The sequence below is a fragment of the Paenibacillus sp. FW126-R14 genome (genome assembly GCF_058789495.1).
Genome location: NZ_JBYTBS010000008.1, coordinates 57672 through 173014, shown reverse-complemented (window position 1 = coordinate 173014; position 115343 = coordinate 57672). Strand labels below are relative to the sequence as shown.

The window sequence follows — 115343 nt, the reverse complement described above, 5'->3', positions numbered from 1 at the left end:
GGGGCAAGTGGTAGAGCTTTTAAAGCAGCTTGCTGCAGAGCACGGGATTGACTGTCAATTTGAAATTAAGAAAATTGTCACGAAAGGCGACCGGATCTTGGACGTGACTTTATCCAAGGTCGGGGGCAAAGGCTTGTTCGTCAAAGAAATCGAACAGGCGCTTGTCGACGGCGAGATCGACATGGCCGTCCACAGCATGAAGGATATGCCCTTCGAGCTTCCGGAAGGACTTGTCGTGGGCGCGATACCGCAGCGCGAAGACGCGCGCGATGCGCTCATTACGCGCGGGTGCAGTTCCCTGCAAGAGCTGCCGCAGGGGGCACTTGTCGGCACCAGTTCGCTGCGCCGTGCCAGCCAACTGCAGCATCTCCGCCCGGACCTCCGCATCGAGTCGCTCCGGGGTAACATCGACTCGAGGCTGCGCAAGCTCGAGGAAGAGAACTTCGATGCGATTATGCTGGCCGCGGCCGGTTTGCACCGGATCGGCTGGCAGGATCGCATCAGCGCTTACTTGCCGCCCGAAGAGTGCCTCCCTGCCGTAGGGCAGGGGGCGCTCTGCATCGAGTGCCGGGGCGGCGACGCGTTCGTGCTGGACTTGCTGGGCAAGTTCCAGCATGAGCCTACTGCGCTCGCGGTGCGAGCAGAGCGGGCTTTCCTCGGCAGACTCAATGGAGGCTGCCAGGTGCCGCTCGGCGCTTACGCGAGCGTAAGCGAAGCCGGCAGCGGGCACGAGGCGCCGCTGCTTACGCTGACGGGCATGGTCGGCACGCCGGATGGCGCGACCATGCTGAAGGAGACGGCTTCCGGGAGCGATCCGGAAGCGCTGGGCCAGCTCATTGCGGACAAGCTGATCGCGCAAGGAGCTGAACGTATCTTAGCTGAGGTGAGGGAGTGAGCCGCTTGAACAAAGGGAGAGTTTATCTCGTTGGCGCAGGTCCAGGAGACCCTAAGCTGATCTCGGTTCGTGGCATGGAAGCTATTCAGAAGGCGGATGTGATCGTCTATGACCGGCTGGCAAACCCTCGTTTACTTAAGCATCGCAGACCGGACGCCGAGCTGATTTTTGTCGGCAAGCTTCCGGACAAGCATATATTAAAGCAAGAAGAAATCAATCATTTGCTCGTAGATTTGGCCCTGCAAGGGAAGATCGTGACCCGTCTCAAGGGTGGCGATCCCAGCGTTTTCGGACGGGTCGGCGAGGAAGCGGAGCTGCTTGCGGAGCACGATGTGACTTACGACATCATTCCGGGCATCACATCATCGATTGCCGTTCCGGCTTACGCGGGAATTCCGGTCACACACCGCAATTTCACTTCGTCGTTCGCGATTATTACGGGGCACGAGTATCCGAATAAAACATACTCCGGATTGGACTGGGAGCACTTGGCCAAAGCCATCGGCACGATGGTTTTCTTAATGGGCGTCGCCAATCTGGAACAAATTTGCCGCGAATTGATCCGCTGCGGCAAATCGCCGGAAACGCCGGTTGCGCTCGTCCGGTGGGGCACCTGGGCGGATCAAGCTACCATCACAGGCACACTAGCTGACATTACAATCAAAGTGAAAGAGGCTGAGTTCAAATCGCCCGCCGTCATTATTGTCGGCGACGTTGTGAAGCTGCGCGAGAAGCTGGCTTGGGTCGAGAAGAAGCCGCTTTTTGGCCGCCGGATTCTGGTGACCCGGGCGAGAAGCCAAGCGAGCGAGCTTGTTGATTTGATCGACGATCTGGGGGGAGAACCGGTTGAATTCCCTGTGATCAAGCTGCAGCCGCCAAGCAGTCCGGAAGCTCAGCAAGCCTTGGATGAAGCTTTACATCAACTGCATACGTACGATTGGATTTTGTTGACCAGTGTGAATGGGGTGGAATTTTTCTGGGGCCGTTTGCGTCAGCTAGGGATCGATGTTCGCAGAATGGGCAATGCCCGCATTGCCGCAGTAGGACCCAAAACTGCCGAAGCGCTTGCCGAGCGGGGAATTATCGCAGACAGGCTCCCGAGCAAGTTTCAAGCGGAAGACCTGCTTGAGGCGATTCAATCCGATTTGATACAGGGTCAGAAAGTCCTTCTGCCAACAGCGGATTTGGCACGTGAGTATTTGCCCGCTAAACTTCGTGAGTTAGGTCTTCAGGTTGCGGAAGTAGATGTGTACGAGAATGTACTCGCCATAGACGACGGTGCGGAAGTCATTCATTTGCTTCAAAATCAAAGCATTCATATCATCACTTTTACAAGCTCATCGACCGTAACGAATTTGATAGAAGCCTTGAAGCAGCTGGGAATCGAAGATCCGGTATCCCTTTTGCAAGGTGTTGAAATTGCTTGTATCGGACCCAAAACCGCAGAGACGGTACGGCGATACGGGCTGCCGGTCACGTATATGGCCGAAGAGGCCACAGTTGCTTCACTCGTTCAAAGCATGATTCAACCTAAATAAACGGCACCCGATCGGCCGCAATTGAAGCTGTTCGGATTGCTAAGCCAAATAAGGAGGCGGAATCCTCATGAGTTTCCCCATTGTTCGCAACCGCCGCTTGCGCGGTAATGCAGCTATTCGCAATTTAGTTCGTGAAAATCAAGTAACGGTCAACGACTTGGTACAGCCGATTTTTGTTACGCACGGAACAAATGTAAAATCAGAGATTGCCTCTATGCCAGGCGTCTATCATTTTTCGCTGGATATGCTGAAAGCTGAGATCGACGAAATTACATCGCTGGGCATTCAAGCCATTCTGTTGTTCGGGGTTCCCGATCACAAAGACGCCAAAGGCACATCCGCGTACATGGAAGACGGTATCGTCCAGCAAGCAACCCGTTTTATTAAAGAGTTGAACCCGAACTTGCTTATTATTGCCGATACGTGCCTGTGCCAGTTCACGGATACGGGTCACTGCGGCGTGATTCATCATCACCCGGTAACAGGAGCAGCCGATGTGGCCAATGATCCATCCCTGGAGCTGTTGGTTCGAACGGCGGTTTCCCAAGCCAAAGCCGGTGCGGATATTATTGCGCCATCCAACATGATGGACGGTTACGTGCATGCCATTCGTTCAGGTCTGGACGAAGCCGGATACGAGAATACGCCGATCATGGCGTACTCGGTGAAATATGCATCGGCGTATTACGGCCCATTCCGGGATGCCGCTCATTCCACGCCGCAATTCGGCGATCGCAAAACGTATCAAATGGATCCGGCCAATGGCAGAGAGGCGCTGCGCGAAGCGGAAAGCGATGTTGTTGAAGGCGCGGACTTCTTAATGGTGAAGCCGGCTCTTGCTTACATGGACATCATTCGGATGCTCAAAGATAATTTCGACCTGCCGGTAGTGGCTTACAATGTGAGTGCCGAATACTCCATGATTAAGGCTGCCGCTTTGCAAGGTTGGGTGAATGAAGAAGCGATTGTTATGGAAACGATGCTAAGCTTCAAGCGCGCAGGCGCCGATATTATCCTGACTTATTTTGCTAAAGATATTGCCCGCTATCTGAAGAACAGCTAATTTTTTTCACAGATCAGAACCATTCATCCTAGAAGAGCAGACGAGCAGTTTCCCGAGGAAATTGACCGGCTGCCCCGGCTAGACGCGGATGGTTCTTTTGTCATACTATTGTCGCAAAACGTGAGCTTACGTCGGTTGTGACAGGGGTATAATTAGGGCATAATGAATGAGAATAGATGGAAACAAGAGGAAGGTGCCTCATGAGCTATAACGACAATTTTATTAAAGCATGCCGGAAAGAACAGGTGGATACGCTGCCGGTTTGGTATATGCGTCAAGCCGGACGTTACGACCCGGATTACCGCAAGATTAAAGAGAAATATACGCTGCTCGAAATTTGCAGACAGCCGGAGCTTGCTGCGGAAGTGACGATGATGCCGATTAAGAAGCTCGGCGTCGATGCGGCAATTTTATATTCAGACATTATGAATCCCGTGGCTTCACTTGGGGTCGATTTTGATATCGTCAAGGATATCGGTCCTGTTATTCATACGCCGGTTCGTACTGCGCAGGATGTGGAACGTTTGCGTCCTATTGACGTGGAGAAGGATTTATCCCATATCATTGAGACCATTCGGATTTTGGACAAAGAGCTGGAAGTTCCCCTTATTTCTTTTGCGGGTGCGCCGTTTACGATTGCCAGCTACTTGATTGAAGGGAAGCCATCCAAGAGCTATATTCGCACAAAGCAGCTTATGTATGCAGAGCCTGCGGTTTGGTTTGCGTTAATGGACAAACTTGGAGATATGGTCATTACTTATTTGAAAGCTCATATCGCTGCGGGCGCTAAAGCGGTTCAAGTGTTCGACAGCTGGGTAGGCGCGCTTTCTCCTGCCGATTTCCAGCTGTATGTGCTGCCGACGATGGAGCGTATTTTCAAAGAGCTTTCCCACTTGAAGGAGCCAAAAATTTATTTCCCTGGCGTTAGCTCGGGCGAACTGCTCCCTTATTTGACTAACTTGCAAGCCGATGTCATCGGTCTGGATTGGCGTATTCCGATCTCGGTAGGCCGTGAACGGGTTGGCGAGCGATTTGCCGTGCAAGGAAACCTGGATCCTTATGTCTTAACGGCCCCGATGCATGTGATTGAGCAGCAGGCGAAAGCGATCATGGATGAGGGAATGAAGAAGCCGGGTTATATTTTCAACCTGGGGCACGGGCTGTTCCCGGAAGCGTCGCTTGAGAAGCTCAAAGATTTGACAGCGTTCATTCATGCGTATTCGCGTTCCGTATTAACTCAACAAGCAGAAAAGAGTGGTGTTTAGGATGACCAAACGTCGTGTTGGTGTATTAGTCATGTCTTACGGAACTCCGGAAAGTCTGGATCAAGTGGAAGCGTATTACACACATATTAGACGCGGTTCTCCGCCTACTCCCGAGCAGCTGCACGAATTAACTGCAAGGTATGAAGCGATTGTAGGCGGGTTCTTTCCGCTGCGTGAAAATACGAATAAGCAAGTGAAGGGGCTTGAGGATACGCTGCGCGCCGAACATCCGGAAGTGGAGTTCGTGTGCTACCAAGGCCTGAAGCACGCTCAGCCGTACGTAGAAGACGGCGTAGAGCAAATGGTTAAAGACGGGCTTACGGAGGCTGTAGGTGTCGTTCTGGCGCCTCATTACTCCACGATGAGCGTTGGCGGCTATGTGAAAAGAGCGAAGGAGAAGGCTGAGGAGCTGGGCCTTAAAATGAGCTTTGTCCTGGATTATCATCTTCATCCTAAGTTGATCGATGCTTTGAGCACGCGGGTAGAGAAGGCGTTAACGAAGTTCGTCGAGACGCAGCGCAGCGATATTCGCGTGATCTTTACGGCGCACAGCCTGCCGGAGAAAATTCTTGAAATGAAAGACCCGTACCCGGACCAATTGCTTGCAACGTCTAAGGCTATTGCCGAGCGTGTCGGGCTGACGAACTGGCAGTTCGGTTGGCAGAGCGCAGGCCAAACGGCCATGCCGTGGCTTGGACCGGACATCTTGGAAGTTCTGCAGCAAATTCACAAAGAAGAAGGCGTGAAGAACGTTCTGCTGTGCCCGATCGGTTTCGTTTCCGATCATCTCGAAGTTCTTTACGATATCGATATTGAAGCGCAAGCCTTGGCTAAGGAGCTGGGTCTGCATTTGGAACGAACGGAATCGCTTAATACCGACCCCCTCTACATGGAGACGCTAAGCGATGTTGTGCATACCAAATGGCAAGAAGTCAGTGAACAGTCATGAGTACCCGTATTCCTCACTACATGATTGTTGGCGGGGGGATCACAGGGCTTAGCGCTGCTTTTTACTTGAATAAACGTTTGGAGTCGGAAGGTGTTCCATTCCGTATTTCGGTTGTGGAGAAGTCGCCGTCATTTGGCGGGAAAATTCGCACGCTTGAGAAAGAGGGCTTCGTGATTGAAAAGGGGCCCGACTCTTTCCTTGCCCGGAAACGGCCCATTATTGATCTGGCGTATGATCTCGGACTTGAACATGAGCTTACCGGTACCAATCCTAAGGCCAAGAAGACCTTTATTGTTCGTCAGGGCAAGCTCCACCCGATGCCGCCGGGTTTAGTGCTCGGCATTCCTACACAAATGACACCGTTCATGAAGACGGGCCTCATCTCACCCCTGGGCAAATTGCGGGCGGCGTTGGATTTGGTCCTGCCTAAGCGTGAAGTGACGAACGACGAGTCTCTCGGACATTTCTTGGAAAGGCGATTAGGCAAAGAAGTGCTGGAGCGCATCGTGGAACCGTTGTTAGCGGGGATTTATGCCGGGGATACGTTCAAGCTCAGCTTGAAATCTACGTTCCCTCAGTTTCGCACGATGGAGCAGAAGCATCGAAGCTTGATTCTTGGGATGATGGCAAGCCGCAAAAACGTGGCCGAAGAAACGGCGCACCTGCCTTCGGCAGTCCGGAATTCCGTTTTCGTGACGTTCAAAAAAGGACTGCAGACGCTGGTCTCCGGCTTAGTCGCTGCGCTGGATTCAGCCGATCTGCGAACCGGCGTCGGGGTTTCTTCCGTACGGCAGTCGGGGGAGCAAGCTGAGGTGATATTTGAAGATGGCCGAAGCGAATTGGTCGATGGCGTTATTCTAACGTCGCCGGTGCATCAGGCTGCCCAGATGCTGGCGCACTTCCCCGCAGCAAGCGAATTGAACAAAATTGACTATATTTCTGTGGCAAATGTCATTATGGCGTTCGACCGCAAAGACATTCCGTTCGAGCTGGATGCCTCGGGCTTCTTGGTTCCGAGGAGCGAAGGCAGTACGATCACGGCGTGTACGCTAACCTCTGCCAAATGGCTGCACACGGCGCCGGACGGCAAAGTGCTGCTGCGCTGCTACATCGGCCGTTCCGGCGAGCAGGAATGGCCTGCCCTGTCGGATGAGCAGTTAATCAGCAAAGCGCGTCACGATTTGCGCAGCTTGCTTGGTTTAACGGCCGAGCCGTTGTTTACGGAGGTAACGCGGCTCATGCATTCCATGCCTCAATACCCGGTCGGGCATTTGGAACAGATCGCGCGCTTCCGGAAGGAGCTTGAGGCCGCAATGCCTCAGGTGCTGGTAACGGGGGCGGGCTTCCATGGCGTCGGCCTTCCTGACTGCATCAGGCAGGGGAAAGAGGCTGCCTGGCAGCTTGCAGACCGTATCTCCGCTAAGGAGCTTGCTGTAACAGCCGGCTCCGTCTAACGCAGCTTGGCCAGATCCAACTTGAAGTCGGAAGGGGAGATGGCCAAGATTTGTTTTTCCTCTAAATCGCGGATAACCTGCATGAGCGTCGTTTTTTGAACGCCGGCGAGCTGTGAAATTTCATCGAAATTGAGCACGAGCTTGATCGTAATCGTATGGCCGGAACGGATGCCGTGTTTGTTGGCCATGGTGATTAAGCTTTTGATGACGCGCGTTCTGGCGTCCAGAAAGGTCAAATCATACACCTGTTGGTTCGTATCGCGCAGCCGGTGGCTAAGTTCTTGCATAATGACCAGCGTAATGTCAAAATGAGTGCGCAGCAAATCGAGGAAGTTCTGCGCTGTCATCGATAGCAGCACGCAGTCTTCCAGCGTTTGTGCGGAAGCCGAGCGCGGCTTGCCGTCGATCAGGGACAGCTCGCCGAAGCTCTCGCCCGACTTGCAGATCGACAGTATTTTCTCCTCGCCGGAGCTGCCGGTCGTGAAGATTTTGACAGATCCGCTTACAACCATATAAAAGACGTTGCCCGTATCTTTTTCGGAAAACAGGACGGTATTCCCTTTGAAGGAGCGTCTTGTGCAAATTTGTGCCAAAGCGTCTTGCTGATGTTCGTTCAGCCGGGCGAATAAGGGTACTTTTTTAATCATTTCAAGCATGATCGGCACCGCCTTTTGGTATGTTTTATGTCAACAGTTTATCATACAAAGTTTAATGGGGGGTATAAAATTATGGAAAATTCGAGCAGAATCGACACGCGTTCTTCAGCCGCATTTCAAGAAGCCAAGAAGGTCATTCCAGGCGGCGTCAACAGTCCCGTTCGCGCTTTCAAATCCGTTGGGCTGACTCCTTTATTCATGGATAAAGGCGTTGGTTCCCGTGTCACGGACATTGACGGAAATACGTTTATTGATTATGTAGGCTCTTGGGGGCCGCTTATCGTAGGGCATGCGCATCCTGCCGTGCTGGAAGCGATTAGAGCGACAGCCGAGAAGGGGACGAGCTTCGGCGCGCCCACACTTTTGGAGACGCAAATGGCACAGCTGGTCATTGACCGCGTACCGTCGATTGATATGGTGCGTATGGTGAATTCAGGCACAGAAGCGACGATGAGCGCTTTGCGGTTAGCCCGCGGCTTTACGAAACGGGACAAGATCGTTAAGTTCGAAGGAAGCTACCATGGTCATGCGGACTCCTTGCTGATCAAGGCCGGTTCCGGCGTTGCTACGCTTGGGCTGCCTGACAGTCCGGGCGTGCCTAGCAGCGTGGCCACGAATACGATCACGGTGCCTTACAATGACTTGGACTCTGTGAAATTAGTGTTTGAGAAGTTCGGTGAAGAAATCGCCGCGCTGATCGTTGAACCTGTCGCTGGGAATATGGGCGTTGTTCCTCCGGCTCCAGGATTTTTGGAAGGTTTGCGTGAGATTACGAAGCAATACGGAAGTTTGCTTATTTTTGATGAAGTGATGACAGGTTTCCGCGTGCATAAGAACTGCGCACAAGGCCTGTACGGCGTTACGCCGGACTTAACTTGTTTAGGTAAGGTTATCGGCGGAGGACTCCCTGTCGGCGCTTATGGAGGCCGTCTGGACATTATGGAGCATATGGCTCCTGCGGGTCCGATTTACCAAGCGGGCACGTTGTCCGGAAACCCGTTAGCGATGGCTGCCGGCTTTGCCACTTTGTCCCTCTTGGGCGAGCCGAATGTCTACGAGGAGCTGGAGCGCAAATCGGCGATGCTTGAAGCCGGATTTGTCCGGAATGCGGCGGAGTTTGGCGTAGCAAGCACGATTAACCGGGTAGGCTCGATGGTTTGTCCGTTCTTCACCGAGCAGAAGGTTACGAATTACGAGACGGCTAAAACAGCTGATTTAGCAAAATTTAACGCTTACTTTGGTCATTTGCTCGATTTAGGCGTTTCGGTTGCGCCTTCGCAGTTCGAAGGCATGTTTGTCTCCACGGCGCACACGGATGAAGACATCGCGGCGACGATTGACGCGCATCGTGAGGCGTTGAAACGTTTGTAAGCTGGCCATGCCGGTCAGAGAGAGGGGTTGTCCCGAGGTCATAAGACCTTGGGGCAGCCCCTATTTGCGCGCAATAACAGAGTTGCCGCTAACAACAAAGAGGCTATTCCCAAACTCATCTGCGATGAGCTCGGATATAGCCTCTTGTGCAATGCTATGTAGCCAATCTAGTTTGCTGAAGGCGGAGAGCTGGCCGGTGGCTGGGAAGGGTTCGCTCCATTGCCGTTGGTTTGCTGCTGTCCTTGCTGTTGGCCTTGTTGTTGTCCTTGACCTTGCGTAGCTGTCGAGCTCGGCGTTGGCGTTGCGCTCGGTTTAGGAGTTGCGGAAGCTCCGGTTGTGGAGCCTCCAGTCCCTGTTGTGCCGCTGCCGTTTCCTGAACTTGTCCCAGTTCCGGCTCCGGCTCCTGGTGTAGGAGTCGGGGTTCCCGAGCCAGGAGGCGTCGGCGTTGGTGAAGTTTGCGGCTTCGCCGATGTGTTTGGTTTGGCAGAACCGTTGTCCGATTCTGAAGGAGACTGCGATGCTCCGCCATTCTTGCCTGCCTCGTTGCTGGATTCAGGCTTCGTAGACGGTGTTGGCGTAGCCGATGGTTTCGGTGTTGCTTTCGGCGGGTTAGCTTTCTTCTCCGCTTGCTCTTTCAAGAAATCAGGATGATCGTAAGCACCGCCGGGATCGATCGTTGTAAGACCCGCCCATACGTTGTTCACTTTCACCTCATCCGGATGGTCGAAAACGAGGAAAGCAGAAGGCAAGCGGCGCTCGCCATATCGGCTGGAAGGCTTCGTAATCAACTCATCATTGTATACCATTTCGGAAGATGCTCCGCCATCCAAGAAACCTGCATTGATGACGCCATCCTCCAGGAACAAATCTTGAACTTCCTTGAGCGTTGCGCCCACACTATGAGTTTGACGGCCGTCGATAACGATGAAGATGACGGTACCGTCGGCCTTTTGGCCTACGGCTGTACGAGGCGCCCGTCCCCAGCCGCCATCGCCGCTCGTAATGAGCGGTTTGCCGTTCGCGATAACGCGCGGATAGAAAGAAACGGCATCCGTAACGCCAAGCTTCAGCAAATCGTCAATCGTGTATTTCCCGATGATGAGTGTGCCTTCTTTGGTAAACCCTACAATGTGCTGCGGAATGCTGCCTTCTTGGTCGGTATAAAGGATTTCTCCGCCGGACATAATAGCTCCAATTGGGGCAAATCCGTTTCCTAGACCGTCCGGATCGTTAAATCCTCCGCCGTTTACACCGGCGACAGCGCCTGTGCGCTGAACCATCGAGGTGATTCGCTCGCCTTCCCCTTGTTTAGCGGGAACAACAACGCGAATAGTCCGCGGATCATAGACATACATCTTTTTGCCTTTCCAGAACTGGCCGGAAATGTCCTCGACCTTGACAAGACTTTCAAGAGGACGATTTTTATTGAATTGGACGGCATGCAAGTCTTGCTTTTCGACGGAATTGACTTCGGTCAAGTTTTGCATTTCAAGAACCATTTGGTCTCTGCGCTGCGCGCCTACGAAAATCCAAGCCCAATCCCGATGCTGCGTGGTGATGACCGTCTTGGCTAAATACTCGCGGATGAATGTCCCCGGAGGAGTCAAATATAAAAAGCTTGAACTAAGGAATGTACATGCCGCTATAACAAGTAAAATGCGCTTCAACCAACTATAGCTGCGAAAATGTTCTAAAATTGAACTACCCAAGTTGTCCCTCTCCTGCTCTAGTATGCTATTTGATGATTTAATGTCGAAAAAAATCAATACTAGACTTATATTATCATATTTTTGCATGCAATTGATATTGGTAATTGTTAAAATAAAGTGTACGCCATCCAACTATTCTTAAGGAGCTATTCATCCATGAAACGATACTATTTTTTTGATTTTCCTATAGATTTAATGGCTGTGACTTTTATCTTTCTATTAATCTTGCTTGCTATTCTATTCTCTTTTCATAGAGGGAGACGTTCATGACAGTGTGGAAGCGCAGCGGCGAATGGTTGGAGCTGCCCCTTCCGAATGCGGCATGGAAGCCATTGAAGCCAGGGGCCGTAGAAGAAATTGCAGCTTTGCTGCCTGTGCCGCGCAAATACTTTTTGCGCTTAGCGTCTCAGGGGCTTATTCGGGTACAAGACGACTTGGTAAGACTCCGGGTATTTCCGAATGAAGAGGGAGCTTTCAAGCCTGAACAGCATGATATTGAGATCCTCTTTGAAGATGATTTCTGTCTGGTCGTTAATAAACCGGCAGGGATGTCCGTTCATCCTTCGGAAGCGGGGCAAGGCGGTACGCTGGCTTCGGCTGTCGCTTTCCATTATCAATCGACAGGTCAAGCCTGTTCCGTGCGGCACATTCACCGTTTAGATCAAGATACGACAGGCGCTGTATTATATGCGAAAAATGAATGGGCCCATGTCCTGCTCGATGAAGCCATGCGAGATAAGCGGATTGACAGACGTTACGTAGCGATAGCGGAAGGCGTATTCAAAACGAAACAAGGGGTCATAGACGCTCCTATCGGCAAAGACCGTCACAATTCCGGCAAGCGCAGAGTGACTCCCGGCGGAGATCAAGCGGTGACGCACTACCGGGTACTCCGTCAACTGAAACATGCAGCGCTGGTAGAGTTGGAGCTGGAAACAGGCCGCACGCATCAGATTCGGGTCCATTTAAGCCACCTCGGCCATCCGCTTGCCGGAGATTCTCTATACGGCGGTTCTTCCCGTTTATTTCACCGCCAAGCCCTCCATGGGGAGAGGCTTACCTTCGAGCATCCGGTTACGCAAAAGATGATTGAAGTTCATGCGAGTATGCCGCTTGATTTGCAGCAATTGCTGGCCAAAGTCGAGGCTGCGGCAAAAATGTAGTCATGCCATGCTCTTCCCACCCATATACTTAGAAAGACAAACAAGTAAATGGTCCAACAATCCGAGAATGCCCTCCGGCATCCGGGGTTGATGGAAGGGAGGATTAATCCGGTGTCTGAACAACAACCAGGTCTAAGATTCGATATCTATGAGCGCGTTCACTTGCAAGAGAATATGGCGGGAATACAGGAATTGAACGATGTAGAGTTGTCTCCTCACATTCAGGTGCTTACTTTGGATGATCAAGCGATACTGAAAGGGAATTTGCTGTTGACAGGCAATTATGCCAGTGAAGAAGGGGGAACGCCCAGACTGCTTGAGCATTTGATTCCAGTCGAAATCACATTGCCTTTAAATCGCATTCATCGTGTGGAAGATATTCAAGTGGAGATCGAGAATTTCGACATTGATTTGCTTACCGCGAGAAGCTTGAATGTGACGGGCGTCCTGTCCCTGCAAGGCGTCGAGATCGTCTCTGCTCCGGTAGAGAGCTGGAAGGAAGAAGAGGAAGTTACGTTCGTGCATGAGGTCGACAGCCAACGCTTCGAGCCGCCTCCAGCGAATCCCGCACAGCCGGTTCAAGAGGCTCCGCCCAGTGAACCGACCCCTATGCCATATCCGGAGTTCGTTCCACAAGAGCCGCCAATGGTTCATATGATGCCAGAACCGATGCCGGTGAATGAAGCGCCTGTCTCCGAGCATTCTTCACAGCCGTCACCGCCGGCCATTGAGGAAGATGAGTATAGTGACGGCGGTTCGGCCATTGTCGAGATTGAACAAACCGAATTGAAGGTGACCCCCCATTCGGACAGCACGGTGGTTACGGAAGAGAAGAAGGATCTCAAGGTTGCGTTCGGTAAAAAGGCCAACGAGGCTGTGGACATCAACCCGTACGGCCTCAAATCGTTACTTTCAAAAGCGGGCTCTTACCTTACGGATAAGAGGCGGGCGGAGGAAGAAGCGCAGGCTGCGCTTGCGGAGGAGTCGCGGATCGATGCCGTCGAATGGAAACGGCTGTTTCTCCAGCAGACGAATTCGCAGGAATTCAGGAAGGTCAAGATGTGCATCGTCCAAAAGGAAGAAACGTTAGAGACGATTGCCAAGCGCTACCAGATCAACCCGCGCGAGCTGCAGCTTTTGAACCGGCTCGGGGATCAGGAGATTTCGGCAGGGCAGATTATTTATTTGCCAAGGCAATAAACCGGATACATACACAAGAGCCTCTGGCTGCTTTCGCGGCCAGGGGTTTTACTATTTTTGGCCGGAACATCTTGATTCGTGCAAGCATATTTTACACATAATCGGTAATACTGGAATGATATATTGACTCTATTTGAAATGTTCGTTATCATATGATGTAAACCATTTTGAGTAATACTGGAAACGTTGATAGGGAGTAGTAGGCGGAATGCCCTTCAGAGAGTGGAACTGCAGCGCTGAAAGGTTCCATAGGAAGCAACCGAACGAAGTCGCCCTGGAGTTGTGAATGTGATGGCAAGCGTCCGCTACTTGCGGAATAGCTGACTTAGCATTTGCCGGCCGCAGCCGTTATCTGTTTGAGAGCCACGCGCTTCATGCATGAAGCTGCGCGGAATAAAGGTGGTACCACGGAAGCAAGCCTTTCGTCCTTTGCGGGCGGAGGGCTTTTTTTGTTTGATTTGACCCGAAGCCAGCGCTTAATTACAGGCCCCTAAAGCCTATTTAACAGATATAACAGTGATGGAGGTAATCTTATGACCGAAGCGAATGAAATCAAAGAGCAACTGCAAATGCCTACCACGTACGATCCCAAAGAAGCGGAGCGGAAGTGGTATGACTACTGGATCAAGAATGACTTTTTCAAGGCGGGCAGCCGTCCGGATGCGGAAACTTACACCATTGTGATCCCGCCTCCTAACGTTACGGGCATGCTGCATATCGGGCATGCGCTTGATTTTACCCTTCAAGATATTCTAGTTCGTACGAAGCGGATGCAGGGCTTTGACACGCTTTGGCTGCCTGGTTCCGACCATGCGGGTATCGCTACGCAAACCAAAGTCGAGCAAAAGCTTCGTGAGGATGGTCAATCCCGCTATGATCTCGGCCGCGAAAAATTCCTTGAGAAAGTATGGGAATGGAAAGAGCATTATGCGAATACGATTCGCGAGCAATGGGCCAAAATGGGCTTTTCTTTGGACTATTCCCGTGAGCGTTTTACGCTGGATGAAGGGTTGTCGCAAGCGGTTCGTGAAGTTTTCGTAAGCTTGTATGAGAAAGGGCTTATTTACCGCGGCAACTATATTATTAACTGGGATCCTGCAGCCCGTACAGCGCTTTCAGATATTGAAGTTGAGTATAAAGAGGTTCAGGGTGCGCTTTACCACTTGTCCTACAAAACGACTGACGGATTGGATTCCATCGTTGTCGCTACTACGCGTCCTGAGACGATGCTTGGCGATACGGCCGTAGCTGTTCATCCGAAAGATGAGCGTTACCAGCATCTGATCGGCAAGAAATTGCTGCTTCCGATTGTCAACCGCGAGATTCCGGTTATTGCGGACGAGTATGTTGAGAAAGAGTTCGGAAGCGGCGCCGTCAAAATTACGCCTGCCCACGATCCGAACGACTTCGAAGTCGGCAAGCGCCATGATCTGCCGCAAATTCTGGTGATGGACGAAACCGGCACGATGAATGCGAATGCAGGCCCATACCAAGGCAAAGACCGGTTCGAATGCCGCAAGCAAATCGTTGCCGATCTGAAGGAACAAGGCGTTCTGATCAAAATCGAAGAGCACGTTCACCAAGTAGGTCACAGTGAGCGCAGCGGCGCCGTCATCGAGCCGTATCTGTCCACGCAGTGGTTTGTTAAAATGCAGCCGCTTGCCGATAAAGCGATTGAAGCTCAAAAATCAGGCAAAGGCGTAAACTTCGTTCCGGATCGCTTCGAGAAAACTTATTTGAACTGGATTGAAAATGTTCGCGATTGGTGCATTTCCCGTCAGCTATGGTGGGGCCATCGCATTCCGGCTTGGCATTGCGCGGATTGCGGTCATATCACCGTTTCCCGTGAGGACGCTTCCGCTTGTTCACACTGCCAAAGCACAAACCTGAAGCAAGACAACGACGTGCTCGATACTTGGTTCAGCTCTGCCCTATGGCCGTTCTCCACACTCGGCTGGCCGAATGAGACTGAGGACCTTAAACGCTACTACCCGACGAATGTTCTAGTAACGGGTTATGATATTATTTATTTCTGGGTTGCCCGAATGATTTTCACGGCTCTTGAATTTACGGAGCAAATTCCGTTCAAAGACGTGTTGATGCATGGTCTTGTACGCGACTCCGAAGGCCGTAAAATGTCCAAATCGCTTGGCAACGGCGTTGATCCGCTAGAGGTGATCGAAAAGTATGGCGCAGATGCTATGCGTTACATGATTTCCACGAGCAGCACGCCAGGGCAGGATCTCCGTTTCCGGTGGGAACGTGTGGAGCAAGCGCGGAATTTTGCCAACAAGATCTGGAATGCGTCCCGTTTTGCGCTTATGAACCTCGAAGGCGTTACGGCCGCGGACATTGATTTGACGGGTCAGCTGGGTACGGCAGACCGCTGGATTCTGCATCGTTTGAACGAAACGGTTCGCGACGTAACCCGCTTGATCGACAGCTATGAATTCGGCGAAACCGGCCGTTTGCTGTATAATTTCATTTGGGATGACCTCTGCGATTGGTACATTGAGTTCAGCAAATTGAGCTTATACGGTACGGATGCCGCTGCGAAGAAGAAGACGCAATCCGTCCTGGCCTATGTGCTTGATCGCACACAGCGTTTGATTCATCCGTTCATGCCGTTCATTTCCGAAGAAATCTGGCAGCATTTGCCGCATGAAGGCGAAACGATTACGCTTGCTTCTTGGCCAACCGAGAATGCGGCGTTCGAATCCCCGGATGCTGTTCGCGAGATGGAGCTGCTCATGGATGCCATCCGATCCGTTCGCAATATCCGCTCTGAAGTGAATGTGCCGATGAGTAAAAAGGTTGAGCTGCTGATCAAGCCGGCTAGCAGCGAAACGCAAAGCATTCTTCGTAAAAATGAAGAATACTTGAAGCGTTTCTGCAATACGTCCCTGCTGCAAATCGACGCCGAAATGGCTGCGCCGGAGAAAGCGATGACGTCGATCATTACCGGAGCAGAGCTGTTCTTGCCGCTGGCCGGGCTGATCGATATCGCCCAAGAGCTTGTGCGCTTGGACAAAGAGCTGCAAACTTTGCACGGCGAAGTCGAGCGTATTGAGAAAAAGCTGGGCAACGAGGGCTTCGTAGCCAAGGCGCCTGCGAAGGTCATTGAGGAAGAGAAGGCTAAACTTGCCGACTATGCGGATAAGCGGGACAAAGTGATTGCTCGATTAGCGGAATTAAAAGGATAATTGAAGGAAAACCAACGATTGCCTAGTTACGTATACAAGGTGATTCATATAGTAAATGAGGATGAGATCGATGAACGAATTCAAAGACAACCATCCGGCAGCTTTCCAAAGCGCGCAGGAAGCGATCGCCTGGATCGTTGGCCGGATGGAGAAACTCGGCATCAAACCGGGACTCCAGCGAATGCAGTTGATGATGGAAAAGCTTGGTCACCCCGAACGCAGATTGAAATTCATTCATGTAGCAGGGACGAACGGCAAAGGCTCCACGTGTGCCTATTTGTCTTCCGTCTTGCGGGCATGCGGCTATGATGTGGGGACGTTCACGTCCCCGTATTTGGAAAAGTATACGAACCGTATCCAAGTGAACGGCGAGGATATTCCGGATGACGATCTGCTTCGATTGGTGAATGACATGAAGCCGGTCATTGACGAGATTGCCGAGACAGAGCTAGGCTCCCCGTCGATGTTTGAAATTTCTACAGCTCTTGCCATTATGTATTTCGGCAAAGTGGCGTATCCCGATTATGTGGTATGGGAAACGGGCTTGGGGGGAAGGCTGGATAGCACGAATATCGTGAATCCGGTCGTGACCGTCATTACCAATGTAGGCCATGACCATATGGACATTCTTGGAGACACGATCGAAAAAGTAGCCGCAGAGAAGGCCGGTATTATTAAAGCGGGCGTGCCCATTATTACGGCAGCTCAGCCGCATGAAGGCTGGAGCGTAATCGAGCAGACGGCCCGGGCGAAGAAAGCGACGCTTTACACGCTTGGCGATCAATTCGATTACGCGAATGTGACCAGTGAGCTGGATCTTCAAACTTTTGATTTCAAAGGCCCGTTCCGGCCTATCCCGGGCGTGCCGATTTCGCTCAATGGCGAGCATCAGCTGAAGAATGCCGCCGTGGCGGTGATGACGTTGGAAGTGCTGCGTCAATATTATGCCTGCATCGTGGACGACGAAGACCTGTATAAGGGGCTGAAAGAGACCCGTTGGCCGGGCCGTCTCGAGATGATTTCGAACGAGCCCCGCATTTTGCTTGATGGCGCGCATAACCCGGAAGGAGCCGCGACACTTGCCGCTGCGCTCCAAACCGTATACAGCTACCGAAAGCTGAATCTGATGATGGGAATGCTTTCGACAAAGAATCATACGGGCTACCTCAGGCATATACTACCATTGGTGGATACACTTATTATTACGGAACCCGATTTTCATAAAAAAGGGGATGCCTCTATGCTCGCAGAGCTTGCACGTGAGCTTCTTCACGATATGAACCGTGAGGTCGATATCGTGGTTGAGCGCGATTGGAAGCGGGCATTAGAACTCCTTACAAGCAGAACTGAGCAGGATGATCTGGCGGTCGTATCCGGCACGCTGTATTTAATCTCTGATGTTCGTTCTTGGATTACCTATCAAACCGATTCTGAAAAAGGATGGTGAGAACGGCGTGAGTCAAGCTGAACACGTACATTTTATAGGCATCGGCGGATACGGCATGAGCGCAATTGCCAAAGTCATGCTTGAAATGGGATACCGGATTTCCGGTTCCGATCTGGCACACCAAGAGTTAACGGAAAAGCTAAAGGCGAAGGGCGCGCAAGTTTACATCGGGCATGAAGCCCGCAATGTTTCGGGTGCTGATTTGGTTGTTTACTCGACAGCCTTATCCAAAGATAATGTGGAGATGCAAGCGGCGGAAGAATTGAATATTCCTGTTATTCACCGCTCCCAGATGCTCGCCAGACTGATGAATGAACGCAAAGGAATCGCGGTTGCGGGCGCTCACGGCAAAACGACGACCTCTTCGATGATTGCTCTGGTTATGGAGATTTGCGGTATCGATCCGACCTATATTATAGGCGGCGAAATCATGAATGTGGGCAGCAACGCCAAAGCAGGCAAAGGCGATTTCGTTGTGGCGGAAGCCGATGAGAGCGATGGAACATTCCTTCAATATCACCCAACGCTTGCCTTAGTGAATAATATCGAAGCGGATCACTTGGAGAACTATAACGGTGATTTCGAGAATTTAAAGAAAGCTTACAAGCAGTTCCTCAGTCAAGTGAGACCCGGAGGAAAAGCGATTGTTTGTCAAGACGATATGTTCTTGCGTGAGATGATTCCGTCTATTCAAAGCGAAGTCATTACGTATGGAATTGATAATGATGCTGACTATATGGCCAGCGATATTTCCTTAGGCGACCGCAAGGTTACGTTTAACGTCCATTGCAAAGGTGCGCTGCTTGGGGAAGTCAGCTTGTCCGTACCAGGTAAGCACAATGTATATAATGCGTTAGCTACGTTGATCACATGTTTGGAAGCTGGACTGCCTTTTGAGCAGATTGCCGAGGCCATTCAAGAGTTTCGCGGTGCGAAGCGCAGATTTCAAGTGCTTGGGGAAGTGGAAAACATTTTGGTCATTGATGACTACGCGCATCATCCGACTGAAATTCAAGCGACGATTTCCGCTGCCAAAGCAACAGGCAAACGGATCGTTGCCGTCTTCCAACCGCAACGCTATACGCGAACCTATTATTTATTCGAGCAGTTCAGCCGTTCTTTCGAGGAGGCTGACGAGGTTATTATTACCGATATTTATTCTCCCGCTGGCGAGAAGCGAATTGAGGGCGTAGATTCAGCCAAGCTGGTTGAATTGATTAAGAGCAACAGCAATCCGAGTGTGCAGCATATTGCCACAAGGGATGAAGTTCAAGGCTACTTAATCGACCATGTGCAGCCGGGGGATCTGGTATTGACCATGGGCGCGGGAGATATTTGGAAAGCGGCTGACGGCTTAGCCAAATCACTTCGCAAGAAATACGAAACGAACGGTTAGAGAAAAGATCGCTGGAAGCCAATTGGCTGGAGGCGGTCTTTTTTTGCGTGACCGAACATATTTCAACTCTCTCAATCATAATCTAGTAACAGAAGATTTGGACAAGATGACGGCAGGACCGTTTCCAAATACATTTTACGAGGAGTGAAGAGAATGAGTAAAGCAAGAATTACGTATCGTTTCGACGCCAAAGAGCCTGCAGAACCTAACCGCAAAGCCTCGCGAGTGCCGGTTTCCGAAGAGAAGGTAATCCCACTCTATCAGGAAGAGTTCAAAGTAGTAGCGAATGAGACGAAAGACGTCCGCAAATCCGAAGAGATTTCCTCCTATCATCAAGCTGAGAGAGAGCAGGTAGAGAGTTTATTTGAACCGCATGCGCTAAATACGTTTACGACGGATTTTGGCGGCTGGAGCAGCCAGATTGAGACGGAAGGCGAGCGGGTCGAGCGAATTATCCGCGAATCCCAGTCTGTCCGGGAGGAGCAGAGAGGCAGAGAAGTTCCTGTTGAAAGCCAGGAGCAGGAGCCGATTACGGAGCGAAATCGCGACGAATGGTCAAGCTGGACGCAGAGAGGCCCCTATGTAGAGCCGGAAACAGGCGCCAGATATGCGAAGTCTAGCGGTGCGCCTTGGATTCGCATTGCCACTTCGGTAGCCGGAGCTGTCGTGACGGGGATCGCTTTCGGATTTTTTGTCCTCTCTATGTTTTCATCGACCGATCGTACCGCAACAGAGGCCGTACAGGGCAAAAATACAATAGCCGTGCCTTCGGCTAATGTCCAGGCAGCTGTTCCATCGAAAACGCCGGTCGGAGCCGCCAAAACGGGCACAGATCAAGCATCCGCGCTGCCGGCGACGGCCGCTGCCGTGACCGCGGTTCAAATTCCCGCTAAATCCTACACGATCCTGCAAAATGGCGTTTTCAGTTCCTTGCAGGGAGCCCAAGCCATCCAGGATACGCTGAAAAAGAAAGGCTTGGCGTCCGCCCTGGATACCTCAGATAAGCCCACGGTATTCGTAGGATTTGCGAAGAATAAGGATGATGCCAATACCCTTCGACAACAAGTACAAACCGTGGATAAATCGATAGAAGTGTATATCAAAAGCTTGGATATTCCGGCTGCATCGGGTATCCGTTGGGGCGGTCAAAAGCCGGAGGCGGTTCCTTCTTTTCTGGCAGAAGGAGATAAGCTGGTGAATGCCATTAATGAAATGGCCGTTATTCATCTTGCGGAAACGAAGCCGACGGCGCTTTCGGACAGCTCCTTGCAAGCCATTCACACCTCCCATCAGTCCCTGACAACATTGTCCGCGTCACTCAATGAAGGCTTAAACGATGACGCCAAGCCGATTGTTCAGAAGATGACTTCCGCACTGAACAGCGCCGTGCAGTCCATGGATGAGTACAAGAAAAGCCCGTCCGCAGCGATGCTGTGGCAAGCTCAAACATCCATGATGCAGTACATTTTTGCACAGAAAGAACTGCTCAAGAAAATCAGCGTATCGTAACTAAAAAAATCAGCGTATCCGCCAGAGCTTTAAGATAAGCCTCTGAAAGATACGCTGCTTTTTATTTTGCGTAATAACGATCCAACAAGGCAGCAATCTCTGCGCGTGTCATCGTTTGCTCTGGTTTGAACGAAGTATCGGTGATTCCGTTAATAATGCCTTTTTGTTTCAGGGCATAGATCGCTTTCGCGCTCCACAATTCTGCGGGTACGTCGTCGAACGATACCTTAGGAGCGGCGGATTGCCCCGTGCTTTTTGCAGTCATTTGGATAAGCCGGTCGAAGAGATAGGCGACTTCTCCGCGCGTAATCGGCTGCTCGGGGCGAATCGTCCCATCGGCATAGCCTTGAAGCAGATTCAATTTCTGGGCTTTGGCAAAAACAGGACTTGCCCAGTAGGAAGGGGACAGGTCTTTGTACGTTTGATCGGCCGTCTGGCAGGCATAAACCGCAGAGGTTACGGTTCCGCTTGGCGCACAAGCCGCCTCCAGCGTGCTGAATGAAAATACCCGGTCCATCAAGGTAAGGAATTCGGCTCTTTTCAAAGCGCGTTCCGGCTCATACCGATTGGCGATGCCGTCAATAATTCCTTTGTTCTTCATGCGAAGAATCGCCTCTCTTGCCCAATGCCCAAGGGAATCTGTAAACAGAGGCGGCGTATAGGCGGCGATCCCGTTTGCGATTCCCAGTGCCATTTTGGATCGCACCGCATCGTTCGCAAGCAGTGCAGCATCGCTGGATTGGCTTAAAAAAGCAGTTTCCACAAGAATGCTCGGAATGCTTCCCATTCTGGCAACATAAACCGCACTTGGCACTAGTCCTAAGTTCTTGGTGCCGGCAGCGGAGACTAGCGCATCCAAGACGTGCTGCGCCAGATCTTTGCTGTAAGGCGTCAACTGCTTCATTTTCTCGCTGGCGGGATAATCTTCTTGGGGGTACGCGTTGTCGTAGTAAAGCACCATGCTTCCATTGGTTGTGCCGTTCGGGTGCGAATTGGCATGGATGGAAACGAATAAATCCGCTTGCAGGGCATCCGTGAAGTCAACGCGCTGCGCGAGTGACCAGTAGGTGTCATCCGTTCGTGTCATGACGACCTCGTAGCCCCGGTTGGTCAGCTCGTCCCGGAGCTTCCGGGTGATATCGAGATTGACATCTTTTTCTCGTAAACCGTTAACTCCAATGGCACCGGGATCGCTCCCGCCATGTCCGGGGTCAAGTACAATTTTGTAGGCGAAGGCTTGATAGGGAAACGCTATCGTAAGTATAAAAGTGAGCAGGACAAGTTTTTTAAGTAATGTCATTGTTGAAGTACCTCCGATAAACTATCTTACTAGGATCAGCTCAGGTTGTAAGCAGGTAACAATCGCCATTCGGCTACTTTTTTCATGGAAAAAAATAGTTCGTACCCGTATAATAGGGCTTGTACATAGAAGAGAGGATGACAGCGATGAAGAAAGGCACCTTTACATTAGTCATATTTCTAATTATCGGCTTGATAACCGGGATTATTGTAGGCCAATTGCTGGCTTCTGTGCCTGCCTTGTCTTTCTTGACCAAATCGGTCTCTATCACTTGGGAGCCCAAGGCAGATTTGCAAGTTGTGAAATATGAACTGAATCTTCTGGTGAGACTAAACTTATGCAGTATTCTTGGATTAGTGGGGGCCTTCCTCCTATATCGCAAGCTATAGTCGGCATTGAACCATTTTATCGTAAATTATGGAAAGCTAGGAGATGTTTCTTTTGAGTAAATCCCTTAACCCGGAACAAAGACTTATTCTTGCTTCTTCCTCGCCGCGGAGGCAGGAGCTGATTCAATCGCTCGGACTACCCTATATCATTCGGGTGAGCGACGCGGATGAGACCGTAGAAGGAAAAATAACGCCTTCCGAGCTGGTGGAAGTTTTATCCGTACGCAAAGCGTCGACGGTTCGGGACATGCTGGAGCCCGGCGAAAAGCACGGAATTATTGTTGGCTCTGACACCGTCGTCGTGCTTCAAGATGAGGTTCTGGGCAAACCGGCAGATGAAGAGGATTCCTTCCGCATGCTGAAAGCTCTGCAGGGCACAACGCATCAAGTATACAGCGGGGTTGCCTGTATCGATGCCCAAACAGGGAAGCACGTCGTCTCGCACAGCGTGACCCATGTGAAGATGAAATCCATGTCAGATGCCCAAATTCGCCGCTATATTGCGACTGGAGAGCCTAAGGATAAAGCGGGCTCTTATGCGATTCAAGGAATCGGGGCGACCATCGTGGAATCGATTGCTGGCGACTATTTTACCGTTGTAGGGTTACCGCTTTCCTTGCTGAGCGATTTGCTGCTGAACTTTGACATCCAAGTCTTGTAATCTTTCGTTTTCCCGACGTTCACACATTGACTGTGTAATCTGTAACGGTTACAATGACAGTAAGCGACACGACTTCGCATTCTTCAGGGAGGATTGGCCATGAACAGCGAATTTACGATAGCCGTCCACAGTCTCGTATTTCTTGCTAATTTGCCTGATCGTATGGCAACCAGCGAAGAAATTGCTGCGAATGTATCCACGCATTCCGCCCGTATCCGCAAAGTTATGGGCTTTCTGCGCAAAGCCGGTTACGTTTCAACGAAAGAAGGCATCGGAGGCGGATTCATTTTCTGCCGCAATCCGGATGATGTGACTCTCGGTGAAATTTACCGCTTGACCTGTCACGGCTCTTTAAAGCCAAGTTGGTGCTCCGGCGATGAGAAAAACAAGAATTGTATGATTTCATCCAAAATGGATAAGCTGATGGGAAATGTTTTCGCTGACGCAGAAAAGCAGATGGAATTATACTTCGATGGCTACACCATCGGCAGTATGCTGGAACGAATCAAAGCGTTCGGATGTCCGCAATCGAATAATGAGCAGTTGTCCTAGAAGCCCTCGGATCTTAACCATCCGGGGGTTTTGTGTCGTTTTAAGAGGCTTGTGGGTATGAATGGGATGGGGATAAGTAACACAACCTACAGAAGGAAAGAGGGGAATTGATGGAAGTCACGAGTTTATTGCTGCGCGAAGTGCCGCTTGAGGAAAGACCTAGAGAGCGAATGCTCGAATATGGAGCGGGGGCCTTGAGCAATGCCGAGCTGTTGGCGATTATTCTTCGAACGGGGACGGTTTCGGAGTCTGCGGTTCGTCTGGCCAGCCGCATTCTTAGCGAATCCGGAGGATTGCGCAGTCTTGTAGATATGAGCAAAGATCAATTAACGCAAATTAAGGGCATCGGTGATGCAAAGGCTTTGCAAATTATGGCCGGTATTGAGCTCGGGCGCAGAATTGCCAAAAGCAAATTCTCGGAGCGTGTGACCATTCGTTCCCCGAAGGATATCGCCAATTTGCTAAGCGAAGAACTTCGTTATTTACAGAAGGAGCATTTCGTTTGTTTATTTTTGAATACGAAGAACCACGTGCTTGCGCAAGAAACTCTCTCCATGGGCAGCTTAAACGCATCCATTGTCCATCCCCGCGAAGTATTCCGCGCAGCCATTAAAAGAAGCAGCGCCTCCATTATCTGCGTACATAATCATCCTAGCGGAGACCCCACGCCAAGCCCGGAGGATATACAGCTAACCCATCGGTTAGTGGAAGCCGGAACAATAATTGGTATTGAAGTGTTGGATCATGTTATCATAGGTGATCAGAGATTCATAAGTTTGAAGGAAGAAGGCTTTATGTAATATAATAGGTTGGCAATAGGAAAGGAGTAACTGCCATGTTTGGAGGCTTTACGAAAGATCTAGGAATCGATTTAGGTACAGCGAATACACTGGTTTATGTAAAAGGCAGAGGAATAATCGTTAGAGAACCGTCGGTGGTTGCTCTACGTACGGATACGAAAACAATCGAGGCTGTCGGAGACGCAGCAAAAAAAATGATCGGCCGCACGCCGGGCAATATTCGTGCGATTCGCCCCATGAAGGACGGTGTCATTGCTGATTTCGAAACGACGTCAACGATGATTCGCTACTTCTTGAGACAAGCTCAGAAACAGCGTTGGTTATTCCAACGGCACCCGAATGTTATGGTTTGCGTGCCATCCGGCATCACCGCCGTTGAGAAGCGGGCGGTCGAAGACGCAACGAAACAGGCTGGCGCGCGTGAAGCGTACACGATTGAGGAGCCGTTTGCCGCAGCAATCGGGGCCGATCTCCCGGTGTGGGAACCGACCGGAAGCATGGTTGTGGATATCGGCGGCGGAACCACCGAGGTTGCGGTTATCTCGCTTGGAGGGATCGTAACGAGCCGCTCCATCCGTATCGCCGGCGATGAAATGGACGATGCCATTATTCAATACATTAAACGTACATACAATTTGATGATTGGGGAACGTACGTCGGAGACGCTCAAGATGGAAATCGGCTCCGCGCTGCCGATGGAAAAGCCGGAAACGCTCGAAATCCGCGGACGCGACCTAGTTTCCGGATTGCCGAAAACGATGAGCGTAACGTCCGATGAAATTACGGAATCGCTGACGGATACGGTTAATGCGATCGTTGACGCTGTGAAGGTTACGCTCGAGAAGTGTCCGCCTGAATTATCAGCGGATATTATGGACCGCGGGATTGTGTTGACCGGCGGAGGCGGCTTGCTGCGCAATTTGGACCGTTTGCTTGCCAGGGAAACCGGCATGCCTGTCCTTGTTGCAGAGAATCCGCTCGACTGTGTGGCGATTGGCACAGGCCGCGCCTTGGAAAACATTCATTTATTCAAAAGCAAGTCAGGATCAAGTTCGCGATATAAGAAGCGTTAATATTGGTTAGAAGGTGCTCAATTTGTTCAAATTCATGGGAAACAAGAGGCTGATATTCCTGATGTTCGGTCTAGTCTGCTTCTTTATATTAATGGGATTAACACTGGGGAACCGGGCACCGATGACATGGCCGGAGAAATTTGTCAAAGACTCGGTATCGTGGACGCAAGGACTCTTCTACAAGCCCGCTGCGCAGGTAGCGGGTTTCTTCGAAGATATCCGGCAGCTAAGAGTCATTTATGAAGAAAATAAGACCCTGAAGATGACTCTTACACAGTATGCGCGGGATACGCAGCGTCTGAATGAGTTGGAATCGCAGAATAAGCGGTTGATGGAATCGCTAGGCTTCACAGAGCGACAGCGCCAGGCTAACGTGTATACGTACCGGATTGCTGAAGTCGTTACCATCGATCCGGATCCGTACAACAGCACGGTTACGATTAATCTGGGCGACAAGGACGGCATCAAAGAGAATATGGCCGTCATGACCGTTGACGGATTGGTGGGCAGAGTGAGCAAAGTGTTCGGCTTCCATTCGAATGTGCAGCTGCTGACGGAAATTACGGATTCCGACAACAACTCCAAGGCGATTGCGGTCACCGTTAAGGGCAATGAGAATCAGCCATTCGGGATGATCGAATCCTTCGATTCCAAGACCGGAGAGCTTGTAATGAACAAGGTGGAGCACGCCGATGATATGAAAGTCGGAGATACGATTATTACATCAGGCTTGGGACAAGTATTTCCAAAGGGGATTGAAGTAGGGACAATCGCTTCCATCGGACCGGGGGAGTTCGGGATTACCTATAAGGTTATGGTGAAGCCTAAAGCATCGTTTAACCGTATCCGCGAAGTATTTGTGGTCGAAGTTCCGGAAGTGAAGTGAGGTGAGCCGTTACGTGACTAAACATTTGCTGTGGCTCATTTTATTTGGTTTGTTTATTCTGCAAGGTACCATTGTGCCATGGCTGCTCCCCGCCTCATGGCAGGGCAGCGTGCATGTTACTCCCCATTTTACGCTGGTTTTTATTTTGTTCATCGGTCTTTTTCATCATCGGCATTCGGCACTTATTTATGGGCTTATATTCGGTTTGTTGCACGATTTTAACTATTATGGGGCGATGCTCGGCGTCTATTCCTTCGGGATGGGACTGACTGGCTATTTGGCCGGATTGGCGCAGCGCAGACAGCCGAACCTGATTTTTTATAATTTGCTCATTACCGGGGTCGGCTTGCTCTTGTTTGAGCTCATCAATTATGGCATTAACCGCTTGTTTAAGCTCATTGACATTGATTTGAATTTTGCTCTCACCCATTACATGCTCCCAAGCGTTCTGTTTAATCTGCTTTTCGCCTTGGTTTGCTATGTCCCTATTCGCAAGCTGCTTGAAGGAAAACGGAGCGTGCCTGCGAACAGTGAAGATTAATTTTCCAGGCGGTTTGCAGGAGAATCTACGACATGAGCCGAAATGTATAGGTTGGGAGGTCGTCATTCAATTATGTCTGTAGCTAAGCACCACGTGATGATAAAAGGGGTCAAAGATGGCCTCGTATTTTTACTAAACGACGCATGCGAGTGGCAAGATTTGCTGAAAGAGCTGCAGCATAAGCTGGAGAAGACGCATCAGCAAATACTGACCGGACCGATTGTTCATGTGCACGTTAAATTAGGCAGCAGAGAAGCAACCGAGGAGCAGAAAGAAGAAATCAGAGCTGTCATCAAGCAAAAAGGCAATCTGCTTATTCAATCGATTGAAAGCGAGCCCCGGAAGGAAGCTGCCGTAGAACCTGCCGCCAAAATGTCCACACTTAAAGGTATGATTCGATCGGGACAAACCCTCCATCATGAGGGCGATTTACTATATTTAGGCGATGTTAATCCAGGCGGAACGATTACTTCCACCGGGAACATTTATATTATGGGCTCACTTCGCGGAATGGCGCATGCGGGGATCGATGGCGATGATAAAGCGATCATTGCCGCATCTCATATGCGTCCTACTCAATTGCGGATCGCCGGGATTATTAGCCGTTCACCCGACGAGTGGGGAATTGATGAGGCTTTTATGGAATTTGCTTATGTGAAAGATGGTAAAATGGAAATCGATAAGCTTCATCAGCTTCATCGGATTTGGCCTGATTCGAATTTTAAATGATAGCTTTTTATAGAAATTAGCTCATGGGGTGAGAACAAATGGGAGAAGCAATCGTTGTTACTTCGGGAAAAGGCGGCGTTGGTAAAACCACGACTTCAGCAAATCTTGGAACAGCATTGGCACTTTTAGGGAAAAAAGTATGCATGGTGGACACCGACATTGGCTTGCGCAATTTGGATGTCGTCATGGGACTCGAAAATCGGATCATCTATGACCTTGTGGATGTCGCGGAAGGACGCTGCCGTTTGCCGCAGGCCTTAATCAAAGATAAACGCTTCGAAGAGCTGTATCTCTTGCCGGCTGCACAGACGAAGGACAAGCATGCGGTATCGCCGGACCAAGTGAGAGATATTGTGCTTGAGCTCAAAAAAGATTTCGAATTCGTCATTATTGACTGTCCGGCCGGCATCGAGCAAGGCTTCAGGAACGCGGTGGCCGGCGCAGACAAAGCCATCGTTGTAACAACCCCGGAAAACGCCGCTGTACGTGATGCCGACCGCATTATCGGATTGCTGGAGAACGAGAAAATCTCCTCGCCAAAGCTGATTATTAACCGTATTCGTCCGGTGATGATGAAAAAAGGCGAGATGCTGGATATCGACGAAATCTGCTCGGTACTCGCTATCGATTTGTTAGGCATCGTTCCCGATGATGAGCATGTCATTAAGGCGGCCAACGCAGGCGAGCCTACCGTTATGAACCCGTCTTCCCGCGCGGCGATTGCTTATCGCAACGTGGCGCGCCGCATCTTGGGAGACACGGTGCCGCTCATGCAGCTCGAAGATAAAACAGGCTGGGTCAAACGTATGAAAAAGTTTATCGGAATAGGATGATCGTGCTGTGCTTGCGAAACTGAAAAACATCGATATTCCTATTGTTCTCATCTTGTTTGCCTTCATGGTCATCTCCACGATGACGGTTTACAGCGCATCCGTGGATCACCCGTCGATTGTTATCTCGATTACCAAAATTCTTATTCTATATGCCGTCGGCTTGATTTCTTTTCTAGCCTGCAGTCTTTTTGATTACCGTGTACTCATACGGATTGCTCCTTTTTTGTACGGGATCGGTATCGTATCTTTGGTTGCCGTTTATTTTTTCGGTAAAAAAATTCACGGCGCGCGCGGCTGGTTTGAGCTTCCGGGAGGGTTGACGTTCCAGCCAGCCGAGCTGGTGAAGCTGATTCTGATTATTTGCATAACAGCACTGCTGGCCAAGCGTGGCGGCGAGCTGCTGCAAATCAAAAACGATTTGATCCCCGTATGCGCGGCGGTGCTGCTGCCGTTCATCCTCGTTCTGATTCAGCCGGACTTAGGGAATGCGATCATTTTCGTCATTATCCTGCTCGGCATGCTTTGGATCGGCAATATCAAATACACGCATGTTTTGTTGAGCGTCGTTGTTTTCGCAGGGTTAGGTTTCCTGCTCCTCACCCTGTATAAGACGTTTCACACTAGTTTGTACGATGCGCTCAAAGGCTTCGGATTCAGCCACTGGATGGATCGGATCGACACGTACTTGTATCCCCAAGACGTGACGGAAGACGATAGTTATCAAGTGAAAAATGCGATCAGAGCCATCGGGTCTGGGGGGCTGGAAGGGGAGGGCTACCTGCAGGGAACCTCAGTCCACAGCAACTTCATTCCTTTTGCCTATTCGGATTCCATCTTTGTCGTGGTGGGGGAAGAATTCGGCTTCAGGGGCTCGGCTGTTCTGCTGCTTATTTATTTCTTGCTCATCTACCGCATGATTCTGATTTCCATCCAAAGCACTCAAATAAGCGGAGCTTATATCGTGGTTGGCGTCGTTTCCATGTTCGTCTTTCAAATTTTTGAAAATGTAGGCATGATGATCGGCATTATGCCGTTAACGGGGATTACGCTGCCTTTTGTTAGCTATGGAGGAACTTCCCTGATGATTAACATGCTTTCGCTTGGCCTGGTCATGAGCGTTAAGCTGCATCAGGAACGCGAACCGGAATTGTTTTGACAATTGAAAACAAGCAAGCCTCTGGCCATTGGCCGGCGGGCTTTTTTTTCATTTGGACAGAAGAGATTCCATGCGGGTTTGTCACATAATCTTGTCCTTCTTCTCATAGGCTGTACTATGCGAGATTTGCAGGTACGCCGACAGGCAGATTGCTTTCCGGACGGAAAACATGTGGGAGGGGCTGTCATGGAAGTCAAAGATAAAGTGAAACAACGGCGGTTGGAACGGCTTCGGAACTTGCGCGAGGCAGCGGACAATTCCAGCCTGAGCGGAAGTCCGGCGAGAGCAAGCCGGCTCATGGAACATGGCGCGCCATCGAGACAACAGCCGGAGCTGCCGCTCTATGTGGATGCAGATTGGAAAAGGCGCATGGAGGAGGATCCCGAGTACGCCTGGCGGCAGAAATTATTGATGGATAAGACGCTAAATGGCAGCGTGGATCCAGCGGATGGGGAGCGAGGGCTGTTTGCGCCTCCTTCGCCGCGTAAAATAACGGTCAAGCTATTGATTAGCTGCGTCATATTTGCCGCGCTGTACGCTATGTTTCAGATCAATCAGCCGTGGGCAAACAAAGGGAAACAGTTCGTTGCGGCTTCGCTCACTCAGTCGTATGATTTCACGGCGCTCTCCGCTTGGTATACCAATCAGTTCGGGGGCTCTCCGTCGTTTATTCCAAGCTTTAACCGGGATGGGGATGAAGCCGTTAAAGTGAGCACCTCGAAGCGCACGATGTTTGTCCCTGTTAAAGGAAGCATCCTCAAACCGTTCGATGGGACTAACCAGCTTGGCGTTACGCTGAATACTGCGGAATTTGCGCCGGTCTATGCGCTTGATACAGGACAAGTCGTTTTCTCCGGCATGACGCCTGAAACCGGGATAACGGTAATCATACGCCATCCGGGAGGGCTGCAATCGTTATACGGCGGTTTAAGCGAGGCAAGCGTGGAGGCGGGAGACTGGATGAAAGTGGGTGAACCTATCGGCAAGGCATCCAAGAAAGATCCGGCAAAAGGCACGATCTATGTTGCTTTTACGAGAGATGGCCGCCCTGTCAACCCAACGGATGTGATTTCCTTTGATTAAATTGTTCGGAACAACCTATCGGTTTCATCCGTTATTTACGCTCGTTTTGATCGGCTCTGCCTTGACAGGTTACTTTTTGGAGGCTATCACCTTATTTGGCATCGTACTCGTTCACGAGCTCGGTCACTTGGCTGCAGCAAGTGGCTTTGGCTGGCGGGTTAAAGAAGTGCAGCTGCTCCCCTTTGGCGGCGTGCTCGTTGTGGACGAGCTCGGCAGCGTACCGACCTGGGAAGAGCTCGTTGTTGCGCTAGCAGGCCCGATGCAGCATGTATGGCTGATCCTATTGGCTCTTTTGATGAAGTGGGTGGGCGCAGGATCAAGCAACTGGTGGGATTACTTTATCGAAGCGAATGTGATGATCGGGCTGTTCAATCTGCTTCCTGTCATGCCGCTGGATGGCGGCAAAGTGATGCAGTCTCTGCTCGGGTACCTGTTGTCTTACCATAATACGATTTTGTACACCGTGTGGATTTCCATGTTTTTAAGTCTGGGAATCATCGTCATGGCGATTATCCAGTTAATGAATGGGCAATTGCCGTTGAATATTCTGGTGATCGGCATCTTCTTGCTGGTGTCCAATTGGTACGCTTACCGGCAGCTGCCGTATCATTTTTTTCGCTTTCTTATCAGTCGCGGGAGCCGGGTGAGCCGGCTGTTAAGCCGCGGAACGTTAGCGCAGCCGATCGTCATAACGAAGCAGCGGACGATGGCGGATACCTTGAAGCTTTTTATGCGGGAAAAATATCATTTAATCTATATTGTCAACGAAACGGGACGTATTCAAGCCATTGTGCCTGAGCAGCAATTGGTGAGCGGTTATTTAGATGGAAAAAAACCGGGGAGTGCAGTTTCCGATCTTTTCATGTAAAATAACTGTTGAGGTGAACGTGTATGAAGCAACTTATAATTCACTGCGCACCGGAACTTACACAAGCGGCTTTGCTGGAAGAGGGTCGCCTTGTTGAGTATGATTCGCAGTATCCGCTTGATTCCCAAAGAGCAGGCAGCATCTACATGGGTCGCATCGTCAATGTACTTCCCGGCATGCAAGCAGCATTCGTCGATATTGGACTTGCGAAGAATGCCTTTCTTTATATAGACGATCTCCTCCCTGTCCATTTGGACAAGCAACCGAAAATTAAACCCTCCATAACGGAACTTGCCGAAGTGGGGCAGACGCTAATGGTGCAGGTGTCGAAGGATCCTCAAGGCACCAAAGGCGCCAGAGTAACAACACACGTTTCTATCCCTGGCCGCTGGATTGTGTACATGCCAGGCGCCGATTACATTGCAATCTCCCGAAAAATCGATTTGGAAGCCGAAAGACAGCGCCTTAAGCAGTTGGCAGAGGGCAATTTACTTCCGGGTGAAGGCGTTATCCTGCGCACAGGCTCGCTCGGCCAGAGCGAAGAAGCGATCCGTGACGATTTGCAAAACTTGCGGGATCTGTGGCAAACCATCCAATCTAAAGCCCATGGGGCAGAGGCGCCCGAGCAGCTTTATCAAGATCTTGATCTTTTGCCGCGGCTAGCCCGAGATGTGATTACTTCGGATGTGAATGAAGTTTGGCTCAATGATGCCAAAGTATTTGAAGAAATGAGGCAATTGCTTCGCAAGCAGCACCCAAGCTGGCGGGGGCGAATCGCTTTCTACGACAGGAAAATTCCTCTGTTTGATCAATTTGGCGTAACGGATCAACTGAATCTGAGCTTTAGGCGCAAGATTTGGCTGCCGAGCGGGGGATATTTGATTATCGATCAAACCGAAGCGCTCACGGTTATTGATGTGAACACAGGCAGATATACCGGTTCCATTGATCTGGAACAGACGGTTACGGATATTAATCGAGAAGCGGCAAGTGAAATTCCGCGACTTTTGCGTCTTCGGAACATAAGAGGCATTATTATCGTTGATTTTATCGATATGACTTCAGAGACAAACCGCGCCGCGGTCATGGAAAATATCACGCAGGCTGTGCGTAAAGATCGTTCCAAAACGATTATCGTTGGCTGGACGAGACTGGGCTTGCTGGAGATGACACGAAAACGCAAATAAAACATTGCATATCACAATATTTCTGTGATATACTACTCGGAGTGTGTTGTTTAAGCATGCTGTAACCGCGCGAAACGGGTTCAAGCACGGCATTGGATATTCATCCGCGGCCGTCACCTGGACAAGGCGAGTCTGAGACATGAGGAGGTCATGAAAAATGTACGCAATTATTGAAACTGGTGGTAAACAGTACAAAGTTCAAGAGGGCGATGTTCTTTACATCGAAAAATTGAACGCAGCTGAAGGTGAAGTTGTTTCTTTTGATCGTGTGCTTATGGTATCCAAAGAGAGCGGCGTAGTTGTAGGTGCTCCATTGGTATCCGGTGCTGCAGTTTCCGCGAAAGTGGAGAAACACGGCAAAGGCGCGAAAGTTATCGTGTATAAGTACAAACCGAAAAAGAACTACCACAAAAAGCAAGGTCATCGTCAACCATACACAAGAGTTGTAGTTGAGAAAATCCAAGCGTAAGAGGCGGCCTTATGATCTACGTGACCATAAAGCGTCTAGTACCGGATTCACCTCAAATTGTATCTTTTGTAGTGGAAGGCCATGCTGAATATGACGTACCTGGCAAAGACCTAGTCTGCGCTGCAGTATCGGCGGTTACGTTCGGTACATATAATTCGATTGAATCGCTAACGGGTGTCATTCCCATTCACGAGATGGAGCGGGGCTTTATGGATATTACGATACCAGATAGCGCTCGTGCTGTACCGGAGAATTGGAATAAAGTCCAGGTGATTCTGGAATCGATGTTCGTCATGCTACAAACCATTGCAGAAAATTACGGTGACTATATAACGATTAAAACAATCTATCACAAAGGAGGATAACATCATGTTGAAATTGGATCTCCAGTTTTTCGCTTCCAAGAAGGGTGTAGGTTCCACAAAGAACGGACGTGACTCGCACTCTAAGCGCCTTGGCGCAAAACGTGCTGACGGTCAAACCGTTACTGCGGGAAGCATTCTCTATCGCCAACGCGGTACGAAAATTCACCCAGGAACGAACGTGGGCATCGGTTCGGACGATACACTTTTCGCTTTAGTACCAGGCGTAGTGAAATTCGAGCGTTTAGGCCGCGATCGCAAAAAAGTGAGTGTATACCCAGTTGATGTAGCTCCTGTGGCTGCAGCTCTAGAAGCGTAATGAGAATCCCTGGCGAGCGATAAGCCCGTCAGGGATTTTTTCCTAATAAGAAGCAAACCTCTAAACGCGGTCGATCATTTCCGAATGGCCAAGGGCAGAGGTTTTCTCATTTGTTTGGTGACGTTTGCAAGATAGCCATGCTATACTTGATGGACGGTTACAAAGCGGGAGAACGGAGCGGACATGGGATGAAACGAGTGGTCAGCGCGCAAGTTTATTTATTGGCACTTGTGCTCATTGGATTAACGGGGATGATGTTTCTTGAACCCTGGATCGTCAGGGCGGCAATGCTCCTAGTCATCGTCATTTGCGGCTATGCAGCTTTCAAACTGCAAGTAAGCGGCGTTGAAGAGAGACGGAACCATGAGCTTCGGGAACAGGAAGATCTGGCTCAGAGAAATTTAATTCAGGTGATCAATCGGTTGCGTCACGATTGGATGAACGATACCCAAATATTATTTGGCTATATTCAGCTGAAGAAGTTTGATAATTTACAGCCTTATATGGAAAAAATAAAAATGAATATGCAGCAGGAAAGCAATCTTTCCAAGCTGGGTATCCCTTCGTTAATTGCTTATTTGCTCATATTCCGGGTTCAGTCGAAGTCTTTGGAGCTCGAAGTTGCGTTAGATGAAGAAATTAACTTGGGACAACTTCCTCTGAGCGGCGGTCTGATTGAAAAGTTGGTAAGGCAAACGGTTGAATGCGTGCAAATGCATGCGGCAGCGGGTGAGAATGAAAGCGGCAAGCTAAGCTTGGAATTCGCGCTTCAAGACGATGGCCTGCTGTTGGATTTCGTCTATCAAGGTCCCTATCACAAAGAACGGCTTGAGAAAGCAGTTGAGGAAAGTATGGGCTTTCAGGCGGGGTCCTATTCAATCGAACATAGCGATTGGCAAGACGGAGAAGCGGTTATTACAATAAGGCTGCCGTTTCTTTTATAATAGAGAGGTCTTGGATTGAAGACCAAAGTCTTATCTTAGTTGAGGTGTTGAAATGTTTGTAGATAAAGCGAAAGTGTTTGTAAAAGGCGGCGACGGCGGCGATGGATTAGTGGCGTTCCGGCGCGAGAAATACGTACCGGAGGGCGGTCCAGCCGGAGGTGACGGAGGCAATGGCGGCGATGTGATTTTCCGAGTCGACGAGGGTTTGCGTACACTGATGGATTTCCGCTATCAGAAGCATTTTAAGGCGGATCGCGGCGAGAAGGGCCGCAACAAGTCGATGCATGGCGCTAACGCGGAAGACATGATTGTTCGCATTCCGCCGGGCACGACGGTTATCGACGATGATACGCAAGAAATCATCGCAGATTTAACGCGGCACGGCCAGGAAGTTGTTGTTGCCAAGGGTGGCCGCGGCGGCCGGGGCAACACACGATTCGTGACGCAGCGCATTACGGCTCCGGAGATTGCCGAGAACGGCGAGGAAGGCGTTGAGCGCTGGGTTGTGCTGGAGATGAAGGTCATGGCAGACGTCGGCCTTGTCGGTTTCCCCAGCGTGGGGAAATCCACGCTGCTGTCGGTTGTTTCCGCTGCTAAGCCGAAAATTGCCGCGTATCACTTCACAACCCTTACCCCGAACCTCGGGGTTGTGGATGTCGGCGACGGCCGCAGCTTCGTAATGGCGGACCTTCCCGGTTTGATTGAAGGCGCCCATGAGGGCGTGGGGCTCGGCCATGAATTTCTGCGCCATGTGGAACGGACGCGAGTTATCGTGCACGTAGTCGACATGTCTGCGGCAGACGGGCGCGATCCTTATCAAGATTTCCTCATGATCAACGAGGAGATTAAGCTTTATAATGCTAAGCTGGAGCAGCGTCCGCAAATCGTTGTCGCCAATAAAATGGACATGCCGGAGTCCGAGGATAATCTTGCCTTATTCAAGGAACAGCTTGCTGCCGATGGCAAAGAGCTTGAAGTGTATCCGATCTCGGCGTTAACGCGCGGCGGCGTGCAGGAGCTTCTCTACAAGATATCCGACATTGTAGAGAGCATCCCGCAAGCGCCTGAAGTAGAGGGCGTAGCTGAGAAAGAAGAGCGCAAAGTATACCGCTTCGAGAAACAAGAAGAGAATGATTACACGATTCGCCGGGTAAACGATACGTTTGTCATCGAGAGTCCTTCGATTGAGAAGTTGATCAAACGGACGAATTTCAGCACACCGGATGCCGTCGCGCGATTCGCTCGCATTTTGCGCAACATGGGAATCGATCAAGATCTGCGCAACCGTGGCGCTGTTCATGGGCAGACGATTCAAATCGGCGATTTTGATTTTGAGTTTGACGAGAAGGGCTAGTTGAAACGCTCATCCTTAGGGATGGGTGTTTTTTTTGTCCAAAAAGGGAGAGGGAGTGATATTAATGTCATATAACTTGACATATAAACTGGAAAGTATTACGATTTCGGTATGATGTTCAGTTTTGTGTTATAAATAATGACATAATGGTGGCGGCTCGCTAATCCATAAGGGAAGGGGGAGAAACGATGAAAAGATGGATTCAAGCTCTAGGGTCGGGTCAGCAGGGAACAACGCGCGATTTATCCTACGAAGAAGCCGTTGAAGCAGCGCATGAGATGGCGAGAGGGGACTCCACAGACGCGCAATGTGCGGCTTTCTTAATGGCGCTTTGCATGAAGGGAGAAGCGGAAGATGAGCTGAGGGCGTTTATTGATGTTTTTCGCAGCTATTCTTTGCATTATCATCCTTTTGCAGATTCGCTCAATTGTGCGGGTCCATCGGAAGGGCGCCAATTTTTTCCCGTCACATTGCCGGTTAGTCTGCTGCTCGCTTCAGTGGGTTTCTCCCAAGTGCTGCACGGAGGAGACTCGATCCCTTCACGACGGGGCACAGCCATGCAAGAAATTTTGGAAAGCTTCGGCGTCGCCGTGGATCTGGCACCAAAAGCGTGGGAAACGATGCTGTTTCATCTCCACATTGGATTTCTGCAAACCGATCAGCTTTGTCAGCCGCTTGGGAAGTTGAAGCAGGTTCGTGAGCAAATAGGACTGCGTACGGTCCTCAACGTGATAGAGAAAGTGATGAATCCCGTGCAGTCCATGAATATGATTATTGGCGTCAGTCAGCAGAAAACGATGGAGTCGCTGATCCCGATTTCCATGAGATCCGGCTTGCAAAATGTATATCTCGTGAACGGAATAGAAGGTTCCGGGGATTTGCCCATCTACCAGAACAGCACGATTCGGATCGTTACGCCATGGGGGGACGAGGCGCGAGTGGTGGAACCGCAGAAGTTCGGTTTCCGGAGCGGACCGCTGCAGCCAATGGATAAAGTTGATCAGCTGTCGATGCTGCGCCGGATTATTGGCGGGGAGAATTCCGATGAGGTGAAGCGGGAGCGCGATCATGTCATTTTTAATGCGGGGCTCAGATTGACGTGGTTCGATAAAGTTGGCAGCTATGAGGAAGGCTTTCAACTAGCGGAATCGTTGCTGCAAAGGAAAGAGGCGCAGAAAGTGATGCAAAAATGGGTGGATCAAAGCCACCGTTTCACACTTAAAGATTATCCTCGCACGGATAACTCAGAGAAAATCGGATGAAAGACCGTCCTGCATGCTGTTGATTCGGCTAAGGAGGTCTTTTTTTCGAGCCTACCCCCTGAAACAATCCTGGGCTTGCGAATCACTATGAAAGGCAGCCCTTTCGATGCCGGATAGCTTGGCATTTGCAAGATCGCGAAAGTCGCTAGCTACAATGTGAATAAGCAAAACGCTAAGGAGGCACACATCATGAAAAAACAATTACTCACCCTAGCGCTAGTTCCAGCACTTGTTTTCGGCGCAATTACCGTCCCAATGCCCAAAGAAGCATCAGCCGCAACAGCGACCGGTCAAATCGTGAGCTCCGTCAGTTTACGCCAAGGCGCAGACACGAATGCAGCACGTATCCGTTACCTGAAGGCTGGCGAGAAAGTAACCATTATATCCAAAGTGAACAATTGGTGGTACAAAGTAAAAGCATCCGATGGTAAGGAAGGTTACATCAGCACGAGTTCGAAATACATTACAACGTCTGGCGTGACAACGCCGGAAGGTTCTAATTCCAATAATAACAGTAACAGTGGTTCCAACAGCGGCTCCAATAGCGGCTCCAGCAGCGGCTCCAGCAGCGGAACAGTCAGTGAGAAAGTACAAAAAGTGATTGCTGCAGGCAAAAAATATTTAGGTACGCCCTATGAATACGGCTCCAGCCGGGATAATACCAATACGTTTGATTGCTCGGATTTCGTTCGCCAGGCATTCTTGGACGGCATTGGCTTGAAGCTGCCAAGCGACTCCAGAGGTCAAGGGAATTATGTAAAGTCGCTCGGGAACGCCAAAACGGATTGGCATGATCTGAAGCCCGGCGATCTCATGTTTTTCATGTCTTACAAAGGGACAAGCAAGTCGGCATACAGCGGTGTGAACAAGTCCACGCAGACAATTAACCATGTAGGTATTTATTTAGGAAACGGGCAAGTTTTGCATACATATTCCAAGGAGAGTGGCGGAGTTCGCATTGACTCCATCGAAAACCGCCACTGGGAATATCGTTTCTTATTTGGCGGCAGTGCCCTTTAAACGCAATAATGGATATAACCAATGATCAGGAAAAATGAACAAAGGAGTTAAGCGGCTTGCATCTGCTTAACTCCTTTGTTTTTTTGCGTAGATAAGAAAGTCCTAAAAAGGACGCCGAAGTCGTTAATTCTTGGTTCATGGCCGCAAATAAGGGAAAAGTTCCCTCTAGTTTGACTGTAGAAGCATGTCGGATGCATGTAACAGGAAAAACTCCCTCTGTTTGCGCTGATTTCACGAGAATTCGCTGAATCCGCCCAAAGTAACGGGAGTTTTTCCATCTATTTCCCCTGCGAGGTCCTCATTCGAACCAATTAGAGGGAGATTTCCAACTAGTTTACCTTATTCTATACTTCTTTAGGATCAACGAATGGATTCCAATGAATCGTGGGCAGACCGTTGTCCTTGTTAACGCCGGCGGAGCCGATCCAAGGGTCTGGGGCAGGTCCATTGGCTAAATAATGCTCAAGCAAACTGCGAAAAATAAAAGGAAGAGGACGTTCAAGAACAAGTTCTCTCGGAACCCAGTGCAGTTCGCCTTCGGGAGTGGTAATGCGGGGGGTGACATCGGTAGAGCCAACATAGAAAAACTGCTGTCTCACTTCTTGGCCGTTTAGTCGCAGTAAAATATACTGCAGGCGCAGTCCGTGAATTTCATCGTGTTCAATGCCGGTTTCCTCCCAGATTTCCCGCAGAACGGCGGCACGCGGATTGCTTAGCTCATCTGGCTCCAAATGGCCGCCGATGGCTGCCCATAGTCCAGGCGACAGTGTACGCGTTAAGGAGCGTTTCATCATTAGTAATTCGTCTTGGCTGTTCCATAGGAGAGCTGTAGACATCATTCGGAGTGTAATCATAGTAGCGGTCCCTTTCTTTTTCTAGTACACTCAGCTTAGCACAAGTAAACTGGCTCCTGCAAAGAAGCTAGTTTAAGAGTAATTTGCCTATTGCTTCAAACGGCATGATTCGATATAATGTCCTCTATAGATAAACAACAGTCTTTCTAGAGAGGACGGTAACATGGTGCCGGAAAGCAAAGAGTTTTTACAAACGATCAAGCACACCGGTCCTGAGAGGTACTACTTAGTCCGGGAAGATATTTTGCCGGAAGGCGTGCTGAAGACGGTGCAGGCGAAGGAGCTGCTGGCACGGGGCGAAGTGAAGACGATTCACGATGCCGTTGAACAAGTCGGGCTTAGCCGGAGCGCTTTTTACAAGTACAAGGATGGCATTCACCCGCTAAGTAAGCTGGAAAGAGAGCGTATCATCACGATTTCGATGGATTTGGAGCACCGGTCGGGGATTTTGTCCCGCGTACTGGCGCTTATAGCTAATTTGGAAGGCAATGTACTTACCATTCATCAGACGATTCCGCTGCAAGGAATGGCCAACGTCGTCATTTCTGTGGAAACCACCTCGATGGGGGAAGAGATTCGTCAAATATTGGACCGGCTTCAGTCGCAAGAGGGAGTCAAGCGTGCCATGATCATCGGTCAGGGCAGTTAAAATAGAAATCGTATTCGGGAGGCTAACGAAATGAAACCGATCAAGGTAGGATTACTCGGACTGGGCACAGTAGGAACTGGTGTTGTGCGTATTATTGAAGGGCATCAAGAGGATTTACAGCGGCAAACAGGCGCTGCCATCGAAATTTCCAAAATTTTGGTGCAAGATAAATCGAAGCTGCGCAACATTTCTGTCGATGCAGACAAGCTTACGGAGAATGTGTGGGATGTGATCAGCGATAATGACATTGATGTCGTCGTTGAAGTGATGGGCGGCGTTTCCGCTACGAAGGATCATATATTAACGGCGTTGGGCAACGGGAAACACATCGTGACAGCGAACAAGGATCTCATGGCGATGCACGGCGCTGAAATTTTGGCCAAAGCAGCGGAGCACGGCTGTGACGTTTTCTATGAAGCCAGCGTTGCTGGCGGTATTCCGATCATTCGCGCGCTCGTAGAGGGTTTCTCCTCCGACCGCATTACGAAGATCATGGGGATTGTTAACGGAACAACCAACTATATTTTGACGAAAATGAGTCAAGAAGGCGCAGCCTATGCCGATGTGCTGAAAGAAGCGCAAGCGCTTGGCTACGCAGAAGCCGATCCGACTTCTGATGTGGAAGGATTGGATGCCGCCCGCAAAATGACGATTCTTTCCACACTCGGCTTCCACGCCAATGTTGCGCTAAGCGATGTTGAAGCAAAAGGAATTTCGGGCGTATCGAAAGAGGACATTCAATACGGCAAAAAATTAGGATACGAAGTAAAGCTGCTTGGTATCGCTGAAAATCACGACGGCCATATCTCGGTCAGCGTTCAACCTACCATGGTGAAAAATTCTCACCCGCTTGCATCCGTCAATGGCGTTTTCAACGCAGTGTACGTGACCGGCGAAGCGGTAGGCGAGACGATGTTCTACGGGGCCGGCGCAGGCGAATTGCCAACGGCAACATCTGTCGTAGCCGATTTGGTTGCCGTTGTGCGCAACTTAAAGCTGGGCGTGAACGGACGCAGGGTGCTTGCGCCTTACAAAGAGAAGAAGCTGAAGACAGACGAGCAAATTGCATGCAAAAACTTCATCCTTTTGCACGTTGAAGATAAAGCGGGTGTGCTTGCGCAAATTACACAAATTTTTGCACAGCATGAGGTTAGCCTGGAGTCTGTGTTCCAGCATCCGAATAAGCATAATCCTAAGGCTGAGATTATCATCATTACGCATGACGCGAACCAAGCCAGCATGAAAAATGTGCTGAAACAGTTTGAATCCATGGACGTTATACATGCGATCAAAAGCGTGTACCGCGTTGAAGGGTAATTTATAGAAAAGAGGCGCAATTTCGAAATGAGTTATAAGGCAGTGCAAAAGGTAAGAGTGAAAGTGCCGGCAAGCACGGCAAACTTAGGTCCTGGCTTTGACTCACTGGGGATGGCCTTGAATTTATATGCCTGGATCGATATGGCCATCTCGGATCAAACCACGATTCACTTGATCGGTGATCAAATGCACGGGATTCCGACGGATAAGACGAATTTAATTTATAAAGTCGCTCAGATGGTGTTTCAAGAGGCCGGCGTATCTCACCCTGAGCTGGACATCGCGATGTACAGCGAGATTCCGCTGACCCGCGGACTGGGCAGCAGCGCGTCAGCGATCGTAGGCGCTCTTGCAGGCGCCAACGCGCTCATTGGAAACAAGCTCTCAGCGTACGAGCTGTTCCAAATCGCAAGCCGACTGGAGAAGCACCCTGACAATGTAGGGGCGAGCCTTTTCGGCGGGATTGTGGTTGCGTTCTGGGACGGCGAGAAGGCCGAATCCATTCGGATCGAGCCGGAGCCGAACTTGGAAGTGCTGGTGGCGATACCGGCCTTCCAGCTCGCTACAGAGAAGGCGAGAGGAGTCATGCCGAAGCAGGTGCCGATGAAAGATGCGGTGTTCAACCTCAGCCACTCTTCGCTGCTTGTTGCCGCGCTTAGCACAGGCAATCTTGGGATGATCCGGCATGCCATGAAGGACGCGCTGCATCAGCCGTACCGCGCTGCGCTCATTCCCGGCATGAAGACGCTCCTGGAGGAAGCGGAGAATCACGGTGCGCTTGGGGTTGCTCTCAGCGGAGCAGGGCCAACGATGCTTGCGCTTGTGGACCAGCGAAGCGGCCGTAAGGCGGAGCTGGAAGCTTTCCTGAAGGAGACGCTGGCCAAAGAAGGAATAGACGCCCAGACGCTATGGTTAAAGCCAAGCGGCGAAGGCGTCACGACGACGCTGCTTCTCCAAAGTGACGGGGACCTTCAATCATTCGTGGAGAAGGAGGTTCTTGCATGAAGAAAGTAGCGATTCTTGGCCCGAGCACGTTCTCGGAAGAAGCTACCCGCCATTTTCTAGGCGAGGATTTTACGTACGTTTCTTATAAGTTAATTTCGGAAGTGTTCAATGCGACTGCGTCGGGAGAGACGGAGCTCGGTGTGATTCCGATTGAAAACACGCTGGAAGGCTCCGTTCACCTGCATGTGGACTGGCTCGTTCACGAAGTGGATCTTCCGATTCGGGCGGAGTGGGTATTTCCCATCGATATGAATCTGATCGGCTACGCGAGCCCGGAAGGCCAGCCGGATGAATCCAATCCATACGGCCATATCCGCAAGGTGCTGTCTCATCACGTCGTACCTGCGCAGTGCAGCCGTTTTATGAAGCAGTATTTAAGCGGAGCCGAATTTGAACAAGTCAGCTCCACTGCGGAAGGCGTACGCCTTGTTGCTAACCTGCAGGACCCGTCTGTAGCGGCCATTGGAACGGCGATCGCTTCAACGAATTATGGCGTCCCTATGCTGCAGAGGGAGATACAAGATCATAAGGACAACATGACGCGCTTCTTGCTTGTCGGTGCTGAAGCTTCGGAGCTGAAGCCTTCGGCAAACATGAAGACAACGATTCTTGTCACGCTGCCTGAAGATTTCCCGGGCGCCCTTCACCAAGTGCTCTCGGCTTTCGCATGGCGGAGAATCAATCTTTCCAAAATTGAGTCCAAGCCTACCAAAAAGAAGCTGGGCACATATTATTTTTATATCGATATTGCGGGCTCCCTGGATTCCGTTTTGCTCCCGTCGGCGATTCAAGAAATTGAAGCGATCGGGTGTCAGGTCCGCATATTGGGCTGCTATCCTAGTTATACCTATACGAGTTAATTCAACTATCCTCCGGCATGTCAGCGCGGGGGATTTTTTTTGTCCGAGAGGGGCAAAAGCCCAGATACGCGCATAAGATGTAATATCATTGTGACTAAGAAGGTGGCTTAGATAGCAAGTTACTTGAGAAAACACTGTGATTCAGCTTCCGTAGCCAGTTTTTTCTAACGAAAAAAGGAGGTAAAGTGTTGAAAATCCATATCGTTAAAAAGGGAGACACTCTGTACGAACTTGCAAAAAGATACCAGATCACATTGGATCAGCTCATTGCATTCAATCAGCAAATTGCTGATCCGAATCGATTGGATATCGGCATGAAGGTGAAAATACCTTCCAAACCGAAACCGGTCGAGCCGCCTGCGAACGAGATTGTGTATAAGCACATTGTTCAGCAGGGAGACAGCTTATGGAAACTTGGCAAAGCTTGGGATGTGCCGCTTCCGGCCATGATTGCGGCCAATCCGCAGCTGAAGAATCCCAATGTACTTATGACGGGGGAAGTCGTATATGTTCCCAAATTAAATCTGGAAGGCGAAGTCATGCAGCAGCCATCGCCGTCCAAACCGTCGACAATGCCTTTCGATCATATGCCGGAGGGTCAGCCTGTCGAACCGATCGAGGCCAATCAGCCTGCGCCAGAGATGGTCCCGGAGGCAGCGCCGCCAATGATGCCATCTGCGCAGGAGACCATCCCGGAAGCTGCGCCGCAAGCGCCAAGTATACCTGCTCCTGCGCCTAAGCAGCCTGAAGTTCCATTGACTTCGATGCCGGAAGTGCCTGAGGCGGAGCCAGGGGTTATTTCGCTGCAAGAACCGTATGAGCAGCCGGCCGTTCATCCGTTCAAGCAGTTCCATATTGCGGCGACAGAAGTTTTTGCTTACCCGAGTTCGGAGAAGCATGAGGCGGAGGCTTATCCGGCATTTGCGCCGTATCCGCCTCAACAGCCTTGGGAACAAGCTCCTCTCAGCGCGAAGATGAGCTCAGTGCCGGTGAGCAGCGAGGGCTGTGGCTGCGGAGGACCGTCGATGATGGAACAACCGTGGACGGAGCAACCATGGACGGAACAACCGTGGATGGCCGCTCCGGAAGGGTTTCCATCCGGCTTAGCAGCAAGTCCATGGGATAGCCATCACCACGGTGTCCACCACGGCTTCCACGAAGGCTATCACCACGGCATGCCTGCTATTCCTAGCGCATACGCGCCGGAATTTTCTCATGACATGGGGCAGGCGATGCATAATCCGTTTGCCTTTCATCCTGGCCCGTATGGCATTCCCTATGCGGGAGATCACTATCAGGCCCCATACGAGTCGCCGATGATGCCGCAAGTGCATACTCACCAGCTTGCCGAAGAGACCGATAAAGAAGAAGTTGTTGAAATTGACATTCGCAGCCATAAGCCGTCGAAGTCCAAAAATGGCCGCAGCTCTTCCAAAAAAGCGAAAACGTCGGGAAATGACGCGCTCCATGCATTTTTGAAACGTCAGCAAAGAGCGTCTTTGGAGAATCAAGAAGCCAAACCGAACGTTCCTTGGATTAATTTCTGAAAATAACGAAAAAGCCTCCCGAACCACAATTAGTGGTAAAGGAGGCTTTCTTCATGAGACGGACGAAGAATCTAGGCAATCATCCCGATGGTGAAAAAGACCATGAGGCCGACGACAAAATTCATGCCCCATTTCTTGCGGAGCAATTCGCGCCCGCGGTGCAGGCGTGTTTTGACCGTTGTGATCGGTAAATTCAGCTTCGTGCTAATTTCCTGGAGCGACAGCTCTTCCAGGTAGTAGAGCGTGATGACACTTTTATATTTATCGGCCAATTTGTTGATTGAGGTATGCATATGATCTTGAATTTCGGTTTGGAGCACAGCGTTCTCGGGAGACTGATCCTGACTTGCCAGCTTGCTGTAGTAGCTGTAATCGTCGTCATGATCGTTCAGCTCGGCATCTAAGGATTGAACGGGCCGTTTTTTGCGCAGCAAATCAATGGCGACATTTTTGCCGATCCGATAAATCCAGGTAGAGAAATTTTGGCTCTCATCGTAGTGATTCAGGTTTAAATAAACGCGGATAAATGTCTCCTGAACGATATCCTCCGAATCGGGCCTGTTGTGAAGCATACGGAAAGCAAGCTTTTGTATTTTGTTACGGTATAACTCGACTAATTCGACAAAAGCGTTGCGGTCGCCTCGTCTGGATAATTGAATTAATTGAAGTTCTGCGACATTCATGGTGTTTCCCCTCCTTAGAGTTTTCGTAAGAAAACTGACTTCGAAAAGATTAGGCTTTACCGTTTGCGTTAGAAAATCGGCGGGCAGCCTGTTTCAAATATATATCGTTTTCCGTGAATAAGTATGAGAATATTTCATCTACTTCTGACTATATCATTTCTGCGGCAACAGTCAAATTATATAGCTATTTTATACTTAGTTTATTCCCATTTGTTACCGGATTTATGGAGGTTTGGTTACTTTTTGGGTTATTGGAAGGTTGGGAGGCAGATGTTGAGCGCGGAGTGGACACGCCGTTTTCGATTTTGGTGACTTCGTTCCAAATGGCAACGGCTCCCCACAATAGGACAGCTCCGATAATCAGGAGCGTTGTACGCTTAATCCGTCTTTTACCTTTCATGATAGAGCTTCACCGTCCGTCGTGATTGGTTTGATGCTTCTCTCTATGGTAAATGATGTATAGCGTCACATGCAAATGGTAACAATACGGAAAAAAGAGAATAGAAGGGGATTTCAGTGAATGTACAACGTTTTTTGAAACATTGGAAAAGAAGGCTGCGGTGGAAACGCAGTTGGTTGACATTAGGGACGATCTTCCTTGTAGCTGCCGCAGGTTCCATATTATATGCGGTGAATCGTTTGCCGGGTGCGGGCGATCCTCCGTCGCAAGCTGTCATTGCAGCGCTGTCGCCGGAAGACGATCAACGTCTGAAGGAAGCTGAAGCGACAATCAAACGGATAACAGATAGCAGAGAGAGCTACTTGCTTAAGTCTTACGTATGCGGGGAGGAACGGAGTACGCTCGGCCTGCAAACCTCCGATCAACTGCTGACTATGCAGGTAAAACATCCGAACTGGATACTCAGCGTTAGTCCTAATGGAGATGTCACATTTACCGAAAACATCGAGGATTTGTCTCCGGCTTGCAAGGAGAAAGCGGTGTTCGGCATTGACGGCAGCAGCAATCTTTCGTTGTTTAACGGTACTCCCGCGAAGGATAACGTGATACGGACGTTTTTTCAATTAAATATTAAGTACTTGGAAAGCAGCTTGCCGCTTGACGCGGTGCAAAAGCTGCGCGAGGGCATCCGCATCTCCGATATGGAGGAGTATAATAGCGTATTATCAACATTCAGCGATTATGCCGTTGAAGAGACGGAAAAAGCGATGACAACGCCATAATGAAACAAAAGATGAGGTAGATGAGGGAGATTCCCGAGTCTATCTCTTTTTTTTGTTATCTGCTATAATGGGAAATGACTACATATGTTCGCTTTTTTTAGATGGGAGAGAAATGCTGTGCGTATTCTGGGGATCGATCCGGGGATCGCGATTGTAGGTTTCGGCTTTATTGATAAGATTGGCAGTAAGCTCGTTCCTGTGCAATATGGTTCCATTCAGACAAAGGCACATACGGATCCAGGTCTAAGACTGAAGGATGTCTACGACGCTACAACGCAATTGATAGAAAAGTATAAACCGGACGCGATGTCCATAGAGAAGCTCTTTTTCAACCGCAACGTAACGACGGCTTTTACTGTTGGGCAAGCGCGTGGGGTTATGATTCTGGCCGGTGTTCAGGCAGGTCTGCCGATCGCGGAGTACACGCCGCTGCAAGTGAAACAGTCGGTTGTCGGCTATGGGAATGCAGAGAAGCACCAAGTCCAGGAAATGGTCAAAATTTTACTCAAACTGTCGCAGGTGCCTAAGCCTGATGATGTAGCGGATGCTCTTGCGATTGCTATTTGTCATGCGCATTCTTCTGCTTTGCAATCCAGAATAAATGAGGTCAGGAAAAGATGATAGATTTCTTACGAGGAAAAGTTGCGCTCCGCGAAAGCGAATATGCGGTACTGGATGTGAACGGCGTAGGCTATCGTGTATTTTGCCCTAATCCTTACGCGCTTTCGCATAAGGAAAACGAGGAAGTTACCATGTTCATCCATTATCATGTGCGCGAAGACGCTCATTTGCTATTCGGATTCATCTCACGCGATGAGCAGGCCTTATTCCGTTTGCTGCTGGATGTGACGGGAATTGGGCCGAAGGTTGCGCTCGGCATTCTTGCGGCCGGAGGCAGGCCTGAGGCGGTCATTTTGGCAATTAGCCAGGAAAACCTGGCTTTCTTGACCAAGCTGCCAGGCATTGGCAAGAAGACGGCGCAGCGGATTATACTGGACCTCAAGGACAAGTTAGGTTCCGTGACGTTCACAAGTCCTGAAGCCGCAGTAGCTCTAAGCGTGGTTGGCTCAGCTCAGATTACGGAAGGCGGTCAAGTCTGGACGGAAGCCAAGGAAGCGCTGATGACGCTCGGTTACACGGAAGCGGAAACGGACCGCGCATGGCTGCAAGTGAAAGCAAAAGCGAACCCGTCGGATTCCGTAGATGTATTGATGAAGCTTGCGCTGCAAGCTTTGTATACGATGAGTTAGGAGGATCACCATGGATAATGACCGGATTATATCGGCTAATTTGATGATGGAGGACAGTGCCATAGAGTACAGTCTGCGTCCCCGTTATTTGGCTGAATATATCGGCCAGAAGCAGGCTAAGGAGAACCTCAAGATTTATATTGAAGCAGCGAAGATGCGCAAGGAAGCGCTGGATCACGTGCTGCTTTACGGACCGCCAGGGCTGGGGAAGACGACCCTGTCCAACATCATCGCCAACGAGCTTGGCGTGAACATTAGAACGACCTCCGGCCCCGCCATCGAGCGGCCGGGCGATTTGGCTGCCATCCTGACGAATTTGCAGGAAGGCGACGTGCTGTTCATCGACGAAATCCACCGCCTCCACCGTACGGTGGAAGAGGTGCTGTATCCGGCGATGGAGGATTTTGCCCTTGATATTATTATCGGCAAGGGGCCGAGCGCGCGCTCGGTGCGGCTGGACTTGCCTGCGTTTACACTGATTGGCGCGACGACGCGCGTAGGTTTGTTGTCTGCGCCGCTGCGCGACCGTTTCGGAGTCGTCAGCCGGCTGGAGTTTTATACGGTGGAGGAGCTCACCTACATCGTCTCCCGGACGGCTGACATCCTGCAGGTCGGCATCGTCGGCGAAGCTGCGCGCGAGATCGGCATGCGCTCGCGCGGAACGCCGCGTATCGCGAACCGCTTGCTGAAGCGGGTGCGCGATTTCGCGCAGGTGAAGGGCGATGGCATCATCACGCTGGACATCGCTAAAGAGGCGCTGAAGCGCATCCAGATCGATGACCTGGGTCTGGACGAAATCGACCATAAGATGCTGAGAGCGATCATTCAGAGCTTCCAGGGCGGTCCTGTCGGCCTGGAGACGATCGCCGCCACCATCGGCGAAGAGAGTCAGACGATCGAGGACGTCTACGAGCCTTATTTGCTGCAAATTGGGTTTTTGCAGCGTACTCCGAGAGGGCGGACCGTTACGCCGCAAGCGTATCATCACCTTGGTTTGCCGGTGCCGGAACAACGGTCATAAAGATCACGAAGAAGGGGCCGATTGGCTCCTTTTTTTCGGTTTTGGCCAAGAGAGCTTGGCGATGCGGTTGGAGGCGGTGGGGCGGAATATGGGGAGTCGGCGAATTGTCGAAGCGCTATGGAGTGAGAGCATCGGGCTAGCTGGGTGGGGGAGGTAGAACTCCGCTCGTGAATTCCAGCTCGTGAACTCCCACTCGTGGAACTCTGCTTGTAGAGCGGCCCGTTGAACTCCGCTCGTAGACCCCAGCTCTTACAACTCCGCCACCTGCCACCCTTGCTCTGAACCTCCCCCCAAAAGGGAACTGCAGTCCACTATTCAGCTGGAAATCGGCATTTTGGCGGATGAAGGGGAACTACAGGGCTCTATTTTGCCTTTTTGGCCGAAATGTTGGGCTAGGCAGGCGAATAAGGCCCTGTAGTTCCCACTAAAATGAGCAGCTGGGCGTTTTCGGCGAAATAGAGGCTCTCAGTTCCCTTAAGGCTAGACCGAAGGCGTTCCGAGTATTCCTTATGGGCGAGCCCGCTGAACCCCGCTCGTAGACACTAGCTCATACAATTCCGCCACCTGCCCCTCTCGCTTTGGCCCCCAAAGAGAACTACAGTCCGCTATCAGCTGGAAATCGGAATCTCGACAAATGAAGGAGAACTACAGGGCACTATTTTGCCGTTTTTGGCCGAAATGTTGGGCTAGGCAGGCGAATAAAGCCCTGTAGTTCCCACTAAAATGAGCATCTCGCCTTTTTCGGCGAAATAGAGGCTCTCAGTTCCCTTAAGGCTAGTCCGCTGGCGCCCCGCCGAGTGCTCCTTATGCGCATGGTACCGGTATTTTTGCGCTCCGGCTTTTTTTTATTATTCTACGAAACAAAACTTCTGCCGCTTGCTAGAGTCTAACTTAGTAGAATGCTGCAAAAGGAAAGGAATTATTGTCGAATGAAACGAAGAAAAAAGGAGCTAGCTATTAAGACCCTCGCGATAATTACGACGGCTGCTTTGACTTTTGGAACCTTTCAGGTGCAGGGCGTCCCAGTTACAGCCTATGCTGCGGGAATAAAACATCTGGATGAAGTGCGCGTTGCCCTATTCATAGATTCAACCAAATATAAATTGATAGAACCATTTACCACGTTTAGTTCGACCGGCGGAATGGACATCAGCGTGCGCAGTGCCGCCGGAGCGGCCGATCAGCTGTGGCTTTCCGTTCCGGATCCTGTTATCCGCGTATCGCTGGATCAATATAGTGTTATGATGCTGGAAACGACGGACTTTGCTGCAGCTAAGGGACTGTATGCCAAGCTTGCCACGATGTCGGCCGATGGCTATGTGCTAAGCCGGGTGAAGCAAGGAAAAACTGTGTACCAGGTGTTTTACGGCAGCTTCCCAACCAAGGAAGCGGCTGACAGCGCTGCCACTCAGGCGCTTAGAGACGCAGCGGTCGCTGCGTTCACCAAACAGGTTCCGCCGGTAGTAACCGGTCCGCTTCGCTTAAGTGCAGGCACGTACGCCACGGAGGAGGCTGCTTTGCAGCAAGCGGCTGTTTATGCCGGTGCAGGCATCCAGGCAGATTTGGCCTTGCAAGAAGATGCGGCAGGGAAGCCGCCTGTCTTCAGCGTATGGGTAGGCAATGAAGCGACTCCCGCCCAATTGGAGTCTGTGAAGCAGGCGGCTTTGCAAGCGGCGCCAAGCATCCCTTTGCAAGCTGCCAACACCAAGGCAGCTTATCTCATTCGAAGATCGGATGTAACGGCGTCTGCGAACGGAACCGCATCGGTTCCCCATTACGCAGCAGGGACCGGTCAGCAAAAAACCGTGGTTCATCCGAAAATGGAGGGCATTGCAGTTAAAGAAAAAGCGGACCGCAAATACCGTGGCGACATGGAAGTCAGTACATATCAGAATAAATTAGCATTGGTGAATGAAGTGCCGATGGAATCCTACTTATATGGCGTTTTAGGCGCAGAGCTCGGCTCCGCGTGGCCTGCGGAAGCTTTGAAAGCGCAAGCCGTCGCTGCCCGGACATTTGCTATCAAGCAGGGAAATAAATATGAAATCGCACAAGTGACGGATACAACGTTGGATCAAGCTTATTACGGTATGCAAAAAGAGTTTGCGGCAGGCATTCAAGCGGTTGATGCCACGAAGGATGAAGTCATTTCGGATAAAAGCGGATTGATTTCTCCTGTGTTCTCATCCAATTCAGGAGGCATGACGGCAGACCCGTCAGAGGTTTGGGGAAATCCCGCAGCTTATTTGCGCAGTGTGGTCAGCCCCGATGAAGGCGCAGAAAAAGGCAAAGCGATCTGGTACCGCATTCAAATGGGGAATGGCCGAATCGGATATGTGTCGGGCGTGTATTTGAAGGATAGCGGGCAAAAGAGCAAGGACGGCGCTTCCTACTATGAGGCCACCGAACAGGGCGTTAATGTTCGTTCGGCTCCATACGTGGATAACATAGCGAATCCCTCCATTGATCAGCTTGCTGCAAAGGAAAAAGTGCTCGTTTTGGGTCAGGAAAAAGAATCCAACGCTTATTCATGGATAAGAGGCCCGTATACGGCCAGCGAGATGAAAAGTAAATTAGCGGCAGCAGGGGTAACGGTGAATGGGGAACTGACATCGCTGGAAGTATCCGGGCGCGGGCCTTCCGGAAGGGTCACAGAGCTTAAGGCGAACGGTGTTGTGGTGAAAGTACCTTATCCGGACGCCTTCCGCACGGTGCTTGGCGGATTGCCCAGCACATTGTTTGAAATTGAAGGAGCGGGAAGTTATACTGGTAATACCTCGCAAGGAACGAATCTGGCCATTGTGGGGGCAGGCAGTACCCAGACCGGCAGCGCCGGTGCCGACTCCGTCTATGTGCTGTCAGGCAATCAATCCCAACCGACAGTGTTGAAGAAGACGGATTTGACAGCGTTAGGTACTAGCGGGCTGGCTAAACCAACGGATAAGCCGGGAACCCCAACCGCACCTTCCGTCACACCAACCGCGCCATCGCAAGCCAAACAATTCGTTTTCCGGGGTACAGGCTATGGGCATGGGCTAGGGATGTCCCAATGGGGAGCAAGAGGTTTTGCTGAACAAGGCTATGATTACAAAAAAATACTTCAGACATATTATGCTGGAGTCAACATAACTAAGGAATGAATACACACACATGGATGTACAAGCATTTGACTTTGAATTGCCTGAATCGTTGATCGCCCAGACGCCGCTGCTTAACCGCACGGCGTCTAGATTGCTTACGCTCAATAAACAGACCGGAGAAATCGGTCACCAAACCTTTGAGCAGTTGATTGATTATGTGGAAGCCGGGGATTTGCTCGTGATGAATGACACACGGGTTATTCCAGCACGGCTATTTGGCGTGAAGAAGGACACGGGAGCCAAGGTCGAGCTGCTGCTCTTGAAGCAGCTGGGCGAAGATCGTTGGGAAGCTCTTGTGAAGCCTGGGAAGCGCATGCAGTTGGGGGCGGTAGCCGTTTTTGGCTTAAACCAAGACGGAGCGCAGGGTGAGGAGCCCCTTTTGACGGCAGAAGTCGTGGAAGTGGGCGACATGGGCGCGCGCGTGCTGCAATTCAGCTACAAGGGCATTTTTAATGAAATTTTGGACCGGTTAGGCGAGATGCCTCTGCCTCCTTATATTAAGGAACAACTGCCGGAGCGGGAACGCTATCAAACGGTGTATGCGAAGCACGAAGGCTCGGCCGCAGCTCCGACGGCAGGACTGCACTTCACGGAGGCTTACTTGGATAAGCTGAAGGCGAAGGGAGTGCGCCTCGCGTTCGTCACTCTGCATGTCGGACTGGGAACATTCCGTCCGGTCTCAGTAGACACCATTGAAGAGCATCAAATGCATGCCGAGTACTACGTGCTTTCGCCCGAAACAGCGGCAGCGATTAATGAAACGAAAGCGAACGGCAAGCGCGTTATCGCCGTTGGCACGACATCTGCGCGAACGCTGGAGACCGCTGCAGGTCTCAGCCGCGAACAAGCAGGCGCCGAAGCCGGAAAGTATGTAGATATCCAGCCCTCCCATGGATGGACGAGCATTTTTATTTATCCGGGATATACGTTCGGAGTCGTGGATGCGCTGTTAACGAATTTTCATTTGCCGAAGTCAACGCTCCTCATGCTGATTAGTGCGCTGGCCGGAAGGACTTATGTGATGCAGGCTTATGAAGAAGCCGTTCGGGAGCAGTATCGTTTTTTCAGCTTTGGAGACGCAATGCTTATTTACTGAAAGAGGCAAGAACTAGAGGACGCTTAGAATAGGAAGTGGATGTAATGGCAGCAGCAGTAACGTACGAACCGATTAAAACTTGCAAGCAATCCGGAGCCCGTCTGGGCCGGGTACACACACCGCATGGTGTTATTGAAACGCCGGCTTTCATGCCGGTAGGTACGCAAGCCACAGTGAAAACGATGAGCCCGGAGGAATTGAAGACGTTGGACGCTCAAATTATTTTGAGCAATACGTATCACCTTTTCATTCGTCCAGGTCATGATATTGTGAAAGCCGCTGGCGGGCTGCACAAATTTATGAACTGGGATCGCCCTATTTTAACGGATAGCGGAGGATTTCAAGTATTTAGTCTAAGCAACATGCGCAAAATCACAGAAGAAGGCGTAACGTTTAAATCTCATCTTAACGGTGACAAACTGTTCCTTTCCCCGGAAGTAGCCATGGAAATTCAGAATGCGCTTGGTTCGGATATTATGATGGCCTTTGACGAGTGCCCTCCGTTCCCTGCTGAATACGATTACGTGAAAAAATCGCTGGAACGGACGACCCGCTGGGCGGAGCGCTGCCTGAAAAGTCACAGCCGACCGGAAGACCAAGGCTTGTTCGCAATCATCCAGGGCGGCATGTACGAGGACCTGCGCAGGATGAGCGCTGAACAGTTGACTTCCATGGATTTCCCGGGGTATGCTATTGGTGGACTGAGCGTAGGCGAGCCAAAGCACTTGATGTACGAAGTACTTGACTATACAGCGCCATTGATGCCGGCTAACAAACCGCGCTATCTGATGGGCGTGGGTTCCCCTGATGCGCTAATTGAAGGCGCTATCCGCGGGATCGACATGTTCGACTGCGTACTCCCAACAAGAATCGCCCGGAATGGGACATGCATGACAAGCGAAGGACGTCTCGTCATTCGGAATGCGAAGCATGCGAAGGATTTCGGTCCGCTTGATCCCAAATGCTCTTGCTATACATGCACGAATTACAGCAGAGCTTATATTCGTCATTTAATTAAAGCGGATGAAACTTTCGGAATCAGATTGACGACAATTCATAACCTTCACTTTCTGCTACAGCTCATGCGCGATGTCAGAGCAGCCATTCAGGAAGATCGCCTGCTTGATTTCCGCGATGAATTCTTTGCTTCTTATGGGCTGAATGATAATGAAAGAGGATTTTAAGAAAGGAGGATACCTATGTTTCTATTGGCTGAAACTCAAGCTGCGAATACTGGCGCGGTAGGATATTTGTATACATACGGGCCTTTAGTGCTCATGTTTGTAGTTCTCTATTTCTTACTTATTCGTCCGCAACAAAAAAGACAGAAAACACGCAATCAAATGCTGGGGGCATTGAAAAAAGGGGATAAGGTCGTGACGATCGGCGGATTGCACGGCACGATCATGGAGATCACAGACGACATTTGCGTGCTTCGTGTCAACGATGCAACGAAAATGACTTTTGAGCGTTCTGCTATCAATGCTGTATCCCAATCGACAGCAAAGGAATAAAACGAAAAAGCGAGAACCTTCATGAGGCTCTCGCTTTTTGTTTGGCTTTATAGTTCGTTGTTTTTTAAAGATCGCTTAAGCAGCGCTTGTTCGCCAAGAATGAGTCGTCCTTCGGAAATGCGCAATCCCAGTCTGGCCGCCACGACGCCGAGGACAACGCCCGCACACATATCGGATAACCAGTGGATGCCCAAATAGAAGATGGTGAAAATGATAAAAGCGGATGAAATCGGGACGAAAATTTTCCAGAACGTATTGCGGCTCTTGACGGCAATGACAGCCATCGATACGGAGATCGACGTATGCAAGCTGGGAAAACAATTATCCAGTCCGGAAAGCGGACGGTAATCCTGCTCGAAAGTTGGGAATACGTCCAAGATCAGCAGTTTAACATTAGGATGAAACGACCAGACCTCGTTGACCGGAAAGAACAGATAGAACGGAATCGCAATCATATAGTTGAACATGAGCGCGTAACAAATAGCGTAAAATAGCTTATAATTTTTCTTATACGTATAAAGGGCAATGGAAGCGATCATGACGGCTGGAAAGACCACAACATAGAAGTAGCTGCTTATCGCCGTCAACGTGTCATTATGGAAGAAATTTTGAATCGATGCAACAAAGTTGCCTTCAATCCCATAGATGGATTTGGTAAAATCAGCTTTATAGTTAATTCTTTTCTCGACCCACATCTCAATCTTGTTAAAAAAGAGAATCGTAATGAGTGCGGCGAAGTGGAACATATACTTGCGGGATGTAAATATTTCTTGAACGAAGCTTCCGGCGATGGCGAACGGATTCTTCCGAGTGGCTGCAATCAGAAAGACAATGACAGTTATGACTATATAGACCGTTGCATGCGTCATAGACTGAAACGGGCTCATGGTGCTTTCCCCCTAATATTGGAAATTATTGCGAATATAACTATGATATTATACCACAATCTAAGGGGGATAGTGATATTTTCACGGAAACGTCTTATTTATTCGTATTTACGCCAAGTATGCCTCCAAGCGCACCTGATGCGAACAAAATGCCGAGCAATTGCAGCGAATTAAGATTCAGCCCCGCGTCAAAAGCAAGAAAGCCTACGAGAAAAATAAGGATGAAATAGACGAATCCGACGAGTCCCCCATGATACCAGCCGCGGTTTCCGGCTCTTTTGCCAGAAACCCAACCTCCGATAAAAAGCGCTGCGGCATGGATTATCGTAGTTAAAGTATGCAGGGAACTCTCTTGTGTGCTTGTCAAAAATAAGAATAATGATGTAATTATTGTCCCAATTGTCATCATGCTTAATGAGTAGGCAAGACCGGAAAATAATGGAGATGTTATTCGAACCTGACTGACCGTTTTCATGGGGTTCACAGGCACCAATCCTTTCTTATTTTCGTTCTTTTCATTAACATCATTGTATGGCCAAGCACATAGAATTAGTACAGACTGTTCACAGGAAGGGTGAATAATTATGACGGAATTTTCTCAAGGACCCGCTCTATGGCAGGCTATTGCAGCTCTTATTATTTTTATGGCAGCATATGTTTGTATATTGATCGAGAAGTGGGACCGAATGTATACGGCGCTTGGTGGAGCCGTTCTGATGCTGCTGCTGGGCATTGTTCCAATAGGAAAGGCGTTTGCTGCATACGCGAATTGGGAGATCCTTTTGTATCTCATCAGCTTATTTGTCATTGCCGGCCTTTTTCAGAAAACGGGACTTATCGCTTATTCTGCAAGTAAAATCATACGCGTGTTCCGGCTGAAGCCTTTTACGATACTGCTATGTTTGTCGCTGCTGGCTGCTGTCGTTTCGGCATTGTTGAGCAGCTTGCTGGCTATTGCTGTCATCGTTCCGCTGCTCTTTAAAACAACGAAGATGATGAAATTATCGCCGGTTCCTTTTCTGATTTCCGTTTTGTTATCCGCGAATCTAGGCGGTGCAGCGACTCCTTTGGGCAACTGGTCCAACAGGTTGATCGGCGCGGCAGAGCACATCACGACGGGAGAGATGCTGATCAAAATCGCACCGCTCGTTATCATCATGCTGGCCATCGTTTACCTCGCGATGTGGGTTCTTTATGGCAGGAAGATGATCATTCCGGAAACGTACAAGCGGGAAGTTCTCTCTCTGCAGCCAGACTCTTATTTACCCGAAAGCAGGGTCATGTTTCTTGGAGGCTGCGCCATTTCGGGATTAACGCTGCTGGCTTTTTTATTTCAGGGCATTTTGGGCTGGCATGCAGCCTATATCGCCGTTGGTGGAGCCGTAGCGCTGCTAGCGCTCAACTACAAAGATTTGGTACAGCTTGTCAAAAGAAAAGATTACCTTTCCTTCTGGAATGGCATACTCGACACGCAGGCTTTGTTTTTCTTAGGATTATTCATCATGGTGGGCGGGTTAACGTATGCAGGAATTTCGGGGTTCATCGCAGCTAGAGGGCTAGAAATCAGCCAGGGCAGCATGTCGTTCCTCTCCATTCTCTTGTTATGGCTGACAGGATTCGGATCATCCGTCGTGGATTACGTGCCTTATACCGCGGCTATGATTCCAGTGATCGAGCATGTTGGCCAGGACATGCAAAGTATTTCTCAAGTGACTGTCCAGCCTCTATGGTGGTCACTCATTGTCGGTACGGCGATTGGAAGCGGGGTTACGCTCTTTGGTTCCCTGCCCGGTATGTACGCGGCGGCACTTTCCGAGCAAGAAGGGGGAGGGCTGAATTTCCGTAATTATTTCCTGATTGCAGGGCCAATCTCCTTGGTTTTATTCCTTGCAGCCACGGTGTATTTCAAGTTATTTCTACTGTAATTGCCAACAATTGAATACGTAAAATCTGCATGATGAAGTGCATCAGCGGTCAGAATACCAGTGAACTCCGAGAACAAGCAAGAGCTTAGATCAGGGAGGCTATCCATGGATATTCTGACCATTTTTTTTCGTACCGTGCTGATCTATTTTGTCGTGTTCCTCATGCTCCGTCTCATGGGAAAACGGGAAATCGGGAAGTTGTCGCTGTTTGATCTGGTCATTTCGATTATGATTGCCGAAATTGCTGTTTTCGTGCTGGAGGATGCAGCGAAACCGCTTATGGCCGGACTCGTTCCAATGGCTACGCTAGTGCTTATCCAAATCTTCATTGCCTACGTCGCCCTGAAAAATAGAAATCTCAGGATTCTATTTGATGGAGAGCCCAGCGTCATTATTAAAGAAGGCTTGATCGATCGGGAGGAAATGAGGAAGCACCGGTATAATCTGGATGATTTGATGCAGCAGCTAAGACAAAATAAGATCATGAATGTCGCCGATGTGGAGTTTGCCGTTCTTGAGCCTTCGGGGAAATTAAGCGTTGTGGAGAAACGCCACAGCCAGAAAGAGAAAGAAAAAGAGACCGTCATAGACGAACATGGCCTTAAAGGCACGATTCGTTATGAGGGTCTTCCGCTGCCGCTTATTATGGATGGCAAAGTGCAGGACGATAATTTGGAGAAAATAGGGAAAACGCGATTTTGGTTGAAAAACCAGCTGCAGATCAAAGGAGCGCGCGATTTCAAAGAAGTATTTTACTGCTCCATTGATCATAGAGGGCGGATGTTCCTTGACCGGAAGAGATAGGTTAACGGATAATTCTTTTGCCCATGTTCATGACCCGGGCCAGATCTTTCAAGCTGATCAGTCGGAAAACGGTAATGAAAAACATATACATGACAAGACCTGTAAGAGACGAGGCTGCAAAACGAAGCCATTCGACAGAAGTCCATGGGACATACATGATGAAGTAGCAGGATAGGCCGGAAAGCGCCATTGCCGCTCCTATTTTACCGAAATCGCTGCCTTCCATGCGGAATTTCAACAAGCGCACAACACTGTTCCAATGCAAGAGCGTAACCAGTACAATATTAACATTGATGGCAAAAACGGCTCCGTGAATGCCCAGCTCCGGCTTGCTGGCCAGCCAATAGATAAGGATCAGCTTGACGCTGGAACCTATAAGGGTATTGATCAGCGCGGCGCCGGGCTTGTTCAAAGCTTGCAAAGTCGATTGCAGAGGAGCTTGAAAATAAATGAATATGGCGATAGGAGCCATCATTTTCAGCATGACGCCTACATCGGGCTGATTGTACATATACCTGCAGATCGGCTCAGCGAGCACGAACATGAGGACCGCGAACGGCGCCCCGGTAACTAGCGCCAGCTTCAAGGATTGATGCAGACGCGCATGGATGGTTTTGATATCTTTGCGGGCGGCGGCTTCGCTTAGAGAGGGGACAAGCGAGACCGATAAGGACATGGTCAGTGCGCTTGGCAGCAGAATGATGGGAATAACCATCCCTTGTAAAGCGCCATATTGCGCTGTAGCGAGTTTAGTGGTAATTCCGGCAATCGCCAGACTCTGCGCAATCAGAATGGATTCAAACAGGTAAGAGCTTGCACCAATCAGCTTGCTTCCGGTAATCGGAATCGAAATGCGCAGAATTCTGCGGAAATTCGCCAGCCGGCCATTCGTTTTCGTTGTGCCGATGTGGGCGACAGGCAGTTTGGGGGACGATTTCTTGTCGTACCTGAAATGGATGGCCAGCACGGCCAGTCCGCCAATTTCACCGGCAAGAACACCTACCATGGCCCCGGCCGCGGCATATTCGATCCCGTAAGGGATCATTACATACGAGCACAGAAGCACCATCACAATGCGAATGAGCGTTTCCATGATTTGCGAAGTGGCTGTAGGAATCATATTCTGTCTGCCTTGAAAATAACCGCGGTATACGGCGGAGATGCCAATGATCGGGATCATAGGGCTCATGCACAGAAACGTGTAATAAACGCGTGAGTCTGTTAGCAGATGGGAGGTTATCCAGGAGGCTCCCGCAACGCAGGCAGCTGTAAATAGAACGCTAAGGCCAATTGTCAATGCTAAAGAAATTCGCAGAATGCTGCGGATTCTCGTTTCGTTGCGCTCGGCTTCGGCTTCCGCAATCAGCTTGGCAATCGCAACAGGAATACCGCCTGTAATGATCGTCAGAATGACGGAGAGGAACGGCCACCCCATATGATAAATGCCTATGCCTTCTGCGCCGATGACACGCGGCAGCGTTATTCTGGGTATGAAGCCGAGAATACGGTTCAAAATGCCTGCGGCCAAAAGAATCATCGTACCTCTGATAAACGATTGCTTGGTCATGCCATACCCTCTTCCGATACTTGTCTTACCCTATGGATATGCGCGGGTTGGTGGAGCTCATGCTAACATTTTATGGACAGGTCACAGCTTGGCAGGAAAAAGCCGGATGAACATCGAATGTATCAGGTGATTCAGATAAATCGAACCTTAGGAGGTTCTCTCTATGCATGGAGAAGATAACGATCAAGTGCCTCATCATCCTGAGGACAAGGCGGATGCACAGCTCGAGGAAGGAGAGTTTGCTCCTTCGGATAAGGAGGAAGCCGGAGTCGATCTTTCCGATCTTGAACTGAATGAACTTATCGAGAGTCTTTGCTTGAGCAAAGTCGAGGAATTTGTACTGCTTGGCTATGAACATGTCACCGGGAAAGAGATTTGGGATTGTGTGAGCGACAAGTACCGCAAAACGGGTGTCCCTTCTCTTCATCAGATTGTGAATGACATTTTATCACTTAAATCGACCCAGTTTATGAACTGGTTGACGATAAGTATGTATAGAGGGGCCCAATTCTAAGAAAAGGGCTTATTTTTCATGAAGCGACTTAAATTGACTCGATTTTCAGACCTGTATATAATAGGCATATTGAGTATTGAAGGGAGACAAGCAAGAGATGCTGGATTGGAAAAGAATATCGTTCTTTTTTCTAACGGTTGTAATTGTTCTTGGCGCAATCGGAGCAACAAGCCCTAGACTTGTAGAACGAATCAAGCTTGGATTGGATTTAAAAGGCGGATTTGAAATTTTGTACACCGCAGAGCCTTTAACAGCTGGACAACCTTTAACTAAGGAAACGCTTACGCAAGCGGCGGAAAGTCTTGCTAAACGGGCTGACTCCCTTGGTGTAGCAGAACCGGAGGTCTATCCGGAAGGATCGGATCGAATTCGCGTACGTCTTGCCGGCGTGGAGAACGAGGAAGAAGTTAGATCCTTGATGTCCAAACCGTCTGTTCTTACCTTCAGAGGTCCGGATGGCACCGTCTACATGAACGGTACGGATTTCGTAGAAAACGCGGCGAAATTGAGCTACGATCCGAACACGAAACAGCCGATTGTAGAGATCAAAATGAAAAGCCGGGAGAAGTTTAAGGAAGTGACGACGAAGCTGGTTGGCAGCACTTTGTCCATTTATTTGGATGATCAAGTGCAATCGACGGCATCCGTTAATTTCCCGATTGACAGCGATTCCGCTATCATTACGCAAACAAGCGTAACAGAAGCGACGAAAGTAGCGAAAATGATTAACTTAGGGGCAATGCCGCTGAAGTTAACCGAGAAATATATTCAACGTGTTGATGCGACGCTAGGGAAAGCCTCCTTGCACCAAACGGCACGCGCAGGGCTGATTGCATCGATCTTGATTTTCCTCTTTATGGTGCTGTACTACCGTGCACCGGGGCTTGTTGCGGCGTTCACGCTCATTACATACATTTGGGTGCTGCTGGCAATCTTCGACTTTATGAATGCGACCTTGACGCTGCCGGGTATCGCAGCCCTCGTATTGGGAGCAGGTATGGCGGTTGACGCAAACATTATTACATACGAAAGAATCCGTGAAGAAATTCGCGCGGGCAAGAGCATTCTTTCATCCTTGAAAGCGGGCTCCAAACACTCCTTCCGTACGATCATGGACGCCAACGTCACGAACTTGATCGCCGGTATTGTTCTGTATTACGTAGGAAACGGCGCGATTCGCGGCTTCGCGGTTATTACGATGTTAAGTATTATTATCAGTATCTTAACGAACGTTGTTTTCTCCAGATGGCTGCTGCATCTGATCATACGAGGCAACTTGCTCAAAAAGCCAAGTTATTTCGGTGTGAAGGAGGCAGACATCCGTGGACTCTAAGAAACAGTTTGACTTTGTAAGAACGCGCAACAGATTTTTTGGTATCTCGATTATTCTTCTCGTCATTGGTCTGGCTTTCATCCTGTTCTCCGGAATGAACTTCGGCGTCGACTTCAAAGCAGGAACGAATATCGATCTTGTCGTCGGCAAGCAGTTGGACAAAGCGAAAGTGGATGAGCTTATGAAAGGTCTTGTATCGAGCGGCGATTTGAAGTCGCGCTATGCGGACCCGACGATCGGCGGGAATAACAGCGACCGGGTCTCGATCCGTTTCGACGATGTTCTTAACGATGATACGGTCAATAAAATTCAGGCAGCTTTCGCAACCGCTTATAGCGCGGAGGTTTCCAAAGAAATTAACACGGTCGATCCGCAATTGGCCAAAGAATTGCTGCTTAAAGCCGTGTATGCGGTAGCTATTGCCAGCGTATTGATTTGCGTATACGTCAGCATCCGTTTTGAATGGCGCTTTGCGATTGCTGCGATTATTGCTATTCTGCACGATGCTTTCATGGTTATCGCGGTTTTTGCGATGTTCCGCCTAGAGGTTAACTTGCCGTTTTTGGCGGCGGTCTTGACGACGATCGGTTATTCCATCAACGATAAAATCGTTATTTTCGACCGTATCCGTGAAAACTTAAGATTCGCCAAGCTCAAAACGGATGAGGACCTCGTTGCTTTGGTCAACGATAGTATTTGGCAGACGATGGCGCGGAATATCAATACCGTTCTCGTCGTATTGATTGCGGCAGGCTGCTTGTACATATTCGGAAGCGAGTCCATTAAGCTGTTCGCACTTGCGAAGCTGGTCGGTTTGACAAGCGGTGCTTACTCATCTATCGTTATTGCTTGTTCGCTCTGGTACCTCTTGAAAAGAAAATCGTTACGTAGTTCTAAAAAGAAAGCTGCAGCGTAATAACCATAATAACCGGCCGCGTGAATGTTGCGCGGCCTTTGTATCCGTTCAGGGGGAGTGTCAGCGTGAAAGACGAGCGTTTTCAAAAAACGGAATTCGCTATATGGGGCGGTATCGCCGGCAATGCAGTTCTTGCGTGTCTGAAAGGGATTGTTGGGGTTATGGTGCAAAGCTCAGCCCTGTTAGCTGACGCGGCGCATTCGGCATCGGGGGCCATCGCTTCGTCCGCTGCACTGCTTCGAATGCGATCGGCAAGATTGTCGCCGGAGGCAGCGAACCCCCATGAGCCGGAGAAGAAAGTTTCTGTCGCAACCATTTTGCTGGCTATCGTCGTTCTGGTTGTTGGTGTTGAGATGGGCATCTCTGCGATTAAAAACATGTGGGCCGGGCCGGCACATGTCATCGAGAATTACGCGCTCGTTGCGCTTGGCATTTCGCTCACCGTCAAAGAAATCATGTATCAATACGCGGTCAGGATGGCCAGACGAATCGGTTCTCAGGAATTAATTTCCAATAGCAGGGGGCACCGATCCGATATATACTCTACTATTGTGGCTCTGATCGGAGTATTCGGAGCTGCACTGGCCGGTTACTTGGATGTACCTTTCCTTTATTATATGGATCCATTTGCAGGAATCATCGTCTCTCTTTTGATCATAAAGACGGGATATTCTCTCGTACAGGCAGCACTACATAAAAAGCAGGAGTACGTCCTGCAGCAGGAAGATGCTGACGATTTGATTGCCGTCGTCCAACTGGTCAAAGGCGTGGTCACGGTAGATGACCTAAAGGCCAGAGAGCAAGGACATTACGTCGTCGTCGATATCAAAATCAGCGTGAATCCAAGGGTATCGGTTTGGGAAGGGCATGAAATTTCCAAAAAGGTTAAACAGCAGTTGATGAAGCGATTCCATCATGTATCGGATGTGGTTGTGCATGTGGCACCTTACGATGCAGGTTATCCCTATAAGCATACAACGGATTCAGAGCTCAGCGAGCTCCCGTCTGTCATTCATTAATTATAGCAGCAACGCTTACGAAGAAGGTTTTCCTCGCGGAAAACGCTAAGGAGGACACACCGAGTGCTAGCACCAAAGGCAAGATGGAGCATTGGAAATGCGGATGAAATGCTCATAGAAACTTTTGTGCGCGAACTGCAGATCGAACCGCTTGTGGCCAGACTGCTTGTTCTCCGAGACATAAGGACCGTGCCGGATGCCGAGCAGTTTATGTATGGCGGGGTTCAGCATTATCATGATCCGTATTTGCTGGACGGGATGGGTACGGCAGTAGAACGCATCCGGAAAGCGATTCAGAACGATGAATGTATCCGGGTGTATGGGGATTACGATGCCGATGGCGTAAGCAGCACCTCGCTTATGTATCATTTGTTAAAAGGCTTGGGCGCCCGGTTCGATACGTATATCCCGCATCGCATTCGTGAAGGCTATGGTCTGAACCGCTCTGCGATTGACTTAGCCAAAGAGCAAGGCGTCGATTTATTGATTACCGTGGACACGGGCATAAGCGCTGTTCAAGAAATAGCTTATTGCCAGGAGCTGGGCATAGATGTGATCGTTACAGATCACCATGAGCCTCCCGAGCATTTGCCCCAGGCTTTGTCCGTCATCAATCCTAAGAAGCCGGGCTGCCCGTATCCTTTTAAATATCTCGCCGGCGTCGGCGTTGCCTTAAAACTGGCCCATGCCTTACTGGACAGGCTGCCGGAAGAGGTGCTTGAATTTGCGGCGCTTGGCACGGTGGCGGATTTAATGCCGTTGACCGGAGAGAACCGCTTAATCGTCAAGCAAGGCCTGCAGCGCATGCAGGAGTCTGCCTACGCAGGGTTTCGTTCCCTCATCGGTGTTTCGGGCATAGAACGCAAAGAAGTGACGGCAGGACATATCGGCTTCTCCCTTGCGCCACGCATTAACGCCAGCGGCCGGTTGGAAGCGGCGGATATTGCTGTTAAACTGTTGACAACAACCGATGAGACCGAAGCAGAGCAAATTGCTTATGAATTGGATATGTTGAATAAAGAGCGCCAGCTTATCGTTGAAGAAATGGTGAAGGAAGCCTTTGTTCTGGCTGAGGAGCAGCAAGCAACCGGCTTGGACAAAGTGATTGTCGTTGCGAAGGAAGGCTGGAACGTCGGAGTTGTCGGCATTGTAGCCTCCAAAATCGTGGAGAAGTTTTACCGCCCGACCTTGGTGCTCAGCATTGACCCGCAGACAGGCATGGCCAAAGGCTCGGCACGGTCCATCGCCGGCTTTGACCTGCACAAGGCTTTGACGGCCTGTGAAGAGTGGCTTGACCACTACGGCGGCCACCAAGCTGCGGCAGGCATGAGCTTAAGCAGCACTCACCTGGAGGCATTCACACTTAAGCTGAATGAACTGGCGGCTGCGACACTGACGGACCAAGATTTCATCCCTCTATTGAGGGCTGATGCCGTATGCAGCTTGCCCGACGTTCCGATCGCAAGCATCGAGGCGCTGGAGAAGCTGGCTCCATTCGGCATGGGCAACCCCGCCCCCAGATTCATGTTCACCGATTTGCAGCTTGGCGACATCCGAACCATGGGGAAGGAGAAGCAGCATCTGAAGCTCGCGCTCTCTCAGGCCAAGGATGAAGTAAGCTGCTCGGTGGAAGCCGTCGGTTTCGGCAAAGGCAGCTTGGCGGGACTAATCGCGCCGGCGGCTAAGGTCGATGTGCTTGGCGAGCTGTCCATCAACGAGTGGAACGGTGTCCGCAAGCCTCAAATCGTCATGCAGGATTTGAAGATCACGCATATGCAGCTCTTTGATTGGCGGGGTGCCGGGCAATTGAGCGCAAAGCTGAATATGCTTCAGAATTCCCTTGCTTCGAGCACTGTTAACAGTCAAGTGCCGGCTATCGTTCTTTTCGACGAGACGGATGAGGGGGCATTTGCGGCTACCGCGTTTCAAATCGGCGACTCGGTTCCCTACTGGATCGTTCAAGAGAGCGGACAATTGCGGCCAGGCAACGCAAGTGCCGGACAGCTCGATTTTGCTCATATGAAGGATATTATTCTGTATACGATCCCAAGGAGCATCGCCGGTTTACAGAGCGTTTTGCAGCAAGCTGCGGGGATGATGCGCTGTTACCCTGTATTTGCGGATTTGGGTCCTGACAGCGGAAGCACGCTGCCGTCTCGGGAGATGTTCAAGATGATGTACGGCACTTTGCAAAAAGAAGGCTCATTGAATGTTCAGGATGTTCGTGTCATGACCTCTTTTAGCCGAAGATCGGGCTTGTCACCGGCGATGATTCAATTTATTATATCCGTGTTTGAAGAACTGGCTTTTATCGAAAGACAAGGCGCGATCGTTAAGCTGCATGCTTCACCGGCAAAGAAAGATCTTACAGCATCCCGCATCTATCAGCATAGAATGAATCGTCAGGAAGTTGAATCGATCGTGATGTATTCTTCGGCTAAAGAACTAGAGCAGTGGATTGCTCAACAGATAAATAAAGAAGAAAAACAATTATTGGAGGAAATCATATGAATTTCAAAGATTATATCCGCGTTATCCCAGACTTCCCGCAACCGGGCATCCGTTTTAAAGACATTACGACTTTGCTGCAAGACGGCGCTGTGTATAAAGAAGCGATTGACCAGTTGAAACAAATGGTAAAAGAGAAAGAAATCGATGTCATTGCAGGTCCTGAGGCTCGCGGCTTCGTAATCGGCGCTCCGCTCGCTTATGCGCTTGGCGTAGGCTTTATTCCGATTCGCAAAAGCGGTAAATTGCCTGGCGAGACGATTGAAGTGGACTATGCGCTTGAGTATGGCAAAGATAAATTGGCGATGCACAAAGATGCGATTAAACCGGGACAAAAAGTTCTAATCGCCGATGACCTGCTTGCAACAGGCGGAACGATTCAATCCTCCATCGACCTGATTAAACAACTGGGCGGAGAAATTGTCGGAGCGGCATTCCTGATCGAGCTTTCCTACCTCGAAGGCAGAAACAAGTTTGATGGTATAGATGTGGTTTCCCTAGTTCAATATTAAAATAATGGAAAGAATCGAATTTTTATTCGATTCTTTTTTGTACCTGGATAGGCCGGTAAGGCAGGCATACTTCTATGGATTTGAGGCGAAATGCTGGTTTTTGTCGAAAGTATCGTACCGCCTAGTTGACGCGGAGCCTGCCTTGCAGGCATAATGAATAAAAATCGACTAAAGATAAGCGGTTGAAAAGCTCGCTTTTTCAAACAACTTTTAAAGGGAATGGGTAGATGCATGGGTATAGAGCAGCTGTTAGAGAAGGCAGCCACCTATCTGAAAGAGAATGATTTGCAGAGGATACGGGAGGCCTATGAATTCGCGGATGAAGCCCATCATGGCCAAGTGCGCAAATCGGGGGAGCCCTATATTCTGCATCCACTCGCTGTTGCAGATATACTGGTGAACATGCAGATGGACGTCACTTCCGTGATCGCGGCGCTTCTGCATGATGTCGTTGAAGATACAACAGTTTCCTTGGAGACTGTTCTAGATAAATTCGGGAAAACTTGCGCAATGCTTGTAGACGGCTTGACGAAGCTTGAGCGGATTAAGTTCAAGTCCAAGGAAGAGCAGCAGAATGAGAACTACCGCAAAATGTTTGTCGCTATGGCGCAGGATATCCGCGTTATTTTGATTAAGCTGGCGGATCGTTTGCACAATATGCGGACATTGAAGTACCAATCCGAGGAGAGCCAGCGCCGCATTGCGGAGGAAACGCTGGAAATTTTCTGTCCGATTGCGCACAGGCTCGGTATTTCCACCATCAAGTGGGAAATGGAGGATATCGCCCTCCGTTATTTGAATCCGCAGCAATATTACCGGATCGTGAATCTCATGCAGAAGAAGCGAACCGAGCGTGAGCAGTATATTGAAGACGTGATTCACAGTATCAAAGAGAAGCTGGATGAGATGGGGATTCAAGGTGATATTTCCGGAAGACCCAAGCATCTTTACAGCATTTACAAAAAAATGAGCTCCCGCGGCAAGCAATTCAATGAGATTTACGATCTCATGGCCTTGCGCGTTATCGTCGACGGCATCAAAGATTGCTATGCTTCTTTGGGTATCATTCATACGTTGTGGAAACCGATGCCGGGACGCTTCAAAGATTATATCGCGATGCCTAAGCCGAATATGTATCAGTCGCTCCATACAACGGTCATAGGCCCTAAGGGAGAGCCGTTAGAGGTTCAAATCCGTACTTGGGAAATGCACCGGACTTCGGAGTTCGGAATCGCCGCCCACTGGGCTTACAAAGAGGGAGGATCTGTCGTCCCTTCGGGCACCTTTGAAGACAAGATGAGCTGGTTCCGTGAAATTTTGGAGCTTCAGCAAGAAACCAACGATGCTTCGGAATTTATGGAATCGATGAAGATGGACTTCTTCTCGGACCTTGTTTTTGTGTTTACGCCAAAAGGCGAGGTCATTGAGCTGCCGGCAGGCTCCGTACCTTTGGATTTTGCGTACCGCATTCATACGGAGGTCGGCAACCGGACCATCGGCGCCAAAGTGAATTCCCGCATCGTCCCCTTGGATCATAAGTTGAAAACAGGGGATATCATTGAAATATTGACCTCCAAGCATTCATACGGACCTAGCCAGGATTGGGTCAAGCTCGCGCAATCCTCCCACGCCCGCAGTAAAATCAAGCAGTGGTTCAAGAAAGAAAAGCGCGAAGAGAACGTCGAAAAAGGGAAAAACATGATTGAGCGCGAGCTCAAGCGGTTGGCCATTGATCCGCCGACACTGATGAGCGACGAGAAAATGCTCGAAGCGGCGAAGAAGTTCAATTTCAACGACATTGAAGATATGCTGTCTGCCGTCGGCTTTGGCGGTATTACAGCCGCGCAAATATGCACGAAGCTTACGGAGAAGCTGCGCAAGGAAGCGGAAGAAGCACAGGTGCTTCAGCTTACTACGGAAGTTAAAGAGGTTAAGGCACCAAGCGTAACCGAACGGAAGAGCCGTCCGACCAACGGGGTGCGGGTGAAAGGCGTGGACAACTTGCTTGTGCGTTTTGCCCGCTGTTGTAATCCCGTTCCAGGCGATTTGATTATCGGCTACATTACAAGAGGGCGCGGCGTGTCCGTGCACCGGTCGGATTGTACGAATATCCCTACAAGCATGGGCGAAGAGGACCGGGTTATCGAGGTCGATTGGTGTGAGGCTATCGAATCCAATTTCAATGTGGAAATTGAGATTACAGGCCATGACCGCCGGGATTTCTTGAACGAAGTGCTGCAGGCTGTTTCAGAAAGCAAGACGAGTATTTCAGCGGTTTCGGGCCGTTCCGATAAAAATAAGATGGCGACGATTCATATGACGATTTTGATCAAAAATATCGATCATTTGCAGTCCGTTGTCGAGAGAATCAAACGTGTGAGAGACGTTTATTCCGTATCGCGAATTATGCAGAGCTAACACGCGGTTACGAACGAAAGTAAGGAGATTCAGAAGGCGATGAGAGTAGTAGTCCAGCGCTGCAAGCGCGCCGAAGTAACCGTTGATGGTACATCTGTTGGCCAGATCGGGCATGGTCTTATGCTGTTGGTAGGCATAACGCATGAAGATACGGAGCAGGATGCAGCGTATATAGCGGACAAAGTATCCGGGCTGCGTATTTTTGAAGATGAAGCCGGCAAAATGAATCATTCCGTTCTGGAGACAGGCGGCCAAATATTGTCTGTTTCCCAGTTTACCTTGTACGGTGATTGCCGCAAAGGGAAGCGTCCGAACTTCATGTCGGCGGCTAGACCTGAGATCGCAGAACCGCTCTATGATAAGTTCAACGAGCTGCTGCGTGCGAAGGGCTTACAGGTGGAAACGGGCTCATTCGGTGAAATGATGGATGTTTCATTGACCAATTGGGGACCTGTGACTTTGATTATCGATAGCAAATAGACGGCAGCACGTCCTGACAAAAGGATAAGAAAGGGACAGCCTGGATATACTAGAACTGTAGATTCTTGCAGTTAGGAGCATCCAGATGCGTCAATCGATCAAACACAAAGCCATGACGGCACCAGAGCAGCAGCTGCTGCATACGACACTTGCTGAGCGGATGAGTCAAGCGCCAGGGCTGGCGGATGTAGAAATGAGTGCTGAGTTCACATCTGAGCAAGAAAAGCTGAAAAGCGTTCCGAAGAAATCATATCGTTAATCGTAAAGCCCTGCATGCTGCCTTATGAGCGTGCGGGGCTTTATTTGTAGATAAGAAAGTATAAGTTTTATACTTTTGCTTCGCATCTACCTTGACAAACGCGCTCGTCCTGAAGGACGAAGAAGTCGTTTATCCTTGGTCGATAAGTGGCAGAATTTCTCTACGTCTTTAAAATGTGGTAAACTAACAAGTGATGTTTTTGGCTTATAAATAAATCGACTGCTCAAGAAAGCTTATCAAACCTTTCACCGGTAAGCTGTATGAAAAGCAGGGGACAAGGTGGGTGCTTTCGTTTTTTATGGCAAATCCGAATCGTAACAATTCCGCTTCCAAAGGATGGCTTTGGTTGATGGGGATCTTGATTCTACTCGCGGTGCTGGCAGCAGCGGCATCCTTGTATTATCAATATAAGTACCATGTCAGCGGTGGACAAAGTCACGCGAAACAAGAATTCGAAGAAGTGAAATCCGTGAAGAAAACGAAAGAGGCTTACGACGTCGTTGTCGTAGGTACGGACCCGGAGGGGGTTGCAGCGGCTGTTTCTGCTGCCCGCAATGGATTGACTACCCTTTTGGTAGATGGACGTAACCGGGAGATTCTGGGGGGGCTAATGACGCTCGGCTGGATCAACTCCATTGATATGAACTACTCCTCCAGCAAGAACCTGTTGGGGAAGGACGATGTGTTTAACAAAGGCTTTTTCTCGGAGTGGTATTCCAAAATTGAAGGGGATTCCTTCGATGTGAATACGGCCGCTAATGCGTTCTATGATTTAGTCAAAAATGAACCTAAAATCGATGTGCTGCTCAAAACAAAAAAGATCGATCCGCTGCTTTCAGAGGATAAAAAATCCGTTACCGGCGCTACGATTACGCTCGAAAACGGCAGCACGCAAGTCGTGAAGGCCGCTTCTGTCATTGATGCCACGCAGGATGGCGATTTCGCAGCGGCAGCAGGCGTACCGTTCACGATCGGGCATGAGGATATTGGCGATCCCAATTCCAAAATGGCCGTAACGCTGGCGTTCCGTCTGAAAAATGTTACCCCGGAAGTTTGGAACCTGATGGCCAAACGGCTAAACGGTGACAACAATCCGGATACCGGCGTCAATGAAGTCAGCGTATTCGGCTATGGTGAAATGAGCAAATACCCGCCTCTCAACAAAGAAAGAGCCAAAATGAGAGGATTGAACATGGGTAGGGAAAATGACGATAAAGTATTGATTAATGCTTTGCAAATTTTCGGAGTGGACGCTTTTGATCCGAAGTCTGTACAAGAAGCTTTTGACATAGGGAAGAAAGAGCTGCCTAATATTTTGGCTTATATGCAAAAGACATTCCCTGAATTCGCCAGCCTTGAGCTGGACGGTTCGGCGCCGGAGCTGTATGTGAGGGAAACACGCCATATGCAGGGGGAATACCGGCTGAATATTGTTGACGTCTGTACGAACAACGATCAATGGGACCGCATCGGATTCGGTTCGTATCCCGTTGATATTCAAAGAATTTCGCCAACAGACTCGGGAACTGTCGTTTGCAAACCTAAGCAGTATGCGATTCCTTTCCGCAGCCTTGTGCCGCAGAAAGTGGACGGACTGCTTGTCGTAGGCAGATCGGCCAGCTACGATACGCTGCCGCACGGCAGTGCGCGCGTGATGCCGACAGGCATGGCGGAGGGAGAAGCAGCCGGTGCTGCAGCGATGTTCGCGAAGCAGGAGAAGATGACGTTCCGACAATTGTCAGCGTCCAAAGAAGTGATTGCCAAGCTGCAGGATCAACTCAACAAGCAAGGGATGGAAGTTCATCCGATTACGCTCAAGCCGCAGCCTTTTATGGAGCATAAAGCGTACGAAGGGTTGAAAACGGCGCTTATGCTGGGGCTGGCTTCCGGGGCGTACGACAACAATTTCCATCTGGACGATGCGTCCAATGCGAAGCGAATGGTGAATCTTGTGAGCGGCGCGAAGAAAATGAAGCCTGATGCTTTCAAAGGCGATGTCTCCCAAGCGATTGCGAAGCTGGAAAACGCCGATAAAGTTCCGTTATCTCTTGAGCAAGCCACGTATACGATTACGCAAGCTTTGGGGCTGACAGCTACTTCCAAAGAGGCGCAAGCTAAGCTAATGGAGAATAAGCTGCTCACCGACGCTTCCTTGAAGCTCATCGCAGACAAGGCGAAGCTAACGAATGCTGATACCTATATGTTAATTCGAGATTTAAAAATTGGCATTACGGGCAAGCCTTAAAACAACAAATAAGAGCCTTATTGCGCCGCAGTCGGATGTGGCGGTAAGGCTCTTTTTCTTTTCGAAGCCAATGGAAGTTTTTATGACTGCGCTTACATTTAGTCTGCTTCGGAAGCATCCTCATCGGCTTCCGCAGATTCTTCCGCTTCGTCTTCTGCAGAATCTTCATCGTCCGCTTCAGCTTCCTCCTCGGCATCAACTTCCTCTTCAGCTTCTTCTTCCCCTTCGACTTCATCTTCTTCCGCAGATTCTTCCGCTTCCTCAGCTTCGTCCGAATCAATGGCCTCTTCTTCGGCTGCTTCTTCGGCTACTTCATCTTCAACTTCGGCTTCGGTTTCGGATTCTTCGGAGAAGAGCACCACTAGATCCTGCCGTTCTTCTTGAAACTCGTTTTGTGTTGTCATTGTTACAGCCTCCTGATGATAAATTCAAGGCCATTCGCCTTGTTGTACATGTATATGTGAAAAAAAACTGAATATACGGGGGATAACAAATGAAAATGATTGAAAATTGAAGAGGAAACGCTGTAATGAAATTGTAATTTAATTTTCATATCCCTTTAATCAAGTGCGGATATAATAAAAGTCGACCCCCTTTAATTTATATATTGTCTAGAGGCCTGCAGCCGCTGTGCTGCAGGCTATTTTCTTTTTCAAAAGTACGCATAAAAAAAGGCTATTCATCAGGTCTGCAGACCTTTTGAGATAGCCTCTTACGTTTTTACCCGATCAAAGCGTCCAAGGAGTAGTCGCCTGCTCCGATAAGCGCAACACCCAATGCTACGGCAATCAAGAGCAAATTGTACTCAAACCCGTTCGAAGTGGCCCAATAGCTTTTGCCGTGAACCTTTGCAATAGCAACGAGCATAGTAAGTATAATAAGTGCTGCGGCAAGCGGTGTCCAAAGTCCGGCAGCAAAGAGCAGGCCGCCTGCAATTTCCGACAATCCGGCTAGAACGGCCATGAGAACGCCGGGTTTGATGCCGATGGATTCAAAAAAGCCGCCTGTGCCTTTTGGACCATAACCGCCAAACCAACCAAATACTTTCTGTGTGCCGTGCGCGGCGAATGTTAAACCTAACACCAAACGAATAATAAGTAGACCGAAAGCCACAGCTAACAACTCCTCTTTAAATAAATTTTATTTAATTACTTACTTTATGTTAGTATATTATTACGCAATACTTACTTTTGTCAAGCGACTATGTTAAAATTGTTAATAAGGAGATGATTTTTATGGAAGACTATCAACTGTGCCCTAAATTCGAGAATGCATTTGAACTTCTAGGAAAGCGCTGGACAGGACTTATCGTGCATGTCTTGTTGTCCGGACCGAAACGGTTTAAAGACATATCCGTGCTTATTCCGAGTATGAGCGATCGCATGCTTTCGGAGAGATTCAAAGAACTTGAGGCTGCAGAGATCATTGTCCGACACGTGTACCCGGAGACTCCGGTTCGTATTGAATATGAATTGACTGCCAAAGGAAAAGGGCTCAAGCCCGTTATGGACGAGTTGCAAAAATGGGCCGACCTACATTAACGATTCCAAGGAAGATAAGTCGAATAGGCGCCTGTCTCTTGACTTTACTTCTGCCAATGTTTACAATAAACAATAATTCAATACCTTTGTGATCCGTTGAAGGGATAAAGTATTTCGCCCCCACATAACCAGAGAAGGAAGTCCAGGCTGCAAGCTTCCTATGATGAGCGAACGAAAAGACCTCCCCGAGGACCTGCCGGGAACGACATGTCGATATGTATCGAACATCTGTCTAGTAGCGGCTAGTGCGTACACGCGGGCGTTAACCGTTAAAGAGCAAATGCTGTTCGATATGCCTGTGGCATGAGAGCGGATGAGCTGAATGTGGGTGGTACCACGGGTGAATTTGTGAATCAAATCTCTCGTCCCTGACGAACGTCGGGGATGGGGGATTTTTTTGTTATATGATCAAGTACAAACAAGTCGATAAAGGGAGGTTGAACACATGAGCATTCAAAAGCCAAAAGGCACGCAGGATCTGCTTCCCGGCGAAGTGGAGAAGTGGCAGTACCTGGAGAGCAAAGCAAGAGACTTATGTCAACGATTCAATTACAAAGAAATCCGTTCGCCGATTTTCGAAAGCACGGAGCTTTTTTCCAGAGGTGTCGGTGAAACGACGGATATCGTCGAAAAAGAAATGTACACATTTCTTGATAAAGGCGATCGCAGCATTTCCTTGCGTCCTGAGGGAACAGCGGGCGTCGTTAGAGCTTATGTCGAAAATAAGCTTTACGGAGTGCCTGATTTAACGAAACTGTACTACGTAGGACCTATGTTCCGCTACGAACAGCCGCAAGCAGGGAGATACCGTCAGTTCCACCAGTTCGGCATTGAGGCTTTCGGCTCCGTCGATCCCAGCATTGACGCTGAAGTAATTGCGCTGGGGTACACTTTTTACAAGGAAATAGGATTGAAAGAAGTAACCGTTGAAATTAATTCGGTGGGCACGCCTTCCGTTAGAACGGCTTACCGTGAGAAGCTGCAGCAGTTTTTCGCGCCTGTGAAAGATAAGCTTTGCAAAGATTGCCAATCCCGTTATGACCGCAATCCGATGCGTATTCTTGATTGCAAAATCGATCAGAAATACGGGGAAGGCGCCCCTGAAATTATTGACTATTTGGATGAAGAATGCTCCACGCATTTTTCTCTGGTGCAAGAGCACTTAACCGCTATGGAAATTCCATACCGCGTTAATCCTCGCCTTGTGCGCGGGCTTGACTATTACACGCATACCGCTTTTGAATACAAAGCAGCCGGAATTGGCGCTATTGACACAATCGGCGGAGGCGGGCGCTATAACGGCCTGGTTGAGCAAATTGGCTGTCATGGCACAGATCAGCCGGGCGTAGGCTTGGGATTAGGACTTGAGCGTATTCTGCTAGTCCTGCAGGCGCAAGGTGTCGAAATTCCGAAACCGGAACCGCTGGATGTGTATCTGATCGGATTAGGCGAGACGGCTGAGAAAGAAGTTACGAAACTGCTGCACCAGCTAAGGGTTCAAGGCCTCAAAGCCGAGAAAGATTACCAAGGGCGCAAATTGAAGGCGCAAATGAAATCGGCAGACCGTTTTCAAGCGAAGTATGTGGCGATTCTCGGAGACGACGAATTAGCCCGCGGCGAAATTACGCTGAAACAAATGGAAACAGGCTCTCAAGTCATTGTAAGTTTAGTGGATCTTGCCTCTAATGCCGCAAAGACACTATTCGAATAGATAGTTCTAAAATTTGATAATTATTCATAAGGAGGCAACAACAATATGATGCTCAAAACACATCATTGCGGGCAGCTTACGAAAGCCCAGGTAGGACAGACTGTAATCTTAAACGGGTGGGTACAAAGAAGACGTGACTTAGGCGGCGTCCTATTTATTGATCTTCGCGACCGCAGCGGGCTTGTACAAACCGTATTTAACCCGGATTTCTCAGGGGATGCTTTGGCTATCGCCGACCGTGCCCGTAACGAATACGTGCTTGCCGTAAAAGGAAAAGTCGTAGAGCGTGACGCGGAAACGGTTAACAAAAATATCCCGACAGGTGAAATTGAAATTCAAGTAACGGAAATCGAAATCATGAACGCTGCCAAAACGCCTCCGTTCTTCATTGAAGACGGCGTGGAAGTGGATGAAGCCGTTCGTTTGAAATACCGTTATCTGGACCTTCGCCGTCCGGAAATGCAAAGAACGCTCATGCTTCGCTCCAAAGCGTCCAAAATTTTCCGCAACTTCTTGGACGATCAAGGCTTTGTCGAAGTGGAAACACCGATTTTGACGAAAAGCACACCGGAAGGCGCTCGCGATTATTTGGTGCCAAGTCGTGTTCATCCAGGCGAGTTTTTCGCGCTGCCGCAATCTCCGCAAATTTTCAAACAGCTGCTAATGGTTAGTGGTCTGGAACGTTACTACCAAATCGCACGTTGTTTCCGCGACGAAGATCTTCGTGCAGACCGTCAACCGGAATTCACACAAGTCGACATCGAGACTTCCTTCTTATCCCAGGATCAGCTTCTGGACATTTTGGAAGAACTCGTCGTGAACTTAATGAGAGAGACTGCTCAAGTGGAAATCCCACGTCCGTTCCAACGTATTACGTATGCGGATGCGATGGCGAAATACGGTTCCGATAAGCCGGACCTGCGTTTCGGATTAGAGCTTCAGGACGTATCGGATATCGTTCAAACTTCCGGCGTTCAAGTATTTGCAAATGTGGTAAAAGGCGGCGGCCAAGTCAAAGCGTTGAACGCTAAAGGCTGCGGCACTTGGAGCCGTAAAGAAATCGACGACCTGCTGCCATTTGCAGCGCGTTACGGCGCCAAAGGCTTGGCATGGATTCAAGTCAAAGACGGCGAATTCAAAGGGCCTATCGTGAAATTCTTCAATGAAGCTGAAATCGCTGCTCTGACGGAGCGTCTGGGCGCTGAAGAAGGAGATTTGCTGCTCTTCTCCGCAGATAAGAAAAAAGTCGTGGCGGACGTTCTGGGCAACCTGCGTTTGAAAATCGGCCGTCAGCTTGGTCTGATCGACGATTCACAGTTCAAATATGCATGGGTCGTAGACTTCCCGCTGCTTGGATATGACGAAGAAGCGAAACGTTATGTAGCCGAGCACCATCCGTTCACGCGTCCGAACGAAGACGATATTCATTTCTTCGACACGGACCCTGGCCAAATTCGCGCCCAAGCGTATGACCTTGTTTTGAACGGCTATGAAGTAGGCGGCGGTTCGATGCGTATTTACCAACGCGAAGTTCAAGAAAAAATGTTCGGAGCGCTTGGTTTCTCCAAAGAGGAAGCGGCAGACAAGTTCGGCTTCTTGCTGGAAGCTTTCGAATATGGCACGCCTCCGCATGGCGGCTTTGCATTCGGTTTCGACCGTTTGGTTATGCTGATTACAGGCCGTACGAACTTGAGAGAAACAATTGCATTCCCGAAAACAGCAAGCGCTACGGACTTGTTGACGGATGCTCCTGGCACGGTAGATGACAAACAGCTTGAGCAGCTGTCGATTCGCTTAGCGCTTAAGCAGCCTGCTAAAGCTTAAGAACAATGAAAGAGGAAGTGTTTCTATGCTTCACCAATTTTCGCGGACTGAGCTAGCCATCGGCCCAGAGGGTCTGGAAATTATGAAAAACAGCACCGTCGCCGTATTAGGTATCGGCGGTGTGGGTTCAATCGCTGCAGAGGCGCTTGCGCGCACAGGGGTCGGACGCTTGATTCTGATTGACAAAGATGTTGTCGACATCACGAATATCAACCGTCAGATTCATGCCCTTACGACGACCGTGGGGCAGCCCAAAGCGGATTTGATGCGGGATCGCATCAAATTAATTAATCCGGAATGCGATGTTATTTCCATGCGGATGTTTTATACCGAGGAAACGTATGAGGAAGTGTTCGCCCATCACATCGACTATGTGCTCGATGCTAGTGACACCATTTCCTATAAGATTCATCTCATCAAGCAGTGCCTGGAGCGGAAAATTCCGATCATTTCCAGCATGGGAGCCGCTAACAAAATGGACCCGTCGCAGTTTAAAGTTGCGGACATTTCCAAAACGAGCATGGACCCGATCGCCCGGGTTGTGCGCCAAAGGCTGCGCAAAGAAGGCATCAAAAAAGGCGTAAAGGTCGTCTTCTCGACCGAAGAGCCAATGAAACCGCGTGAGGATGTCACGCAGCAAATCGTACCCGTGAATGCGCCGGAAATTCGCAAAGCGAAGCAACCGCCAGCGAGCAACGCATTCGTTCCTCCGGTGGCTGGTTTGATCATGGTGAGTGTAGCCGTGAAGGATCTTCTGGAGACCGGACAGAAAAAATAAATGGATAAGGGGCTGTCTCTAAAAAGATCAGGAATGATCTTCGGAGGCAGCCCCTTTCTGCTAGGGATCGTGGGCAATGTGGTAACTACAGGGCGTTATTTCGCCTTAGTAGGGGGGAGCTTGCCATTTGGAGGGAACTAGGGTCCGCTATTTGTCCGTTTTGGCGGGAAAACATGGCATGGAGGGCAAATAAAGCCCTGTAGTTCCGTCTGGCGCTTGAAAGCGGCCCGTTTCGCGGATATAGCGCCCTGTAGTTCCCTTTGCCTTAGTCTGGGGTGGGCGAAAGCTGAAAGCTTGGAGGCCCGGGGAGGCCCGGCAGCCCTGAAGGCGGAAGATTTGGGTCTTGGAGGACGGCAACCGTCAAGAGCCAAGAGCCGAGGGCAAAGAGCCAAGAGCCAAGAGCCAAGAACCAAGCGCCGAGTGCTAAGCGCACCCCGCACCCACCAACTGATAAACGATTAACCCGCAAGGCGGACTAGCTGCACCAACTATTATTTCGACGGAATCTCGTGCCAAGCAGCTATCCCGCACAAGGCATGACAGTCTAACCCACGAGGGGTATAATGGAATATGTCTATCTAAACCCCAAGCAAAGGAATAACCAATATGGACTTGTTTACATATGCCTCATCGCAAGAACCGACCGGAAAGCTGTTAGCCGACCGCATGCGTCCGACAACGCTGGACGAGTATATCGGTCAGGAGCAAATTGTCGGCAAAGGCAAGCTGCTGCGCAGAGCCATTGAAGCCGATCAGGTGAGCTCCATTCTGCTCTATGGCCCGCCGGGCACAGGGAAGACCACCCTTGCTAACATCATCGCGAACCGCACCAAGGGAGAGTTCATGAAGCTGAACGCCGTAGATGCTTCGGTCAAAGACGTGCGAGAGATCATCGAGCTGGCGAAGACCAACAAAGCGATGTACGGACGCAAGACGATCCTGTTCCTGGACGAGGTGCATCGCTTCAACACCTCGCGGCAGGATGCGCTGCTGCCTGCGGTAGAGCAGGGCATCCTCATCTTCATCGGGGCGACCACAGAGAACCCGTTTCACCATGTGAACGGGGCTCTGCTGTCGCGCTCGACGCTGTTTCAGCTCGAGCCCCTCACGGCGGAGCATGCGCTCATCGCCATGCGAAGAGCCATCGCCGACCCCGTCAAGGGGCTCGGCTTCATGCGCCTCCACGTGGACGAGGAGGCGCTGGAGCACATCGCGCGGATGGCCGTCGGCGACATCCGCCGTTCCTTGAACGCGCTGGAGCTGGCAGCGCTGACGACTTCTCCCGAACCGGACGGTACGGTTCGGATCACGGCCCTTGTGGCGGAAGAGTCGATCCGCCGCCCGATCGTGAAAGCGGACGAGTCGACGCAGTACGACGTCCTGTCCGCTTTTCACAAAAGCGTGCGCGGCTCCAGCGACGCCGCTCTGTTCTGGTTCTTATACGCCGTCGAGAAGCTCGGCATGGATCCCATGACGTTCCTGCGGCGGCTCATCGTCGCCAGTAGCGAAGATATTGGCCTGGCTAATCCGCAGGCCATGGTTCAGTCCGTGACGGCCATGGACGCATACCACAAGATCGGCTGGCCGGAATCGAAGTACATCATTTCCCAGGCAATTTTATTCGCCGTAGAAAGTCCCAAATCGAATTCGATTCCGATCGCCATTTCCCGTGCGGAACAGTTGATGGAACGGGTTAAGTCCGCAGACGTGCCGCTTCATTTGCGGGATACGCACTATAAGGGAGCGGAGCAGCTCGGGCATAAAGGATACATGTACCCGCATAACTATCCCGGACATTACGTGCAGCAGCAATATTTGCCGGACGAAATCAAACATGAAATCATCTTTGCAGCCAGCGAACAGGGGACGGAAGAGAAGATGAAGCTCAATCAACAAAAAAGAAGAGGGAAGCCAGCAGATCTATAAGATCTGTAAGTTCCTTCTTCTTTCTTGTTCCATATCGATGGTAAAAAGCTTTTCCGATACTGGATCATATCGAATAGATACGATTAGCGGAAATTCCACGCCCTTGTGTCTAACCCAGAAGCGAAACTGCTGTTGATCTACCCCGGCAGCAACGTGTGAATGACCCAAGTATTTGTAGTCAAGCAAGGTGTATACTTTGCCGGCCTCATGAAAGGCCAAACGGCTCCATTTGGCATACTGGGGATCGGGTTCCTTAGACGGAGCTTCTTGTCGGGCTATCGTTTCAAGTATGTCAGTCTCCATGCCAGTCTCCATGCTCGCTTGTGCCGTGCAGCACCAACTTAGCCCGATAAGGAGAAGTACGGCTGAGATTTTACTCATTCGCTCACACCTTTCGCTCTTATGGTTTGCGTCGGCATGAGACAGCATACTTGCAGGCTATGAGGTAAATTTGGGCATATGTTATTTGCACTATTTTTAACTACAGCTTAAAAATCTTCCCAAGATACTGAGCGGCAGCTACGCTGTAACGTTCATGGATATAGGTTCTGAACTGGGCTTTCGCCTCAGGAGTAGGCAATGCATTCGCCTTCAAGCCATGAAGCTCCATCCAATGCAGCGCGGTCATATAGCAGGTGCTGTTCCAGCCATTCTTCGTTCCGTTGGCATTCAAACGCTCGCTGATGCCTGCAATGACGATATCCGTTTTGCTCTGCAGTTCAATGAGCGCCCGGTCAAATTCATTTTTGGACTCCTTGGCCTTCATGCCGGTGACAGCGCGCAGTTCTTTGACATCAATGCCTTCGTTTGCCTCGACCGCTTGAAACAGCTCCACAGCCGATTTGGGCAGCTGCCCGTCCTCGTAGCGCTCTTCAACGGAATAAGGTTCTTCCAACAGATTTTTGACCAATGGAAAAAGCTCCGCTGAAATCAACAAAGGCTTCTTCGCAAAAAATCGCCCATAAGCGGCAAGTCCGTCCCCCGGCAGGCTATCTCGCCACAGCCAAGGATCGGTCTCTAAACCGGTATGCCACTGTTCGTGGGTCGTCACAGATTCAAGGGAAGGATGATCCGGTATGAAAGAAGAGAGGGGGAGAATGCCGACCTCTTTCACGATTTTCGCAACATCCTCATACGCAGCTGCACTCCTGGTTACCTCATTCACTTTAACCATACGGATCATCCTTTCTACTCGTCCCATGAAACATTAGCTGATTTTATTTATGCACCTTATCAATCACACCGCCGCCTAAACAAATGTCACCGTCATAGAAAACAACGGATTGCCCGGGCGTTACAGCTTTCTGCGGCGAATCGAAAACCACTTCAACCGTTCCGTCCTCTTGAAAAGTCAGAACGACGCCTTGGTCAGGCTGACGGTAGCGGAATTTCGCCGTGCACGTGAATGGGCCTTGCGGCTTTTTCGGAGAGATCCAGTTCACATCGGAAGCTGTCAATCCTTTTGAATAGAGACCGGGATACTGCTCCCCTTGAACGACCAGCAATTCGTTGGTTTCCAAATTTTTATCCACAACGAACCATGGCTCGCCGGAACCTGAACCGCCAATGCCAAGTCCTTGTCTTTGGCCGAGCGTATAGTACATCAGACCGTCATGTCTGCCTTTGACTTCGCCATTCCGAATATCGACCATATTGCCGGGTTTGGCCGGTAGATATTGGCTGAGGAACTCTTTGAAATCGCGTTCGCCGATGAAGCAAATGCCTGTGCTGTCTTTTTTCTTGGCTGTTGCGAGTCCGGCCGCTTCGGCAATTTTGCGAACTTCGGGCTTCGGCAAGTGTCCGATGGGAAACATCGCTTTGGACAACTGCTGCTGGGTCAGCACGTTGAGGAAGTACGTTTGATCCTTACCCGGATCATTGCCCCGCAGGAGCATGTACTCGCCATCTTGCTCTTTCACTTGCGCATAGTGGCCTGTAGCAATGTAATCGCCGCCTAGATCCATGACCTTTTGGAGCAATTCGCCGAATTTAATTTCCCTGTTGCACATTACATCCGGATTCGGCGTGCGGCCCTTGGTGTACTCGTCCAAGAAATAAGAGAAAACCTTGTTATAGTACTGTTTTTCAAAATTAACTGTATAGAAAGGGATTCCGATCTGATCGCAAACTCTTCGGACATCCTCTGCATCTTCTTCGGCTGTGCAATGGCCAAATTCATCGGTATCGTCCCAATTTTTCATGAAAATGCCGATGACCTCATACCCCTGCTCCTTGAGCAGCAGCGCGGCAACCGAAGAATCGACACCTCCGGACATACCCAGAATGACACGTGTTTTTTTATTCATCGCTTGTGTTCCTCTTTTCCATCCTGCAAGACTTTTATAAAACTCTAACTATTATACATCTCTATTGTAAAAAATTAAAATATTTCATGAGAATGTCATTGTTTTTCCCCCACAGAACAAGGATTTTATGATAACATGTATACGATATACGGATGTTTAGGAATGTTTTTCTTGAAAATGGAAACGCTGTTTACCAAGATAGGGACGAGCATCATGTCCGAACGCGGACAAGCATACGGTAAGCAACTCACAATTTTTCGTAATATCAATTAGCCCCCTTGATGGCATAAATGTTGAATGAGGTGTAATTTTGAAAATTTCCACAAAAGGCCGCTATGGTTTAACGATCATGATGGAGCTGGCCAATCGAGTTGGTGAAGGTCCGACTTCACTGAAAAGTATTGCCGAAAAGCACCAGCTATCCGAGCATTATCTCGAGCAGCTTGTTGCTCCTTTGCGTAACGCAGGATTGGTCAAAAGCATTCGTGGAGCGTACGGTGGATATATTCTTTCTAAAGCCGCTGACCAAGTGACTGCAGGAGAAGTGATTCGTGTGTTGGAAGGACCGATCAGTCCTGTCGACTTTACGGAGGAAGATGACCCGGCGAAGCGCGACTTATGGATTCGTATCCGCGACAGCATTGCGGAAGTGCTCGATTCGACTACGCTTGCGAATCTGATTTCTTTCGAGGATGTTGGCAAACACGACAATTACATGTTTTATATTTAAGGGTGTCCTATGAATCCTATTTATCTTGATCACGCGGCAACTACGCCGGTGCATCCCGACGTTATGGAGGCTATGCTTCCTTTTTATACAGCATATTTCGGTAATCCTTCCAGCACACACAGCTTCGGCAGAGCGACGAGAACGGCGCTTAACCGCTTCCGTGACGGGATGGCTAAGGCATTAGGCTGTCTTCCCGGCGAGCTCATTTATACGAGCGGCGGAACCGAAAGCAATAATATGGCCATCTTTGGAATCGTGGGTGGAAACAGAGATGGCAAGAAACATATCATTACGACAGAGATTGAGCATCATGCCGTCCTGCATCCCTGCGAACGGCTGGAGACCCTCGGTTACGAGGTGACCTACCTCCCAGTAGGTCCGACTGGTCTTATTCAAGTCGAAGATGTGGAGTCGGCTATTCGTCCCGATACGGCTCTCATCTCCATCATGTATGTGAATAATGAAGTCGGCACGATTCAGCCGATTGAAGAAGTAGGCCGGTTGGCCCGAAGCCGGCAAATTCCTTTTCATGTCGATGCCGTGCAAGCGTTAGGTAAACTTCCCCTGAATCTTCGTGAACTCCCGGTTGATTTGCTGAGCTTATCCGCTCATAAAATATATGGCCCTAATGGTATAGGCGCGTTATACGTATCCAAGAACACGAAGCTCGTCCCTTACGTTTATGGCGGCGCTCAAGAGAGAAAGCGCCGCGCCGGAACAGAGAATGTCGCGGCTATTGCAGGGTTTGCCAAAGCGATAGAAGTTATTCTCCCTAGGATCGACAGTCTGTATGAGAATGCAATTGAGCTTAGACAATGCATGCTTGCCAGCTTGGAGCAGCATTTAGGCCGAGATCAATTTACGATCAATGGCCATGCCGAACAATGTGTCCCGCATATTTTGAACGTTAGCTTCCCGGGAATATCCACAGAAACGCTGCTCATGAATCTTGATTTGGAAGATGTGGCTGCAGCAAGCGGCTCTGCTTGTACGTCAGGCTCGCTTGAAGTGTCGCACGTTCTGCAAGCGATGAAACTTCCAGAAAATGTTACCGCCTCTGCCGTTCGATTTAGCTTTGGAATGGGGAATTCTAAAGATCAAATTGAAACGGCCGCCCAGAAAATTGCAACCATTGTCAATCGGTTGCGTAATAATTAGTACCGGGTGGTTCTAGGAGGAAAACACCTTGCGCAGAGCGCACGATTTGATCGGACTCCCCGTTCTGACGGTAGATTCCGGTAAGCAGATAGGCCAAGTGAAAGATCTGTTGATTGACTCTGAGTGGAACATACGAGGCATCATTCTTGAAGCAAAGATGTGGTTATCCTCCTTACGGTACGTACCGTGGGATGGAGTCGTCGCTGCCGGCGAAGATGCCGTTACCATACCGAACGATAAAGTCATTATCGAGTTTGAGCATGCCGAGGAGTGTCATGCTTTTCTGGAAGGCAGCCGGGCGATTAAGGGTCTTCCAGTCGTTACAATCGGTGGAGACAAATTAGGCGTGGTAGAAGATGTTTATTTAACCCAAGATTGGGGTAAACAAATAGTAGGTTATGAATTGTCCGAAGGGTTTATTTCTGATTTGAAGGAAGGGCGCAGATGGCTTCCTATGCCGGATTCGGCAACCAAAGGGGAAGATGCCATTATCGTGCCTGTACATTGCTCTCAGGAAGTGGAAGAACTCTTCGTATCCAAAGAAGAATAGGGTGAGCAAGATGCGTTGTCCAAACTGTAATTCCAAAGATATTGGAAAGATCGGTTCCCACCAATTTTATTGCTGGGGTTGCTTTATCGAACTCAGCGTCAACGGAGAGAAAATGTCCGTGTATCAAGTAGAAGAAGACGGTACGCTAAGTTCTCTGGATGATTTGTTTTTTGAAGAAGAAATGCCTTTGATCCAAGAACACGCCAATTAATCATAATTGCAAGCCGGAGACGTTACTTTTTTGAGCACACCCTGTGCCGAGAAAGTAACGTTTTTTTGTTTTCAGTCTGTGAAGGTTAATTTGACCAGCATGTACATATACTGTATGGGCATAAACATTTTAGAGTCACTGAGGTGAACGGGTTGGAACGTTTTTGGAAAAATCGATGGTTTGTAGGGCTCGTATATTTGCTTTTGGCCCTGGCGTGTTTGTATATGCTGCTGCAAATTAAGCCAATTCTACAAAGCTTGTTTACTTTTTTAAAAGCGATTTTAGCGCCATTTTTCATCGCGGTGATTATTTCGTACATTTTGAACCCGGTAGTGAATATGCTCAACCAGCGCAAAGTGCCAAGAACGATTGCCGTGCTGCTCATTTATTGTGTGTTTATCTCTTCGCTCACCGTCATTATCATGAACATGACCCCGGTGTTTATGACGCAAATCGCGGAATTGAACGAGCATATGCCGCAGATGGAGATGCGCGCTCAATCGATTGTAGACGGCTTCAATCAGAATCAACTGCTGCCCGACAGCGTGCGAACGGGTTTCAATCATTCCTTAACGAAGCTGGAAAACAGTATTTCCATGGCGATATCAGAATACATGAACCAAATTGGCAGCACCATTTCGATGCTGTTTGTTGCGTTCATCGTCCCGTTCGTTGCTTTTTATATGATGAAAGATTTTCAAATTATCGAGAAGACGGCGCTGGCCATCGTACCGAAGGAGCATCGCAAGAAAACTGTCAAGCTGCTCATCGACATCGATACGGCGCTTGGGAATTATATTCGCGGCCAATTATTGGTTTGCGTTATGATCGGGGGGCTTGCTTATGTGGGGTATTGGCTCATTGATATGCCATATGCGCTTCTGCTTGCCAGCGTTGTCGCGATCTTCAATATCATTCCGTATCTTGGGCCGTTTTTTGGAGCGGCGCCGGCGATCATCATGGCCTCAACCATTTCGCTGAAAATGGTGCTGTTCGTCGCGCTGGTGAACCTCGCCGTCCAAATTCTGGAGGGGAATGTCATTTCACCGCAGGTAGTGGGAAAAAGACTGCATATGCATCCGTTAGTCATTATCTTTGCTTTATTGGTAGGCGGGGAAGTAGCGGGCATCGTCGGTTTAATATTGGCAGTACCCTTCTTCGCGGTCATGAAGGTGATCATTCAGCATGTCTTCTTGCATTATGTTCACAGGCCCACAACCTAGCCTTATCTAAAGCAGACGCACAAAACCCCCGTGTACCATGACTTGCGGGATCATGGCACACAGGGGTTTTGCACGAGGGTTGAGGATATTAAAGGGTGTGGCATACGTAAACCATCAAATGGGCTACGGAATGAATGATACGTTGATTCGTCTTTGTTGCTGTTCGATAATGAAAATCATTATCAATGAATTTAGTATACGATCATTGAGAACGATTGTCAACTACATTTTTAAGAGCTTTATCTTTGTCGTCTCCTTGATCGTTCTTTTCTTCTTTTTGTTCCTTCTGCTCTTGAAATTCAACGCGGGATTGGCCGGTAATATAATCGAAAGGATTATACCTGCTATCCGGAATTTCCTTTTTAATGAGCGTTTTGGTGATGATATAGATCACGAGCACAAAAACAGGAGCAATTAACCCAAGCAATGTCAGCGATGAGAGATCCAATAGCATCACTTCCTAATCGTTAAATTTTAACAAGATTGTATAGTACATACATACGTTGCCCAGCCCAAATAGGTTTCATAAACATTTAAGAATATTGACACGGTTGCGGCATAAAGTTATAATTTGCCTTATCTAGATCTATTGCAAAAACGTTGATGAAATCGAAGTAAGTCATAGTCCACTGTCAGAGATGAGGTTCCGGAAAGCAGAATTCACGGCTATTCCGGCTGGAAGAACCTCTCGGTGCTAGGATGGCTGAACGCTGATTTCGGAGTGTGGAAGAACTCCACCGGTTGGACCCGTTACAGATCCGCACAAGGAGATTGCCTGATTTTCTCTGCCGCACGTTCGGCAGGAGGAGAGCGCAATAACCAGGGTGGTACCGCGATGATTCGTCCCTGTATGTTACAGGGGCGTTTTTTGTTTGTTTTCAAACATTATAGACAATTATGGAGGCTTGAGAGAGATGAAGGCAAGTGAAATTCGTTCCAAGTGGTTGCAGTTCTTCGCAAGTAAAGGGCACAAGGTTGAGCCCAGCTCTTCGCTTGTTCCGCACAATGATCCGTCGCTGCTATGGATCAACGCAGGTATTGCGCCTTTGAAACCTTATTTGGACGGACGGGAAATTCCTGAAAATCCGCGGATTACAAACGCTCAGAAATGTATTCGGACGAATGATATCGAGAACGTAGGGAAAACGCGTCGTCACCATACTTTTTTCGAAATGTTGGGGAACTTCTCCATTGGCGATTACTTTAAGAAAGAAGTTATTCCATGGGCGTGGGAGTTCCTGACGGATCCTCAGTGGATCGGTTTTGATCCGAATCGCATTTCTGTCACTGTGCACGAAGACGATGAGGAAGCTTTTGACATTTGGCACAAACAAATCGGCATCCCGGAAGAGCGTATTTATAAGCTCAAAGAAGATAATTTTTGGGATATCGGCGAAGGTCCATGCGGTCCTTGTACGGAAATTTTCTATGACCGCGGCGATAAATACGGCGACTTGTCCGATCCAGAATGCTGGCCAGGCGGAGAAAATGAACGTTTCCTGGAAGTGTGGAACCTCGTATTTACACAGTTCAACCATAACAAGGACGGCAGCTACACACCGCTTCCTAACAAAAACATTGATACGGGAGCAGGGCTGGAGCGTTTCGCTTCGATTCTGCAGGACGTAGATTCCAATTTCGACACGGACCTGTTCAAACCGATTATCGATAAAACATCCGAGCTTACAGGCATGGAATATCATGTGAGCGATGATCATGATGTGGCCTTTAAGGTGATCGCCGACCACATCCGTACCGTTGCTTTCTCCGTAGGCGATGGCGTGCTTCCTTCCAATGAGGGCCGCGGTTATGTCATCCGTCGTTTGCTGCGCCGCGCTGTGCGTTACGGCAAAGTGCTTGGCCAGGATAAACCGTTCCTGTATAAACTGGTAGCTACCGTCGGCGAAATCATGGGCGTCTACTATACGGAGGTTGTCGATAAACGTGAATTTATCGAGAAGGTTATCCGCACGGAAGAAGAGCGTTTCCACGAAACGTTAAGCGATGGTTTGGTTATCCTTGGCGAAATGGTCGAGAAGACGCGTCAAGCCGGCACGAATCAAATCAGCGGACCGGATGCTTTCAAACTGTATGATACGTATGGTTTCCCATTCGATTTGACCGAGGATTTTGCTGCGGAGAAAGGCTTGACGGTTGACCGTGAAGGGTTCGACGCATCGATGCAGGAGCAGCGCGACCGCGCTAGAGCGGCAAGTCAGAAAGAAGGCGGAATGAAGGTACAGGGCGGTCCGCTGTCTGAACTGACGGTTAAAAGCGAATTTGTTGGATATAATGAATTGGTAGTTACTGCTAGTATCGAAGCCATCGTGCATGAGAACGAGCTTGTCGATATTGTAGGCGTAGGCGAGACTTGCCAAGTTATTCTAGACCGCACGCCTTTCTATGCGGAAAGCGGCGGCCAGGTGAGCGACTATGGAACAATCCGCAGCAGCCAAGTTACGCTGAAGGTGGAAGATGTGAGCAAAGCGCCGCATGGACAGCACGTACACAAGGTCGTCGTGGAGTCTGGCGTTCTGCGCAAAGGAGATACCGTAGAAGCCATCGTAGCGGCTGCGGAGCGCGGGGATATCATCAAGAACCATACGGCTACCCATTTGCTTCATAAAGCGCTGAAGGAAGTTCTGGGAGCGCACGTTAACCAAGCCGGTTCCCTTGTTGAACCGGATCGTTTGCGCTTTGACTTCTCGCATTTCGGCAGCATCAGCAGTGAAGAGCTGCAGGATGTGGAGCAGCGCGTAAACCGTCAAATTTGGAATAATATCCAAGTCGACATCTCCTTGAAACCAATTGCCGATGCGAAAGCGATGGGAGCTATGGCTTTGTTCGGCGAGAAATACGGCGATATCGTGCGCGTCGTGCAAGTCGGCGATTACAGCTTAGAACTTTGCGGCGGCTGCCACGTGCAGAACACCGGGCAAATCGGCCTGTTCAAAATCGTCAGCGAGTCCGGCATCGGTTCAGGCGTACGCCGGATTGAGGCGGTTTCCGGCCGCAGCGCGTACGAATACCTTGACCAGCAGCTGCAGCTGTTGAAAGAAGCAGCGGGCATGCTCAAGTCGAACGTTCAGGACGTTCCTAAACGCGTGGAAGCAGCGCTGCAGCAAGTAAAGGAACTGGCACGTGAGAACGAGTCGCTGCGCAGCAAGCTGGGACGTATTGAAGCGGGCTCGTTAAGCGATCAAGTGAAACAAGTGGCAGGCGTATCCGTATTAGCTGCCCAAGTGAACGCTGCGGACATGGATTCTCTTCGCAACATTGTCGATGAGATGAAGGCGAAGCTGGGCTCTGCTGTGATCGTGCTTGGCGCAGTGGCGGACGAGAAAGTCAACCTCGTCGCGGCAGTCACACCGGATCTTGTAGCCAAAGGCTTCCATGCCGGCAAAATCATTAAAGAAGTGGCGACGGCTGTTGGCGGAAGCGGTGGAGGCCGGCCGGATATGGCGCAAGCAGGCGGTAAAGACGCTTCCAAATTGCAGGCTGCATTATCCGGCGTTGAAGGACTTCTTTCCCAATTTGCATAATTATTTTTTTATGGGACAGGAATTTTTAAACCCATAGAGAATATAAACCAGTATACACGGAACAGTTTTCAAATATTTTACAAATGGTATCACAAGGAAAGTGGGGTGCTCCTGATGAGTTCCATGGACAAAACGATGAAGTTCAACGTGAAAGCAGAAGAAATTGAGACATCGCCGAAAGATGTGTTATTGGCGGTGTACGATGCTCTTCAGGAAAAAGGGTATAACCCGATCAACCAGATTGTCGGGTACTTGCTTTCCGGAGATCCTGCTTATATTCCAAGGCATAACAATGCCCGGAGCCTCATTCGTAAACGGGAACGGGACGAACTGATTGAAGAGTTGGTTCGTGCTTATCTGGGTCAACACAAATAGAAGGAAATGGGAACCGGCATGAGATGGATAGGCTTGGATTATGGGGATAGAACGATTGGCGTTGCGATGAGCGACGAGCTGGGATGGACGGCTCAAGCGCTTGAAGTCATACACCGTCGTAAACCCGGGGAAGACATCGACCGGCTGGAGGCCATTGTCAAACAGTATGGCGTCACGCAAATTGTCGTCGGCTTGCCCAAAAATATGAACAACACGATTGGTCCTCGTGGCGAACTTGCCACCCAGTTTGCAAAAGAATTAGAACAAAAACTAAGTGTACCAGTACACTTGTGGGATGAGCGTTTAACTACCGTTGCTGCGACTCGCACGCTGCTTGAAGCAGATGTGAGCCGGAAGAAGCGGAAGCAGGTCATTGATAAGATGGCTGCGCAGATCATCCTGCAAGGGTACATGGATGCCAATATGAAGAGGTGAATGAACATGTCCAAAGAAGAATTGCGTGAAGAGGAACCAGAAATCATTTACATCCCGGACGATGAAGGCAACGAAGAAGAGTTCGAGGTTATCATGAAATTCGAAGTGGACGGTTCTGACAAGAAGTACATGATGGTGGTGCCTACAGACGGAGTAGACGAAGAATCCGATGAAGTGTACGCATTCCGTTATGAAGAAGATGACGACGGCGAGGATTTGAAGCTGTTTACCATCGAGGATGAAGAAGAATGGAACATCGTGGAAGAAACCTTCAATACCTTAATGGCGGAATTCGATGAGGAAGAAGAAGCATGAGTACGACGCCTTCTGACGTATTGCGTAAAGCTTACGGGGATGATATTATTTTGTTTGATGAGCAAAATGAATCTACGGTATATCATCTTCTTAAAGAATTCGTATATGACAATACAACGTATGCCGTTTTGCAATCCGATCAACTCAAGAAGGAAGACGAGGTTGCTGTTTTCCGAGTGACACAAGGTGCGGACGGGGAATACGAGCTGGAAACGATCGAAGACGACGACGAGTACGAAACTGTATCGGAGCTCTACGATGAAATGGTTTTTCCAGATGGGGATGACTTGTAAGAAGCAAACAACCGAGCGGAGCGCATCCGCTCGTTTTTGTTTGCTTGGAGAGCTTGCCATAGCAGAGATCTGCTGGGGCAAAAAGCTTAGGAGGATTACTCGTGAACAACATGCTTGATCAAGAGAGCGAAGGACATACGACCAAACGAAGCAAGCTGAAGCTCACGCTTCTGATTATCGGGGTGCTCCTGCTTATTATCATCGGAACAGCTGGTGGCATTGGATTGTATATCGCCAATGGACTGCAGCCGGTCACAGCTTCCGACCAGGAAGTGAGGGTGTCCGTTCCTCAAGGCGCCGGGTCAGTAGAAATAGCTAAGGAACTTGAAAAAAAGGGACTTATTAAGAACTCATCGATATTTACGTATTATTTGAAAGTGAAGAAGCAGGGGTCCAGGTTCCAAGCCGGCGAGTACAGCATGAAGCCCGGCATATCGTTCGATGAGATGATTGAAAAACTGAATAAAGGGGAAACCGTAAAGGAAGAGGTGATTCGCGTTACCATTCCGGAAGGATTCACCATTGAACAGATTGCCTCTAAACTAAGTGAACAGACGCCATGGAGCAAGGATGTTTTCCTGCAGCTGGCCGATTCGTCCGCAGGTCTTACCGGGGACACCGCGGCAAGCGGTATTCCGGACAATAAGAATCTGAAGCACCGGCTTGAGGGCTATTTGTTCCCGGAAACTTATGAATTTAAGAAGGGCTCAACGGAGCAAGAATTCATCGAGAGAACGCTGCAGCAGCTTGACAAGGAGCTGGCAACGCTGCCCCCTGACTGGAAGGACAAGCTCAAAGAGCGCGGCCTTAGCGTGCATCAGATGCTGACAATCGCTTCTTTGATTGAGCGGGAGGTTGTCCAGGACGACGAACGGGCGCTCGTTTCCGGTGTTATTGAAAACAGATTGAAAAAAAATATGCCCCTGCAAATCGACGCTACGGTGCAGTATTTATTTGATAAATCCAAAGATCGGTTGTTGGAAAAGGATTTGCAAATACAGAGCCCTTATAATACGTATTTGAATACAGGCCTGCCTCCGGGGCCTATTGCCAGTCCGAGCCTTGCCTCGGTGAAAGCGGCGATCTACCCGCAGGAAACGAAGTATTTGTTTTATGTAACAAAAAAGGACGGCACGAAAGGGCATTTGTTCGCCGAAACATTTGAGGAACACAAGAAGAATATTGCGGAAAGCAAGAAAACTGCGAAATAGAATGACTTTAGGAAGCTGACAGAAGGTAGGGTAAGCAAGTGAAAAAACCAGAGCTGGTAGTAAGCTGCGGCACAGTCGCTGAATTGAAAAGATTGATTGAAGCGGGCGCAGATAGCGTGATTGTTGGTGAAGAGCGTTATGCCATGCGGCTTCCCGGAGAAGTGAAGCTGAACGAAATCGAGGAAGCCGTGGTTTGGGCGCATGAAAAGCAGGCTAAGGTGTATGTGTCAGTCAACAAAATTTTTGATAATGGCTCGTTAGAGGGTCTATTCGAATATTTAAGCAAGCTGCAGGAGTATGGTGTGGATGGCGTTATTTTCGGCGATCCGTCGGTCCTCATGGCTGCGCGCAGTTTGCCTGCGCCGTTAGCGCTGCATTGGAATGCAGAGATGACTTCCACCAATTTCGCGACTGCGAATTATTGGGGGAGACAGGGAGCTTCCCGGGTTGTGCTGGCTAGAGAGTTGAACATGGAACAGGTATTGATGTTTAAAGAGAATACTGAGCTGGCTGTTGAAGTTCAAGTGCATGGTATCACTAATATCTATCATTCTAAGAGAGAGTTAGTGAAAAATTATATCGAACACCAAGGCAAAGATGCATCCTCCGAGGATCGCTCTATTGAACGCGGCCTGTTCTTGATTGAGCATGAACGCCGTGATCAGCGTTACCCTGTGTACGAGGACAGCAACGGCACGCACATCATGAGCTCCGAAGATATTTGCATGCTTGAGAATTTGCCCGAGCTGATGGATGGGGGCATCGATAGCTTTAAAATCGAAGGATTATTGAAGTCTGCTGCCTATAATGAAACGGTCATTAGAAGCTATCGTGCCGTCATTGACGCTTACGCTGCCGACCCGGAAGGATTCGTGTTTCAGCAGGAATGGCTGGATGCGATAGATGAGCTGCAAGATCCTGAACGTGAATTGTCGTACGGTTTTTTCTATAAGGAACAGGTATATTGATAGATGGAAGAAGGTGCGTTTTCGAGATGACGACAGCATTAGAAGCACGAGCAAGAGGAAAGCGTGTAAGACTGCATAAGCCGGAACTGCTTGCCCCTGCGGGCAATTTGGAAAAACTGAAGTTCGCCATCCATTACGGAGCCGATGCGGTATATATTGGCGGCCAGAAATACGGACTACGCTCCAGCGCGGATAACTTCTCGCTCGCAGAGATGCGCGAAGCGGTTGAGTTTGCTAACGGGTACGGGGCCAAAGTGTTCGTTGCAACGAACATTTATGCGCACAACGAGGACATTGAGGGGCTTGACGAGTACTTGCGGGGTCTGCAGGAGGTAGGCATCTCAGCGATTATCGCGGCGGACCCGCTCATTATGGAAACGTGCCGGAGAGTGGCGCCTAAGCTGGAAGTTCATGTGAGTACGCAGCAGTCTGTGATGAACTGGCAAACTGTAAAGTTCTGGAAAGAGCAAGGCATTGAACGCGTAGTTCTGGCCCGCGAAGTGAGTATGGCGGAAATCGATCAGATTAAAGCCCATGTCGATGTTGAGATTGAAGCTTTCATTCATGGCGCAATGTGCAGTTCTTATTCCGGCAGATGCGTGCTTTCCAACCATTTCACGGATCGCGACTCCAACCGCGGAGGCTGTTCGCAATCATGCCGCTGGAAGTATGATCTGTTTGCGAAGGATCAACCTTTGTCAGCGCCGCTCGCAACGGATTTGCCTTTGTTCGGCGAAGAGGATGATGCCTTTACGATGGGATCGAAGGATCTCAGCATGATCGAGCATATCGCGGATATGATCGAATCGGGCGTAGACAGCTTCAAAATTGAAGGAAGAATGAAGAGCATCCATTATGTGGCTACCGTTGTCAATGCTTACCGGCAAGCCATCGATGCGTATTTTGAAGATCCGGACAATTTCAAACTGAATCCTGTATGGCAGGAAGAGATTCATAAGGCGGCCAACCGACCGCTAAACGAAGGCTTCTTCTATGAGGCGCCCGGTCATGAAGATCATATTTTCGAACCGGAGGATAAGGTGGTTGGATTTGATTTCGTAGGTTTGGTGTTGTCCTATGACGAAGAATCCGGTACGGCGCAGATCCAGCAAAGAAATCATTTCAAGCCAGGGCAAGAAATTGAATTCTTCGGACCGGAAGGGACGCATTTTAAACAAAAGGTCGGCGCTATCTGGAATGATGAAGGGCAGGAACTGGATGCAGCAAGGCATCCGCTTCAAGTTATTACACTTAAAACAGACTTACCTGTAAAAAAATGGGATATGATGCGTAAGAAAACAGGTAAATAGTACCATGGAAGCTTTCTCCAGACTGGGGTATATTGGAGAAAGTTTCTTTTTTTATTGCTTTTTTAAGCGAATATTAAAGGAAAATGGTAAATCATGTCGAAATGAGTTTAAAACCTCAATTGAAACCCTTTTCATTTTGGGAAAATAGTAGGGGGACAATGAAACAGAAACTAATGGCGGTGACAAAAATGAAAAAAAGACTCCAAAGTATTCTCGCATTTGTCAACAAAGTTGTGGTTCAAACAATCCGAAAAGTTCCATGGGGGCGTATGGCTGGTGCGGCAGGTCAAACATCGAAGCAAGTGGGCACAGTCGCGTTTAAAGAAATGAAGCAGGTTAAGTTTGAAAATCCGGTGAAGTCTGTCGGCATGAAGCTGTTTTTAATGTTTTTTATCAGCATTCTGTTCTTTGTTCTTATTGTGGGTATGATTTCTTACAGCGTTTCCAAAAACGTGATTAAGAATCAAGCGTCAACATCATCTTTGCAAACCGTGACGCAAGCAGGCCAAAAGCTGGACTTCCTGTATCAAACCTTTGAAGAGGCATCCTTGCAAATTATGTTGAATAAGGAGCTGCAGGATCTGCTTGACAAAGTTCCTACGCTGGATCCTGCGTCTTATGAATCTCTGGAGGTTGTTCGCCAACTAACAGATAAATTGAATGTCGTGACTTTTGCAAACAAGTCAATTAAAACGCTTCACCTTTACCGGCCTGACGGCAAGTTGATCGTCATTACAGGCTCAGGGGGAAGTTCGTTAAACGAAAATTCCGGCTCGGCGGAGTGGTTCAAGAAAATTGTGGACAACGGCGGGAAAGTCGTCTGGTTCGATAGCAGGCTTAAGGGATATTCCAGCTCCTCCACGAATACGTTCGCCATTGGCCGTTTAATGAGAAATACGTTGACCAACAGCACGTCAGCCGTTCTTTTATTGGAGCTCAGCACAGATCTCTTGACGAAAGAACTCAATGGGATGTCTTTGGGAGAAGACAGTCAGGTTGCCATTACGAGTGCGACGAATAAGAACATTGCGGTTACAGAAACTAAGGATATTGAAAAAGATGCTGCCGTTCAATTATCCAAAGAGCAAATGGATAAAGAAAACGGTTCCTTTATTACGAAAGACGATCACTTGGTGGCCTATTACAAATCGCCGTTATCCGGTTGGAACATTATCGGGGATATCCCGGTAAGCGCTTTAGTGAAGGATGCTAAGAAAATATTCAACTATACGCTTCTAATCGCTTTATTTGCAGCTATTGCGGCTGTATTAATCGGATTGTTCGTTGCCAGAATGATTGGGCGGCCGCTTATTAATCTTCGCAATCTGATGCAGCAAGGCGCCAAAGGTAAATTGACGGTGCGCGCCAACTATGCCACGCAGGATGAGATCGGACAGCTGGGCGCAAGCTTCGATGTCATGATGCAGCAGATTACGACGTTGGTTCAACAAACCAGCACTTCTGCGCAAGCCGTTTTTGAAACCGCGCAAGAGTTGACGAATTCCTCCAAAGTAACGGCTACTGCGGCAAGAGAAATTGCTGTAGCAACGGACGAAATCTCTAACGGGGCCGGAGGCTTGGCGACGGAGTCGGAAAGAGGAAATGAGCTGACGCATCATATCGGCATCCAAATGAAGCAGGTTATCGAAGCGAACCTCGAGATGGGGACTTCCGCTGCGGATGTGCAGAGCTCGAGTGAGCAGGGCACGAAATATATGTCCGAGCTAATCTCCAAGACGAACCTGACGGAAGAAATGATCCGGTCGATGGTCGATAAAGTCGATAATTTGAAAGACAGCACGCGTTCGATTCGCAAAATCTTGGATGTTCTGAACAATATGACGAAACAAACGAACATTTTATCCTTGAATGCGACAATTGAAGCTGCGCGCGCCGGAGCTGCCGGCAAAGGCTTCATGGTTGTTGCCGATGAGATCCGGAAGCTGGCGGACCAATCCCGTCAATCGATTGATGTCGTGGGTCAAATTACAGAAACCATTCAGAAAGAAATCGATGAAACGGTTAAGGTGCTTTCGACAGCGACTCCGATATTCAAGGAACAAATTTTAGCGGTGAAAGAAGCCGATATTATTTTCAAACAAGTAACCAGCCACATGGGCGGTTTCATTGAGCAGTTGAGCACGGTAAGCGATTCGATTTCTACATTGGAGCAGTCCCAAGTCGTTCTCTCTGACGCTATGACGAACGTCAGCGCGGTAGCAGAGGAATCGCTTGCGACATCGGAGGAAGTAGCTTCCTTGAGCTCTGAGCAGCTTAGCATTAGCGACGGATTAGTCAAATTGTCGGACAAGCTGGATCAGCTTTCCAAATCTTTGAACGACACGTTGTCCAAATTCGAAGTATAGCACTCCTACATACGATTCGCAGTCCGCTCTCTTTTAAAGAGGGTGGGCTTTTTTTTGTTTGGCAGCGAGTCGGCTTGCGGTTTGTCGTTGATCAAGGATGACGATACTGAGAACATCAGAGTTAATGATGGATGACAAAGTTAGGGGTTAGCGTATGAGGGTCAAACAGTTATCTTCACTTGAAAAACGTCGTATCTTTCTTGTTCTTCTTACAATCGTGCTCCTGTTTATTGGCATAGCAGGCAAGCTTTTCTGGATTCAGATCGCAGCTACGGAAAACTACAGCTCACATGGGATTAATTTGCTTAAAAATTCGGTCGTTCAAAGGCAGCGTGGGCTCGTCCTCGAAAGCGGCCGCGGGGAAATTCTGGACCGCCATCTGCAGCCAATGACAGGAAGAATTGTGAAGTCTCTTGTCGTATTCCCAATCCACAGCAAACTGGAGCCTAATCCACAGCAGGTGAGTCAACTTGTCGGGATTTTGCGGACGAACACGGAGTCTTGGCGTGCATTCACGAAGGATCTGAAAGAACCGCAAGTGTGGCGTACTGAGGGTGGAGGCAAACCGGCACCGCTCACGGATGGGCAGGAGCGGCAGATTGAGGCGCTGAATTTGCCGAATGTGAAGGTTGTGGAGATGGAAGACCGCTACCCTGGCGGGATGACGGCACGTCAGTTGATCGGATTCATCGGGCAAAATCCGGATCGCGTGATGAACTTGTACGGCGCAGATTTAGAGAAAGGCAAAGTCGCGCTGACAACGAAGATTGGCGGAGCCGGGCTGGAAAAAACGTTCGATCTGTGGCTTCGCGGCATCGGAGAGACTTCAATCTCGTACTTTACGGATGCCGGGAAAAGGCCGTTATCAGGTCTGGACGCCCGTATGATAGCGCCGAATAATGAGTTCTATCCCGTCAAGCTGGTAACGACGCTCGATGCAAGCGTACAGCAGCAGATAGAAACGCTCATGGATAAACTGAACATACGCGAAGGAGCTGCTGTCGTTCAGGAAGCGGGGCATGGGGATATCATCGCCATGGCAAGCAGGCCCAATTATGATCCGACATCTGTGGATCTTGCCAGCAAGAGCTGGAGCAACTATGCGCTTAAAGCAACTGCTCCCGGCTCTATTTTCAAAACAGTCGTTGCCGCTGCCGCCCTGGATTTGGGAGTCGTTAAACCGAATGAGACATTTACCTGTGAAGGCGCTCTTGGCAAATATGGGTTTACCTGCTGGAGGAAAGAGGGGCATGGCCCTTTGACCCTAGAGCAGGGCTTTGCGCAGTCTTGCAATATCGTATTCGCCAAAGTTATGCAGCGTCTGACGCCCCTTCAGTTAGAAAGCTATGCGCATAAGCTTGGCGTGCTCGACGAGGTGGGATGGACGGGGAAAACGGACACGAAAGTGATCCTCCGGCAGCTCGACAGCGAAGAGAACGGACAGCTCTTTGGCGCCCATACGCCGCACGACGATGAGGGGGTTCTTATGCAAACGGCCATCGGTCAAAGGGATGTCATGATGACCCCGCTGCAAGCGTCGAATATGATTGTTACTTTGCTGCATAATGGAAAAGGGTACTCGCCAAGAGTAGTCCAAGAAATCCTGTACCGGACCGACCGGGTGATGGAGTCATTTGAGCCGCATAAGTTGGAAGCAAGCGCCGGGTACGTTTCGGCTTCAACAAGCCGGACGCTATTGAACTGGATGCAAGAGGTCGTGACGGAAGGAACAGGCCAAGGATTGAAGGGGGCGAAGTGGAAGCTCGCGGGAAAATCCGGTACGGCGCAAACGATGGTTGGCAAGCAGGAGAAAGTGAATCAGTGGTTTATCGGATACGGCCCGGTCGATTCTCCGAAGTATGCGGTTTCCGTCGTGATCAAGAACACGGATCCTTCGGAGAGCAACAAGGCCATTCCTTTGTTCAAAGGAATCATGGATATTCTGGCAAGCGGGTCAAACGGCGGGCAATGAGATTGTAAAACAGGTGCCTTGATCGGGCTGACTCGCGACTTCAATGTCGCCACCGAATGTTCGAATGATCCGATAGGAGACCATCATGCTGAGACCTGTGCTTTTATTCGTTGTAGAGTAAAAGGGCGTTCCGAGACGATTGATCTGCTCGGCGGTCATGCCGACCCCGGTATCCATGATTTTCAAAATAATCTTTGCGTTTTTTTTGAAGGCTATGATTCGAAGCGGGCCTCCGGCCGGCATCGCTTCAATGCCGTTTTTCGTTAGATTCACTAAGCATTGCATCATTTTTTCCAAATTGCCCCGGATGATTAGAGAATTCTCCATATCGATTTGAAGGTCCACTCCCCGCGCGGCGGCGTAAGGGTTAAGAAGGTTGCTTAGCATCGGCGATAAGGAAGAGATATCCAGCTGCTCCAGCTTCTCAGCCTCCGGCTTGGCAAAGGACAGGTAATCGGTAATAATGCTTTGGGCCCGGTCAATTTCTTCGATCACCATGGACGTATATACTTGTTTTTTCTCTTCAGGGACTTGTGACTGACTGAGAATCTGCATAAAGCCCCGGGCAACGGTCATGGGATTGCGAATTTCATGGGCGACGGAGGCAGCCAATTCACTTAGAACATTGAGCTTCTCGGAGCGTTGGATCTCTTGACGCGTCTTCACATTTTCGCGGATGCGGGAAATTAAATTAGTCAACAGCCACATCGTAAACAGGTGAACCAGACAATACAATAAGCCGTAAAATAAAAAAGTGTGATCTACCTGAATAAATGAACCCACCCTGTACAGCAGAGTGATACAGAAAGTAGCTAATGCACTAACGAATGCCAACAGGGTGGGAAACATTACTTTGGGGGTTATGTGCTTCCAATTGCTCAGCGCGATGAAAGCCAGGATGAAGGGGACAAGAATAGCTAATAAGGTAACGATCCAGAAGAAGCTCGGACCATTCATGATGTAAGCATAGGCCAGTATGACTCCGGAAACGAAAAGTCCTGAGCGTATGCCGCTGTATAGGAAAGCTATGAGTACAGGGATAATGTGGAGATCGAAATGATCGCCAATAGATTTGAAAAAGGGATGCGTCATACAAAAGATGGCCGCTAATGAGCTAATAATCGTGATGACTACCTTGCCATATTGGTCATAGCTGTCAAGGGTGCCCGGCCTATCAAGCCAAACGATATGGGTCAAAACAATAGGGATGGTTAGAACAAGGATATTGAGGAGTAAGTCGTCAAAAATGTTCAAAGATCTCGCCTACTTAATTAATAATTTGATAGTCCCAAAATTTATTTCGACAGCAAACCTGAAAATCCTTTGAATTGCATCCAAAAATTTGATGTTTTTTGGCGAATAAAGCCGATTTTAACATTGCGGCTAGCGCTCGTTTCGCTTACAATTCGGATGATGAACTTAAATAGCTGGCTCAGGAGAATATAAAAAATGATACATGCACCACTTTCTTCTTCCATGGTTATCCTGGATCGGACACTTGAAACAGATTCGCGATCCGTCCTGTATGCCTTTGCGTTGGAAGAGCTTTTATGCCGGTCGATTGGCAAAGTATCCCCGCCGATTTTGCACATTTGGCGGCATCCGCGTGCTTTTGTGATGGGACTTAGAGACAGCCGCCTCCCGGAAGCTGCGCTTGCCAACCAGTGGTTGATCGAACAAGGCTATGATACAGCGGTAAGAAATTCAGGCGGGGCAGCGGTTCCGCTGGATTTGGGGGTCGTGAATGTTTCTCTGCTGCTGCCGAAAGAGCCAGGGGACATGGAGCATCGGAAAGATTTTGAGATGATGGTGGCCCTGATCCGTGAAATCATGAGCAAACTTACCGATCGCATCGATCAAGGTGAGGTAATGGGCTCCTTTTGTCCGGGAGAGTTCGATTTAAGCGTAGGCGGGCGTAAGTTTTGCGGGATCGCGCAGCGCAGGCAGCAGCGGGCTCTATCGGTGCAAGCTTTCATCATCGCGGAAGGTGAGGGCGAGGGGAAAGCAACGCTAGCCAGGAGCTTTTACGAACGCGCGGCTGGTTCAGCAGACCCTGCTGATTATCCGACAGTAGCCCCGGGGAGCATGGCCAGTTTGGCGGAATGCTTGAATATTCCTTTAACAGCAGAGCAATTTACAGAAAACTTAATTGAAATCATGAATGCCAGAGGGATGCAATTGAAGCGTCCTGAGGCGATTCCGGGGTATCCGGATGAAGATCAAATTAACGGCATGGTGGAGCTGTTGAGAGAGCGATATGCGATTAAGGGGTAAAAAAACGGTCTGATTTCGTCAGTTGACGGGAGAGGGACCGTTTTTTTTATATAACTCGTGGGGGACGATCTATAAGCTGTTCCAGCTTAAATAGTGGAAAATCTACCGTTAATCTGTACTGCTCAGTGGCAGGGAACGGATTAGCAGGAGAAACGCCATCTAAATCGTCGGTAGCTGGACGAAATCCCCTGGATTTGGCGAAATTAGTGCGAGAAAATCCAGTTATTAGGACAAAAGTGAAGCAATTGCAGAGAATAGGTGGAGTAATCGGCGTTAATTACAAGTAGCGGCTAGAATAATCCCATTCCTTAGCTGCCAGTTCTAACGAGGACACCCCTTAAGGCGCCTCAGAAGCGTTCTATAGTTCCGTTGATGTCCTTTACGCAAGAAAATAATGCAGAGCCGCGCTCAGCTCTCCCTGCCAGAATCCCCACAAATGCTTGCCGGGCTTTTCGATATAATGAAGAACGGCATTCTTCCTTTCCAGCTCCTCCTTGGCCAAGCGGTTTTCCCTGACGAAGTCAAAGGTTCCGCGCTCGGTTTTGACATCCGTCTCGTCTAACCCGATCAGCATATACATTTCCAGCCAGGATAAATCATCCGCCGCTTTGATGCGTTCGCGGGTAATGTCGAAAAATGCGCCCGATAAGGATATAACACGGCAAAAAAGGCTAGGATAATCTAAGGCGAGATGCAGGGAGACGGTCCCCCCCAGGGAATCGCCTGCGACAATACGCTCACTCCGCTCAGCGCGTACGGGATAACGGCTTTCTATGTAAGGGAGAAGCTCCTCGGCGAAGAAGCGGCAGTAGGCGTCATGACGCTCCCCTTCCGGCGCATATTCGGACGTGCGGTTGGCTGTCTGAACATCGACGCCGACCACGATGGCCGGCTCCAGGTCTTCATCCAGGATGCAGCGGGTGATCGTTGTGGTAATGCGTCCGAAATTAAAGAATTGCTCGCCGTCCTGGCAATAAATGACCGGATAGGAGAGCAGCTCGTTGTAACCGGGAGGCAAATAAATGCGAAGCGGGCGAGTTTCTTGAAGCAGGACAGAGGTGAGCGCATCTTTGACAATGGTTCTTTGATAATAACGTGAGTCATCAGTCATAAGTAATCTCCTTTTATTTCCATTGGTGGAAAATGGGATTGCAAGTGCAAGTTGGAAACAGAATGGTAAGGTGTATTATAGCAGTTGTAAATTTATTGTTAACTGTATTATATATTTTCATGAACTGTACTATTCACTTGAGCGAAAAAAGGTCATATGTCATAAGGAAACAGGTGTACAATTCACAAAAACAGGTTTATAATAATACTATAACAGAAGTGTAGCTAGCAGGCATCAAAATCATATAAGAGGTGAAATGGTATGAGTAAGCCACTTGTCAGCCAAGCAAATTACGAAGTGACCACAGAAAAGGTTGAGCCTTTACAAGTACTGGCTCCGGACGGCACAGTTGTAAATCCCGACAAAATGCCTAAACTTAGCGATGACCAATTAAAAGAGTTAATGAGAAGAATGGTATTCACGCGTGTATGGGACGAAAGAGCTGTTAATCTCGGTCGTCAAGGACGTCTTGGTTTCTATGCGCCGGTATCCGGACAAGAAGCTTCCATGATCGGCAGTGAATTTGCTTTAAATAAAGATGACTTTATTTGCCCGGGTTACCGCGATATGCCGCAGCTCGTATGGCACGGACTTCCGCTGTACCAAGCATTCCTATATTCCCGCGGACATCAACATGGCGGTCAAATTCCGCAAGATGTTCATGTACTTATGCCGCAAATTATTATCGGCGCACAAATTTTGCATGCAACAGGCGTTGCTATGGCTTTCAAAAAACGCAATCAACCGCGTGTAGCGATTACGTATACAGGGGACGGAGGAAGCTCCGAGGGCGATTTCTACGAAGGTTTGAACTTTGCAGGAGCATTCAAGCTGCCTGCCATTTACTTTGTACAAAACAATGGCTATGCGATCACTACGCCATATGCGAAACAAACAGGAGCGCTATCTGTTGCCCATAAAGCTCTTGCTGCCGGTATCAAAGGGGTGCAAGTAGACGGAATGGACGTTCTGGCTGTTGTTCAAGCTGTAACAGAAGCTGCTGAGAGAGGCCGTAAAGGCGAAGGCGCTACATTGATTGAAGCGTTGACTTACCGTTTCCGTCCGCACTCTTTGGCCGATGACACGACGAAATACCGTACCAAAGACGAGGAATCCGATTGGGAGCCTAAAGATCCGCTTACCCGCATGCGAATTTTCTTGACGAAAAAAGGTTTGTGGAGCGAAGAGGAAGAGGCGAAAGTAAAAGAAGAAGCGAAAGCTACAGTAGCTGAACATATCAAAAAAGCGGAAGAAACTGAGAAAATGACAGTTCCTGGCCTGATCGATTCCATGTTCGAAGTTACACCGGCACATCTCGAAGAACAGAAGCAAGCGTATAAATAAATTTTAGCTGATCGAGCCAGATTCTGGCGAAAGACAAAGCATTTGCTTACGATGCCAGTTTTTCTGGCGAAAAACTCTTAGGAGGCACGGAGAAGTCATGGCACAAATGACGATGATTCAAGCGATTAAAGACGCAATGCGCGTGGAACTGGAAAGAGATCCAAATGTAATTTTGTTCGGCGAAGACGTTGGCCATGTTGGTGGCGTATTCCGTGCTACAGAAGGTTTACAAAAAGAGTTCGGCGAAGACCGCGTATTCGATACGCCGCTTGCCGAGTCTGCAATCGGGGGCCTTGCCGTAGGTCTTGGGGTTCAAGGCTTCCGTCCAATCGCTGAGATTCAATTCGTTGGTTTTATTTACGAAGCGCTTGACCAAATTTGCGTGCAAGCTGCCCGTATGCGTTACCGCTCCGGCGGACGTTACAACTCGCCAATCGTATTCCGTACGCCATTCGGCGGCGGCGTAAAAGCGGCTGAGCTTCATACGGATGCGCTTGAAGGTTTATTGGTGCAAACACCGGGGATCAAAGTTGTCGTTCCTTCCAATCCTTACGATGCTAAGGGCTTGCTCATTTCCGCAATTCGCGATAATGACCCTGTCTTCTTCATGGAGCATCTGAACTTATACCGCGCATTCCGCGCAGAAGTACCTGAAGGCGAATATACGATTGAGCTTGGCAAAGCGAACGTTGTTCGTGAAGGTTCCGACGTAACCGTTATTACTTACGGAGCAATGGTTCATACATCCGTAAAAGCGGCTGAAGAGATCGAGAAAACACAAGGCGTGAAAGTGGAGGTTATCGATCTTCGTACCCTGCTTCCGCTGGATATCGAAACGATTGTCGCTTCGATTAAGAAAACAAACCGTGCAATTATCGTACAAGAAGCGCAAAAAACTTCCGGTGTAGCCGCAGAGGTTATTGCTCAAATTAATGAAAAAGCGATTCTTCACCTGGAAGCTCCGGTTCTACGTATTGCGCCGCCGGATACTGTTTATCCGTTCGCTCAAATCGAAGACGCTTGGCTGCCTAGCCCGGCAAGTGTCATTGCGGGAATTAAACAAGTACTCGAATTCTAATTCACAGTCGAATGTAACAGGAGGTTGTACACGTGGCATTGTTTGAATACAAGTTCCCAGAGCTTGGTGAAGGCATACATGAAGGCGAAATCGTTAAGATGCTCGTTAAAGCGGGTGACACCGTAACGGATGAAACGATTCTTATGGAAGTACAGAACGATAAAGCAGTCGTTGAAGTTCCTTGTCCGGTAGAAGGCAAAGTCGTTAGCGTTGCCGTCAAAGACGGACAAGTATGCACGATTGGCGAGCTCGTGATGACAATCGAAGTCACTGGCGAGATGCCGGCTGAGTCCATGCACCACGCCAGCTCCAACCACGCTGCGCCAGCGGCGGCAGCGGCACCTGCTGCTACAGCGGTAGCCGTAGCAGAGGCTCCTGCAGCAGCGCCAGCAGCTGCTGCTCCAGCTCCGGCCGCGCCAAGCGCCGGCGCGGGCCGCGAAGTGCTTGCGACGCCTAGCGTGCGCAAGCTCGCAAGAGAAAAAGGCATCACACTCGCAGAGGTGACGCCTACAGGCAAGCACGGCCGCGTAACACGCGAGGACGTGCTAGGCTTTAACGGAGCGGGCAGCGCCGCGGCTCCGGCAGCAGAAGCGCCAGCTGCAGCGGAAGCAGCTGGCAGCGCGGCACCTGCGGCTAGCACGCAGGTCGCTGCGGGCGATCGCGTAGAAGAGCGGATTCCGTTCAAGGGAATCCGGAAAGTGATCGCGAACGCGATGGTGAAATCCGTGTACACGGCACCGCACGTGACACTGATGGACGAAATCGACGTGAGCGCGTTAGTCGCGCTGCGCGAGCGCACGAAGCCTCTTGCCGAGAAGAAAGGCGTGAAGCTGACTTACCTTCCTTTCATCGTGAAAGCATTGGTAGCGGCATGCCGTCAATTCCCGGTCATGAACGCGATGATCGACGAAGAGAAGCAAGAAATCGTGTACAAAAAGTACTACAATATCGGAATTGCGACAGATACGGACAACGGCTTGCTCGTTCCTGTTATCCATGACGCAGACCGCAAAAACGTATGGTCGATCGCTTCTTCCATCAAAGACTTGGCTCTTCGCGGACGCGAAGGCAAATTGTCTCCGAACGAGATGAAAGGCGGTACGATCTCCATTACAAACATCGGTTCCGTAGGCGGTATGTTCTTCACACCGGTTATCAACTTCCCTGAAGTTGCTATCTTGGGTGCAGGCCGCATCACGGAGAAACCGGTTGTGAAAAACGGTCAAATCGTTGCGGCATCGGTTATGGCGCTTTCCTTGAGCTTCGATCACCGTATCGTTGACGGTGCGACAGCGCAAAGCTTCTTGAACTACATCAAACAGCTTCTGGCTGATCCAGAGCTTCTCGTCTTGGAGGTGTAACAGCATGGTAGTAGGAGATGCTTCTTTAGATATTGATTTGCTCGTCATTGGTGCGGGCCCAGGCGGTTACGTCGCAGCCATTCGTGCGGCTCAACTTGGCCAAAGCGTGCTTATCGTTGATAAATCGGATTGGGGCGGCGTCTGCTTGAACCGCGGCTGTATCCCTTCCAAAGCGTTGATCTCCGCAGCTCATACGTATGAGCATGCGCAGCACGCTGACAGCATGGGTATCTCTGTAGAGAACGTGAAAGTGGACTTTGCAAAGGTACAAGCATGGAAAAACAGCATCGTTGCCAAACAAACGGGCGGCGTTAGCGCGCTGCTCAAAGGCAACAAGATCCAAACGTTCAAAGGCGAAGTGATGTTCATCAACGAGCACGAAGCACGTGTGTTCAACGATGCAGAAGCTCCTCGCTACCGCTTTAAGCACTGCATTATCGCGACGGGTTCCCGTCCGATTGAGCTGAAAGCATTCCCTTACGGCGGAAGAATTATTTCTTCAACGGAAGCTTTGAACTTGCCTGAAGTACCGAAAAGCATGGTCGTTATCGGCGGCGGCTACATCGGGATCGAGCTTGGTCAAACGTATGCGAAGTTCGGCACGAAAGTAACGGTGCTGGAAGGCTCCGATCACGTGCTGCCAGGTTTCGAGAAAGAATTGACGAAGCTCGTTGCGCGCAACCTGGAGAAAGTTGGCGTAGAAGTTCATACGGAAGCGTTAGCCCAATCCTGCACGAAAACCGAGAACGACGTAACGGTAACATTCACAGTTAAAGGCGAAGAGAAACAAGTTACAGCTGATTACGTACTAGTAACGGTTGGCCGTCGTCCGAATACGGATGGCGAGCTTGGTCTTGACCTGATTAACTTGAAAATGACGGACCGCGGTTTGATCGAAGTTGATAACCAAGGCAGAACAAGCATCCCGCACATCTTTGCCATTGGCGATGTTGTTCCTGGTCTTTCCTTGGCTCACAAAGCTTCTTATGAAGCAAAAGTGGCTGCTGAAGCAATCGCAGGTCACTCCAGCATCGTCGATTACAAAGCGATGCCGGCTGTTGTGTTCTCCGATCCGGAAATTGCCGGCGTAGGCTTGAGCGAAACGGAAGCAAAAGCCAAAGGCATCAACGTGACAATCGGCAAATTCCCTTATGCAGCCAACGGCCGCGCTAACTCTTTGAACGCAGGTCAAGGCTTCGTGAAGCTTGTCGGCGACAAAGAAACAGGTCAACTGCTTGGCGGCCAAATCGTTGGTCCGGAAGCATCGAACTTAATCGGAGAGCTTGCTCTTGCGGTTGAAATGGGTGCTAACCTGGAAGACATCGCCCTGACGATTCACGCCCACCCGACATTGACTGAAATGATCATGGATGCGGCAGAAGGTGCGCTTGGACACCCGATCCACCAACTTGGTAAATAAGCATCATTAGTTCGGTTTCCAACACCTTTAGATAAAAAGTCCCGAGAGCATGGCGCAAGCCGCTCTACGGGACTCTTTTATTATTTGGGCCGTGTTATTCCTCTTTGATCGTCGGATTTTTGATGCCGCGGGAGAGTTTGTCTACGGTTTTGGCAACCCGCCCGCTTCGTGTTTCTTCGCGCTTCGCATCTGTAATCCAGCGGACGTATTCTTTGCGGTTCGTATAGGACAGCGTCTCGAAAAACGCGGCAGCGGCAGGAGCAGCGCCAAAAGCTGCTGCCAGATCATCAGGCACGATGATCGTTTTATCGGCCGGAGCAGCCGGTTTCGCTGAATCGGCGGAACGACCGGCTAACCGCTCGCTGCGCGGCGGCTTCACAAGGCCGATAGGGCGAAAACGCATGGCGGACCATGTTTCATCGATCGAGACCAGGCTCACACCTTCGAAGTTCAGCCCATTGACGGTTTCCCAGCCGGAGTCGCGATTGATGTCCGTTTTTATTTTGGCTGTGCCTTTGGGGTAATTGATCCACAGCATGCCGTCCGGCGTCACAGCCTCAATGGCCGCAGGAGCTAGCTGTTCGACATCGTCGCGCGTATAAGCGAAAACCTGGACGAAGTCATAGGCCTGCGCACCCTCTTTGAGATCGGTTAGATGAACGCCTTCGGGCATGGGTGACAGACTGTCGATATAACCTTCCGGTGCATTCATAATCAGGGCGCGTTTGCAGTTGACCAATCGCAGCTTTTTCGCTAATGGGTTGTCCATGAAAATTCCTCTTCTCTTCTTGTTTTATCCGTGCCTGCGTGCAAAATCCAGCATGAAATCAGCCAGAGCCTGGCAGGCTTCATGAGGGACGGCATTGTATGCGGAAGCGCGCAGACCCCCAACGCTGCGGTGACCGGCCAAGCCCTCAAAGCCGTGAGCTTCGGACTCCGCAACAAATTGACGTTCGAGGTCTTCATTCACCATGCGCCAAGTGATATTCATCGGCGAGCGGTCTTTGGCATCAATAATGCCTTGATAAAAACCGCCGCTCCTATCAATAGCATCATAGATCAAGCCTGATTTTGCAAGATTCAGTTGTTCTAATTGTTCCACGCCGCCTTGTTTTTCTACCCATTTTAACACTAAATTCATCATGTAGATCGCGTGGACGGGAGGCGTATTCAATAGTGATTTATTGCTCGCAAATGCCGCGTAGCGCATGATTTCCGGGATACGGTCGGAGGCTTGCTCCAGCCAGCTTTTGCGAATAACGGCTGCCGTGACGCCCGCAGGACCCAGGTTTTTCTGAGCGCCGGCATAGATCATCGAAAACGGACTCAGATCCAGCTTCCTGCTTAGAATTTCGCTTGTCATATCGGCAACGAGCGGCGTTGCAGTGACTTCGGGTATCGACGTATAGCGCGAGCCTTCAATCGTGTTATTCATCGTGATATGAAGGTAAGCCGGATCCCCGCTGAGAGATTCCCCGCTTATTGCCGGGATATAGCGCCATTTGTGCTCTTTTGAGCTTGCCGCGACGTGGGTGCTCCCCAAATAGGACGCTTCTTTATAAGCTTTTTCCGCAAAGCTGCCAGTCAATACATAGTGGGCCGTTTGATGAGGCTTTAAAAAGTTCATCGGCAGGAGAGCGAACTGTGTGCTTGCCCCTCCGCCCATAAAGATCGCTTCATACCCTTGGGGCAAACCGAGCAAAGTCAGCAGAAGCGTCTGCGTTTCATGATTCAGTTCCTCGACCGTGCGGCTGCGGTGCGACATTTCGAGCAGGGAGATCCCTTTGCCCTCATAGTCCACCAATTGCTCCTGTGCCTCTTCCAGTACCTCTAATGGCAGTGCGGCCGGACCCGGATTGAAATTGTACCTGCGATTTCTTTTGTTCATGTGAAGCTGCCTCCCGTAACCGAATTTTTGACCAACAAAAAAACGCCCTCATCCGATTGGGACGAGGAGCGTTTGCTCGCGGTGCCACCCAATTTAAGAAACATTCGCGAGAATGCTTCTCCACTTGGTTCCGCGGTAACGGGCGGTGCCGGTTAACTTAGCATGACCTTAAAAAATTTGCAGGCATGCTTGGCGAAAACGCCTCCGAGTTGGATTCTCATCATAGGCACGATCGAATATGGAAGTTGAATAAAAGTATATGCCGGTTGCTGGAAAAGGTCAATGGTTTATTTCACGGTTTTGTTATACGCGGCGAGCTTCTCCGTAATGCTTTTCGAAGCGGCGTCCAGCGCTTCTTTCGGTGCTTTTTTTCCAGTGAGCGCTTCTTCAATGGCTGTTTCAACCAGCTGACGGGCTTCAGGGAATACGCCCATGACCGCGCCTTGCGTCGCTTTGTTGGCTTTGGTGTTGTGAAGCTGGTCGATGGCTGTTTGGAATTGCGGATATTTCGCTAAGTTATCCTTCACAAGCTGCTCATCATAAGCTTTTTTCGTAATTGGGAAGTACCCTGTATTGACGTGCCACCAAGCTTGCGTTTGCGGGTTCGTCAGGAATTTGATGAATTCCCAAGCGCCTTTTTGCTCGGCTTCGGACTTGTTGTTCAAGATGTAGAGACTTGCGCCTCCGACAACTACGCCGCCGTCTTTGGCATCCGCTGGTTTAGGCATCGTGCTTGTTCCGACTTGGAATTTGCCATCGGCACCTGTCACAATTCCGCGCAAAGAAGCGGTAGAATCGAGTGTCATCGCAACTTGACCGGCAAGGAAAGCTTTTTTCGTATCATCTGTTTTGCGGCCAAGATTCATGAGGGATTTGTTATCGACCATGCCTTTCCACCAAGTCAATGTTTTGACGCCTGCTTCATTGTTTAATAACGTTTCTGTAGCTGCGGAGGTGCGCCCGTTTCCGTTGTTTAAGAATTCGGCGCCTTGACCGGCGAAAAACTGCTCCATGAACCAACCGTAAATGGCGAAGGATCCGCCGGCTTTACCGTCTTTGCTTAACGCTTGCGCGGCTTTTGCAACTTCTTCGTAGGTTGTCGGCGGCTTTTCTGGATCTAGTCCGGCGGCTTTGAACATATCTTTGTTGTAGTAAAGGATTGGGTTTGAAGTGTTAAAAGGCATAGAATTTAATTTATCGTCAACTTTGTAATAATTCAAAATATTTTCTTCAAGCTGAGAGAGATCGAATTTATCGGCGTCCACGAATTTCTGAATCGGTGTAATCGCTTTGGAATCGATCATGAAACGGGAGCCGATCTCGTAGACTTGAATGAGAGACGGACCGCTTTTGGTATCCATGGAGGCTTTCATTTTGTTTAAGCTTTCATCGTATGTACCTTGATACACGGCTTCGACCTGCACATTTTTCTGGGAAGCATTGAAATCTGTCACCAGTTTGTCTACGGCCTTGCCCAGCTCTCCGCTCATGGAGTGCCACCAGATCACTTTGACCGGTTCTGCGGCTTTTGTCGGTGCTGCTGACGCTGCTGCTGTTGCGGTTGAACTAGCGGGCGCCGCACTGCCGGATGTCGTTACTTCTGCTTTGCCGCATGCGCTTGTCAACATCATCGTGAGAGCTGTCATGGCAAGAACGGAAACTCTTACGTTTACGGAATTCATGGATTTGCTTCTCTCCCTTTAGTTCATTTTATTTATGGAAATCTGCTTTAAGCGTTAGGCTTTTGCAGAAGAGCCAACAAGATCAACCTTTCACAGCTCCGGCGGTAAGTCCGCGAACAAGCTGTTTTAAACCGAGTACGAGCAGCAGCAGGGATGGCAAAAGGACAATCGTCACGCCGGCCAGAACGAGGTTCCACACGGTTAATTCTTCAAACTGCAGCATGGCGATGCCGATTTGTGCGGTTCGCATCTTCTCGCTGTTCGTAATGAGGAGCGGCCACAAATACATATTCCAAGCGTTCAAGAAGGAATAGACCGCGAGCGTTGCCAGAGCGGGCCTTCCCAGAGGCAGCACGATCCGGGAAAAGATGCGGACATGTCCGCAGCCGTCGATGCGCGCCGCTTCGAAGAGCTCTTTGGGCAGCTGCAGGAAAAATTGGCGGAGCAGGAAAGTGCCGAAAGCCGTTGCCAGGAAAGGAACCGTTAGACCCTGCAGGCTGTCGAGCCAGTCCCACTTTTTGACCGTCAAATAATTCGGTATGATCGTGACTTCCCAAGGAATCATCATCGTCGCCATAAACAGCGAGAAAATGAAAGCTTTCCCTTTGAAACGAATATTGGCAAAAGCATAGGCGGCCATGGAGGATGTCAGCAGCTGTCCGATCATGATGAGCAGGGAGACGACAAAGCTGTTAACAATAAATGTTCCTATGGGAACGAGGTGAAAAACGGCGAGAATACTGCCTATATAGAAGCTGCCCGGCAAGAAGTGCGGCGGATAAGCCGAAGCTTCATCAGGTGTCATGAACGTAGCTGAAAACATGTAGAAGATAGGATACAGCACAAGCGCGGCGGCTATGGCGAGCAGGACATAAACGAATGTATTTTGCAGTGGACGGTTCATTGATAATGCACGTTCCTTTCGAACACTTTGAATTGCACCAGGGTGAAAATCAGGATGATCGTGAACAGCACAAGGGCTTGCGCGCTTCCAGTCCCAAACCGGAAGTTGATGAATGCGTCTTGATACAAGTTATAAACGAGCACGTCGGTGGAGTTGACGGGACCGCCTCTGGTCAGAATATGGATCTGCCCGAAGGATTGGAAAGCGCCGATGATCGATACAATCGTGACAAAGAACACCGTTGGGGAAAGCAGCGGGAAAACAATTTGCACAAACGTCCGAATCGGGCCGGACCCGTCGATTTTGGCGCTGTCGTAAATTTCATCGGGAATGCCTTGCAAGCCGCTGAACAGCACGATGTAATTGAAGCCGAGATTCATCCAGACGGTCATCATAGAGACGGAGAGCAGTGCCCAGCTAGGATCTGTAAGCCAAGCTACAGGCTCTAGGCCGATCATGTGCAGGAGGTAGTTGAGCATACCGACACTAGGATGAAAAAGCATCATCCAGATGACGGAGGCTGTGCTAACGGACAGCACGACAGGCAGCGAGAAAATAAATTGGAAAAAGCGCATGCCTTTTAACTGATTATGCGTGAGAGCGGCGAGAAGCAGCGCAAGGACAATGCTGGTCGGTACCGTCAGAAGGGTGAAAAGCCCGGTGACTTCCAAGCTTTTATAAAATCGTTCTGATGTGAAAATCGCTGTGAAGTTGTCGAATCCGACGAAGGAAGCCACTCTGCCTCTGGGATCGGTTTCGTGCATGCTCAGATACACGGTTTGCAGAAGCGGATAAAACAGAAAGATGCCAAAGAGCAGAAGTGACGGGAATAAGAAAACATAACCAAGTATCGTTTCCGCCCATTTGGAGAGAGAGAGGGAACGGGGAGGGAGCCCGGCGCGTGTTGTTATTTTTTTCGGAGCGGTTGTAAATGGCAAGTCTTGATCGAGCGTACTCATTTATTGTCCTCCACAAAATTATTAGACTAGTTCTACGTCTATTAGCTTAGCTGGGCGTTATTTGACCAATGTTAAATAGAGATAAATGATTTGTGAATTTTTGGGTCGGATTTACGTAAAGTTTACGTGCTTTTACTGGGCAAAAGAGGAACTCATCTACTATAATTTGGGCATGAGCCATTCATGACGATAGGAGCGTGTACAATGAATACACAGAAAACGCTTGTGATAGGACACCGGGGAGCTGCCGGAGAAGCGCCGGAAAATACGTTAGGATCTTTTGCTTTAGCTGTCGAGCAAGGGGCGGATGGCGTCGAGCTGGACGTGCATCTTACGAAAGACGGTGAAATTGTCGTTTGCCATGATGTTTCGCTTGATCGAACGACGAACGGAACGGGCCTCATTTGCGAAAAAAGCTGGAAGGAAATTCAGGGGCTCGATGCAGGCTCATGGTTCTCCGAGTCGTTCATTGGGGAACGGGTGCCGCTGCTGCGGGAGGTATTCGAGCTTGTGCCGCGGGGACTCCTCATCAACGTGGAAGTGAAGCATGCCTATGAAGGGCGCTTGGAGAAGGCGCTGCTTGCCTTCTTGCGCGAGAGCGGCAGAATGGAGGATGTGGTGATTTCTTCATTCAATCATAAGGTGATTCACCGGATCAAGCTGGCTGAGCCCGAGGTGAAGGTGGGGCTGCTGTATGCCGCCGACTTGTTCAATCATGCCGCCTATGCGCAGCAACTCGGCATCGAGGTGCATTCTTTGCATCCACATCATCAGCTTTTGGAAAAGGAAGATGCTGCTGCGGCATCGGCTGCCGGACTTGCTACATACCCTTACACGGCGAACGATGTACAGGATTATCAGAGGCTGATCGAAGCCGGCGTTACAGGGATTATTACGGACTTCCCGGCCAGGTTGAGGAAGATACTGGGCGCGTAGCCCCTTTGCATGGTAGAATATGGGTATCTTTGTTTGGAAGGGGAAACGTGACGAGGTATGAGCGAAATCGGTTTAACGCAAATTGGGCAAATTTCTGTTAATGCTGCGGATATTGGCAGGGCAGTTGCTTTTTATCGCGATACGCTGGGAATGAAGTTTTTGTTTCAAGCTTCCCAAATGGCTTTCTTTGATTGCAATGGCGTTCGGTTGATGATCAGCCTTCCGGAAAAGCCCGAATTTAACCACCCGGGATCGGTTATTTATTATAAAGTGGAGAACATCAAGCACGTTTATGAAGCTTTCATCGAACGCGGCGTTGCCTTTATTAGCGAACTTCATGTTGTCGCGAGTATGGGCAGTGTGGATATTTGGATGGCGTTCTTCCGGGATTCCGAGGGGAATACATTAGCTTTAACGAGTGAAGTTTCGAAGTGAACAAAGTTGAAAAGGCCGCTGCATTCGGATTCGGGTGCTGCGGTCTTTTTTATCCTCGCTGACGGACAGAGGGGCCTTTATTCAATGGAAAAGGACCCTTCGAGCATTTAACGGACACCGGCGCTTTTACTTGCTCGCTTGGGGACTGATTTCACCCCGAAATCAGCCAATAAAGTCTCGGGTGTCCGTTAGCAGAGAGACATGACGCTTTTCGCGAAGATAACGGCTGCTGTGTCCGTAACGTGATGAGACCTAGGGTTCCTTGACATTCCACCCACGGGTTGAGGAACTAGCCTCTGGCAGCAGTACTAGGCAAAGTTAGTACTATCAGAATCGCGGCAAATGCATACAATGGGATTATGACCAGGTATTAAGAGAAGCCCAATAACAGCATGGATGCTGCCGTAATCTGCAAGGTTGTCCAGCTTTGCCATGCGAACGCTTAGGAGGAATCATCATGATCAAATGGTTGTTTATTACGCTGTTAAAGCTGCTGCTGCCACTGCTGCGCCCTGCTTTATTGGGAGTCTTTCGCGTAAAAGCAAAGGGGATAGAACGGTTATGTTTCAAAGAGAAAACGGTGCTCATTCCTAATCATGTGTCTTTGCTGGATGCTGTTGTGCTGGCGCTGATCCTGCCTAAGGAAGTGGCTTTTGTGGTGAATACCCGAATGGCCAAACGTTTTGCTTGGCCGCTCCATTTTCGGATGCACATTCCGGTAGATCCTTTGAATCCTTACTCAGTGCGGAAAATGCTCAAAACGGTGCAGAGCGGTACGCCGCTCGTGATTTTTCCGGAGGGACGCATTACCACCACAGGCAGCATGATGAAGATCTATGGCGGCATCGGTTATATTGCTTCGAGATCTGGAGCGCATATGGTGCCGATCGCCATTAGCGGGCTGGAGCATTCCAAGTTCTCCTATCTTCGCGGCAAAATGAAGCAGATTTGGTTTCCGGCGGTCACCATTACGATAGGGGAAGCTTTTCAAGTGCCGGTGGATGACCGTCTTACTCGAAGAATTCAGAAGGAGCGGGCAACGGATCTGATCGGCAGCCGCATGCAGAGTCATATCGTGGACAGCCGAATGAAGCC

Annotated in this window: 109 protein-coding genes and 1 other annotated feature (2 of these 110 cut by a window edge); of the genes, 88 read left to right on the top strand and 21 right to left on the bottom strand. The window is 49.6% G+C overall.

Features of this window, described 5'->3' with window-relative positions:
- The 6 genes from hemC to hemG all read left to right on the top strand — a co-directional run.
- Positions 1–895, top strand: the 3' portion of a protein-coding gene (gene hemC, locus AC3WRW_RS08325; protein WP_492545872.1) for a hydroxymethylbilane synthase. It extends 53 nt beyond the left edge of the window; the window shows 895 of its 948 coding nt (coding positions 54–948); its start codon lies off the left edge, out of view; its stop codon occupies positions 893–895.
- A gap of 5 nt (positions 896–900) precedes the next feature.
- Positions 901–2433: a uroporphyrinogen-III C-methyltransferase gene (gene cobA / locus AC3WRW_RS08320; protein WP_492545871.1), complete on the top strand. Its 1533-nt coding sequence runs from the start codon at positions 901–903 to the stop codon at positions 2431–2433.
- Between the two features lie 67 nt (positions 2434–2500).
- Positions 2501–3496 (top strand): porphobilinogen synthase, encoded by a 996-nt coding sequence (hemB, locus tag AC3WRW_RS08315; protein ID WP_492545870.1) that lies wholly within the window; start codon positions 2501–2503, stop codon positions 3494–3496.
- A 200-nt stretch (positions 3497–3696) separates the two neighbouring features.
- A complete protein-coding gene (hemE, locus tag AC3WRW_RS08310) occupies positions 3697–4761 on the top strand; it encodes a uroporphyrinogen decarboxylase (RefSeq protein ID WP_492545869.1) in 1065 nt (354 codons plus the stop codon).
- 1 nt (position 4762) lies between these two features.
- Positions 4763–5710 carry a ferrochelatase gene (hemH, locus tag AC3WRW_RS08305; protein ID WP_492545868.1) on the top strand — a complete coding sequence of 316 codons (948 nt, stop codon included), beginning with the start codon at positions 4763–4765 and terminating at the stop codon, positions 5708–5710.
- Positions 5707–7164 (top strand): protoporphyrinogen oxidase, encoded by a 1458-nt coding sequence (hemG, locus tag AC3WRW_RS08300; protein ID WP_492545867.1) that lies wholly within the window; start codon positions 5707–5709, stop codon positions 7162–7164. The genes hemH and hemG overlap by 4 nt, the downstream gene beginning before the upstream one ends.
- Here the strand turns inward: hemG and AC3WRW_RS08295 are convergent.
- Entirely contained in the window at positions 7161–7820 is a 660-nt protein-coding gene (locus AC3WRW_RS08295) for a Crp/Fnr family transcriptional regulator (RefSeq protein WP_492545866.1), read from the bottom strand. The genes hemG and AC3WRW_RS08295 overlap by 4 nt on opposite strands.
- A 72-nt stretch (positions 7821–7892) precedes the next feature.
- Here AC3WRW_RS08295 and hemL point away from each other — a divergent pair, with 72 nt between their 5' ends.
- Positions 7893–9191, top strand: a complete 1299-nt coding sequence (gene hemL, locus AC3WRW_RS08290) for a glutamate-1-semialdehyde 2,1-aminomutase (protein WP_492545865.1) — start codon at positions 7893–7895, stop codon at positions 9189–9191.
- Positions 9192–9358: 167 nt separating this feature from the next.
- Here the strand turns inward: hemL and AC3WRW_RS08285 are convergent, their stop codons facing one another.
- On the bottom strand, positions 9359–10900 hold the full coding sequence (locus AC3WRW_RS08285; RefSeq protein WP_492545864.1) for a phosphodiester glycosidase family protein: 1542 nt from the start codon (positions 10898–10900) through the stop codon (positions 9359–9361).
- A 266-nt stretch (positions 10901–11166) separates the two neighbouring features.
- Here AC3WRW_RS08285 and AC3WRW_RS08280 point away from each other — a divergent pair, with 266 nt between their 5' ends.
- The 6 genes from AC3WRW_RS08280 (at position 11167) to AC3WRW_RS08255 (ending at position 20818) form a co-directional block, all read left to right on the top strand.
- Entirely contained in the window at positions 11167–12063 is an 897-nt protein-coding gene (locus AC3WRW_RS08280; RefSeq protein WP_492545863.1) for an RluA family pseudouridine synthase, read from the top strand.
- Between the two features lie 111 nt (positions 12064–12174).
- Positions 12175–13263, top strand: coding sequence for a LysM peptidoglycan-binding domain-containing protein (locus AC3WRW_RS08275; protein ID WP_492545862.1), 1089 nt, complete (start codon positions 12175–12177; stop codon positions 13261–13263).
- Positions 13264–13796: 533 nt separating this feature from the next.
- Positions 13797–16466, top strand: a complete 2670-nt coding sequence (locus AC3WRW_RS08270; RefSeq protein ID WP_492545861.1) for a valine--tRNA ligase — start codon at positions 13797–13799, stop codon at positions 16464–16466.
- Positions 16467–16527: 61 nt separating this feature from the next.
- Positions 16528–17913, top strand: a complete 1386-nt coding sequence (locus tag AC3WRW_RS08265) for a bifunctional folylpolyglutamate synthase/dihydrofolate synthase (RefSeq protein ID WP_492545860.1) — start codon at positions 16528–16530, stop codon at positions 17911–17913.
- A 7-nt stretch (positions 17914–17920) separates the two neighbouring features.
- Positions 17921–19309, top strand: a complete 1389-nt coding sequence (gene murC / locus AC3WRW_RS08260; protein ID WP_492545859.1) for a UDP-N-acetylmuramate--L-alanine ligase — start codon at positions 17921–17923, stop codon at positions 19307–19309.
- Between the two features lie 153 nt (positions 19310–19462).
- Positions 19463–20818, top strand: a complete 1356-nt coding sequence (locus AC3WRW_RS08255) for an SPOR domain-containing protein (RefSeq protein ID WP_492545858.1) — start codon at positions 19463–19465, stop codon at positions 20816–20818.
- Positions 20819–20879: 61 nt separating this feature from the next.
- Here AC3WRW_RS08255 and AC3WRW_RS08250 read toward each other — a convergent pair whose 3' ends face one another.
- Positions 20880–22118, bottom strand: a complete 1239-nt coding sequence (locus AC3WRW_RS08250; RefSeq protein ID WP_492545857.1) for an N-acetylmuramoyl-L-alanine amidase — start codon at positions 22116–22118, stop codon at positions 20880–20882.
- Positions 22119–22264: 146 nt separating this feature from the next.
- Here AC3WRW_RS08250 and AC3WRW_RS08245 point away from each other — a divergent pair, with 146 nt between their 5' ends.
- From AC3WRW_RS08245 to AC3WRW_RS08150, 20 genes are all read left to right on the top strand, one after another.
- On the top strand, positions 22265–22507 hold the full coding sequence (locus AC3WRW_RS08245; RefSeq protein ID WP_492545856.1) for a DUF4321 domain-containing protein: 243 nt from the start codon (positions 22265–22267) through the stop codon (positions 22505–22507).
- Positions 22508–22559: 52 nt separating this feature from the next.
- Positions 22560–23168: a Maf family protein gene (locus AC3WRW_RS08240; RefSeq protein ID WP_492545855.1), complete on the top strand. Its 609-nt coding sequence runs from the start codon at positions 22560–22562 to the stop codon at positions 23166–23168.
- A 99-nt stretch (positions 23169–23267) separates the two neighbouring features.
- Positions 23268–23720: an RrF2 family transcriptional regulator gene (locus tag AC3WRW_RS08235; RefSeq protein WP_492545854.1), complete on the top strand. Its 453-nt coding sequence runs from the start codon at positions 23268–23270 to the stop codon at positions 23718–23720.
- Positions 23721–23830: 110 nt separating this feature from the next.
- On the top strand, positions 23831–24520 hold the full coding sequence (gene radC, locus AC3WRW_RS08230; protein WP_492545853.1) for a RadC family protein: 690 nt from the start codon (positions 23831–23833) through the stop codon (positions 24518–24520).
- 35 nt (positions 24521–24555) lie between these two features.
- A complete protein-coding gene (locus AC3WRW_RS08225; protein ID WP_492545852.1) occupies positions 24556–25593 on the top strand; it encodes a rod shape-determining protein in 1038 nt (345 codons plus the stop codon).
- Positions 25594–25627: 34 nt separating this feature from the next.
- Positions 25628–26479: a rod shape-determining protein MreC gene (gene mreC, locus AC3WRW_RS08220; RefSeq protein ID WP_492545851.1), complete on the top strand. Its 852-nt coding sequence runs from the start codon at positions 25628–25630 to the stop codon at positions 26477–26479.
- Between the two features lie 13 nt (positions 26480–26492).
- Complete coding sequence (gene mreD, locus AC3WRW_RS08215; protein ID WP_492545850.1) at positions 26493–27020, top strand: rod shape-determining protein MreD; 528 nt, start codon at positions 26493–26495, stop codon at positions 27018–27020.
- 72 nt (positions 27021–27092) lie between these two features.
- On the top strand, positions 27093–27749 hold the full coding sequence (minC, locus tag AC3WRW_RS08210) for a septum site-determining protein MinC (RefSeq protein WP_492545849.1): 657 nt from the start codon (positions 27093–27095) through the stop codon (positions 27747–27749).
- 38 nt (positions 27750–27787) lie between these two features.
- Positions 27788–28582 carry a septum site-determining protein MinD gene (gene minD, locus AC3WRW_RS08205; protein ID WP_492545848.1) on the top strand — a complete coding sequence of 265 codons (795 nt, stop codon included), beginning with the start codon at positions 27788–27790 and terminating at the stop codon, positions 28580–28582.
- A 7-nt stretch (positions 28583–28589) separates the two neighbouring features.
- Positions 28590–29738: an FtsW/RodA/SpoVE family cell cycle protein gene (locus tag AC3WRW_RS08200; RefSeq protein WP_492545847.1), complete on the top strand. Its 1149-nt coding sequence runs from the start codon at positions 28590–28592 to the stop codon at positions 29736–29738.
- A 186-nt stretch (positions 29739–29924) separates the two neighbouring features.
- Entirely contained in the window at positions 29925–30821 is an 897-nt protein-coding gene (locus tag AC3WRW_RS08195) for a peptidoglycan DD-metalloendopeptidase family protein (protein WP_492545846.1), read from the top strand.
- Positions 30814–31689, top strand: a complete 876-nt coding sequence (locus AC3WRW_RS08190; protein ID WP_492545845.1) for a M50 family metallopeptidase — start codon at positions 30814–30816, stop codon at positions 31687–31689. The genes AC3WRW_RS08195 and AC3WRW_RS08190 overlap by 8 nt, the downstream gene beginning before the upstream one ends.
- A 23-nt stretch (positions 31690–31712) precedes the next feature.
- Positions 31713–32876, top strand: a complete 1164-nt coding sequence (locus AC3WRW_RS08185; RefSeq protein WP_492545844.1) for an Rne/Rng family ribonuclease — start codon at positions 31713–31715, stop codon at positions 32874–32876.
- A 53-nt stretch (positions 32877–32929) separates the two neighbouring features.
- Positions 32930–33020, top strand: a sequence feature (ribosomal protein L21 leader region).
- Positions 33021–33033: 13 nt separating this feature from the next.
- The gene (rplU, locus tag AC3WRW_RS08180) at positions 33034–33345 is read left to right on the top strand and encodes a 50S ribosomal protein L21 (protein WP_127455312.1); all 312 of its coding nucleotides are present in this window, start codon (positions 33034–33036) and stop codon (positions 33343–33345) included.
- A gap of 11 nt (positions 33346–33356) precedes the next feature.
- Entirely contained in the window at positions 33357–33710 is a 354-nt protein-coding gene (locus AC3WRW_RS08175; RefSeq protein ID WP_492545843.1) for a ribosomal-processing cysteine protease Prp, read from the top strand.
- A gap of 4 nt (positions 33711–33714) precedes the next feature.
- Positions 33715–34026 (top strand): 50S ribosomal protein L27, encoded by a 312-nt coding sequence (rpmA, locus tag AC3WRW_RS08170; RefSeq protein WP_127455314.1) that lies wholly within the window; start codon positions 33715–33717, stop codon positions 34024–34026.
- 149 nt (positions 34027–34175) lie between these two features.
- Positions 34176–34970: a Spo0B domain-containing protein gene (locus AC3WRW_RS08165; protein WP_492545842.1), complete on the top strand. Its 795-nt coding sequence runs from the start codon at positions 34176–34178 to the stop codon at positions 34968–34970.
- A gap of 52 nt (positions 34971–35022) precedes the next feature.
- On the top strand, positions 35023–36324 hold the full coding sequence (obgE, locus tag AC3WRW_RS08160) for a GTPase ObgE (protein ID WP_492545841.1): 1302 nt from the start codon (positions 35023–35025) through the stop codon (positions 36322–36324).
- Between the two features lie 188 nt (positions 36325–36512).
- Positions 36513–37586 (top strand): anthranilate phosphoribosyltransferase, encoded by a 1074-nt coding sequence (locus AC3WRW_RS08155; RefSeq protein ID WP_492545840.1) that lies wholly within the window; start codon positions 36513–36515, stop codon positions 37584–37586.
- Positions 37587–37775: 189 nt separating this feature from the next.
- Positions 37776–38606, top strand: a complete 831-nt coding sequence (locus tag AC3WRW_RS08150) for a C40 family peptidase (RefSeq protein ID WP_492545839.1) — start codon at positions 37776–37778, stop codon at positions 38604–38606.
- 344 nt (positions 38607–38950) lie between these two features.
- Here the strand turns inward: AC3WRW_RS08150 and AC3WRW_RS08145 are convergent, their stop codons facing one another.
- Positions 38951–39445 carry an NUDIX hydrolase gene (locus AC3WRW_RS08145; protein ID WP_492545838.1) on the bottom strand — a complete coding sequence of 165 codons (495 nt, stop codon included), beginning with the start codon at positions 39443–39445 and terminating at the stop codon, positions 38951–38953.
- A 178-nt stretch (positions 39446–39623) separates the two neighbouring features.
- On the opposite strand from AC3WRW_RS08145, the gene AC3WRW_RS08140 reads away from it, so the two are divergent.
- The 5 genes from AC3WRW_RS08140 (at position 39624) to AC3WRW_RS08120 (ending at position 44838) form a co-directional block, all read left to right on the top strand.
- Positions 39624–40109, top strand: coding sequence for an ACT domain-containing protein (locus tag AC3WRW_RS08140; RefSeq protein ID WP_312875747.1), 486 nt, complete (start codon positions 39624–39626; stop codon positions 40107–40109).
- A 30-nt stretch (positions 40110–40139) separates the two neighbouring features.
- On the top strand, positions 40140–41426 hold the full coding sequence (locus AC3WRW_RS08135) for a homoserine dehydrogenase (RefSeq protein WP_492545837.1): 1287 nt from the start codon (positions 40140–40142) through the stop codon (positions 41424–41426).
- Positions 41427–41453: 27 nt separating this feature from the next.
- Positions 41454–42431 (top strand): homoserine kinase, encoded by a 978-nt coding sequence (thrB, locus tag AC3WRW_RS08130; protein WP_492545836.1) that lies wholly within the window; start codon positions 41454–41456, stop codon positions 42429–42431.
- The gene (gene pheA, locus AC3WRW_RS08125; protein WP_492545835.1) at positions 42428–43291 is read left to right on the top strand and encodes a prephenate dehydratase; all 864 of its coding nucleotides are present in this window, start codon (positions 42428–42430) and stop codon (positions 43289–43291) included. The genes thrB and pheA overlap by 4 nt, the downstream gene beginning before the upstream one ends.
- Before the next feature lie 188 nt (positions 43292–43479).
- Entirely contained in the window at positions 43480–44838 is a 1359-nt protein-coding gene (locus AC3WRW_RS08120) for a LysM peptidoglycan-binding domain-containing protein (RefSeq protein WP_492545834.1), read from the top strand.
- Positions 44839–44909: 71 nt separating this feature from the next.
- On the opposite strand, the gene sigW is transcribed toward AC3WRW_RS08120, so the two are convergent.
- Entirely contained in the window at positions 44910–45521 is a 612-nt protein-coding gene (gene sigW, locus AC3WRW_RS08115; RefSeq protein WP_492545833.1) for an RNA polymerase sigma factor SigW, read from the bottom strand.
- A gap of 516 nt (positions 45522–46037) precedes the next feature.
- Between sigW and AC3WRW_RS08110 the strand changes: the two genes are divergently transcribed.
- From AC3WRW_RS08110 to yajC, 8 genes are all read left to right on the top strand, one after another.
- Entirely contained in the window at positions 46038–46703 is a 666-nt protein-coding gene (locus tag AC3WRW_RS08110) for a BofC C-terminal domain-containing protein (protein ID WP_492545832.1), read from the top strand.
- 117 nt (positions 46704–46820) lie between these two features.
- On the top strand, positions 46821–47324 hold the full coding sequence (gene ruvC / locus AC3WRW_RS08105; protein ID WP_171686900.1) for a crossover junction endodeoxyribonuclease RuvC: 504 nt from the start codon (positions 46821–46823) through the stop codon (positions 47322–47324).
- Positions 47321–47953 (top strand): Holliday junction branch migration protein RuvA, encoded by a 633-nt coding sequence (gene ruvA, locus AC3WRW_RS08100; protein WP_492545831.1) that lies wholly within the window; start codon positions 47321–47323, stop codon positions 47951–47953. Before ruvC ends, ruvA begins: the two co-directional genes overlap by 4 nt.
- A gap of 10 nt (positions 47954–47963) precedes the next feature.
- Positions 47964–48974 carry a Holliday junction branch migration DNA helicase RuvB gene (ruvB, locus tag AC3WRW_RS08095; protein WP_167069207.1) on the top strand — a complete coding sequence of 337 codons (1011 nt, stop codon included), beginning with the start codon at positions 47964–47966 and terminating at the stop codon, positions 48972–48974.
- 929 nt (positions 48975–49903) lie between these two features.
- Positions 49904–52114 (top strand): SpoIID/LytB domain-containing protein, encoded by a 2211-nt coding sequence (locus AC3WRW_RS08090; protein WP_492545830.1) that lies wholly within the window; start codon positions 49904–49906, stop codon positions 52112–52114.
- Positions 52115–52124: 10 nt separating this feature from the next.
- Positions 52125–53210, top strand: a complete 1086-nt coding sequence (gene queA, locus AC3WRW_RS08085) for a tRNA preQ1(34) S-adenosylmethionine ribosyltransferase-isomerase QueA (RefSeq protein ID WP_492545829.1) — start codon at positions 52125–52127, stop codon at positions 53208–53210.
- Positions 53211–53254: 44 nt separating this feature from the next.
- Positions 53255–54394, top strand: a complete 1140-nt coding sequence (gene tgt, locus AC3WRW_RS08080; protein WP_492545828.1) for a tRNA guanosine(34) transglycosylase Tgt — start codon at positions 53255–53257, stop codon at positions 54392–54394.
- A 15-nt stretch (positions 54395–54409) separates the two neighbouring features.
- Entirely contained in the window at positions 54410–54724 is a 315-nt protein-coding gene (yajC, locus tag AC3WRW_RS08075) for a preprotein translocase subunit YajC (protein ID WP_492545827.1), read from the top strand.
- 47 nt (positions 54725–54771) lie between these two features.
- Here the strand turns inward: yajC and AC3WRW_RS08070 are convergent, their stop codons facing one another.
- The gene (locus AC3WRW_RS08070) at positions 54772–55611 is read right to left on the bottom strand and encodes a phosphatase PAP2 family protein (RefSeq protein WP_492545826.1); all 840 of its coding nucleotides are present in this window, start codon (positions 55609–55611) and stop codon (positions 54772–54774) included.
- 94 nt (positions 55612–55705) lie between these two features.
- Complete coding sequence (locus tag AC3WRW_RS08065) at positions 55706–56086, bottom strand: TIGR04086 family membrane protein (RefSeq protein WP_246294542.1); 381 nt, start codon at positions 56084–56086, stop codon at positions 55706–55708.
- Positions 56087–56195: 109 nt separating this feature from the next.
- On the opposite strand from AC3WRW_RS08065, the gene AC3WRW_RS08060 reads away from it, so the two are divergent.
- Both AC3WRW_RS08060 and AC3WRW_RS08055 read left to right on the top strand, forming a co-directional pair.
- Positions 56196–57536: an ArsB/NhaD family transporter gene (locus tag AC3WRW_RS08060; protein WP_492545825.1), complete on the top strand. Its 1341-nt coding sequence runs from the start codon at positions 56196–56198 to the stop codon at positions 57534–57536.
- 105 nt (positions 57537–57641) lie between these two features.
- Complete coding sequence (locus AC3WRW_RS08055; protein WP_492545824.1) at positions 57642–58340, top strand: DUF421 domain-containing protein; 699 nt, start codon at positions 57642–57644, stop codon at positions 58338–58340.
- A 1-nt stretch (position 58341) separates the two neighbouring features.
- On the opposite strand, the gene spoVB is transcribed toward AC3WRW_RS08055, so the two are convergent.
- On the bottom strand, positions 58342–59907 hold the full coding sequence (gene spoVB / locus AC3WRW_RS08050) for a stage V sporulation protein B (RefSeq protein WP_492545823.1): 1566 nt from the start codon (positions 59905–59907) through the stop codon (positions 58342–58344).
- A 163-nt stretch (positions 59908–60070) separates the two neighbouring features.
- On the opposite strand from spoVB, the gene AC3WRW_RS08045 reads away from it, so the two are divergent.
- The 10 genes from AC3WRW_RS08045 to AC3WRW_RS08000 all read left to right on the top strand — a co-directional run bounded on the left by AC3WRW_RS08045 (position 60071) and on the right by AC3WRW_RS08000 (position 72111).
- A complete protein-coding gene (locus AC3WRW_RS08045) occupies positions 60071–60421 on the top strand; it encodes a post-transcriptional regulator (RefSeq protein ID WP_492545822.1) in 351 nt (116 codons plus the stop codon).
- Between the two features lie 100 nt (positions 60422–60521).
- Positions 60522–61754: a protein translocase subunit SecD gene (secD, locus tag AC3WRW_RS08040; protein WP_492545898.1), complete on the top strand. Its 1233-nt coding sequence runs from the start codon at positions 60522–60524 to the stop codon at positions 61752–61754.
- A complete protein-coding gene (secF, locus tag AC3WRW_RS08035; RefSeq protein WP_492545821.1) occupies positions 61744–62670 on the top strand; it encodes a protein translocase subunit SecF in 927 nt (308 codons plus the stop codon). The genes secD and secF overlap by 11 nt, the downstream gene beginning before the upstream one ends.
- 65 nt (positions 62671–62735) lie before the next feature.
- Positions 62736–63689, top strand: a complete 954-nt coding sequence (locus AC3WRW_RS08030) for a cation diffusion facilitator family transporter (protein ID WP_492545820.1) — start codon at positions 62736–62738, stop codon at positions 63687–63689.
- 63 nt (positions 63690–63752) lie between these two features.
- Positions 63753–66200: a single-stranded-DNA-specific exonuclease RecJ gene (gene recJ, locus AC3WRW_RS08025; RefSeq protein ID WP_492545819.1), complete on the top strand. Its 2448-nt coding sequence runs from the start codon at positions 63753–63755 to the stop codon at positions 66198–66200.
- Positions 66197–66709, top strand: coding sequence for an adenine phosphoribosyltransferase (locus AC3WRW_RS08020; protein ID WP_492545818.1), 513 nt, complete (start codon positions 66197–66199; stop codon positions 66707–66709). The genes recJ and AC3WRW_RS08020 overlap by 4 nt, the downstream gene beginning before the upstream one ends.
- A 231-nt stretch (positions 66710–66940) precedes the next feature.
- The gene (locus AC3WRW_RS08015; protein ID WP_492545897.1) at positions 66941–69127 is read left to right on the top strand and encodes a RelA/SpoT family protein; all 2187 of its coding nucleotides are present in this window, start codon (positions 66941–66943) and stop codon (positions 69125–69127) included.
- Positions 69128–69166: 39 nt separating this feature from the next.
- Positions 69167–69607, top strand: a complete 441-nt coding sequence (gene dtd / locus AC3WRW_RS08010; RefSeq protein WP_492545817.1) for a D-aminoacyl-tRNA deacylase — start codon at positions 69167–69169, stop codon at positions 69605–69607.
- 85 nt (positions 69608–69692) lie between these two features.
- Positions 69693–69866 carry a hypothetical protein gene (locus AC3WRW_RS08005; protein WP_492545816.1) on the top strand — a complete coding sequence of 58 codons (174 nt, stop codon included), beginning with the start codon at positions 69693–69695 and terminating at the stop codon, positions 69864–69866.
- 298 nt (positions 69867–70164) lie between these two features.
- The gene (locus AC3WRW_RS08000; protein ID WP_492545815.1) at positions 70165–72111 is read left to right on the top strand and encodes an FAD-dependent oxidoreductase; all 1947 of its coding nucleotides are present in this window, start codon (positions 70165–70167) and stop codon (positions 72109–72111) included.
- Positions 72112–72209: 98 nt separating this feature from the next.
- On the opposite strand, the gene AC3WRW_RS07995 is transcribed toward AC3WRW_RS08000, so the two are convergent.
- Entirely contained in the window at positions 72210–72515 is a 306-nt protein-coding gene (locus tag AC3WRW_RS07995; RefSeq protein WP_492545814.1) for a hypothetical protein, read from the bottom strand.
- A 316-nt stretch (positions 72516–72831) separates the two neighbouring features.
- Positions 72832–73224 (bottom strand): DoxX family protein, encoded by a 393-nt coding sequence (locus AC3WRW_RS07990; protein WP_492545813.1) that lies wholly within the window; start codon positions 73222–73224, stop codon positions 72832–72834.
- A gap of 122 nt (positions 73225–73346) precedes the next feature.
- Between AC3WRW_RS07990 and AC3WRW_RS07985 the strand changes: the two genes are divergently transcribed.
- The 6 genes from AC3WRW_RS07985 (at position 73347) to AC3WRW_RS07960 (ending at position 79891) form a co-directional block, all read left to right on the top strand.
- Positions 73347–73652 (top strand): winged helix-turn-helix transcriptional regulator, encoded by a 306-nt coding sequence (locus AC3WRW_RS07985; protein ID WP_171686922.1) that lies wholly within the window; start codon positions 73347–73349, stop codon positions 73650–73652.
- 163 nt (positions 73653–73815) lie between these two features.
- The gene (locus AC3WRW_RS07980; protein ID WP_492545812.1) at positions 73816–73959 is read left to right on the top strand and encodes a hypothetical protein; all 144 of its coding nucleotides are present in this window, start codon (positions 73816–73818) and stop codon (positions 73957–73959) included.
- A 138-nt stretch (positions 73960–74097) separates the two neighbouring features.
- The gene (gene hisS / locus AC3WRW_RS07975) at positions 74098–75363 is read left to right on the top strand and encodes a histidine--tRNA ligase (RefSeq protein WP_492545811.1); all 1266 of its coding nucleotides are present in this window, start codon (positions 74098–74100) and stop codon (positions 75361–75363) included.
- Positions 75364–75408: 45 nt separating this feature from the next.
- Complete coding sequence (gene aspS, locus AC3WRW_RS07970; protein ID WP_492545810.1) at positions 75409–77187, top strand: aspartate--tRNA ligase; 1779 nt, start codon at positions 75409–75411, stop codon at positions 77185–77187.
- 25 nt (positions 77188–77212) lie between these two features.
- Positions 77213–77965 (top strand): tRNA threonylcarbamoyladenosine dehydratase, encoded by a 753-nt coding sequence (locus tag AC3WRW_RS07965; RefSeq protein WP_492545809.1) that lies wholly within the window; start codon positions 77213–77215, stop codon positions 77963–77965.
- Between the two features lie 606 nt (positions 77966–78571).
- Positions 78572–79891, top strand: coding sequence for a replication-associated recombination protein A (locus AC3WRW_RS07960; protein ID WP_492545808.1), 1320 nt, complete (start codon positions 78572–78574; stop codon positions 79889–79891).
- Here the strand turns inward: AC3WRW_RS07960 and AC3WRW_RS07955 are convergent.
- The 3 genes from AC3WRW_RS07955 to mnmA form a co-directional block, all read right to left on the bottom strand.
- Positions 79886–80272 carry a DUF3889 domain-containing protein gene (locus tag AC3WRW_RS07955; protein WP_492545807.1) on the bottom strand — a complete coding sequence of 129 codons (387 nt, stop codon included), beginning with the start codon at positions 80270–80272 and terminating at the stop codon, positions 79886–79888. The two genes, AC3WRW_RS07960 and AC3WRW_RS07955, sit on opposite strands and share 6 nt — an antisense overlap.
- 100 nt (positions 80273–80372) lie before the next feature.
- On the bottom strand, positions 80373–81065 hold the full coding sequence (locus AC3WRW_RS07950; protein WP_492545806.1) for an AlkZ-related protein: 693 nt from the start codon (positions 81063–81065) through the stop codon (positions 80373–80375).
- A gap of 43 nt (positions 81066–81108) precedes the next feature.
- Positions 81109–82197: a tRNA 2-thiouridine(34) synthase MnmA gene (gene mnmA, locus AC3WRW_RS07945; protein ID WP_492545805.1), complete on the bottom strand. Its 1089-nt coding sequence runs from the start codon at positions 82195–82197 to the stop codon at positions 81109–81111.
- 310 nt (positions 82198–82507) lie between these two features.
- On the opposite strand from mnmA, the gene cymR reads away from it, so the two are divergent.
- The 5 genes from cymR (at position 82508) to AC3WRW_RS07920 (ending at position 86069) form a co-directional block, all read left to right on the top strand.
- Positions 82508–82927, top strand: a complete 420-nt coding sequence (cymR, locus tag AC3WRW_RS07940; RefSeq protein ID WP_171686930.1) for a cysteine metabolism transcriptional regulator CymR — start codon at positions 82508–82510, stop codon at positions 82925–82927.
- A 9-nt stretch (positions 82928–82936) separates the two neighbouring features.
- Positions 82937–84085 carry a cysteine desulfurase family protein gene (locus AC3WRW_RS07935; RefSeq protein WP_492545804.1) on the top strand — a complete coding sequence of 383 codons (1149 nt, stop codon included), beginning with the start codon at positions 82937–82939 and terminating at the stop codon, positions 84083–84085.
- A 28-nt stretch (positions 84086–84113) separates the two neighbouring features.
- Positions 84114–84635 (top strand): PRC-barrel domain-containing protein, encoded by a 522-nt coding sequence (locus AC3WRW_RS07930; protein ID WP_492545803.1) that lies wholly within the window; start codon positions 84114–84116, stop codon positions 84633–84635.
- 10 nt (positions 84636–84645) lie between these two features.
- Positions 84646–84846, top strand: coding sequence for a YrzR-like zinc ribbon domain (locus AC3WRW_RS07925; protein WP_079419326.1), 201 nt, complete (start codon positions 84646–84648; stop codon positions 84844–84846).
- A 152-nt stretch (positions 84847–84998) separates the two neighbouring features.
- Entirely contained in the window at positions 84999–86069 is a 1071-nt protein-coding gene (locus AC3WRW_RS07920) for an AI-2E family transporter (protein WP_492545802.1), read from the top strand.
- Positions 86070–86271: 202 nt separating this feature from the next.
- On the opposite strand, the gene AC3WRW_RS07915 is transcribed toward AC3WRW_RS07920, so the two are convergent.
- On the bottom strand, positions 86272–86517 hold the full coding sequence (locus AC3WRW_RS07915; RefSeq protein ID WP_171686934.1) for a DUF3951 domain-containing protein: 246 nt from the start codon (positions 86515–86517) through the stop codon (positions 86272–86274).
- A gap of 466 nt (positions 86518–86983) precedes the next feature.
- Between AC3WRW_RS07915 and alaS the strand changes: the two genes are divergently transcribed.
- The 10 genes from alaS (at position 86984) to AC3WRW_RS07865 (ending at position 98856) form a co-directional block, all read left to right on the top strand.
- The gene (alaS, locus tag AC3WRW_RS07910; protein WP_492545801.1) at positions 86984–89611 is read left to right on the top strand and encodes an alanine--tRNA ligase; all 2628 of its coding nucleotides are present in this window, start codon (positions 86984–86986) and stop codon (positions 89609–89611) included.
- Positions 89612–89725: 114 nt separating this feature from the next.
- Positions 89726–89986: an IreB family regulatory phosphoprotein gene (locus AC3WRW_RS07905; RefSeq protein ID WP_028555746.1), complete on the top strand. Its 261-nt coding sequence runs from the start codon at positions 89726–89728 to the stop codon at positions 89984–89986.
- An 18-nt stretch (positions 89987–90004) separates the two neighbouring features.
- The gene (gene ruvX, locus AC3WRW_RS07900; RefSeq protein WP_492545800.1) at positions 90005–90421 is read left to right on the top strand and encodes a Holliday junction resolvase RuvX; all 417 of its coding nucleotides are present in this window, start codon (positions 90005–90007) and stop codon (positions 90419–90421) included.
- Positions 90422–90427: 6 nt separating this feature from the next.
- Positions 90428–90736, top strand: coding sequence for a DUF1292 domain-containing protein (locus tag AC3WRW_RS07895; protein ID WP_492545799.1), 309 nt, complete (start codon positions 90428–90430; stop codon positions 90734–90736).
- On the top strand, positions 90733–91029 hold the full coding sequence (locus AC3WRW_RS07890) for a DUF1292 domain-containing protein (protein WP_492545798.1): 297 nt from the start codon (positions 90733–90735) through the stop codon (positions 91027–91029). Before AC3WRW_RS07895 ends, AC3WRW_RS07890 begins: the two co-directional genes overlap by 4 nt.
- A 110-nt stretch (positions 91030–91139) precedes the next feature.
- A complete protein-coding gene (mltG, locus tag AC3WRW_RS07885) occupies positions 91140–92240 on the top strand; it encodes an endolytic transglycosylase MltG (RefSeq protein WP_492545896.1) in 1101 nt (366 codons plus the stop codon).
- 38 nt (positions 92241–92278) lie between these two features.
- Positions 92279–93208, top strand: coding sequence for a peptidase U32 family protein (locus AC3WRW_RS07880; protein WP_492545797.1), 930 nt, complete (start codon positions 92279–92281; stop codon positions 93206–93208).
- A gap of 26 nt (positions 93209–93234) precedes the next feature.
- On the top strand, positions 93235–94518 hold the full coding sequence (locus tag AC3WRW_RS07875; protein WP_492545796.1) for a peptidase U32 family protein: 1284 nt from the start codon (positions 93235–93237) through the stop codon (positions 94516–94518).
- A gap of 188 nt (positions 94519–94706) precedes the next feature.
- On the top strand, positions 94707–96884 hold the full coding sequence (locus tag AC3WRW_RS07870; protein ID WP_492545795.1) for a methyl-accepting chemotaxis protein: 2178 nt from the start codon (positions 94707–94709) through the stop codon (positions 96882–96884).
- A 154-nt stretch (positions 96885–97038) separates the two neighbouring features.
- Entirely contained in the window at positions 97039–98856 is a 1818-nt protein-coding gene (locus AC3WRW_RS07865) for a peptidoglycan D,D-transpeptidase FtsI family protein (RefSeq protein ID WP_492545794.1), read from the top strand.
- Here AC3WRW_RS07865 and AC3WRW_RS07860 read toward each other — a convergent pair.
- Positions 98839–100110 (bottom strand): ATP-binding protein, encoded by a 1272-nt coding sequence (locus AC3WRW_RS07860; protein WP_492545793.1) that lies wholly within the window; start codon positions 100108–100110, stop codon positions 98839–98841. The genes AC3WRW_RS07865 and AC3WRW_RS07860 overlap by 18 nt on opposite strands.
- 195 nt (positions 100111–100305) lie before the next feature.
- Between AC3WRW_RS07860 and AC3WRW_RS07855 the strand changes: the two genes are divergently transcribed.
- Positions 100306–101130 carry a lipoate--protein ligase family protein gene (locus tag AC3WRW_RS07855; protein WP_492545792.1) on the top strand — a complete coding sequence of 275 codons (825 nt, stop codon included), beginning with the start codon at positions 100306–100308 and terminating at the stop codon, positions 101128–101130.
- 379 nt (positions 101131–101509) lie between these two features.
- On the opposite strand, the gene AC3WRW_RS07850 is transcribed toward AC3WRW_RS07855, so the two are convergent.
- Entirely contained in the window at positions 101510–102241 is a 732-nt protein-coding gene (locus AC3WRW_RS07850) for an alpha/beta hydrolase (RefSeq protein ID WP_492545791.1), read from the bottom strand.
- A 261-nt stretch (positions 102242–102502) separates the two neighbouring features.
- On the opposite strand from AC3WRW_RS07850, the gene pdhA reads away from it, so the two are divergent.
- The 4 genes from pdhA (at position 102503) to lpdA (ending at position 107444) form a co-directional block, all read left to right on the top strand.
- Positions 102503–103585 (top strand): pyruvate dehydrogenase (acetyl-transferring) E1 component subunit alpha, encoded by a 1083-nt coding sequence (gene pdhA, locus AC3WRW_RS07845; RefSeq protein WP_492545790.1) that lies wholly within the window; start codon positions 102503–102505, stop codon positions 103583–103585.
- 97 nt (positions 103586–103682) lie between these two features.
- Positions 103683–104663: an alpha-ketoacid dehydrogenase subunit beta gene (locus AC3WRW_RS07840; RefSeq protein WP_492545789.1), complete on the top strand. Its 981-nt coding sequence runs from the start codon at positions 103683–103685 to the stop codon at positions 104661–104663.
- A 32-nt stretch (positions 104664–104695) separates the two neighbouring features.
- Positions 104696–106024: a dihydrolipoamide acetyltransferase family protein gene (locus AC3WRW_RS07835; RefSeq protein ID WP_492545788.1), complete on the top strand. Its 1329-nt coding sequence runs from the start codon at positions 104696–104698 to the stop codon at positions 106022–106024.
- Positions 106025–106028: 4 nt separating this feature from the next.
- Positions 106029–107444 carry a dihydrolipoyl dehydrogenase gene (gene lpdA, locus AC3WRW_RS07830; RefSeq protein ID WP_492545787.1) on the top strand — a complete coding sequence of 472 codons (1416 nt, stop codon included), beginning with the start codon at positions 106029–106031 and terminating at the stop codon, positions 107442–107444.
- 94 nt (positions 107445–107538) lie between these two features.
- On the opposite strand, the gene AC3WRW_RS07825 is transcribed toward lpdA, so the two are convergent.
- Together AC3WRW_RS07825 and serC are read right to left on the bottom strand one after the other, a co-directional pair.
- Positions 107539–108213 carry a YdeI/OmpD-associated family protein gene (locus tag AC3WRW_RS07825; RefSeq protein ID WP_492545786.1) on the bottom strand — a complete coding sequence of 225 codons (675 nt, stop codon included), beginning with the start codon at positions 108211–108213 and terminating at the stop codon, positions 107539–107541.
- Positions 108214–108237: 24 nt separating this feature from the next.
- Positions 108238–109332 carry a 3-phosphoserine/phosphohydroxythreonine transaminase gene (gene serC / locus AC3WRW_RS07820; protein WP_492545785.1) on the bottom strand — a complete coding sequence of 365 codons (1095 nt, stop codon included), beginning with the start codon at positions 109330–109332 and terminating at the stop codon, positions 108238–108240.
- Between the two features lie 27 nt (positions 109333–109359).
- On the opposite strand from serC, the gene AC3WRW_RS07815 reads away from it, so the two are divergent.
- Entirely contained in the window at positions 109360–109488 is a 129-nt protein-coding gene (locus AC3WRW_RS07815; protein ID WP_492545784.1) for a hypothetical protein, read from the top strand.
- Between the two features lie 131 nt (positions 109489–109619).
- Here the strand turns inward: AC3WRW_RS07815 and AC3WRW_RS07810 are convergent, their stop codons facing one another.
- From AC3WRW_RS07810 to AC3WRW_RS07800, 3 genes are all read right to left on the bottom strand, one after another.
- Complete coding sequence (locus AC3WRW_RS07810) at positions 109620–111014, bottom strand: ABC transporter substrate-binding protein (protein WP_492545783.1); 1395 nt, start codon at positions 111012–111014, stop codon at positions 109620–109622.
- A gap of 82 nt (positions 111015–111096) precedes the next feature.
- Positions 111097–111918 carry a carbohydrate ABC transporter permease gene (locus tag AC3WRW_RS07805; protein WP_492545782.1) on the bottom strand — a complete coding sequence of 274 codons (822 nt, stop codon included), beginning with the start codon at positions 111916–111918 and terminating at the stop codon, positions 111097–111099.
- Positions 111915–112877 (bottom strand): carbohydrate ABC transporter permease, encoded by a 963-nt coding sequence (locus AC3WRW_RS07800; protein ID WP_492545781.1) that lies wholly within the window; start codon positions 112875–112877, stop codon positions 111915–111917. The genes AC3WRW_RS07805 and AC3WRW_RS07800 overlap by 4 nt, the downstream gene beginning before the upstream one ends.
- Before the next feature lie 204 nt (positions 112878–113081).
- On the opposite strand from AC3WRW_RS07800, the gene AC3WRW_RS07795 reads away from it, so the two are divergent.
- The 3 genes from AC3WRW_RS07795 to AC3WRW_RS07785 all read left to right on the top strand — a co-directional run.
- A complete protein-coding gene (locus tag AC3WRW_RS07795; protein WP_492545780.1) occupies positions 113082–113813 on the top strand; it encodes a glycerophosphodiester phosphodiesterase in 732 nt (243 codons plus the stop codon).
- A 57-nt stretch (positions 113814–113870) separates the two neighbouring features.
- Positions 113871–114248, top strand: coding sequence for a VOC family protein (locus AC3WRW_RS07790; RefSeq protein WP_492545779.1), 378 nt, complete (start codon positions 113871–113873; stop codon positions 114246–114248).
- 457 nt (positions 114249–114705) lie between these two features.
- Positions 114706–115343 carry the 5' portion of an AMP-binding protein gene (locus tag AC3WRW_RS07785; RefSeq protein ID WP_492545778.1) on the top strand. Its footprint extends 1522 nt past the window's final position, so the window shows 638 of its 2160 coding nt (coding positions 1–638); its start codon is at positions 114706–114708; the stop codon falls past the right edge of the window.

Coding starts and splice junctions, on each gene's coding strand:
- hemB (WP_492545870.1), top strand. CDS start 2,501: ATGAGTTTCCCCATTGTTCGCAACCGCCGCTTGCGCGGTAATGCAGCT.
- hemE (WP_492545869.1), top strand. CDS start 3,697: ATGAGCTATAACGACAATTTTATTAAAGCATGCCGGAAAGAACAGGTG.
- hemH (WP_492545868.1), top strand. CDS start 4,763: ATGACCAAACGTCGTGTTGGTGTATTAGTCATGTCTTACGGAACTCCG.
- hemG (WP_492545867.1), top strand. CDS start 5,707: ATGAGTACCCGTATTCCTCACTACATGATTGTTGGCGGGGGGATCACA.
- AC3WRW_RS08295 (WP_492545866.1), bottom strand. CDS start 7,820: ATGCTTGAAATGATTAAAAAAGTACCCTTATTCGCCCGGCTGAACGAA.
- hemL (WP_492545865.1), top strand. CDS start 7,893: ATGGAAAATTCGAGCAGAATCGACACGCGTTCTTCAGCCGCATTTCAA.
- AC3WRW_RS08280 (WP_492545863.1), top strand. CDS start 11,167: ATGACAGTGTGGAAGCGCAGCGGCGAATGGTTGGAGCTGCCCCTTCCG.
- AC3WRW_RS08270 (WP_492545861.1), top strand. CDS start 13,797: ATGACCGAAGCGAATGAAATCAAAGAGCAACTGCAAATGCCTACCACG.
- AC3WRW_RS08265 (WP_492545860.1), top strand. CDS start 16,528: ATGAGATCGATGAACGAATTCAAAGACAACCATCCGGCAGCTTTCCAA.
- AC3WRW_RS08255 (WP_492545858.1), top strand. CDS start 19,463: ATGAGTAAAGCAAGAATTACGTATCGTTTCGACGCCAAAGAGCCTGCA.
- AC3WRW_RS08250 (WP_492545857.1), bottom strand. CDS start 22,118: ATGACATTACTTAAAAAACTTGTCCTGCTCACTTTTATACTTACGATA.
- AC3WRW_RS08245 (WP_492545856.1), top strand. CDS start 22,265: ATGAAGAAAGGCACCTTTACATTAGTCATATTTCTAATTATCGGCTTG.
- AC3WRW_RS08235 (WP_492545854.1), top strand. CDS start 23,268: ATGAACAGCGAATTTACGATAGCCGTCCACAGTCTCGTATTTCTTGCT.
- radC (WP_492545853.1), top strand. CDS start 23,831: ATGGAAGTCACGAGTTTATTGCTGCGCGAAGTGCCGCTTGAGGAAAGA.
- AC3WRW_RS08225 (WP_492545852.1), top strand. CDS start 24,556: ATGTTTGGAGGCTTTACGAAAGATCTAGGAATCGATTTAGGTACAGCG.
- mreC (WP_492545851.1), top strand. CDS start 25,628: ATGGGAAACAAGAGGCTGATATTCCTGATGTTCGGTCTAGTCTGCTTC.
- minC (WP_492545849.1), top strand. CDS start 27,093: ATGTCTGTAGCTAAGCACCACGTGATGATAAAAGGGGTCAAAGATGGC.
- minD (WP_492545848.1), top strand. CDS start 27,788: ATGGGAGAAGCAATCGTTGTTACTTCGGGAAAAGGCGGCGTTGGTAAA.
- AC3WRW_RS08195 (WP_492545846.1), top strand. CDS start 29,925: ATGGAAGTCAAAGATAAAGTGAAACAACGGCGGTTGGAACGGCTTCGG.
- AC3WRW_RS08185 (WP_492545844.1), top strand. CDS start 31,713: ATGAAGCAACTTATAATTCACTGCGCACCGGAACTTACACAAGCGGCT.
- rplU (WP_127455312.1), top strand. CDS start 33,034: ATGTACGCAATTATTGAAACTGGTGGTAAACAGTACAAAGTTCAAGAG.
- AC3WRW_RS08175 (WP_492545843.1), top strand. CDS start 33,357: ATGATCTACGTGACCATAAAGCGTCTAGTACCGGATTCACCTCAAATT.
- rpmA (WP_127455314.1), top strand. CDS start 33,715: ATGTTGAAATTGGATCTCCAGTTTTTCGCTTCCAAGAAGGGTGTAGGT.
- AC3WRW_RS08165 (WP_492545842.1), top strand. CDS start 34,176: ATGGACGGTTACAAAGCGGGAGAACGGAGCGGACATGGGATGAAACGA.
- obgE (WP_492545841.1), top strand. CDS start 35,023: ATGTTTGTAGATAAAGCGAAAGTGTTTGTAAAAGGCGGCGACGGCGGC.
- AC3WRW_RS08155 (WP_492545840.1), top strand. CDS start 36,513: ATGAAAAGATGGATTCAAGCTCTAGGGTCGGGTCAGCAGGGAACAACG.
- AC3WRW_RS08150 (WP_492545839.1), top strand. CDS start 37,776: ATGAAAAAACAATTACTCACCCTAGCGCTAGTTCCAGCACTTGTTTTC.
- AC3WRW_RS08145 (WP_492545838.1), bottom strand. CDS start 39,445: ATGATGTCTACAGCTCTCCTATGGAACAGCCAAGACGAATTACTAATG.
- AC3WRW_RS08140 (WP_312875747.1), top strand. CDS start 39,624: ATGGTGCCGGAAAGCAAAGAGTTTTTACAAACGATCAAGCACACCGGT.
- AC3WRW_RS08135 (WP_492545837.1), top strand. CDS start 40,140: ATGAAACCGATCAAGGTAGGATTACTCGGACTGGGCACAGTAGGAACT.
- thrB (WP_492545836.1), top strand. CDS start 41,454: ATGAGTTATAAGGCAGTGCAAAAGGTAAGAGTGAAAGTGCCGGCAAGC.
- pheA (WP_492545835.1), top strand. CDS start 42,428: ATGAAGAAAGTAGCGATTCTTGGCCCGAGCACGTTCTCGGAAGAAGCT.
- sigW (WP_492545833.1), bottom strand. CDS start 45,521: ATGAATGTCGCAGAACTTCAATTAATTCAATTATCCAGACGAGGCGAC.
- ruvA (WP_492545831.1), top strand. CDS start 47,321: ATGATAGATTTCTTACGAGGAAAAGTTGCGCTCCGCGAAAGCGAATAT.
- ruvB (WP_167069207.1), top strand. CDS start 47,964: ATGGATAATGACCGGATTATATCGGCTAATTTGATGATGGAGGACAGT.
- AC3WRW_RS08090 (WP_492545830.1), top strand. CDS start 49,904: ATGAAACGAAGAAAAAAGGAGCTAGCTATTAAGACCCTCGCGATAATT.
- queA (WP_492545829.1), top strand. CDS start 52,125: ATGGATGTACAAGCATTTGACTTTGAATTGCCTGAATCGTTGATCGCC.
- tgt (WP_492545828.1), top strand. CDS start 53,255: ATGGCAGCAGCAGTAACGTACGAACCGATTAAAACTTGCAAGCAATCC.
- yajC (WP_492545827.1), top strand. CDS start 54,410: ATGTTTCTATTGGCTGAAACTCAAGCTGCGAATACTGGCGCGGTAGGA.
- AC3WRW_RS08070 (WP_492545826.1), bottom strand. CDS start 55,611: ATGAGCCCGTTTCAGTCTATGACGCATGCAACGGTCTATATAGTCATA.
- AC3WRW_RS08065 (WP_246294542.1), bottom strand. CDS start 56,086: ATGAAAACGGTCAGTCAGGTTCGAATAACATCTCCATTATTTTCCGGT.
- AC3WRW_RS08060 (WP_492545825.1), top strand. CDS start 56,196: ATGACGGAATTTTCTCAAGGACCCGCTCTATGGCAGGCTATTGCAGCT.
- AC3WRW_RS08055 (WP_492545824.1), top strand. CDS start 57,642: ATGGATATTCTGACCATTTTTTTTCGTACCGTGCTGATCTATTTTGTC.
- spoVB (WP_492545823.1), bottom strand. CDS start 59,907: ATGACCAAGCAATCGTTTATCAGAGGTACGATGATTCTTTTGGCCGCA.
- AC3WRW_RS08045 (WP_492545822.1), top strand. CDS start 60,071: ATGCATGGAGAAGATAACGATCAAGTGCCTCATCATCCTGAGGACAAG.
- AC3WRW_RS08020 (WP_492545818.1), top strand. CDS start 66,197: ATGAATTTCAAAGATTATATCCGCGTTATCCCAGACTTCCCGCAACCG.
- AC3WRW_RS08015 (WP_492545897.1), top strand. CDS start 66,941: ATGGGTATAGAGCAGCTGTTAGAGAAGGCAGCCACCTATCTGAAAGAG.
- dtd (WP_492545817.1), top strand. CDS start 69,167: ATGAGAGTAGTAGTCCAGCGCTGCAAGCGCGCCGAAGTAACCGTTGAT.
- AC3WRW_RS08005 (WP_492545816.1), top strand. CDS start 69,693: ATGCGTCAATCGATCAAACACAAAGCCATGACGGCACCAGAGCAGCAG.
- AC3WRW_RS08000 (WP_492545815.1), top strand. CDS start 70,165: ATGGCAAATCCGAATCGTAACAATTCCGCTTCCAAAGGATGGCTTTGG.
- AC3WRW_RS07995 (WP_492545814.1), bottom strand. CDS start 72,515: ATGACAACACAAAACGAGTTTCAAGAAGAACGGCAGGATCTAGTGGTG.
- AC3WRW_RS07985 (WP_171686922.1), top strand. CDS start 73,347: ATGGAAGACTATCAACTGTGCCCTAAATTCGAGAATGCATTTGAACTT.
- AC3WRW_RS07980 (WP_492545812.1), top strand. CDS start 73,816: ATGAGCGAACGAAAAGACCTCCCCGAGGACCTGCCGGGAACGACATGT.
- hisS (WP_492545811.1), top strand. CDS start 74,098: ATGAGCATTCAAAAGCCAAAAGGCACGCAGGATCTGCTTCCCGGCGAA.
- aspS (WP_492545810.1), top strand. CDS start 75,409: ATGATGCTCAAAACACATCATTGCGGGCAGCTTACGAAAGCCCAGGTA.
- AC3WRW_RS07965 (WP_492545809.1), top strand. CDS start 77,213: ATGCTTCACCAATTTTCGCGGACTGAGCTAGCCATCGGCCCAGAGGGT.
- AC3WRW_RS07960 (WP_492545808.1), top strand. CDS start 78,572: ATGGACTTGTTTACATATGCCTCATCGCAAGAACCGACCGGAAAGCTG.
- AC3WRW_RS07955 (WP_492545807.1), bottom strand. CDS start 80,272: ATGAGTAAAATCTCAGCCGTACTTCTCCTTATCGGGCTAAGTTGGTGC.
- AC3WRW_RS07950 (WP_492545806.1), bottom strand. CDS start 81,065: ATGGTTAAAGTGAATGAGGTAACCAGGAGTGCAGCTGCGTATGAGGAT.
- mnmA (WP_492545805.1), bottom strand. CDS start 82,197: ATGAATAAAAAAACACGTGTCATTCTGGGTATGTCCGGAGGTGTCGAT.
- AC3WRW_RS07935 (WP_492545804.1), top strand. CDS start 82,937: ATGAATCCTATTTATCTTGATCACGCGGCAACTACGCCGGTGCATCCC.
- AC3WRW_RS07925 (WP_079419326.1), top strand. CDS start 84,646: ATGCGTTGTCCAAACTGTAATTCCAAAGATATTGGAAAGATCGGTTCC.
- alaS (WP_492545801.1), top strand. CDS start 86,984: ATGAAGGCAAGTGAAATTCGTTCCAAGTGGTTGCAGTTCTTCGCAAGT.
- AC3WRW_RS07905 (WP_028555746.1), top strand. CDS start 89,726: ATGAGTTCCATGGACAAAACGATGAAGTTCAACGTGAAAGCAGAAGAA.
- ruvX (WP_492545800.1), top strand. CDS start 90,005: ATGAGATGGATAGGCTTGGATTATGGGGATAGAACGATTGGCGTTGCG.
- AC3WRW_RS07895 (WP_492545799.1), top strand. CDS start 90,428: ATGTCCAAAGAAGAATTGCGTGAAGAGGAACCAGAAATCATTTACATC.
- AC3WRW_RS07890 (WP_492545798.1), top strand. CDS start 90,733: ATGAGTACGACGCCTTCTGACGTATTGCGTAAAGCTTACGGGGATGAT.
- mltG (WP_492545896.1), top strand. CDS start 91,140: ATGCTTGATCAAGAGAGCGAAGGACATACGACCAAACGAAGCAAGCTG.
- AC3WRW_RS07875 (WP_492545796.1), top strand. CDS start 93,235: ATGACGACAGCATTAGAAGCACGAGCAAGAGGAAAGCGTGTAAGACTG.
- AC3WRW_RS07870 (WP_492545795.1), top strand. CDS start 94,707: ATGAAAAAAAGACTCCAAAGTATTCTCGCATTTGTCAACAAAGTTGTG.
- AC3WRW_RS07865 (WP_492545794.1), top strand. CDS start 97,039: ATGAGGGTCAAACAGTTATCTTCACTTGAAAAACGTCGTATCTTTCTT.
- AC3WRW_RS07855 (WP_492545792.1), top strand. CDS start 100,306: ATGATACATGCACCACTTTCTTCTTCCATGGTTATCCTGGATCGGACA.
- AC3WRW_RS07850 (WP_492545791.1), bottom strand. CDS start 102,241: ATGACTGATGACTCACGTTATTATCAAAGAACCATTGTCAAAGATGCG.
- pdhA (WP_492545790.1), top strand. CDS start 102,503: ATGAGTAAGCCACTTGTCAGCCAAGCAAATTACGAAGTGACCACAGAA.
- AC3WRW_RS07840 (WP_492545789.1), top strand. CDS start 103,683: ATGGCACAAATGACGATGATTCAAGCGATTAAAGACGCAATGCGCGTG.
- lpdA (WP_492545787.1), top strand. CDS start 106,029: ATGGTAGTAGGAGATGCTTCTTTAGATATTGATTTGCTCGTCATTGGT.
- AC3WRW_RS07825 (WP_492545786.1), bottom strand. CDS start 108,213: ATGGACAACCCATTAGCGAAAAAGCTGCGATTGGTCAACTGCAAACGC.
- serC (WP_492545785.1), bottom strand. CDS start 109,332: ATGAACAAAAGAAATCGCAGGTACAATTTCAATCCGGGTCCGGCCGCA.
- AC3WRW_RS07810 (WP_492545783.1), bottom strand. CDS start 111,014: ATGAATTCCGTAAACGTAAGAGTTTCCGTTCTTGCCATGACAGCTCTC.
- AC3WRW_RS07805 (WP_492545782.1), bottom strand. CDS start 111,918: ATGAACCGTCCACTGCAAAATACATTCGTTTATGTCCTGCTCGCCATA.
- AC3WRW_RS07800 (WP_492545781.1), bottom strand. CDS start 112,877: ATGAGTACGCTCGATCAAGACTTGCCATTTACAACCGCTCCGAAAAAA.
- AC3WRW_RS07795 (WP_492545780.1), top strand. CDS start 113,082: ATGAATACACAGAAAACGCTTGTGATAGGACACCGGGGAGCTGCCGGA.
- AC3WRW_RS07790 (WP_492545779.1), top strand. CDS start 113,871: ATGAGCGAAATCGGTTTAACGCAAATTGGGCAAATTTCTGTTAATGCT.